This window comes from Armatimonadota bacterium (genome assembly GCA_036504095.1).
GTDB lineage: Bacteria > Armatimonadota > DTGP01 > JAKQQT01 > JAKQQT01 > DASXUL01.
The window spans coordinates 1-90,118 of the sequence record DASXVS010000063.1; the positions used below are offsets into that span (position 1 = coordinate 1).

Annotated in this window: 82 protein-coding genes; 41 read left to right on the forward strand and 41 right to left on the reverse strand. The window is 61.6% G+C overall.

Annotated elements, in window-relative coordinates; all coding sequences use genetic code 11:
- Positions 1–349: 349 nt before the first annotated feature.
- The 9 genes from VGM51_14270 (at position 350) to VGM51_14310 (ending at position 6,166) form a co-directional block, all read left to right on the forward strand.
- The gene (locus VGM51_14270; protein HEY3414201.1) at positions 350–583 is read left to right on the forward strand and encodes a type II toxin-antitoxin system prevent-host-death family antitoxin; all 234 of its coding nucleotides are present in this window, start codon (positions 350–352) and stop codon (positions 581–583) included.
- Positions 583–1,017 carry a type II toxin-antitoxin system VapC family toxin gene (locus VGM51_14275; GenBank protein ID HEY3414202.1) on the forward strand — a complete coding sequence of 145 codons (435 nt, stop codon included), beginning with the start codon at positions 583–585 and terminating at the stop codon, positions 1,015–1,017. The genes VGM51_14270 and VGM51_14275 overlap by 1 nt, the downstream gene beginning before the upstream one ends.
- A complete protein-coding gene (locus tag VGM51_14280; GenBank protein ID HEY3414203.1) occupies positions 1,014–1,511 on the forward strand; it encodes a YcxB family protein in 498 nt (165 codons plus the stop codon). Before VGM51_14275 ends, VGM51_14280 begins: the two co-directional genes overlap by 4 nt.
- A gap of 98 nt (positions 1,512–1,609) precedes the next feature.
- Positions 1,610–2,107: a YcxB family protein gene (locus VGM51_14285; GenBank protein ID HEY3414204.1), complete on the forward strand. Its 498-nt coding sequence runs from the start codon at positions 1,610–1,612 to the stop codon at positions 2,105–2,107.
- Positions 2,104–2,598, forward strand: a complete 495-nt coding sequence (locus tag VGM51_14290) for a YcxB family protein (protein ID HEY3414205.1) — start codon at positions 2,104–2,106, stop codon at positions 2,596–2,598. Before VGM51_14285 ends, VGM51_14290 begins: the two co-directional genes overlap by 4 nt.
- An 88-nt stretch (positions 2,599–2,686) precedes the next feature.
- Positions 2,687–3,166, forward strand: coding sequence for a thioredoxin family protein (locus VGM51_14295; protein HEY3414206.1), 480 nt, complete (start codon positions 2,687–2,689; stop codon positions 3,164–3,166).
- A 150-nt stretch (positions 3,167–3,316) separates the two neighbouring features.
- Positions 3,317–4,439 (forward strand): peptide chain release factor 2 gene (gene prfB / locus VGM51_14300; GenBank protein ID HEY3414207.1). Its coding sequence is split into 2 segments (ribosomal slippage): positions 3,317–3,373 and positions 3,375–4,439, totalling 1,122 coding nucleotides; the frame shifts between segments, so codons are not numbered across the junction.
- A 47-nt stretch (positions 4,440–4,486) separates the two neighbouring features.
- Positions 4,487–5,137, forward strand: coding sequence for a 5'-nucleotidase (locus VGM51_14305; protein ID HEY3414208.1), 651 nt, complete (start codon positions 4,487–4,489; stop codon positions 5,135–5,137).
- 27 nt (positions 5,138–5,164) lie between these two features.
- Positions 5,165–6,166, forward strand: coding sequence for a M28 family peptidase (locus VGM51_14310; GenBank protein ID HEY3414209.1), 1,002 nt, complete (start codon positions 5,165–5,167; stop codon positions 6,164–6,166).
- A gap of 6 nt (positions 6,167–6,172) precedes the next feature.
- Here the strand turns inward: VGM51_14310 and VGM51_14315 are convergent, their stop codons facing one another.
- Both VGM51_14315 and VGM51_14320 read right to left on the reverse strand, forming a co-directional pair.
- Positions 6,173–6,709 carry a nicotinamidase gene (locus VGM51_14315; protein ID HEY3414210.1) on the reverse strand — a complete coding sequence of 179 codons (537 nt, stop codon included), beginning with the start codon at positions 6,707–6,709 and terminating at the stop codon, positions 6,173–6,175.
- Between the two features lie 39 nt (positions 6,710–6,748).
- Complete coding sequence (locus VGM51_14320; GenBank protein HEY3414211.1) at positions 6,749–8,110, reverse strand: nicotinate phosphoribosyltransferase; 1,362 nt, start codon at positions 8,108–8,110, stop codon at positions 6,749–6,751.
- An 84-nt stretch (positions 8,111–8,194) separates the two neighbouring features.
- Between VGM51_14320 and VGM51_14325 the strand changes: the two genes are divergently transcribed.
- Complete coding sequence (locus tag VGM51_14325) at positions 8,195–9,196, forward strand: ATP-binding protein (protein ID HEY3414212.1); 1,002 nt, start codon at positions 8,195–8,197, stop codon at positions 9,194–9,196.
- A gap of 16 nt (positions 9,197–9,212) precedes the next feature.
- Here the strand turns inward: VGM51_14325 and VGM51_14330 are convergent, their stop codons facing one another.
- From VGM51_14330 to VGM51_14345, 4 genes are all read right to left on the reverse strand, one after another.
- Positions 9,213–9,800, reverse strand: coding sequence for a GNAT family protein (locus tag VGM51_14330; GenBank protein ID HEY3414213.1), 588 nt, complete (start codon positions 9,798–9,800; stop codon positions 9,213–9,215).
- Positions 9,801–9,975: 175 nt separating this feature from the next.
- Positions 9,976–11,640: a chaperonin GroEL gene (gene groL / locus VGM51_14335; GenBank protein ID HEY3414214.1), complete on the reverse strand. Its 1,665-nt coding sequence runs from the start codon at positions 11,638–11,640 to the stop codon at positions 9,976–9,978.
- Between the two features lie 94 nt (positions 11,641–11,734).
- Positions 11,735–12,016: a co-chaperone GroES gene (groES, locus tag VGM51_14340; protein ID HEY3414215.1), complete on the reverse strand. Its 282-nt coding sequence runs from the start codon at positions 12,014–12,016 to the stop codon at positions 11,735–11,737.
- A 165-nt stretch (positions 12,017–12,181) separates the two neighbouring features.
- Entirely contained in the window at positions 12,182–12,910 is a 729-nt protein-coding gene (locus tag VGM51_14345; protein HEY3414216.1) for a biotin--[acetyl-CoA-carboxylase] ligase, read from the reverse strand.
- Positions 12,911–13,021: 111 nt separating this feature from the next.
- Here VGM51_14345 and VGM51_14350 point away from each other — a divergent pair, with 111 nt between their 5' ends.
- From VGM51_14350 to VGM51_14360, 3 genes are all read left to right on the forward strand, one after another.
- Positions 13,022–13,840, forward strand: a complete 819-nt coding sequence (locus VGM51_14350) for an acyl-ACP desaturase (protein ID HEY3414217.1) — start codon at positions 13,022–13,024, stop codon at positions 13,838–13,840.
- Between the two features lie 276 nt (positions 13,841–14,116).
- Positions 14,117–15,376: an adenosylhomocysteinase gene (ahcY, locus tag VGM51_14355; GenBank protein ID HEY3414218.1), complete on the forward strand. Its 1,260-nt coding sequence runs from the start codon at positions 14,117–14,119 to the stop codon at positions 15,374–15,376.
- Positions 15,377–15,615: 239 nt separating this feature from the next.
- Positions 15,616–16,713, forward strand: coding sequence for an SGNH/GDSL hydrolase family protein (locus tag VGM51_14360; GenBank protein ID HEY3414219.1), 1,098 nt, complete (start codon positions 15,616–15,618; stop codon positions 16,711–16,713).
- A gap of 181 nt (positions 16,714–16,894) precedes the next feature.
- Here the strand turns inward: VGM51_14360 and VGM51_14365 are convergent, their stop codons facing one another.
- Both VGM51_14365 and VGM51_14370 read right to left on the reverse strand, forming a co-directional pair.
- The gene (locus VGM51_14365) at positions 16,895–17,344 is read right to left on the reverse strand and encodes a hypothetical protein (GenBank protein ID HEY3414220.1); all 450 of its coding nucleotides are present in this window, start codon (positions 17,342–17,344) and stop codon (positions 16,895–16,897) included.
- Complete coding sequence (locus VGM51_14370; protein HEY3414221.1) at positions 17,341–18,567, reverse strand: hypothetical protein; 1,227 nt, start codon at positions 18,565–18,567, stop codon at positions 17,341–17,343. The genes VGM51_14365 and VGM51_14370 overlap by 4 nt, the downstream gene beginning before the upstream one ends.
- Positions 18,568–18,807: 240 nt before the next feature.
- Here VGM51_14370 and VGM51_14375 point away from each other — a divergent pair, with 240 nt between their 5' ends.
- The 7 genes from VGM51_14375 (at position 18,808) to VGM51_14405 (ending at position 27,071) form a co-directional block, all read left to right on the forward strand.
- Positions 18,808–20,595, forward strand: a complete 1,788-nt coding sequence (locus tag VGM51_14375) for a hypothetical protein (GenBank protein HEY3414222.1) — start codon at positions 18,808–18,810, stop codon at positions 20,593–20,595.
- A gap of 135 nt (positions 20,596–20,730) precedes the next feature.
- Positions 20,731–22,014, forward strand: coding sequence for a PhoPQ-activated protein PqaA family protein (locus VGM51_14380; protein HEY3414223.1), 1,284 nt, complete (start codon positions 20,731–20,733; stop codon positions 22,012–22,014).
- Positions 22,011–22,751, forward strand: coding sequence for a WecB/TagA/CpsF family glycosyltransferase (locus VGM51_14385; protein HEY3414224.1), 741 nt, complete (start codon positions 22,011–22,013; stop codon positions 22,749–22,751). Before VGM51_14380 ends, VGM51_14385 begins: the two co-directional genes overlap by 4 nt.
- 40 nt (positions 22,752–22,791) lie before the next feature.
- On the forward strand, positions 22,792–23,166 hold the full coding sequence (locus VGM51_14390; protein HEY3414225.1) for a GxxExxY protein: 375 nt from the start codon (positions 22,792–22,794) through the stop codon (positions 23,164–23,166).
- A gap of 60 nt (positions 23,167–23,226) precedes the next feature.
- Positions 23,227–24,171 carry a PfkB family carbohydrate kinase gene (locus VGM51_14395; GenBank protein ID HEY3414226.1) on the forward strand — a complete coding sequence of 315 codons (945 nt, stop codon included), beginning with the start codon at positions 23,227–23,229 and terminating at the stop codon, positions 24,169–24,171.
- Between the two features lie 211 nt (positions 24,172–24,382).
- On the forward strand, positions 24,383–25,837 hold the full coding sequence (locus VGM51_14400; protein ID HEY3414227.1) for a hypothetical protein: 1,455 nt from the start codon (positions 24,383–24,385) through the stop codon (positions 25,835–25,837).
- Positions 25,838–25,847: 10 nt separating this feature from the next.
- Positions 25,848–27,071 carry a hypothetical protein gene (locus tag VGM51_14405; GenBank protein HEY3414228.1) on the forward strand — a complete coding sequence of 408 codons (1,224 nt, stop codon included), beginning with the start codon at positions 25,848–25,850 and terminating at the stop codon, positions 27,069–27,071.
- Between the two features lie 30 nt (positions 27,072–27,101).
- Here the strand turns inward: VGM51_14405 and VGM51_14410 are convergent, their stop codons facing one another.
- Positions 27,102–27,860: an NAD-dependent deacylase gene (locus VGM51_14410; GenBank protein HEY3414229.1), complete on the reverse strand. Its 759-nt coding sequence runs from the start codon at positions 27,858–27,860 to the stop codon at positions 27,102–27,104.
- Between the two features lie 61 nt (positions 27,861–27,921).
- Here VGM51_14410 and VGM51_14415 point away from each other — a divergent pair, with 61 nt between their 5' ends.
- The 6 genes from VGM51_14415 (at position 27,922) to VGM51_14440 (ending at position 35,299) form a co-directional block, all read left to right on the forward strand.
- Complete coding sequence (locus VGM51_14415; GenBank protein HEY3414230.1) at positions 27,922–28,773, forward strand: hypothetical protein; 852 nt, start codon at positions 27,922–27,924, stop codon at positions 28,771–28,773.
- Entirely contained in the window at positions 28,773–29,465 is a 693-nt protein-coding gene (locus VGM51_14420; GenBank protein ID HEY3414231.1) for a ComF family protein, read from the forward strand. The genes VGM51_14415 and VGM51_14420 overlap by 1 nt, the downstream gene beginning before the upstream one ends.
- Before the next feature lie 29 nt (positions 29,466–29,494).
- Positions 29,495–31,762 (forward strand): hypothetical protein, encoded by a 2,268-nt coding sequence (locus VGM51_14425; protein HEY3414232.1) that lies wholly within the window; start codon positions 29,495–29,497, stop codon positions 31,760–31,762.
- 60 nt (positions 31,763–31,822) lie between these two features.
- Positions 31,823–32,695, forward strand: a complete 873-nt coding sequence (locus tag VGM51_14430) for a metallophosphoesterase (protein HEY3414233.1) — start codon at positions 31,823–31,825, stop codon at positions 32,693–32,695.
- 124 nt (positions 32,696–32,819) lie between these two features.
- Entirely contained in the window at positions 32,820–34,004 is a 1,185-nt protein-coding gene (locus VGM51_14435) for a nucleotidyltransferase family protein (GenBank protein HEY3414234.1), read from the forward strand.
- Between the two features lie 74 nt (positions 34,005–34,078).
- Entirely contained in the window at positions 34,079–35,299 is a 1,221-nt protein-coding gene (locus VGM51_14440) for an AI-2E family transporter (protein ID HEY3414235.1), read from the forward strand.
- 22 nt (positions 35,300–35,321) lie between these two features.
- Here the strand turns inward: VGM51_14440 and VGM51_14445 are convergent, their stop codons facing one another.
- From VGM51_14445 to VGM51_14485, 9 genes are all read right to left on the reverse strand, one after another.
- Positions 35,322–37,151 carry a phosphatidylglycerol lysyltransferase domain-containing protein gene (locus VGM51_14445; protein HEY3414236.1) on the reverse strand — a complete coding sequence of 610 codons (1,830 nt, stop codon included), beginning with the start codon at positions 37,149–37,151 and terminating at the stop codon, positions 35,322–35,324.
- A 10-nt stretch (positions 37,152–37,161) separates the two neighbouring features.
- Positions 37,162–38,088, reverse strand: coding sequence for an alpha/beta hydrolase-fold protein (locus tag VGM51_14450; GenBank protein ID HEY3414237.1), 927 nt, complete (start codon positions 38,086–38,088; stop codon positions 37,162–37,164).
- Between the two features lie 21 nt (positions 38,089–38,109).
- On the reverse strand, positions 38,110–39,162 hold the full coding sequence (locus VGM51_14455) for a lysylphosphatidylglycerol synthase transmembrane domain-containing protein (GenBank protein HEY3414238.1): 1,053 nt from the start codon (positions 39,160–39,162) through the stop codon (positions 38,110–38,112).
- Between the two features lie 7 nt (positions 39,163–39,169).
- Complete coding sequence (locus VGM51_14460) at positions 39,170–39,895, reverse strand: polysaccharide deacetylase family protein (protein ID HEY3414239.1); 726 nt, start codon at positions 39,893–39,895, stop codon at positions 39,170–39,172.
- 26 nt (positions 39,896–39,921) lie between these two features.
- Positions 39,922–40,992 carry a glycosyltransferase family 4 protein gene (locus tag VGM51_14465; GenBank protein ID HEY3414240.1) on the reverse strand — a complete coding sequence of 357 codons (1,071 nt, stop codon included), beginning with the start codon at positions 40,990–40,992 and terminating at the stop codon, positions 39,922–39,924.
- 60 nt (positions 40,993–41,052) lie between these two features.
- The gene (locus VGM51_14470; GenBank protein ID HEY3414241.1) at positions 41,053–42,216 is read right to left on the reverse strand and encodes a homoserine O-acetyltransferase; all 1,164 of its coding nucleotides are present in this window, start codon (positions 42,214–42,216) and stop codon (positions 41,053–41,055) included.
- Between the two features lie 79 nt (positions 42,217–42,295).
- A complete protein-coding gene (locus tag VGM51_14475; GenBank protein ID HEY3414242.1) occupies positions 42,296–43,591 on the reverse strand; it encodes a homocysteine synthase in 1,296 nt (431 codons plus the stop codon).
- 105 nt (positions 43,592–43,696) lie between these two features.
- Complete coding sequence (locus tag VGM51_14480) at positions 43,697–45,091, reverse strand: dockerin type I repeat-containing protein (protein HEY3414243.1); 1,395 nt, start codon at positions 45,089–45,091, stop codon at positions 43,697–43,699.
- A 59-nt stretch (positions 45,092–45,150) separates the two neighbouring features.
- On the reverse strand, positions 45,151–45,411 hold the full coding sequence (locus VGM51_14485; GenBank protein ID HEY3414244.1) for a hypothetical protein: 261 nt from the start codon (positions 45,409–45,411) through the stop codon (positions 45,151–45,153).
- Between the two features lie 206 nt (positions 45,412–45,617).
- Here VGM51_14485 and VGM51_14490 point away from each other — a divergent pair, with 206 nt between their 5' ends.
- The 3 genes from VGM51_14490 (at position 45,618) to VGM51_14500 (ending at position 47,601) form a co-directional block, all read left to right on the forward strand.
- Positions 45,618–47,000 carry an aspartate ammonia-lyase gene (locus VGM51_14490; GenBank protein ID HEY3414245.1) on the forward strand — a complete coding sequence of 461 codons (1,383 nt, stop codon included), beginning with the start codon at positions 45,618–45,620 and terminating at the stop codon, positions 46,998–47,000.
- A 65-nt stretch (positions 47,001–47,065) separates the two neighbouring features.
- Complete coding sequence (locus VGM51_14495) at positions 47,066–47,209, forward strand: BrnT family toxin (GenBank protein HEY3414246.1); 144 nt, start codon at positions 47,066–47,068, stop codon at positions 47,207–47,209.
- A 131-nt stretch (positions 47,210–47,340) separates the two neighbouring features.
- Positions 47,341–47,601 carry a BrnA antitoxin family protein gene (locus VGM51_14500; GenBank protein ID HEY3414247.1) on the forward strand — a complete coding sequence of 87 codons (261 nt, stop codon included), beginning with the start codon at positions 47,341–47,343 and terminating at the stop codon, positions 47,599–47,601.
- Positions 47,602–47,679: 78 nt separating this feature from the next.
- Here VGM51_14500 and VGM51_14505 read toward each other — a convergent pair whose 3' ends face one another.
- Positions 47,680–48,600: a hypothetical protein gene (locus VGM51_14505; protein ID HEY3414248.1), complete on the reverse strand. Its 921-nt coding sequence runs from the start codon at positions 48,598–48,600 to the stop codon at positions 47,680–47,682.
- A 144-nt stretch (positions 48,601–48,744) separates the two neighbouring features.
- Here VGM51_14505 and VGM51_14510 point away from each other — a divergent pair, with 144 nt between their 5' ends.
- The 3 genes from VGM51_14510 (at position 48,745) to VGM51_14520 (ending at position 52,441) form a co-directional block, all read left to right on the forward strand.
- Complete coding sequence (locus VGM51_14510; GenBank protein ID HEY3414249.1) at positions 48,745–49,293, forward strand: hypothetical protein; 549 nt, start codon at positions 48,745–48,747, stop codon at positions 49,291–49,293.
- 132 nt (positions 49,294–49,425) lie between these two features.
- Positions 49,426–50,424 (forward strand): hypothetical protein, encoded by a 999-nt coding sequence (locus VGM51_14515; protein ID HEY3414250.1) that lies wholly within the window; start codon positions 49,426–49,428, stop codon positions 50,422–50,424.
- Positions 50,425–50,467: 43 nt separating this feature from the next.
- Complete coding sequence (locus VGM51_14520) at positions 50,468–52,441, forward strand: DUF6259 domain-containing protein (GenBank protein ID HEY3414251.1); 1,974 nt, start codon at positions 50,468–50,470, stop codon at positions 52,439–52,441.
- A gap of 94 nt (positions 52,442–52,535) precedes the next feature.
- Here the strand turns inward: VGM51_14520 and VGM51_14525 are convergent, their stop codons facing one another.
- From VGM51_14525 to ilvE, 5 genes are all read right to left on the reverse strand, one after another.
- Complete coding sequence (locus tag VGM51_14525) at positions 52,536–54,014, reverse strand: hypothetical protein (GenBank protein ID HEY3414252.1); 1,479 nt, start codon at positions 54,012–54,014, stop codon at positions 52,536–52,538.
- Positions 54,015–54,230: 216 nt separating this feature from the next.
- Positions 54,231–56,777 carry an ATP-dependent Clp protease ATP-binding subunit gene (locus VGM51_14530; GenBank protein HEY3414253.1) on the reverse strand — a complete coding sequence of 849 codons (2,547 nt, stop codon included), beginning with the start codon at positions 56,775–56,777 and terminating at the stop codon, positions 54,231–54,233.
- Positions 56,778–56,895: 118 nt separating this feature from the next.
- The gene (locus VGM51_14535; protein ID HEY3414254.1) at positions 56,896–57,960 is read right to left on the reverse strand and encodes an ATP--guanido phosphotransferase; all 1,065 of its coding nucleotides are present in this window, start codon (positions 57,958–57,960) and stop codon (positions 56,896–56,898) included.
- Positions 57,957–58,367: a hypothetical protein gene (locus VGM51_14540; GenBank protein ID HEY3414255.1), complete on the reverse strand. Its 411-nt coding sequence runs from the start codon at positions 58,365–58,367 to the stop codon at positions 57,957–57,959. Before VGM51_14540 ends, VGM51_14535 begins: the two co-directional genes overlap by 4 nt.
- 86 nt (positions 58,368–58,453) lie before the next feature.
- Positions 58,454–59,389, reverse strand: coding sequence for a branched-chain-amino-acid transaminase (ilvE, locus tag VGM51_14545; protein HEY3414256.1), 936 nt, complete (start codon positions 59,387–59,389; stop codon positions 58,454–58,456).
- 279 nt (positions 59,390–59,668) lie between these two features.
- On the opposite strand from ilvE, the gene VGM51_14550 reads away from it, so the two are divergent.
- The 6 genes from VGM51_14550 to VGM51_14575 are packed head-to-tail and all read left to right on the forward strand — an operon-like array spanning position 59,669 to position 63,399.
- Positions 59,669–61,045 carry a radical SAM protein gene (locus tag VGM51_14550; GenBank protein ID HEY3414257.1) on the forward strand — a complete coding sequence of 459 codons (1,377 nt, stop codon included), beginning with the start codon at positions 59,669–59,671 and terminating at the stop codon, positions 61,043–61,045.
- A complete protein-coding gene (locus VGM51_14555) occupies positions 61,042–61,647 on the forward strand; it encodes an isoprenylcysteine carboxylmethyltransferase family protein (GenBank protein HEY3414258.1) in 606 nt (201 codons plus the stop codon). The genes VGM51_14550 and VGM51_14555 overlap by 4 nt, the downstream gene beginning before the upstream one ends.
- Positions 61,644–62,435, forward strand: a complete 792-nt coding sequence (locus tag VGM51_14560) for a prolipoprotein diacylglyceryl transferase family protein (GenBank protein ID HEY3414259.1) — start codon at positions 61,644–61,646, stop codon at positions 62,433–62,435. The genes VGM51_14555 and VGM51_14560 overlap by 4 nt, the downstream gene beginning before the upstream one ends.
- Positions 62,413–62,673 carry a hypothetical protein gene (locus VGM51_14565; GenBank protein HEY3414260.1) on the forward strand — a complete coding sequence of 87 codons (261 nt, stop codon included), beginning with the start codon at positions 62,413–62,415 and terminating at the stop codon, positions 62,671–62,673. The genes VGM51_14560 and VGM51_14565 overlap by 23 nt, the downstream gene beginning before the upstream one ends.
- Positions 62,670–62,924 carry a hypothetical protein gene (locus tag VGM51_14570; protein ID HEY3414261.1) on the forward strand — a complete coding sequence of 85 codons (255 nt, stop codon included), beginning with the start codon at positions 62,670–62,672 and terminating at the stop codon, positions 62,922–62,924. The genes VGM51_14565 and VGM51_14570 overlap by 4 nt, the downstream gene beginning before the upstream one ends.
- A gap of 10 nt (positions 62,925–62,934) precedes the next feature.
- Positions 62,935–63,399: a DUF4395 family protein gene (locus VGM51_14575; protein HEY3414262.1), complete on the forward strand. Its 465-nt coding sequence runs from the start codon at positions 62,935–62,937 to the stop codon at positions 63,397–63,399.
- A 70-nt stretch (positions 63,400–63,469) separates the two neighbouring features.
- Here VGM51_14575 and VGM51_14580 read toward each other — a convergent pair whose 3' ends face one another.
- Positions 63,470–64,432 (reverse strand): sugar phosphate isomerase/epimerase, encoded by a 963-nt coding sequence (locus VGM51_14580; protein HEY3414263.1) that lies wholly within the window; start codon positions 64,430–64,432, stop codon positions 63,470–63,472.
- A gap of 182 nt (positions 64,433–64,614) precedes the next feature.
- Here VGM51_14580 and VGM51_14585 point away from each other — a divergent pair, with 182 nt between their 5' ends.
- The gene (locus VGM51_14585; protein HEY3414264.1) at positions 64,615–65,808 is read left to right on the forward strand and encodes a serpin family protein; all 1,194 of its coding nucleotides are present in this window, start codon (positions 64,615–64,617) and stop codon (positions 65,806–65,808) included.
- A gap of 129 nt (positions 65,809–65,937) precedes the next feature.
- Here VGM51_14585 and VGM51_14590 read toward each other — a convergent pair whose 3' ends face one another.
- The 16 genes from VGM51_14590 to VGM51_14665 form a co-directional block, all read right to left on the reverse strand.
- Positions 65,938–67,581: a PQQ-binding-like beta-propeller repeat protein gene (locus VGM51_14590; GenBank protein HEY3414265.1), complete on the reverse strand. Its 1,644-nt coding sequence runs from the start codon at positions 67,579–67,581 to the stop codon at positions 65,938–65,940.
- Positions 67,582–67,868: 287 nt separating this feature from the next.
- The gene (locus tag VGM51_14595; GenBank protein HEY3414266.1) at positions 67,869–69,596 is read right to left on the reverse strand and encodes a glycosyltransferase family 39 protein; all 1,728 of its coding nucleotides are present in this window, start codon (positions 69,594–69,596) and stop codon (positions 67,869–67,871) included.
- Positions 69,597–69,714: 118 nt separating this feature from the next.
- Positions 69,715–70,497 carry a polysaccharide deacetylase family protein gene (locus VGM51_14600; GenBank protein HEY3414267.1) on the reverse strand — a complete coding sequence of 261 codons (783 nt, stop codon included), beginning with the start codon at positions 70,495–70,497 and terminating at the stop codon, positions 69,715–69,717.
- 15 nt (positions 70,498–70,512) lie between these two features.
- On the reverse strand, positions 70,513–71,733 hold the full coding sequence (locus tag VGM51_14605) for a glycosyltransferase (GenBank protein ID HEY3414268.1): 1,221 nt from the start codon (positions 71,731–71,733) through the stop codon (positions 70,513–70,515).
- 40 nt (positions 71,734–71,773) lie between these two features.
- Positions 71,774–72,895 carry a glycosyltransferase family 2 protein gene (locus VGM51_14610; protein HEY3414269.1) on the reverse strand — a complete coding sequence of 374 codons (1,122 nt, stop codon included), beginning with the start codon at positions 72,893–72,895 and terminating at the stop codon, positions 71,774–71,776.
- Positions 72,892–74,010 (reverse strand): glycosyltransferase, encoded by a 1,119-nt coding sequence (locus VGM51_14615; protein ID HEY3414270.1) that lies wholly within the window; start codon positions 74,008–74,010, stop codon positions 72,892–72,894. The genes VGM51_14610 and VGM51_14615 overlap by 4 nt, the downstream gene beginning before the upstream one ends.
- A complete protein-coding gene (locus VGM51_14620; GenBank protein ID HEY3414271.1) occupies positions 73,997–75,226 on the reverse strand; it encodes a glycosyltransferase in 1,230 nt (409 codons plus the stop codon). Before VGM51_14620 ends, VGM51_14615 begins: the two co-directional genes overlap by 14 nt.
- Positions 75,202–76,650 (reverse strand): O-antigen ligase family protein, encoded by a 1,449-nt coding sequence (locus VGM51_14625; GenBank protein ID HEY3414272.1) that lies wholly within the window; start codon positions 76,648–76,650, stop codon positions 75,202–75,204. Before VGM51_14625 ends, VGM51_14620 begins: the two co-directional genes overlap by 25 nt.
- 97 nt (positions 76,651–76,747) lie before the next feature.
- The gene (locus VGM51_14630; protein HEY3414273.1) at positions 76,748–78,355 is read right to left on the reverse strand and encodes an oligosaccharide flippase family protein; all 1,608 of its coding nucleotides are present in this window, start codon (positions 78,353–78,355) and stop codon (positions 76,748–76,750) included.
- 129 nt (positions 78,356–78,484) lie between these two features.
- The gene (locus VGM51_14635) at positions 78,485–79,546 is read right to left on the reverse strand and encodes a sugar transferase (GenBank protein HEY3414274.1); all 1,062 of its coding nucleotides are present in this window, start codon (positions 79,544–79,546) and stop codon (positions 78,485–78,487) included.
- 222 nt (positions 79,547–79,768) lie between these two features.
- The gene (locus VGM51_14640) at positions 79,769–82,228 is read right to left on the reverse strand and encodes a polysaccharide biosynthesis tyrosine autokinase (protein HEY3414275.1); all 2,460 of its coding nucleotides are present in this window, start codon (positions 82,226–82,228) and stop codon (positions 79,769–79,771) included.
- A gap of 81 nt (positions 82,229–82,309) precedes the next feature.
- Complete coding sequence (locus VGM51_14645) at positions 82,310–83,002, reverse strand: EpsI family protein (protein HEY3414276.1); 693 nt, start codon at positions 83,000–83,002, stop codon at positions 82,310–82,312.
- Entirely contained in the window at positions 82,992–83,951 is a 960-nt protein-coding gene (locus tag VGM51_14650; GenBank protein HEY3414277.1) for an exosortase/archaeosortase family protein, read from the reverse strand. The genes VGM51_14645 and VGM51_14650 overlap by 11 nt, the downstream gene beginning before the upstream one ends.
- Positions 83,952–83,966: 15 nt before the next feature.
- A complete protein-coding gene (locus tag VGM51_14655; GenBank protein ID HEY3414278.1) occupies positions 83,967–85,292 on the reverse strand; it encodes a nucleotide sugar dehydrogenase in 1,326 nt (441 codons plus the stop codon).
- Between the two features lie 99 nt (positions 85,293–85,391).
- Positions 85,392–86,564 carry an SLBB domain-containing protein gene (locus tag VGM51_14660; GenBank protein ID HEY3414279.1) on the reverse strand — a complete coding sequence of 391 codons (1,173 nt, stop codon included), beginning with the start codon at positions 86,562–86,564 and terminating at the stop codon, positions 85,392–85,394.
- A 444-nt stretch (positions 86,565–87,008) separates the two neighbouring features.
- Entirely contained in the window at positions 87,009–88,016 is a 1,008-nt protein-coding gene (locus VGM51_14665; GenBank protein HEY3414280.1) for a response regulator, read from the reverse strand.
- Between the two features lie 351 nt (positions 88,017–88,367).
- On the opposite strand from VGM51_14665, the gene VGM51_14670 reads away from it, so the two are divergent.
- Positions 88,368–89,543, forward strand: coding sequence for a hypothetical protein (locus VGM51_14670; GenBank protein HEY3414281.1), 1,176 nt, complete (start codon positions 88,368–88,370; stop codon positions 89,541–89,543).
- Between the two features lie 61 nt (positions 89,544–89,604).
- Positions 89,605–90,118: hypothetical protein (locus tag VGM51_14675; GenBank protein HEY3414282.1), on the forward strand; the 514-nt coding region annotated here is incomplete at its 3' end.

The following is a 90,118-nucleotide window of genomic DNA, read 5'->3' on the forward strand; positions in this document are numbered from 1 at the left end:
CGTCGGGTCGTGGCTGTGGCTCTGGCTTCCTTCAGACCCCACCTCGCGGTGACGCCCTTGCCGTCGCTTAACGGTTCCGATTCCCTTTACCGTAGAGGACTTTCACCTCCGAGAACGGGCGCATGCCCGGCGTACATGAAAGGGCCGAGACCGCACTCCGCGGACTCGGCCCTGCTCACATCGCCGCTATCCGCCTCCTGCCCGAGACGAGACGCCCGCCCGCCTTCGCGAGGAGTGCCGGTGGGATGCCAGCGCCGAGACACGTAGACTGGCAGCCAAGGGAGATTGACGGCGACTCGCTGGTGCGGTAGAATAGACTAGTGTCAGACCAGTCTATCGGGAGGCCCAAATGACCGAAGTTGGAGCGTACGAGGCGAAAACGCATCTGTCCAAACTCCTTGACCGCGTGGCAAAAGGCGAGACCATCGCGATCACGAAGCACGGGGTTCGGGTCGCCATGCTCATTCCAACTGATGCTCGCCCGGATCCGGCGGAGGTTTTCCGGCAGATGCGGGAATTCCAGGCATATCACAGGCTAAACGGCTTGAGCATTCGCGAGATGATCGAAGAGGGCCGCAGGTAATGCCATTCGTGATCGACGCCTCGGTATCGCTCGCATGGGCCTTTGTCGAGGAACGAAATGCGTACACTCGTGGCATCCAGATGCGTTTGGAAACCGACGTAGCTTACGCCCCCTCTATCTGGCCTCTTGAAGTCGCCAATGTGCTTCTGATCGCGGAACGCCGCGGCCGAATCACACAGCGCGACGCCACTCAGTTCGCCGGAATGCTGTTGGTGGCGCCAATTTCCGTCATCGAGACGACCCCACGCCAGGCGCTGAATGACGTTCTTTCACTGGCACGAAGATCCGCTCTAACCGTCTACGATTCCTCCTATCTCGAGTTGGCGCTGCGTCTCGCGTTGCCAATCGCAACCCTCGACGATAGACTCCGCGCGGCTGCCACTGCCCTCGGTGTACCTATCCTTCAACCCATATCAGAGACTACAGACCGATGACCGTCAAATATGAAATGACACAGGCCGATTACTGGGCACTGAACAGATACGTCTACACACATGACCGTCGCCAGCGTCTGTTCGTCTTGGGGGCGATTCTATTGATGCCCCTCATCGCGTTCGTCAATCTGTGGTTCAGCGGACTGCCCCACTGGTTCGCCTGGCTCGCTGCGGCCGTAGCGCTGGTTGTCTGGGCGCCTGGCATGTACGGGCTTCTGCGATTCAGGGTGTGGAGTCAGCTTCGTGCGTGGCCCGCAGACATGAGGCGGATTGAGATCACGCTGGCGGAAGACGGGGTCCATCTGGCGTCGCCGAAGTCGGTAGGGCTGGTGTCGTGGGACGGTGTTGTTCGGGTTGCTCAGGACAGTCGCGCGGTGTTCCTGTTCCTGTCGCGCCAGATGTCATACGTGGTCCCGGCGCGGGCATTCGGCTCCGAGGCGGAACGGGCGGAGTTCGTCTCGTTCGCATCCAGTCACGTTGAGCAAAAGGCTTGAGCACATCCGGTATCGGCGTGCTCCCCGGGTTCTGCGCTGCTTCGCCGTCGATGCTATCCTTCACATGAAGGACTGACTGACGAGCTGCGAGGAACTGGATGACCGTCACATACACGATGACTCAATCTGACTGGTGGGGGCTCAGCCGCTACGTGTACACGCACGATTGGCAGCTGGGGGCTTTCGCCACCGTGGCCCTGCTCATCCCTTCCGTCGTTGCGTTCACGTCCGTGCTCAGCGAGCCCCGGCCGTGGCTGATGGCGACCAGGGACGCGGTCGTCGTCCTCCTCGTCTGGGCCCCGGTTGTTTACGCGCTTCTCCGCCTCAAGACGTGGAGTGTTTTCAGGGCTCTGCCGAAAGGCCTTCGAGACGTTGAAATATCGGCGCTGCCTGTGGGGCTCAGCATCATCACACCCACAACGGAACAGACCATCAAGTGGAACGCGATCACGAAGGTCCGGCGAGACCGTCGCGCCATCTACCTGTTCCAGACGTCCCGGATGGCGCACATCGTCCCACTGCGGGCGTTCTCTTCACCCGAGGCGGCCCGCAGGTTTGTCGATTTCGCCGCCAGCCACGCCGGAGGCGCCGGTTGACCATTTCATATCGGCTGAGACCCGCCGATCACTGGGCTCTGAACCGGTACGTAATGACCCACGATCTGCGATCGGGCGGTCCCCTGCTCCTCGCAGGGCTTGTGGTCCCAGCTTATCTTCTCGTGGCGATGCTGCGCGACGGAAAACCGCTCCAGCAATCGGCGACGGCCGCGCTGACCGTTCTCCTGGTCGCGTGCGTCGCCGGATACCCGCTCTTCCGCCTGCTGGCATGGACCAAATTCCGGGCAATGCCGGCCCATCTTCAAGCCATCGAGATGTCCTTCCAGGAGTCTGGCATTCGCGTGAAGACTTCCAAGGGAAGCCAGGCGGTCGGATGGGGCGCCATCGCGAAGGTGCGGTCCGACGGACCAAATGTCTACCTGTTTCTGTCCAGGCGCTCGGCGCTCATCGTTCCGAAGCGCGCATTTACCACCCAGGCGGACGTGATATCCTTCCTCGACCTAGCGCGCCGGCAAACCGGCAGCCGATAATCGCGCATCGGGAACGATTCACCCGGCGTCCGCTGTTTCAACAGTGTAACTCGTGCGCGGTATACCGCGCGATCGAATGAAGACGTCAATGAACGAAACACCGTCACGACCGCAGGGACGGTCCACATGGCTCGTCATCGCGCTGATAGCAGGAGTCATCGCCATCCCGTTCTTCCTCCAACCAAAGCACTCTGATAACGTGCCCGGAGCCCCAGGCTCGTCTGCGCCTGCCAGCACCTCGCCAACGCTTGGCGACAAGTCTAGCACCGGTAAAGTCGTTATGCTCGATTTCTACACGGACTGGTGCGGCTACTGCACGAAAATGGACCAGGAAGTGTACCCTCAGGCCAACGTCAAGAAAGCCATGGAATCGTTCGAATTCCGCAAAATCAACGCGGAACAGGGCGACGACAACAAGGCTCTGGCCAGGAAGTACAACATCGAAGGCTTTCCTACCATCGTGTTTGTTGACTCGAAGGGTACCGAAGTGCATCGCATCGTAGGGTATGAGCCCGCGCCACAGTTCGCCAGCGAGCTGAACACACTTTCGGACAAACTCAAGAAGTAGGCCGCCGATTGGTCCTGGCGCTGCCGCCGCAGCCATTTCACCGTCACGCAAGCATCGAAGTGCTATAATGCTTCGGGCCCGGGACTGCGTCGTCCTGCCCGGCCAACCGCGCAATCCGGCCGGTCGGTCTTGCTGAATGGGAGCATGGACTTGTTAGTCGATACACGTCACGATATTGAACGTTTGCGGCAGGATTTTGCCGAGATCCGGAGGCATCTTTGACCTGGCACAGCGCCAGTCTCAGATAGATGAAATCGAAGCCAAAGCCGCCGCCCCGGACCTGTGGGACGATCCGGCGAGCGCCCAGGAGATGATGCAGCGCCTTTCCGCCCTCAAGGAATCGCTAGCCCCGTGGAAAGAGATCGAGCAGGGACTCGAAGACACGGACATCCTGCTGGAAATGGCTGCGGACGACGCGGACGCCGAGGCGGAACTGGAGTCGGAGGTAAAGCGCGTTCAACGCCTTTACGCGACACTTGAAATGCAGACCCTCCTGGGCGGGGAACACGACGCCACCAACGCCATCGTCGAGATCAATGCGGGGGCCGGCGGAACCGAGGCCAATGACTGGGCCGCCATGCTGATGCGCATGTACCTGCGCTGGGCGGAGAAACGCGGATTCAAAGTCGAACTCGTTGACCAACTGGAAGGCGAATCCGCCGGAATAAAGAATTGCACGTTTATTGTTCGCGGACCGCATGCATATGGGTATATGAAGGCAGAGCGCGGAGTGCATCGACTCGTCCGCATATCGCCGTTTGATGCGAATAAGCGCCGGCACACATCATTTGCCAGCGTCGGCGTTTCGCCCGAAGTCAGCGACGACGCCGAGGCCGAGATCAACCCGGATGAGATTCGCGTCGACACATATCGCAGCAGCGGCGCAGGCGGCCAGCACGTCAATAAAACCGAAAGCGCTATCCGCATCACCCACCTACCGACCGGTATCGTGGTAACGTGCCAGAATGAGCGGAGCCAACTAAAGAACCGGGGCACGGCGATGAAAGTGCTGCAAGGACGCCTTGCCGAACTCCGCGAACGTGAACGCGAAGAGGAACTGTCTACCCTGAAGGGCGAGCAGAAGAAGATCGAGTGGGGCGCTCAAATCCGTTCCTACGTTTTTCAGCCGTACACGATGGTGAAAGACCTGCGGACCGGAGTGGAAACGGGCAATATCATTGGTGTGATGGATGGGGATCTCGATCCGTTCATGGAGGGATATCTCAGAATGAACGCCGAGCGCTCCGCCGACACGCCTGCCGAAGCAGTCTGAGGAACAACCGGTTTCCGCAGGCGCCTAAAGACCGGAGGGAGTTCGAAATGAAACACGCTACCACCTGCATAATCGCCGGCGCGCTTGCGCTGATGTCATCGGCAACGCGTGTCGACGCTCAGGCGCTGGGTACCTCCACCTCCGTCATCACCGGGACGGGCGCCCGCGCAGCGGAGACCAGCGCGGGCAACCTTATCGCCGACGCTTTGAAAGCGGCCGTCCGCGCCGACGCCGCGCTGGTACCGGCGGACGCCGTCGCGCCCGCAACCATCGCCAAGGGACCAATAAGCCGTGATGCGCTGAAAAGCGTATTACAGGATCCGGACGACGAGGTCGCGGTGATCAGCCTGACCGGCGCGCAATTGCGGGTTGCCCTGGAGCGGAGCGTGAGCATGCACCCGAAGCCGTTCGACGGCCTGCTGCAGGTCTCAGGCATTTACGTCGAGTTCGATTCCGGCCGTTCACCTGGCCCCCGCCTCCTCAAAGTCACCGTCAATGGTGCGGCGCTGGATGCGAATCGAAAGTACCGCATCGCGGCTCCGTACACACTGGCGAGCGGTGGGTTGGGCTACTACCGCATGTGGCCGGACAAAGAGATCGTGCGCACCGGGAAATCGGTGCTGGATGGCCTGGCAGCCTACGTTGCGGCTCAACACACGGTAAGCCCGCGGGTTGAAGGTCGTCTGGTCGGGAAGTGACGGGCCGTCCGCGCCTATAATGGGCGTATGAAGACACGTCCGTCCACCTCCGCATTCATCGCGTCCGCCTGTTTCGCCGCTTTCCTGGCGGCCATCCCATCAGGTTGCGCTGGGAACGTCGAATTCGACGGCCTGCGCGCGATGGAAAGCCTCAAGAAACAGGTAGCCTTTGGGCCGCGCGTTCCAGCGACGAAGGCACACGATTCCTGCCGGGATTACCTCGTTGCCGCGCTCAAGCCGAACGTGGATTCCGTTCAGTTACAGCACTTCCAATGGACGCGCAGGATCCGTCCGGCAAGCTATCGGGAGACGTTAAAACTCCCTTCGAATCTCCCTGTGCCGGCAAGCGCCACGTACCCCATGGACAACATCGTGGCGGTCGTTAAGGGCACGGACGGCAAGGATCCCGGGCTCCTTCTCTGCGCTCACTGGGACAGCCGCCCCACCGCCGACAACGAGGCCATTCCCGCCGACAGGCTGAAGCCAATCGACGGGGCAAACGACGGCGCTTCAGGCGCCGCGGTGCTCGTGGAACTGGCGCGGGTCTTCCACCAGAAGAGGCCATTGAGCGGGGTTATCTTCGTCCTTTTCGACGGAGAGGACCTCGGTCCGGACGTGGCAAATATGCTGCTCGGGGCCGCCTATTACGCCAAACACCCGATCCCCAATAAACCCAGGGAGGGCATCCTCCTGGACATGATCGGCGACGCCGACCTCGCCATCTACAAAGAGGGGTACTCCGCCGACGCCGCGCGTGAATTGAACGATACCGTGTTCAAGACCGCCATCCGCCTCGGATACACAAAGCAGTTCCGGGATGAGGTCAGACTCACCATCGATGACGACCATATTCCGCTCAACCTCCACGGCATCAAGACCATCGACCTCATCGATTTCGACTACCCCGACGCTTACAACATGAAGACCACGTACTGGCACACGCTGAAGGATACGCCGGATAAGTGCAGCGCCGCGTCGCTGGAAGCCGTCGGCCGGACACTCGCCGCCGTCGTCTACGAGCGGAAGTAGCACTGGTTAACTGTCCTCGATTGTGACGCCCGCCGCGCGCATCTCATCCAGTGCGCGGTCGCCGTCGCCCGCGTTTACGTCCACGGAACGGCAGGCGTCCGCGTACACTGTGACGCCAAACCCCGCCGCCTTTGCATCCAACGCGGTCGCCTTTACGCAGTAATCGGTTGCCAGGCCCACCACGGCCACTTCATCCGCGCCGCGAGAACGCAATTGTTCGGCCAGATCGGTACCCTGGAAGCCGGAGTATGCGTCGGCTTCGGGCGTTGTTGCCTTCCGTACTCGTAACGCGACGGAGTCCGCACGGAGATCCGGGTGGAGTTCCGCACCGGGAGTGCCCGCCACGCAATGTGGCGGCCAGATTCCGCCCTGCTCGACGAACGAGCAATGGTTGGCAGGGTGCCAGTCCTGCGTGGCAACGATGAGCGGGAACCGGTTCATCAACCGGTTGATTGCCGGAACCACGGCGTCGCCGTTTGGGACGGCTAATGTGCCTCCCGGACAGAAATCGTTCTGCACGTCAACAACGATCAAGGCTTTCATCTCAATCTCCAAATCCATCCCAAACCTGGGCAGGCTGCGTCATATCGGGAACTGAACCCGTTGCAGGTCCGGGTTGTCTCCCGGGGCGCGGCCGGCCTTGGCCAGATCCACCCACTGCCCGCCAACCTTGACACGCACCACGTCCGCGGTGAAATCCGTGTTGGTCGCGGTGTCATTTCGAAAGCACCAGCTCCCAACGCCGTATACGTCCACCGGCACGCCCTCGGCTTCGAATTTGCGAATCTTCTCGGGTGAGAAGCCGCCCGTGGCCACGATGCCGACGTTCCGGCAGTAGGATGCCGCCTCTTCCTCCCAGCCCGGAGGAACTTCCCAGCGGCGCCACGCATCGTCCGTAGCGGCGCGCAGCGTGCGCACCAGGCGGGGGTTTACGCCGTTGTCCTGCGACGGGTCGCCCGTCGGTTGGACGCTGGCATCCCGGACCGATGCGCTTGTATCCGGACGAACACCCACCAGGCGATATCGCGACGCCTGCTCCTCATCTCCGTCCTGGCGCGCCCGGAGATACCTCGGCCACAAGGCGTCCATTATCAGCAGGGTGTCCCGCATGCAATCGTTACGAAAGTCCACGAGGGCGATTCGCGGAATCGCAGGGTCCACGATTTCCGCGAACGCAACCATCGACGCCGGCGAATCGCCGAGGAAACAGGCGATCGCCGCGTGAGCCACGGTGCCGCCGCCCTCGGCGCCCCACCAGTCCCCCTGTGCATCGGTGGAGACCTTACTTGATGTCGCGCGCTTCGGGTGATCTTCCGCATACCGCTGCACGGCGATGTGGTAGGCGTATCCGTCCATCGCCTGAATCTCGTGGGCGTCAAACCTCGCCGGGAAGAACAATACCGATTTGCCCGCGGCGGCGGCGAGTATCTCATAGACATTGGTCGCGACGCGTGAACTGCGCGACAACGCGCCCAGCGTCGGCGTTTCGAGGTGGGCGAAATCGCGATATCTACCGCGAACCCGCATCGCCGGCGTCACGCGAGAAGGATCCCCTCCATAGCAGGCATAGTCCCCGTCGTGGACAGCTTGAACCTCCAGGTGTTGGGAAGTGTTGACCCATGTTCCGCCGGCGTCGTGGTAGCCTGTGCAGAGCGCCAGCATCGCCAGAGCTTTATCGACGCCGCAGACGAGAGTGCCCGGCTGGCGCCGCGAGAACCACTGCATCTCGACTTCGAGATCGCCGACGCGAACGGAGTGCGGATCGATGCCTGGGGGCAGCGCCATCGGGTCGGACCCGCTGTACCGTTCGTCGCGGTCTGCAAGCGTTGCGAGAATGCGCTGAATATTGACAAAATAGCGGTCGGAATACCAGCCTCTGCGCATTCGTTCTGCGTCCAGTTTAAATACATCGGCACCTAATCGGGATTCATCAAAGCGGCTCATGGCTCTTCCTTCGTGGCTTTATTTCGACTTGCTGATTGAGCATCGGGACTGACGCTGCTGCCTTCGTCTACAATACCTACTGCTATGTATAGCACAGACACAACCGGACAAAGCGGTGGGCGCTCGCCACTGGGGCGCGAGCCGGGCGATGATACTCGCCGGCGAATGGCGGCCGTGCTGGATACGCACGCGCAAACGCTCTGCGAGCAGTGGACGGATGCGCTGCTATCGATTTCCGGTGGACTCTATGAGGGCTCGCCCCGCGAAGACGTCATCGTCAGCGCCACACGCCTGTTCAACGCATACCTCGATTACCTCCGGAGCGGAGACTCGACCAGTCTCGCCGAAACCATCAGGTCTTCGGCGAGGCGGCGTTTCGAAGCGGGCGCTGCGCTTGTCTCGCTGCTTGAGACCGTTGGGGCGGCGCGCATTACGCTCTTGCCTGTGCTCTCGTCGTCGCTCACGGAGCCTCCAGGGGCGCTCGCCGAGGCTGTTTCCGCCCTCATGTCCGCCGAAGAGATGTCCGCGGTCTGGATCGCGGAAGCGTATGAAAGCGTGGCGGAGGGTCAACTTCACACGGCGAATGAGAAGCGTGAACTCGCCGAGCAGGAAAAGGTGACCTTCGGGCGTGACATCACCCGTCTGGTGACTGGCGAGCGCTTGCTCCTGTGCGAGGCAGCTGAAATCCCGCCTCGGGCCGATGTACCCGTCCTGCCGGTGGTAAAGCCTCGAGATGTTCGAGAAGCGCGGGAAATAGTCCGCGCGCACGCCGAATCACTCGGATGGTCACCCTCGCGGGCTTATGAGCTGCAACTGTGCGTGGGCGAGGCCGGCACGAACGCCATCCGGCACGCAGGCACGGCATCGTTCCAGGCGTGGACCCAAGATAATGAGGTGACGTTCCGCTTCGCCGATAGCGGCCCCGGCATCGATTTCAATCGCATCCCCAGCGCGCTGAAATCAGGGTATTCAACGGGCTCCTCGCTCGGGATGGGCTTCACATTGATGCTGGAGTTGGCAGACTCCATCCGGCTGGCAACCGATAGCCACGGCACGGTGCTGCAGCTTACACTCGCGCCGCGCTGAAGAGGCCGCGCTGTGCTCAGCGCCGGTGGTTCAGCACCCCGTCCAGCAGCGGGCTCTCGAATTCCGTTGAGAGGCAGTCCATATAGACCATGTCCCACAATCGGCCGCCCATGAAGAGGCATTGCCTTCGCCTGCCGAATTCCTTGAACCCCGCCTTCTCGTAGCACCGGATAGCGCCGTGATTGAACTCAAAAACCGTGAGGATCACGTTGTGGATGCCGTGCGCCGTGAACGCGAAGTCCAGCATCAATCGGGTGGCTTCCGTTCCATACCCCTTGCCACGGCAATCCGCCTCGCCAATACAGATTCCGAAATTGCCGGTCCTGTTGCGAAAGTCGAAGTCCAAACCGGTGTCACCGATGGCTCGCCCGGTACTCTTCTCGAAAATGGTGAACATCGGGTCACCCTCGCGCCTGGAGGCGCGCTCATACCAGTCTTCCTCTTTCTCCCACGTCATCGGGTTGGCCTGAATCGTGAGGTTGCGGGTGGTTTCGAAATCGTTCATCCACTTCTGATACAGCGGCAGGAGGTCGCGGCGGAGCGGGCCAAGCGCCACGCGTTCACCGACCATGTTGTAGATTGGTTTGTCTAGTGATCCGTCCATCTGCCCCTCCTCGTTGTCCGGCATGTTTCGGACAGGATATCGTGACCCGCCGATGAGTTTCAAAGCGTAGCGGTGAACAAACAGCCCCGCCCATGCGGGCGAGGCTGTTGTGCGTCGGGCACGGAGGCCCAACCTACCATCCATTTCGGGTACGAAGGCCCGACCTAACGGGTTCCTAGAAACCCATGCCGCCGCCCATGCCGCCCATTCCGCCGGGCATGCCACCGCCACCGCCGCCGGGCATCGGAGGAGCCGGCTCCTTGATGTCCGCGACAACGGCCTCGGTGGTGAGGATCATGCTGGCGATGCTGGCTGCGTTCTGCAGGGCATAGCGCGTGACCTTTGCCGGGTCCACGATGCCCGCCGCCACCATATCCACATACTCGCCGGTGACCGCGTTGTAACCGACACCGGACGGGCTGGTGCGTATCGTCTGTGCGATAACGCTGCCCTCAACGCCGGCATTGTTGGCGATGCAGCGGGCCGGCTCTTCCAACGCGCGCTTCACGATGTTCACGCCGGTCTGGAAATCAGCCGCGCCGGAGGTCGTCTTCGACTGAACCGCGTCCAGTTGGCTGAGGAGGTGGATATACGTTGCGCCGCCGCCGGGAACGATACCTTCTTCGACTGCCGCGCGCGTGGCCGACAGAGCGTCCTCGATTCGGGCCTTCTTCTCTTTGAGCTCGGTCTCGGTAGCCGCGCCGACCTTCAAGACCGCCACGCCTCCGGCCAGTTTCGCCAGGCGCTCCTGGAGTTTTTCGCGGTCGTAGTCGCTCTCGGTTTCCTCAACCTGGCGCTTGAGCAAGGCGATGCGGCCCTGGATGGCTTCGGTGGTGCCGGCGCCTTCCACGATCGTGGTCTTGTCCTTGGTCACGACCACCTTCTTGGCGCTGCCAAGCATATCCGGCGTGATGTTCTCCAGCTTGAGGCCGAGGTCTTCGGTAACGAAGGTACCCTTCGTGAGGATGGCGATGTCTTCCATCATGGCCTTGCGGCGGTCGCCGAAGCCCGGGGCCTTCACGGCCACGACGTTCAGGATTCCGCGGATCTTATTGACCACAAGGGTCGCCAGCGCTTCGCCATCGACGTCTTCCGCAATGATGACGAGGGGCTTGCGGCTCTGCGCCACCTGTTCCAGCACCGGGAGCAGATCCTGCACCGAACTGATCTTCTTTTCGTACAGAAGGATCACGGGCTCTTCCAGCGTGGCTTCCATGCGCTCCGCGTCGGTAACCATGTACGGGCTGATGTAGCCCTTGTCGAACTGCATGCCTTCGGTGAGTTCCAGCGTGGTAGTCGTTCCCTTGGACTCTTCGACCGTGATGACGCCGTCTTTGCCGACCTTATCCATTGCCTCGGCAACGATCTCGCCGATAGTGGCGTCGTTGGCGGAGATGGTGGCGACTTCGGCGATCGCCTTGTGGGAGTCAATGCTTGTCGCCTGGCTGGCGATGGCCTTAACCGCGGCAGCTACGGCAGCGTCGATTCCGCGCTTCACGGCCAGCGGGTTCGCGCCGGCCGCCACGCTGCGAAGGCCTTCCTTCACCATGGCCTGCGCGAGGACCGTCGCGGTGGTCGTTCCGTCGCCGGCGACATCATTTGTCTTGCTGGCTACTTCGCGTACCAACTGGGCGCCCATGTTCTCGAACGGATCGTCCAGCTCAATTTCCTTGGCGATCGTTACGCCATCGTTGATAACGGTCGGGCCGCCCCACTTCTTTTGCAGCACTACGTTGCGCCCGCGGGGGCCAAGAGTCACCTTCACAGCGTCGGCCAGGGCGTTCACGCCGCGCTCAAGCCCTCGACGAGCCTGCTCGTCAAATTTCAGTTCTTTAGCCATTTTCGCTCCTTCATCGGAGAAGGATTCGGGATTCAGGATTCAGGATTCAGCCCCTATGTGGAACTGAATCCTGAATCCTGACCACTGAATCCTCTCACAGAACCGCCAATATATCGTCGTGGCGGAGAATAACATACTCCTCGCCGTCTACCTTCACTTCGGTGCCGGCGTACTTGCCGTACAGCACCTTGTCGCCCGCCTTAACCTCAACCGGCGCGACCTGGCCGTTTTCCAACGTTTTGCCGGGACCCACGGCGATGACTTCGCCCGTAGTCGGCTTTTCCTTTGCCGTATCAGGCAGCACGATGCCACCTTTGGTGGTTTCCTCGGCGCCCGTGTTCTTCACGATGATGCGATCCGCTAGCGGTCTCAACATAACGTACCTCCTGAGAGTAATATCTTACTTCGTTGGCACTCGGTTTCCATGAGTGCCAAATCCCATGGCCAGTATAGAGAGAAATGACACGGCGAGGAAACGACGCAATGGGGAAACGGGGAAATGTATGGACCATTTCCCCGTTTCCCCATTTCAACGTTTCCTTCAATAGTTCCGGATCGAGACTTCCGCGGCTCTCACGCTTCGCGCCTCACCGCCAACCACCACGCGGAGGGCGCCGTCGTCCTCAATCGTTCCGCCGACGGCTTCAAACGCCTCGCCGCCTTCCAGCACGGTAATGGCGCCCGCGGCAAGGTCCATCGCCGGCCATCTGGCGGCGAATGAGGCCCAACCCGCCTCTGACGCCACCGATTCAGAGGCGTGAACCACCGCCTGCGCGAGGCCCGGAATCAACGTCTCAATATCCCCTGCTCCACCGTGCGCGGCCAGGCTTGTGGCAGGATGGGCCGGCGGTGGGACATCGGGATGGCTCGAAACGTTGATCCCGACGCCAACCACAACCCATTCCAGCCGCCCTGCGCGCGCGGCGCCGGTCTCAACGAGGATGCCGCCCACCTTGCGGCCGTAGAGATAGAGATCGTTGGGCCACTTAGTTCTGACCGGCTGCCAGGTTTCTTTGCGAAGCGCATCCGTGAGGGCCAGGCCGCAGGCAACGCTGATCCGGCCAGCCAGCGCAACGGGGATTTCGGGCCGAGTGACAACGCTGAGGTAGACGTTTCCCGCGCCGCCCTCCCAGGTCCGGCCCATCCGCCCGCGTCCGGCGTTCTGATCGCCGGCCCAGACAACGGTGCCTGCCGGCGCGCCTTCCCGGGCGAGGCGGATTGCCTCGTCGTTCGTGGAGCCCAGCGTATCATACCGGTAAATACAGAGCATACATCCTCCGTCCAGACGGAATCCGGCGCGAACGCCCCTTCAGCGCGACGGGAATCATGGTGCGCGGCAACGGGTTCTTCACCCGTAAGCATGCCGTAGGAGACCGGAACCATGGCAAACACAATCGAGGAAGCCTTCTTCCAGAACTATATGCGGTTTTTCCGTCTTGCCGAAGAGAGACGGCGCTGGAGTATCTGGCGCGACATTCCGTGGGACCACGCAAACCCGGATACCGCGCCGCTGATCTCGGACATTGTTGAGGCTTTCAGCGCCGTCGAGATCTTTCTGCCCGACTACACGTCCAAGATTCTACACCTCATCCGCAAGAGCCGCGGCCGCGCGTGGTTCCAGGCGAACTGGGGTTACGAGGAGAGCAAGCACAGTCTCACCCTCGCCGAGTGGCTTGTCCGAAGTGGAAAGCGCACGGAGGAGGGCATGCACGCCTATGAGAATGCGCTGCTGGATAACGGCGAGTGGGACCTTCCGTTCGACACGCCGCGCCAGATGGTCATTTACACGATGATCCAGGAGTTGGCCACGTGGCTGAACTACACCAATCTGAGGGCCCTGGTCAACAAAGATGGTCCGGAGGGCGACCCTGCCCTCTCGCGCGCGCTGCTGCTGATATCGGCCGATGAAAAGACACACTACGATTTCTTCCGGAAAGGCGTGAAGGTGTATCTGGAGCACGAGCCGGCCGAGACCCTCGCCGATCTGAAATATGTTCTCGACAACTTCGCGATGCCCGCGCACAACCTCATCCCAGGCTGGGATGAACGCGCGAAACAGATTCAGGCCGCGGGAATCTACGGTCCCCGACAATTCCTGCGCAGCGTCTACCGGCCAATCCTCAAGGACCTGGGAATCTCCGAAAAGGGATTCAGGGCTCAGGATTCGGGATTCAGTTCCGAACCGAATACCGAATCCTGAATCCAGACTCCCGCCTACGGGAATGGCTCCAACCCCGCACGAATCGGGAGCCAATGGTCGTAGAAGGGTCTCCAACCCAGGTTGGATTTGCGTTCGCCTGCTTCATGCGAACGTTCATCCCGTGGTATACTGTGAAACGATGCCCGAAACGTGAGCCCGCGTTCTTCCGGCAAAGAACCGACGTAACGATGAACGAGGAGCGATGAACGATGAATCCGAACTTCATCATTCATCGTTCACCACTCATCGTTCAGTTTCAGCACCAAGGAGAAGTGCATGGTAAACCATGACGTGAAAGACCTGGCGCTGGCGGGCAAAGGCAAACTCCGGATAGAGTGGGCCGAGATGGAAATGCCCGTCCTGCGGCAGATCCGCGCCCGCTTCGAGCGCGAAAAGCCCCTCGCCGGCCTCAAACTGGCCGCCTGTTTGCACGTAACCACCGAAACCGCCAACCTGGCCATCACGCTGAAAGCCGGCGGCGCCGATGTTTCGATGTGCGCCAGCAACCCGCTGTCCACCCAGGATGACGTCGCCGCGTCCCTCGTTGTAGACCACGGCATCAAGACCTTCGCTATCAAAGGCGAGGACCACGACACCTACTACAAGCACATCATCTCGTCCATCGAGTGCCACCCGCACATGACGATGGATGACGGCGCGGACACCGTGGGCATCCTCCACAGCACGCACAAGCAGTACGCCGACCAGATTATCGGCGGCACCGAAGAGACCACCACCGGCGTGATCCGCCTTCGCGCCATGCAGAAGGACGGCGTCCTGGCCTACCCGATCGTGGCCGTGAATGACGCCGATACTAAGCACCTTTTCGACAACCGCTATGGTACGGGGCAGAGCACCATCGACGGCATCATCCGCGCCACCAACCGCCTGCTGGCGGGCAGCACGTTTGTAGTCCTTGGCTACGGCTGGTGCGGCCGCGGTCTGGCCTCCCGCGCGGCAGGACTTGGCGCGAAGGTCATCGTGACCGAAATCAATCCGGTCCGCGCGCTGGAAGCGGCGATGGACGGCTTCCGTGTGATGAACATGGCCGAAGCCGCCCCGCTGGGCGATTTCTTCTGCAGCGTCACTGGTGACATCCACGTGCTGCGTGGCGAGCATTTCGCCGCGATGAAGGACGGCGCCATCATCAGCAACAGCGGCCACTTCAACGTTGAGATCGACATCCCCGCCCTGGAGGGCCTGTCAAAAGCCATCCGCGAGGTCCGAAACTTCGTGCAGGAATACACGATGGCCGACGGCCGACGCCTCTATCTTCTGGGTGAAGGCCGCCTCATCAACCTGGCCGCCGCAGAAGGCCACCCGGCCAGCGTGATGGACATGAGCTTCGCCAACCAGAGCCTCTGCGCCGAGTGGATGGCGAAAAACGCGAAGAACCTGAAAAAAGGCGTCTACCCCGTGCCGGTGGAGATCGACCAGGAAATCGCCCGACTCAAATTGAAGGCGATGGGCATGAACCTGGAGATCCTCACCGAAGAGCAGGAAAAGTACCTGGCATCGTGGGACATGGGAACGTAGTATTCCACGGTAGTTCGGGCGTCGCTGCCCGACACCTATGAGCGTCGGGCACAGAGGCCCAACCTTCGGAAATATCAGGAAACGGGGGAGCGACCGGAAGCGGTCGTTTCCCCGTTTCTGTTTGCGTGTAACAAATCGCTCCTTGGCGAGGGCTTGATTTCATAGAGCGTCTTTGGCACAACCTCGCCTTGTGACAGCACGCCGCCTACGATAGCTGCACGAAGGAAAGGTACGTTACGTTGAACACTCTGTTTTGCGCCACGCTGGCGCTGGGCCTGGCGATGGCTGCGTGTGCCGCGCAAGCTGCCCCCTCTGACGCGTCCATCAGATGGCAAGATGCATCCGATCTCACCGTTGAAGGGCGGGGTTGGACCGATAATGCCAGCTTCTACAACCGCTTTCCGGCCCGCGCAAAGGCTGTCGTCAGGCCTGAGCTATGGGGCCTTTCCACGAACAGCGCGGGTATTGCGATCCGCTTCGTAACAGACGCGAGAGAGATCCACGCGCGCTGGAAGCTGATCAACGCGGACCTCTCAATGAACCATATGGCCGCCACCGGCGTGAGCGGCCTTGATCTGTATGTCCGCCTCAAAGGCAAATGGGCATGGCTGGCCGTCGGACGGCCTGCCGGTCAGGAGAACGAGGCCACCCTCATCTCGGGCCTCCCAGACGGCAAGAGGGAATACGCGCTGTACCTGCCGTTGTACAACGGGGTCACCAGCGTCGAACTCGGTGTTCCGGACGGCGCCGTGCTGGATACCGCTCCTCCGCGAACGAGAGATGTAAAGCCTGTGGTGTTCTATGGCACTTCCATCACGCAGGGCGGGTGCGCCACCCGGCCGGGCATGGCCTACCCAGCCCTGATCGGACGCGCCCTCGACATCCCAACGGTCAACCTGGGGTTCTCCGGCAACGGTCGCGGTGAGCACGAGGTTTCCGACCTTCTTGCTGAACTGGACCCCTCCGTCTATGTGATCGACGCCATGCCGAACATGTCTCCGGAGACCGTGGATGAACGCATCCGTTACATGCTCAAAACTATCCACACCAAACACCCGAACACGCCCCTGATCATCGTGGAGCACGCCATCTTCCCCAGCGCTTTCAACATGGAGAAGGGCCGGGCGGCCAGCGACGCGTGGAACAAGATTCTGGCGAAGATCTACAAGGACAACGCTGCCGAGTGGGGCGGCCTGTTGCACTACGTGAAATGCGATAAGTTGATGGGTTCGGACGGCGAAGCTACTGTTGACGGGGTCCATCCCACCGACGTTGGATTCATGCGTATGGCGGAGGTACTGACACCGGCCGTGAAGAAAGCGATGGGTAAGGGCTGAGGGCTGGGAGCTGAGGGCTGAGGGCTGAGGGCTGAGGGCTGAGGGCTGAGGGCTCAGAGAGGTTAGCACGTCATCCTGAGCGCAGCGAAGGATCTCAAGCTACCGTTGAGATCCTTCGCAGCGCTCAGGATGACGTTCCTGGCGGCCTGGATGCCGGATTTTGGATGCTTCTCGCAGCCCTCTAGGGTAGGTACTCGGGATGAAGGGCATAAAGTGCGACGCGGTAGGCGTCCAGGATATCGACGACGCTCGCGGAGGGCGCCGTGGTGACGAGGTTGTAGATCTGCGCCTCACGCGCGGTGGCGGGCTGGAGGCCCGCCGCGATACGCAGGCTGGCGATGGCATTCGGGAGGCTGAAGCCGACCCATGCTGTGACCACGCGTGACGTGGCACGGGTGGAGATCGAGTTCGCCGGAAGAAACGTCGTCACCATTCGCGACGCAGCCAGGGTGTTTGGCCGGACGTCGGACTGATAAACAACGATCAGGCGCGAGACCGCTGCAGTGTCGGTCCTCGGCCCCAGGTAGACGGTGACGAGCCGTGAGGCGGCGAGCGTCTCGGTTGCAGCAGGCGCACGGTCTGCGAAGCAGAGGCAGATCACGAAAGCCGGCAACAGGCACACGGGCTTCATGGCTCGATCCTCACCTGGAGCGATGTGCTGCCCGAAGTCAGGTTGACGCTGGCAGTCCACGTGGCCAAGGTGCTGGTGCCGCTCACGAACGCGCAGGGCACGGTTACAGCGTCACCAATGAGGGGAGCGACGCGGAGGTTTACCTGCGCGGTGGTGGCGACGTTCTTCGTCTCAACCACTACGGGAAAGGACGCCGGGAGGATGTCCGGCAGAACGTCCGCAGCCTGGTTGAGCTCGCCCAGGGGCTGGGCCGGTACGGCGTTGCTGCCCACGGACACGATGCGCACGGACGGCGCCGAAGTATCGGGCCAAATCAGCGCCGGGTTGGACGGCAGCGCCGCGGAAGGCAGCGGATTGACGGTCAGCGTGCTGGCGCGGGTATTCGCCTCGATGCGAATGCGGCCGGGCGCTCCAGCGTATACCGTACCGCCCAGCGTATTGATCGTTCCGGTGCCGGCCACCGTATCGGCGACGAGACGGATCGCGCCGCCGCTGCCTGAGCCGCTCTGGTTCCCCGCGCCGCCGTAATTGCCGCCGTTTCCTCCGTTAGCGCGGATGGAGCCGTTGATCGTGATGGTTCCCGTGGCCGCGATGAGGATCGCCCCGCCGCCGGCTCCGCCCCCGACACCATTACTCCCGCCACCGCCGGATCCGCCGATCAACGGCACAACCTGCGCGGTGCCATAGGCGACGCCCGGGAATGTGCCGGACAGGCCGGGACCGGCGTACCCCGCCCCGTTCTGCGGACCCTTAGCGCCTCCACCAAGCCCCCACCCCGGCCCCTCGCCACCCGCGTAGATGCCGGTCGTGAGCGCGGGCTTCCCGCCGGCGAAGCCGCCTGGGCCGGGTTCCGGGGCCGGAGAGACGCCACCGCTGGATGCGCCGTCCAGGCTCACGATCCCGTTGATCGTCACATCGCCGTTCACAAGCCAAACGACAGAAGCACGAGACGGGTGGTTCTTGAAAACGATGGACCCGGCCGTCATACTGACGGACGAGTAGTGGAAGACGACCGCCCCCTTGTCGCCATCATACACGCCCTTCCCGGGCGTGGGGCTAGTGGAGTCCCAAGCGCCATTGGGCGCTTGGGAGAGATCAATCGAGATATTGCTGGTGACGTTGAGGATTCCGTCGGAGCCATTGGCCCCGGGAACTGTGATTGCGGCCTCGCTTGCCGAAGCGAGGGCTAACGCCGCCAGGATGGCGGCCGTGCTTATATGCATTCAGAACCTCCATATCTGCCCTGTTGCAACGGCCCGACGCCCGCCGTCCGAAAGTACTGGGGACAACGCTTGGCCGCATTAACGCGATAATTCCCGCTTACTAGTCTCTTCTAATCATCACGTTGTGGGGATAGCTGCTGCCTTACTCCCGCCTGGTCGGCGCGATGGCGATATTGGAAGCGGATCGCGTGTCCGTGTCCATAATGGCCCATCAGGCTCCGGCGTCCCGAATTATGCCGGATGACGATTGAAAGAGAGTTTGCCATGGTGGTATCCGTTCTCCGCATCGTTGCCCTCCTGCCGCTCATCGCCTCATTCGCCGCGGGCGCGAGCGAACCGCTTCCCGGTTTTCGGTGGGGTCCCTTCTTCGACGAACAGGTGCGGGACGAAAGAACCCCGGAAGGCGTGCGCATTTATACGGATGCGCCCGGCCCTATCGATCCCTCGAAACCGACTCTGGTCGTTTTCTATGCCACTCCCAACGGAAACTCCGTTGAACAGACACTTGGCTCGGAAATGGAGCCGGGACTCGACTGGCATTACGATATCCAGCACATCGCGGCCCAGACCCGAAAACTCCGCGAGGTTGATACGCGTGAGAACATCGTCCTCGTTGTAGTGCAGCCTGATGATCGAAGCTGGCCCGTCTGGCGTGAAAAGCACCCGGACAACGGCAGCCTCATCCGCCGGCTCGTGAGCACAACGGTGGCCGGTATTCCCGGAAGCCCAACCCGCATCGCTCTGACGGGACACAGTGGGGGCGGGTCGTTCATTATCGGTTACCTGAACGGCGGCAGTGCAATCCCGGACGAAATCCAGCGGATCGCGTTTCTGGATGCCAACTACTCCTACTCCGATGACGAGAAGCACGGCGACAAGCTGCTGGCATGGCTTCGCGGAGGTGTGACGCGCCACCTGATCGTACTGGCGTACGATGACCGCAATATCACACTGGACGGTAAACCCGTCGTCGGCCCGGCCGGCGGAACTTGGCGGGCATCGCATCGAATGATAGACCGGTTCAACAGGGACGTACCGCTTTCCGAATCCCGGAATGGGGACCTCATCACATTCAAGGGCCTCAACGGACAGATAGTGCTCACGCTCGATCGCAATCCGCGGAACAGTATCCTTCACACCGTTCTGGTGGAAACCAACGGTTTCACGCACGCGATGACACTGGGGACGCCGGAGGAAGGCAAGGCGGGAGCTTATCGCGGAAAGCGGGCATACACGAAATTGATCCAACCGGCGCCAATATTGGCCCCGAGCGGCGTCAAGGTCGTCACCGGCATACCCGCCCGACCGTCGGGCGCCGAAGGCGGCCACGCCTTCATGAGCCGTATCGCCGCGATGGCCGGCGCAGATCGGGAGGCAGCCATCCTGGCCGAACTGAGTCAGGGCAATGTGCCGGATTTCCTGCGGAAGTTCAAGACCCTGCGGGTCCGCTGGGGAGACTCGAACCGGAAACGCCACACAGGCGTCATCAACGTCATGCCGGACTACCTGGCCGTTGGCAGCGATGCCGATTTTGTGCGCGTCCCGATGACGCCCATGACGGCTCAGAAACTGGCCGATCTGTACGGGTGCTCGCTCATCACCCGGCGAGTCTCCGACGTCGTGTTCGCCGAGTCCGAGCTCAGGCTCGATCCCAGGCCGTTGACGGTCGATCGCGAATCCGTTTCGACTTTTGTTCAGCACAACGACATGATCGAAGCGCAGCGCGCGGGCAAAGCGCTGGGGCTGCTCACCGCCGGGATCAAGAAGGACGTGGTTATCACGAACCTCCTGGCGGCCAGGCCGACCCACGTGGCGATTTACGGCTGGCACTACACCAATGGAACCCCTATCCAACCTCTCACGACGGTCCATATCAACACCTACGTGGACTACAGCCATGGCATTCGCCTGATGGCGCGCGCGTGCAAAGTGGACGGCAAGGAGCGGGACGTCCGCGATGTGATGAAAGACCCGCTCCTTTGCTGCATGCTCAGTGACGAAGGCCCGATGACCGTCGTCTCCTACTGAGTGCGGCGGCGCGACGGCCTATAATATGCACGTGCGCCCGATTCTGCGCGCACGATTGAGACTTCCCACTGCGCCGGGCGCGCTAGACAGCCCCCAGGCCGGTCGGGCCATACGCACAGATTGAGGATGAATCCTATGAAACGAAGCCGGTTACCTGGCATCGCCGCCGCTGCGTTAGCGCTCGTCGCGCCGGCGCGCGCGGATCTGTCGTCTTACATCGCAAAGCCGGAAGCGGTTTATACGTGGGGACAACGGTCCAATCGGAACGACGCGTCCGGAAGCGTCCAGGAATTGACGATGACCTCCCAGACGTGGCAGGGCAATGTATGGAAGCACCGCATCCAGGTGTTTCGCCCGACCGGAGCTCCCCACCCCGAGATGTGCCTGCTGTACAATACCGGCGGGAACGGCGGCGTGGGTGAGGAGGCGCTTGGCCGAATGGTGGCGAACGCCACAGGCTGTACGGTCGCGATCCTGTTCAATATCCCCAACCAGCCGCTTTATGGCAAGACGGAAGATGGGCTCATCGTCTACTCGTGGCAGAAATACGTCGAGACCGGGGATGAGAAGTGGCCCCTCCAATTTCCTATGGTAAAGGCCGTGATCAAGGCGATGGACACCGTCCAGGCGGCGGCAAAGAAAGCCGGGGACCCCGAGATCACGAAGTTCGTCGTCACCGGTGCGTCGAAGCGCGGTTGGACATCGTGGCTGACCGCCGCGACAGGCGACAAACGCATCGTCGCCATCGCGCCGATGGTCATCGACATGCTGAATATGCCGGCCCAGATTCCACACCAGCTCGCTATGTATGGCAAGCCGAGCGAGATGATAGACGACTACTCCTCAGGCGGGATGCTTGACGCGCTGAAAACACCCAAAGGCAAACGCATCGTCGAGATGGTTGATCCTTACTCTTATCGCGCGAAGCTCTCCCTCCCGAAGATGATTGTCTTGGGGACAAATGACCCGTACTGGTCGCAGGACGCCCTCAACTTGTACTGGGACGATCTGACGGGCCCGAAATGGGTCCTGTACACGCCCAACAGCGGCCACGCCCTGGAAGATTGGACCCGAGTGCTGAACACCCTGGGAGCATTCGCGCGCTCCATGGCTGCCGGAAAACCCCTCCCAACGCCGAAATGGCAATGGACCGGCGACTCCTCGAAGGCGACGATCTCGATCTCCTGCGACGCCCCGATGAAGTCGGCCCGGCTGTTCCGGGCCCAGTCTGCCTCTACGGATTTCCGGAAATCAACGTGGATGTTCAGCGAGATCCCCGTCGAGGGCGGCAAGACCTCGGCCACCGCCACCAAGCCCGATACCGGCTTTGCCGCAACGTTCGTCGAGATGACCTTCGAGCAGGAAGGCAAACCTTACACGATTTCCACACAGATGCGCATCCTGGGAGCGGCTAAGTGACGAGTTCTGTTCAGCCATCGTCCGTCGAATTATTCGGGTGCCGAGTCGATCGCGTGACGATGCGCGAAGCAATCGCCAGGTGCGGGTTCTTCCTGGCCGAAGGCGGCCCTCACTACGTGGTAACCGCCGACACCTCCGGCATCGTGATCGCCCAGGGCGATGAGGAATACCGGCGAATCATCAACGAAGCCGACCTCGTGACCCCGGACAGCATCGGTGTGGTGTGGGCCTCGCGCAAGTTCGGGCAGCCTGTGCCTGAACGCGTGCCGGGCGTGGACACGATGGAGGCGCTGTGCGGCCTCGCGGCCGCCGAAGGGCTCCGTGTCTATCTGTTTGGCGCCGCCCCCGGCGTGGCGGAAACCGCGGCGGCCAACCTCCGCGCGAAATTCCCCGGCCTGACGGTCGCTGGAACGCGTAACGGATATTTCGCGAGCACCGACGAACCCGGGATCATCGCTGATATCCGCAACGCCGGAGCCGACGTCCTGTTTGTAGCTTTCGGCATCCCGAAGCAGGAGAAGTGGATCAAACAGAACCTGCCGGCCACCGGCGCTCGCCTCGCGATGGGCGTGGGAGGCAGTTTCGATGCCTTTGCGGGCGTGGTCAAGCGCGCGCCGGCAACCATTCGCAAGGTCCATCTCGAATGGCTCTGGCGGACACTCAGCAATCCAAGGAAGATCCGAAAGGCGGCAACACTGCCAAGGTTCGCATGGATGGTCTACAGAGCGAAACGTTGATTTGCACCACGGAGCCACGGAGAACACGGAGGAACTCTGAATGCTGGCGGACGGGGATGTGACGGAGCAAGTCATTGGTGCGGCGATCGAGGTTCACAAGCATCTCGGCCCCGGCTTGCTTGAAAGCACTTACGAGGCGTGTCTTTGCCATGAATTGGCTCTTCGCGGGGTTCAATTCGAACGCCAAATGAGCATACCGTTATCATACAAGGGAGTTCAATTGGCCTGTGGGCATCGAATTGACCTCGTCGTAGAGCGACGAGTTATCGTCGAACTCAAGTCGGTTGACGCTCTGATCCCACTACACGAGGCCCAGCTTCTTACTTACTTAAGGACTACCGGATTGCATACGGGTCTGATCATCAACTTCAATGTCAGATTCCTGCGCGACGGTATCGTCAGGAGAGTTCTCTGAGTTTCTCAGTGCTCTCCGTGCCTCCGTGGTGAGTGCCTCGCTCCCATCGAAAGGAAACATATGACAGACACTATTACGCCCGATGTGGTCACCGTGGGGTCCATGGCGATTGACAGCATCCGCACTCCGGCGGGCGACGCTCCCAACTGCCTTGGCGGCGCCGCCGTGCACGGCTCAATGTCCGCCAGCTTCTTCGCTCGCGTCGGCCTGGTGGGCGTGGTGGGGCACGATTACCCGCCTCACGCCATCGCCATGCTCGAAGAGCGCAGTATCGACCTTTGCGGAGTTCAGCACGCGGACGGGAAAACCTTCTTCTGGCAGGGCTATTACGAGGGGGACATGGGCGACGCATTCACGGAGGTCACCGACCTCAATGTGTTCGCCGATTTCCAGCCGGAACTGCCGGCTTCGCATCGAAAGGCGCCGTTCCTCTTCCTGGCAAACATCCACCCGGCGCTTCAGCTATACGTGCTGGAGCAGATGGAAAGCCCGCTTCTCACGATGGCCGACACGATGAACTTCTGGATCACCGGCGAAAAGGATGCCCTTACCAAAGTCATCCAGAAGGTCAATGTCATGTTTATGAACGACGCGGAGTTGCGCCAGTACACGGGAATCCCGAACGTGGTAAAGGCCGCGCGCGCCGTCCTCGACCTTGGTCCGGACGCCATCATCGTGAAAAAGGGTGGTAACGGCGCGGTGATGTTCTCGAAGGCCGGTGACCCGGAAGGCCCGCTCGGCATGTCGTATTTCAGCGCTCCGGCCTACCCCATTCCCAGCCTCACCGATCCCACCGGCGCGGGCGATTCGTTCGCCGGCGGCTTCATCGGCTACCTGGCCAAGGTCCACGATACCTCCGAGGCCGCGATGCGGCGCGGGATCATCTACGGCAGCGTGATGGCCTCATTCAACGTCGAGGACTTCAGCATGAATCGCGTCCGGCGGCTGACCTGGCCGGAAATCGAGACGCGTTTCGCGCGTTTCGAGAAGATCGTGGCGTTCTAAGTCCGGCTTTCGATTCCCTTCCTGCACCGTCGCCCCGGTCCTGTTGCCGGCAATAGCCCGTAAGTGTACCGGGGTGATATTATCCACATCGAGATAACACAGATGCATTGACCAGTGAATAGCCATATTGGTAAATCTATACAGTACCTCTATGGCGACGCAGATCCTCATCCGCCGGCGACACTCGGTATGACACGTGAAGGAGGTCGCGATGGTATTCCGTCGTTGCAGGAATCCAATCGTTCTGCCCTGTATTCTCCTGGCCGCCCTATCGGCAGCCATGCCCTCTCATTCCCAGGCGGTCTACCGCGCCTCCATCGCCACCGGTGGCGCAGAGGCGGACTGGGATAGCAGACACCCATCCATCAGCGCCGACGGACGCTACATTGCATTCACTTCCGGCGCATTCAACCTGATTCCGGGAGGCACGCCGGACACGACCGACGTTTATGTTCGCGACCGTGTCACTCTGCAGACCACCTGCGTCTCGGTGTCCTCCTCCGGCGCCCGCGGGAACAACAACAGCGATTCACCCTCGATCAGTTCGGACGGGCGCTACGTCGCATTCCGGTCGTACGCTTCCAACCTCGTGCCGAATGACACAAACGGCGTGGAGGACATATTCCTCCACGATACGGTTCTCGGCACCACGGTGCTCGTATCCGCGGCGGCGGGAGGGGCGCCGGCGAACGGATGGAGTGACTCCCCGGCGATCAGCGGAAACGGCAATATCGTTGCCTACTCCTCCAAGACAAGCAACATTGTAGACGGCACCGCCATCACTGTCCGCAACATCCTGGCGTGGAATCGCCTCTCCGGTGTGACCACACGTTTGAGCAAAGCTTTTGACGGCTCGCCGGCAAACGGTGACTCGTTCTTCCCAGCGATCTCTGAGGACGGCAGGTACATCGCGTTCGAGTCTTTCGCCTCCAATATCCTGCTCGGGGACACCAATAACGCGTCGGATGTATTTGTTGCCGATCGGCTGACCGGAGCGACCCAGCGCGTCTCTGTCGCCTCCGGCGGCCTTCAGTCCGCAACGGACAGTGATGAGGCAGCCATCAGCGCAGACGGCCGATGGGTAGCCTTCCGCTCATACTCAACAAACCTGGTCACGACCCTCGACCAGAACGACGCTCCTGATGTCTTCCTTCACGATCGGGCCACCGGCGCGACGTCTCTGGTGTCCGTCGGCATAGACGGCGCGGCAGCGCTCGGCGAAAGTGGATCGGCCTCGTTGAGCTCCGATGGGCGCTACGTGGCGTTCTGGTCGCGGGCGGCAAACGTTGTCTCGGGCGATACGAACGGCTGGGATGATGTGTTCGTTCGCGATACCGTGAAACAGACCACGACACGGATCTCGGCCGGAGACTACTGGAGCCTGTCTCCCACCATAACGCAGAACGGGGTGTACGTATCCTTCGAATCCTACGCGGACAATCTAGTTTCCGCCGACACAAACCAGATGAGCGACGTCTTCGCCGCCGGTCCGCTCGCGGCCGCCTACTCGGTGTCTGAAGCCGGGAAGGCATTGCGCATCTGGGGCGGATTGCTCGTCGCCGACCCGATGGACTTGCCTCGACTCAACGTTGAGGCAGCCAATGCCCACATCGATTTGTCTGATGCCACACGTATCGCACGGAAGGCAATGGGCCTGGAACCGTAAGGAGCAAACCATGAAGATCACACGAATGCCGGTATTGCCTCGAAGGTTGCGCCGGGCGATCCCGTGGCTAGCAGCTATTGCCTTGGGCACGTGGCCACTGATGGAGGACATTCTGCCCGCCCGAGGAGCCCCAACCCAGAACAATGCAGCCACCAGACTCCCATTGGTGGTCCTCGGCTACAACGAACTGGGAATGCACTGCATGAATCAGGACTTCTCCGAGCTTTGCATACTGCCCCCATTCAACACGATGCACGCCCAGGTCATCGACAGGACAGCAGAGCATCCGCAGATCGTGTCCAGCGGCATCACTCTGAATTACTCCATTCCGGGCAACACGCGAAGTTACGACAAGACCAATTTCTGGACATACGCCCAGGCGCTGTTCGGCACTGCATTCCCGAAAGACTACGGCCTGGCTGGTACGACCCTTACCGGGACAATGACCGTGGACGCAACAGGGCAGTGGGGCGCCACAGGCATACCGTTGACCCCTATGACAGACGCCGGTAAGCTGGATCCGTACCAATTAGCAAGGTTGGTCGCTACACAGAACGGCGTCGTCGTTGGTCGGACTCAGCCCGTCATTCCGGTGTCGTGGGAGATCTCGTGCAACATCTGCCACAAGACGCCCGGCATTTCCGCCGCGACGGACATTCTGAGGGCTCACGACCGGCGCCATGGCACCACGCTGGAGAGTGAGAAGCCAGTGCTTTGCGCGAGATGCCACGCCGACCCGGCGCTCGGCGCGGCCGGTACGACTGGAGTGTCGACACTGTCTCACGCGATGCACTCTGCACACGCTTCCCGGATGACGGCGGCGAATCTAAAGGTCGACTGCTACGCCTGCCACCCAGGAATCCGAACACAGTGCCAGCGCGATATCCATCTGGCGAAGGGAATGGACTGCCATAACTGCCACGGCGATATGGTTCAGGTCGGAGACGTCAACCGGACACCATGGGTCAGCGAACCTCATTGTTCAGATTGCCATAACGTAGCTGGCCATGCATACGAAGAGCCTAGACTGCTGTTCAAACAGTCCAGGGGGCACAACGGTGTGCACTGTCCCGCCTGCCACGGAGCTCCGCACGCCATCACTCCCACAACGACCTCGGCAGACAACGTTCAAGCAATGGCGATCCAGGGACATACGGGGACAATTAACACCTGCACCGTCTGCCACAGCACACAGCCGGGAGATCCATTCAACCACACGTTGGGCGACGGCTAGTTCATCGACCAGAATGCGAAGGCCGGCACGTTATCCACCGGCCTTCGCATTCAGCCGTTCAACGACCAACGGGAGCAGTTCCCCTGCCTTCGAACACGACCGCCAGCAGGCGCCACGGTCCATTTGAGTCGGTCCCACATTCAGGACCGCCACACGGCGGGCGTACTGCGGCAGCGTATTGGCCGGCGAAACCTCGAGGCTCGAACCGACGACCAGCATCAGATCGGCGCTGAACGATTCCTGGACTGCCTTCTCGAAATCGTCTGTGAGCATATCCTCAAACAGGACGACGTCCGGCCGGAGCACTCCGCCGCAATCGCAGTGAGGCGGGCAGTCTCCGGCCTCAACTTGCGCCGCGAGAGTCTCAAATGGAAACCTCCGCGAGCACTTCTGGCAGCGCCCGGTCCTCATGTGTCCGTGTACTTCGAGAACGTGCCTGCTTCCCGCCCGATGATGCAGTGAATCGATATTCTGGGTGATCACGCACTGGATGGCTCCCATATTCTCCAGGTCCGCGAGAGCCTTGTGCGCGGCGTTAGGCTCGGCGGCCAGGAACGAGCGCCAAAGCGTAATCTTGAAATCGTAGAAGCGCTTCGGATCCTTGCGCATAGCCGTCACGGAGAGAATCTCGATTGGGTTCACGCGAGTCCATAGCCCGGAACCGGGCGTCCGAAAGTCCGGGATGCCGCTCTCGGTGGAGATGCCGGCGCCCGTCAGGACCACGGTGCGGTTGCTGCCTCGCAGTATATCGGCCAGTTCCAGGGATTCGAGATCGAGTTGGGATTGCATCGTAAAGCCTCCATACCCATGATGTCGCCGCCGTGCCAGAATAGAGATGGAGGATAGCTCATTGGTATCATTTGCCTGTCTCGCTCCGCACGGCTGGCTTGCCGTGCCCTTGCTCTGCGGGCCCGAAGACATCCCTGCCCACGCTACTCGCGAAGGGCTTGAGACCCTGGGGAAAGGACTTGCAGAAGCAGCCCCGGAAACAATCGTTCTGATGTCTCCCCACGGACTGATGGTCGAAGGGGCTATCTCGATTCTGGACTCGTCCGTCGTCGAGGGTTCCACCGAGGGAATGCCCTGGGCTGCGAACAGCCGTCACAGTCTGCGGCTCGCATTCGAGGTGGACACCGAGTTGAATGCCGGCATCGCCGCCCATAGCCACGAGGCCGGGATACCCGTGCTCAGAGTCGCCAACAATGCCGCCTGGGAGCCGCTCCTGCTCGATTTCGGAGCGCTGATCCCGCTCTGGTACGCCGGCGCCACGCTTCAGCCGAGGCCAAAGGTTGTGATACTATCTCCCGATCGAAGGCTCAGTCCCATCGATCTGCGGTCCTGCATCGCCCTCGGGCGCGCCGTGCGGGAGACGGCTGCTACTACCGGCCGCCGTATAGCCTTTGTCGCCAGCGGCGACCTCGCCCATTCCCACGATGCAGATCACGCGTACGGATATGACCCCGCCGCAGCGGAATGGGACGCCGCGGTGGTGGACGCCGTCCGTTCGGGTGATCTCGCCAGCCTGTTATCGTTCGATAACGATGCATTGCGACGCGCAAAGACCGACGCGTTCGGCCCCCTGATGTGCCTGTATGGCCTTCTTGAAGGCTCAAACCTGCGCGGCGAACTCTTGTCCTACGAGGCGCCCACCTATTTCGGGATGGCTTGCGCCGCGTGGACACAGCGGGAGGCCCGCGGGTAATGTCGGCCTTGATCGAAGCCGGGAACGCGCTCCTGGACCTTCTCTACCCGCCCAAATGTTACTTATGCGGTCAGGTTGGAGAGTTCGTCTGCGAGGATTGCGTCGCGGCCTGGCCGCGGCCCGAGGAACCGCGCTGCCCGCGCTGTGGCGAACCGTTGCCGATTGGCTCGTGCGGCTGGTGTCGGGACGGGATAGCCCCCCTGGCCGCCGCGGCATTCCCATATGCGTACGCGGAAGGTGTGCGCGAGGTCGTCCACTTGCTCAAGTACAGAGGTAAGCGCCGAGTAGCGGCGCCGATGTCCGCGGCGATGGTCCGTACTGCCTGGGACACCCCGGCATTCCGGGGGGTTGACGCCATCGTCCCCGTCGGCCTGCACCCTCGGCGCATACGGCAGCGCGGGTTCAATCAGAGCGAATGGCTCGCGGAGGAGATGAGCGTTCTGATGAACGTGCCCTTGGGAATGTGGTCGATTCGCACCCGTCACACTCGCCCGCAGGTAGGGCTGTCCGCGTTGGAACGCAAGGAGAATATGCGCGGCGCCTTCGCGGCCACCCCGGAGGCCGCAGGGCGGCGGATATTGCTTGTGGACGATGTCAGCACGACCGGTGCGACAGCCCGTGAGGCAGCACGCGAACTGCGCGACGCCGGCGCGCACTGGGTTGGCCTCATCACTTTTGCGAGGGACCTGTAACATCGTGGCCAGGGTTGTATGAGCGATGCTTGTATGTTAACATTGAAACCGGATACTGGAAGCGGCTTCACCGTGGGCTTCCGTTCATGAAAGGCACACCTTTGACGATCAACACTTTCGCGCTGAGAGTGATATCAGCCGCCGCCCTGATTATCGCCCCGATGACCGCGGCGCACTCGACCCCCATAGAGCGTTCCGAACCCATCCCGTGGATCGGAGAGCAGGCGATCACGGAAACCGTGGCGCAGATTATGGAGCATCAGGCCGGATTCGTGCGGTCAACTCCCCGTCCCATACGGCCCCGCCTTTCGGCCAATCGCATGGGCCTTCGGCCCATGATGGATTCAACGGACGAAACCCCGTCGATTTCCTCGGCGCCGACCGATCCGCGAACGACCCTCAAGGGGCGGAAGGACGCGCCGCAGACCACCGGCGTCTCCTTCAACGGGCCGACAGTTTCGGACACGCTCGGGTACACCCCGCCTGACGCCATGGGCGCCGCCGGCCCGACGCAGTTTCTCGCGACGGTCAACGGGCGATTCCGTACGTACAACAAGGCGACGGGCATCGCGGATGGAGCGCTCAATGCCGATCCGGATGTGTTCTTCCAGTCGGTATTGACGCCCGGAGTCTACGCCAATGGCACCACGGATCCCCGCGTTCGTTTCGACCGCCTCACAGGCCGCTGGTTCATCGTTATGATCGACATCCCGACTGACTCGAGCAACGTCTCGGTCAACAACCGCGTGCTCATTGCGGTCAGCAGCAGCGCAGTCATCACCGGCCAGACGAGTTTCAAGTTCTTTTATTTCCAGCAGAACACTGTGAGCCCCGCCGGTGACACAAATATGTTCGCCGATTATCCCACGCTGGGCCTGGATGTCAACGCGCTGTACATTGGCGCCAATATGTTCACCGGCGCCGGCGGGTTTCACTCCACAACGGGATGGGTCGTCCAGAAATCTTCGATCCTGGGCGCCGGCCCCATCGCGGTCACAGCGTTCCGTAATCTCGCGACCATGACAGGAATCACCCCAAACCCGGGTGTATACACGCCTCAAGGCGTGGACAATGACGACCCGACCGCAATGGAAGGTTACTTCATCGGGCCCGAAAACAACGACTACGGCATCCTCGTGATGCGACGCGTCTCGACCCCGGGCGGCACCCCAACCATCTCCGGCGACCTGAATATCCCCGTACCGCCGACAAGTTACCCGGTGAGCGTCACAACCCTGGGCAGCACATGTCCGCTTGACGCATCCGGGGACGATCGCCTGTACTCGGCTCAAATTCAGAGGAATCCTGTCAACGGCGAGCAGACGCTGTGGACGGCACACAGCATCGGCGTGGACAGCAACGGAATCGCCAGTTCCAGCCCGGTGATGGATGCCTCCCGTTGGTACGAACTCAGGAACCTCACGACGACGCCTGCCCTGAAACAGAGCGGGACACTGTACGATTCCACCGGCGCGCATCGGAGTTACATATACCCTGCGATCGCGATGTCCGGGCAAGGGCATGTGGCCCTGTCGAGCAGCACTATGGGGCCAAGCGCCTACACCGGAGTGGCGCTCACAGGCCGCCTGAATGGAGACGCCGCGGGCACTCTGCAGCCCGTCACTATGGTCCCGCTGACTTCATTCGCCTACAACTACGAGAATTGCACGGGATCGCAGCCGTACCAGCGCTGGGGCGACTACGGCTACACCTGCGTGGACCCCAACGACGATATGACGATGTGGACCGTGCAGGAATACGCCTCCGCCACGAACAAATGGGGGGTGCGCATCGTCCAGCTCAAAGCCCCGCCGCCGGCCCTGCCGATCGCGTGTAGTCCCAACACGCTGGCGCCGGGCGCCGCCGGCGCCATCCTCGTCGTCACGGGCGCCTCAACTGGCGGCTCCGGGTTTTTCGACCCCGGGGCCGGCTTCGCCAACCGCCTCACGGCCGGCGTTTCCGGCTCAGGAGTCACCGTCAACAGCGTCACGTACAACAGTCCGACGCAGGTTACGCTGAACGTCACCGTTGCATCCGGCACGCCTAACGGCCAGCGCTCGATCACCATCACCAACCCGGATGGGCAGACGCTCACCAGTGCGGTCGGCGTGCTCAGCATCGCCGGCGTTCCTTACGTGGCCGGCGATGTCGTGAACGCGCTGAAGATCGCCGGAGGCCTTCTCAGTTCGAGCAGCGCGGACATCTCCCGATACGGAATCGTGACAGGCAACGCCGTGAACATAGCAGACGCAACACAGATCCTCCGCAAGGTAACCGGCCTTGTGCCCAATCCCTGACGTCCCCGGGCCGGAACGCGCGTTGCAGTGCGTTCCGGCCCCGGCCTATCATACTGCCATATGGAACCGATGACAGTGCTGGCGGGGATCGCGGCGGGCCTCGGCGCGGAAGCATGCCGACGCAGTGAAACGGAGCGTATCGTGGTTACGGAACACGTCATCGCCCTGCCGATGTGGCCTTCGGCGCTCGACGGTTTCCGCGTGATCGTGGCCTCCGATATGCACGTTCACCCGAACGCCAAGGCGCCCGGTCGCCGGGAGACGCGCCTCGGCCGGATCCTTGGCTCACTCGACGGCGACATCCTTGTCGTTCCCGGCGATGCCGCCAACACGCGAGACGCCGCGCGGATTGCCGCCGGAATCATAGAGATGGCACGCCCTCGATACGGCACATTCATCACATTCGGGAATGGCGAGCACAAACGGGGGGATGAGACTTCACCCATCGCCCGCGAATTGAGTCGGGCGGGCCGGGTGCTCGTCAACGAAAGCGTTGTCCTCCCCGTCGGCGGCGAGGGCATGGCAATCCTCGGTGTCGATGATCCGAGCGAAGACCGGGACCGCCTGGACCTTGCTGGCCGAGGCCTGTCCGGCGACTTGCCCACAATTCTGCTCGCCCACTCCCCGGAAATCGTGACACGACTGCATCGCCGGCCCGTTGACCTCGTCATCTGTGGACACACGCACGGCGGCCAGGTTTGCCCGCCGAACGGCCAGGCACTCTGGACGCAGACACAGACGTTGGAGCGCTCTTCACTGGGCTATGGAACGTTTGGCCCGCGCGATTTCGCGCGATTCACCTCGCGCGACCTCCAGCGCACCAGGATGTTTGTGAGCCGCGGCGTGGGGACCGCCAAGATGGCGGTCCGCGTTTTCTGCCCACCCGAAGTCGCAGTGCTCACGCTCCGCCGCGAAGCCGGCGCCGGCACTTAACGCATCCCCGCTTGGCTCATTTCTTGCTTCACAACATGTAGCCGTATTGTCAACAAGTGCTATCATCCTAAGAGGGTGACGCCTCGACCCGCTCCATGCGCGTCGGCTGGGATGGCGGACAACCTTGCATCTCACGATTCCAACCAGGAAACCGAAAACGAACACTGCCGCGCCATCCGCTGAACTTGTCGCTATCGCACGACTCGCCGTAGCAGGCCGCGCCGACGCCGTGACGGACGCTCTGGCATCGTCGCCGGACCCAATGGCGCTGGCGGACGCGGCCCAACACCACGGTCTCGCCCCGATTTTTCACGTCTTCTCACGCGCCCGGGCCAACGAACTCCCTCCGGAGCTTTCCGGCCGCTTGGCGGCAGCTTATCGCCAGAACAAAGCCCGCGCGATCATCCTCCTCAGCGAGGCCGCCCGCATCGCGCCTCAGTTTGAATCGCGGGGCGTACCGTGCATCCCGTTGAAGGGCGCCGCTCTCGCCGAAGACCTTTATGGTGATCCGGCGATGAGGCCGATGCACGACGTCGATCTGATCGTGCCGCAAAGCGCGCTGGCCATCGCGCGGGAAATCATGCTCGCAGCAGGCTATCACGAAGAATCGGGCGATCTGCGCGCCGGCTTTGAAGAGGAATTCCGTTCGGAACTCTCGTTCTACCGCAGTTCGCCGCACCCGTGCCGTGTGGAAATCCACTGGGGCCTGCTCAATTTCGGCGGCCACGAGGAATGGACGAAAGAGGCGTTCAAACGCAGCGTGGTGACCCCGCGCGGCCGCCGCCTGACCGACGAGGAAACACTGCTCTACCTCGCCGCGCACTCTGCATACCACCACCAGAACGACCGCCTGATTTGGGAGTTCGACGTTGCCCTGCTTCTACAGAGCAAGGGCGCATTGCTCGATGACTCGGTCGTCGGCGAGTTGGCCCAGACGCACCGACTCCTGATGCCGCTCCGCTGGGCGCTGGAAACCGGCGAACGGCTCGGGGTGCCGGCGCCCCCGCACCTGGCTGCGGTATTGCAGCATCGACGGGTTGGACGGGTCGAGCGTTGGGGCTTGCGGTTTGCGCGCGATCCCCAGCTCGCCTCGGCCGTGCGCACCCTTCTCACTCTGCGCAGCACCCCAGGGTGGCGACGGCGGTTGAGGCTGATCGGCGCGAAACTATTCCCGGACAAGGAACACCTCGTGGCGCGGCACCATGCGCACGGGTTCTGGCCGTGGATATATACAAAGCGCATCCTCTCACTGGGCGCCAGGCTTGCGTTGGCCCTTCTCCACATCGGAAAGCCCCGTTCAGGCGACTAACCGGGTCGCGAGAGTCGGGTGCGCCGCCTTCCTGTTCGCCACCGGTCCTTCGCCGTGGCTATCATCACCTTGACATGGAACCTAACAACCACGACCACCCGGGCGACACGCTCAGCCCGCCACCAGCATCCGATCCCAGCTTCAGCAGCGCTCTGGTCGAGCAGGACTGGGTAACGCTTCGCACTCGCGTGGGCATCCGCATCACCGTTTTCGCCGTTTCGTTCATCGCGTTCATCGTCTTCCTCGCGTTCGCCCTCAGCCGCCTCGCCCACGTCCTCGAACTCTTCACGATTGGCCTGTTGCTGGCGATGGCCATCAACCCGGCGGTCGCATGGTTTGAGAAGCGCCACACCCAACGCTGGGTTTCCGTCACGGCCCTCGTGCTGCTCCTCGCGGGTGTTGTCATCGGCGGACTCGCCTCGCTCGCCCCAACCCTGGTCGACCAATCGACCAGGTTCATCAACGATGCACCCCAGATCGGCAACAGCCTGCAGCAACACCTCAAGTGGCTGGACCATCGGTTCCCTGCCGCGCACGTTGCGGAACTCGCCAACCGCCTGCAGAGCGAAGCCTCCCAAAGCCTATCCGGTATCCAGTCCACCGCCACAACCGTCTTCACCGCCAGCGTGACCACCGTGGTGGAAGCGGTGCTCGTCGTCTTCCTCGTAGTCTTCGTCCTCTCCGATCCCCACCCCCTGGTGCGCGGTCTGCGCGGCGTCATGCCTCCGCAGTGGCAACCGGAGGTCACGCGCATCGGCGAGTTGGTTGTCGCGAAGGTCCAGGCGTGGATCCAGGGGTCGTTGATCCTGATGCTGTTCATCGCCGTGCTGGATACGATCGGTCTTCTGGTTCTGGGCGTCCCGTATGCGCTCCTTTGGGGCGTCCTAAGCGGGCTTCTGGAGATCATCCCGACCCTCGGGCCGATCATCGCCGCCGTTCCACCCGCCATCGTCGGCCTCACGATGCCCCACCCAGTCACCGCGCTCTACATCCTGGGCCTCTACGTCGTCATCCAACAGATCGAAAGCAACGTGCTGGTACCCGTAGTCATGAGCAACAAGGTGCGACTCCACCCGGTCACGCTGCTCTGTTTCCTCCTGGTGATGGCGGAGTTCCTGGGCGTCTTCGGAGCGCTGATTGCCACGCCGCTGGCAGCCACTCTGAAGGTCCTCTACATGGAGTTGTACTACCGGCGATTGCACGGCGCGCTACCGCCCGAGGAAGCGAACGATCCCACTCGCCTGAAGCTCAAACGAAGGCGCGCCCGAAAAGCAACGGAGGATGCCGCGCCTTGAGCCGGTATCCGTTCCCCGCGCGCTACTGATGTGTTTCCGGGCCTTCCGGAATCCGAGGCGCGTCAGGACGGGTCGCGCGTTTCTTCCACAGAAACTGAAACAGGCTCTGGGAGGAGTTGGCGCGTACGATCGCGAGAACCACTCGGGGAAGGTGCTGCCCTCCGGGGTAAGCCAGGTACCGCGGCTCCCATTCCGGGCCGAACTTCTCCTTGAATGCATGCAGCCCCGTGAAGCGATAGAAGTGGTTGAAGTGGTGGTACAGGACGTTGATGGCCGCATCCAGGGGAGCCCGTGATTCCGGTTTCGGCGCCAGTCCCTCGGTTTCGTTCTCCGGGCACTCCGAATCCGGCACCTGCAAGCCGGTGCTGAGGGGGCTGAGGCCCAGGCCGTACGCTTTCCAGCCCTCTTCCTTCAGCGCCAGGGCCTCCCTTGCGAAGAGGTATTCCATCACGCCGTTTGGCGCATCGGGACGGCGCCGCATGAGATCGGTGGCCCACCCGTCGGCACGGTACATAGGGACGAGTGTCTCGAACGCCAGGACGCGGTTCTGATCGTCCAGGGCAACCATCATCGGCTGCTGCGCGGCCACGGACGGATCCCAGTACCCCAGGCTGAACGTCTTCTCGCTGCCCTTCTGCTCTCCCAGCCACAGATCGCTGACCTCCTGAATGTGCGGAAGCAGGTTCAGCGGGTCCCTGGCGAGATCGTAACGGACGGCGCGCACACCTCGGCGCTCAATCGCCGCTACTGCGTTCCGCACTTTCTTCATCCGGCTTCCCTCCAGCGAGAATGAATCCAGGCGAACGACAGCATCTTCGCCGATCTTCAGGGTCCGAAGATCCGCCGCGTGATATGCCGGAAGATAGTCGGGCACGACCTGGTAAAACGCCGGCAGCCAGTCGTTGCGCGCGCACAGGTTGCAGAACTGAAGCACCAGTGCCGGCACCGCTTCGGGAGGCGCAATCGGGTCTCCCAGCGCCAGTGCGACGCCAGCGACGACCTTGTACGCGATAACGCCGGACCGATCCGCGTTGAAGCAATAGGCTTTATCCGGAAGCAGTGCGAAGTGGGCGATGGTGGTGCGCCCGTGCCGGATCAGCAACCCTCGCACGACTTCGCGGTCGGCAACGGATGGCTTTCCGCGGACCAGCAGTGGTCGCAAGAGCATCATCAGGCCATACGACAGCGAACCGACGCTCACCGCGTAGATGCTGTTAATGAACCACCACGCGCGAATCATCTGCCACGTGAGATGCCGTGAATACATCGCGTGAATGGGGTGGACCTTCACGTCCCCATATTGGAAGAACAAGGCCAGAGTTGCTTGCAGCGCTTGCACCGGCGTGTGGATTCCCACAAACCGCGTGCGGAAGAACCAGAACCCATAAGTGCCATACACAGCGGTGAAAAGCACCGCCGCGATCACCGTCGCAACACCGTACCATACGGACGGCGGATCGCTTTCGGCATGGAAGAACGGCCTCAACAGGACGAGGCCCAGCATGAGCGAGAGGATAACGAGCGATTCCTCGTAGTCCAACCCTTTGATCAGATGGAGGCCGAACGAGACGCCAAGGGTGGCGAATGAAAGCGTCCACGCGACACGCTTATGCCGCCAGAGCCCGCGGGCCAGCATGATGAGATAGAACCCCGCGACAACCGTCAGGATGCGGCTTCCGTGAACCACTTCCATGCCGAATATCGCGTGGACGATTCGCGAACGCTCCGCGGTATGGGCGGCGATGACGCTGGCCACGTTGACGAATCCCATCAGCGCCACGAGAACGGCGATCAGCCGAACCTCCAGGCGGCGCTTCAAGGGCATTTGGCTGGCGAAAATTGCGGTGTCCATAGCGGAGGGCTCAGGGATGGGCGCGGAATCGCCGGTCAGCGAACAGCAGGCAGTCTCTCAGCCGCCGGCTCCAGAAGGCGAATCCGTGCGCGCCGGTGGAGATTCTGAGATCGGAGTCCGCGCCCAGTTCCTGGAGACGCGCCGCGAATGCGCGGTTTTGGCGCACGTACTGGTCGTGCGCACCGCAGATCAGAAGTACATGCAGCGAGGCCGGATCGTGAACTGTCACGATGGTGTCCTGCGGAGAATTCGCCCGCCACAGATCCATCCGCCCGCCAAGTACATGCCGGGCGATCGGGGTGAAATCCGCCGCCCGGAAATAGCCCGACATTGCACAGGCAACCGAGAACACCTCCGGATGGCGGACGGCCAGGTTGGCGGCAGCGAAGCCCCCCATCGACACACCCGCGACCGCGCGGTGTCCGGCATCCGCTTTCGTCCGATAGTTCGCATCCACTCGGTTCACGACTTCATCCAGTAGATACCGTTCCACACTCCACGATCCGTCCGGACGATCCATCGCGCCATTGCAGTCGAACTGCCCGCGCGGACCCTGAAGGTCGGGGCAGACCAGTATCATCGGCGCGACGGAATCCGCCAGGATCATCTTTTCCAGCGTAACGTTCGCGCTGCCCTTGACAACCCAGTCCCGCGCTTGGCCGGGGCAGCCGTGCAGCAGATAGACAGCCGGGTACCTTACCTCCGCATTCTCCGGGTCATCGTACCCGGGAGGCAGGTAGACGAGCATATCTTTGTTTGCTTTGAGAATCCGGCTGCGGAAAGCCACCCGCCGCAGGGATCCGGACATGCGCGCATGCAGGTCCTGCTCCTCCTGCCGGTCACTCAGCAGATCGTTGACCAGGACACCGACCGGAATCGCGACAATGACGAACGCCGCCGCGGCCAACGCGTAGCCCAATCGTGTTTTGCGGTTCATTTTCATCGTCGTGGCGGCAGGTCAGGCGCCCTTCGTTCCGTGTAAAGCGTGCTTCGCCAGCACCACACCGATCGGTATCGGAAGCCAGTATTGAATCAGCCGGTACGTTCCGGTTACCAGCATGGCCACCGTGAGGTTGACGCCGAAAAGAGTGTGAAACGCACCGGCCATGCCGACCTCAAAAGCCCCCAACTGGCCGGGTATGAATGAGATGAAGCCCAGCAGCATCGCGATCACGAAACCGGCGGCGACGAACCCGATCGGCTGCGGGTGCCCGAACGCCTGGAAAACGCACCACACGTTGAAGACATCCAGCACATTGTAGCCCAGCGCGGGAGCAACCGGCCTCAACAGGCCTTTCGGGTTTGCCGTGACATCACGACGCAGGGTACCCATACGCTCGACCATCGCCGATGCGGAAGCCTCTGGAGTTTCCGAATGCTCGCGCGAGGGGCGCAGCCTTCGCAGCCTTCGGACGATCCCCGCAAGTGTTCTCTCAAGAGCCTCCTGTTTGCCCAATCCCCACCAGAGGAACCCGATCACGCCACCAATCACCGCCACCAGAAGCGCCGCCGCGAGCACTGCCCTTCCCGGTAAATGCCCGATTACGGCCAGGTACACAAACGTGGCGGCAACGACAAGCAAGTACGTCAGGTAGTCATAGATGTAGGTGAGACCGATGGCGAAGAGGGCGCGGTCCGGCGGTACGCCTTCCGACTGCAAGGTCGCCACCATCAACGCCGAACCGCTCGCCCCACCGGTGGGCACGATGCGATTCACCGCGTTGAAGGCTGTGACCTTGGCAATCATCTCGCCCCAACCGAAGCGGTAACCGGCGAGTCCCAGGGCCGTCTGAAACAGCTTGCCGTTGCTGACGCTTCGCAGACACTCCACGATGCAGGCGAGCACCAGCCAGCCCGGCCGGGCGCCGCGGAGGAGGAATGCCATGTGGCGGAGGTCGCCGAGTTTGAGCAGCACGAACGCGCCGCAAATGACGAAAATCGCCGGCAAGACGATAGCTCGCCACCCAAGGGAGGTCCCCGCAGCGCTTGCGTTGCTCCGACGTTTGTCCATGGCTCGTTCAGATCGAAAGCGGTTTGCCGGGCTTCTGGAGGTGGAGTTTCCACCACAGCCCCACCAGACTGGTGCCATAACTAACGGCGTGGCGGGGAATCAGAAGCGGATCGGTCCCTCTGCCGGCGCGATTTCGCTCGCACGTGAGCGCAAGGCGATAGCCCGCCGCGCGGACCGCTTCCACGGCAGCACGGTCGAGATCGCCGTAAGGGTAGCAAAAATCGACTACTGGACGGTTGAGGGCTTCTTCCAGCGCCTCGCGGCTCCCGACAATTTCGCGCTGCAGATCGATCGGATCGAGGCCGGACAACCGCCGGTGGGAGGCCGTGTGACATCCGACCCGGGCGCCCTCCGAGTCCACTCTGCGCAGCGCATCCGCCGACATCAGACGCGCGCTGCGGAGGCCTTCGGACGGCAGCCAGGCCGCTTCAGAATCCATCAGCCCGGAAACCATGTAGACGCTCGAAGGAAAGCCGCGGCGCCGAATCGCCGGGTGGGCTATGGCGGCGAAATCCGCGTAGCCGTCATCGAACGAGAGGTGAACCGCGCGCGAAGGGATCTCCTTGGCGCCAGTCACGCAGGCATAGACTTCATCGAGTGACAGCACGTTGTACCGGCCAGCCTTGAGGAACGCCATCTGGCGGCGGAACGCGCCGGCATCGCAGTAGACTGCGCGATGCGCGTCCACCCGGCCGAACGTTCCCACCTGGTGATACATGAGGATGGTAATCATGGGCGACGCGTGTGACGGGCAAGGCCTCAGCCCTTCAAGAGTTCGCGATACTGGGTTTCGATATCGTCGACCATCCGTTTCACGGTGAAACGTTCGCGAACCATCTTGTCGGCGGCCTCGACATAGCGGCAGACCTCGGGACCATCCAGAGCACTGGCAAGGCCGGCGCCAAGGGATTCGGGGCTGTCTGGTTCCACCAGAATTCCGGTTTCGCCGTGCGTCACCATTTCCGGCGTTCCGCCAACCCGCGAGGCAACGACGGGCGTGCGCGCGGCCATCGCCTCCAAAAGGGTCAGCGAAAACGACTCCCTCCGGGAGGGCGCGGCGAGGACATCGTATGCGCCGAGCACTTCGTACGCGTTCGGCACGGTGCCGAGGAATTTCACCGAGCCGTCAAGGTTATGCCGCTCCACGAACGAGCGGAGCTTGAGTTCCGTGTCGTCGTCTCCACTGCCGGCGAGGACGAACGTTACATTCGGACGCTCCAACTTCCATTTGGCGGCAACCTGGAGAAGGATATCGATCCCCTTATCCGGGATCAGGCGCGCAAGCATACCGACGACCTTGCCGCCCGGCACGACGCCCCACTCCGCGCGAAGCGCGGCGACCCTTCCCTCCGGCGTGCCGCACGCGGGGATTTCAATGCCGTTGTGCACGGTGCGAAGCAAGCCATCCGGCACACCGTGGCGGAGAAGGTTCTGGCGCGCGGCATCGGACACGCAGATGACGCGGTCCGCGCCCGCGTAGTATTTGTAGGTGTGCGTAGCGTGACACGAAGCGATAACCGGAATACCGAGGCGGTGGCCGGCCTTGACGGCGTAGAACGTGCCGCGCGTCATATGAGAGTGAATGATGTCTGCGTGCGTCATCCGGGCGAGTCGGCCCAGCCGTCCTACGGAAGTAACGTCGAGGAGTCCGTCCATCGCCAGGTGAAACGGCTTCACGCGCGTTCCCTGTACGGCGTCCCACATCCAGCCGCGGTTGGGGCAGGCGAGGTAAACCTGGTGTCCACGGTCCATCAGGGCTTCGCCAAGCGAAACTACATGGCGCTCAACGCCCCCGATGGTATGGCTGTGCATGACCTGGATGATTGTCATAGGCTGGTAGATCGCGCAATGGACCCGGACAGGGCCGTCGGATGCGCGGCTGCTCTCACATTATGGGCGCGGGACATCACCGCGAAGGAAATCTTTGATGAGTGCGCCGACCCGGTCGATCTCGAGGAGACATGCGTCGTGACCGTCTTCGCTGTCGATCTCCTCGTATCTCGCGTCGACGCCGGCGTATTTTGCGGCGGCGACCGCGCCTCGGAGTTCGGCCGGAGGAAACAACAGGTCGGAGGCGACGCCGACGACCATCAGGCGTGCCCTGATCGCCTGGAATGCCTCCTCACGGCTGCCGAATGGGCGGGCGATGTCCATCGTTTCGAGTGAACGCAACGCTGTGAGGTAGCAGTTGGCGTCGAACCGCGCCACGAGTTTGGCGCCTTCGTTATCCAGGTATTCCTCGACGGCGAACTTGCTCGGCAGGTTTTCCCCATCGTGCCCATCTGCGTTTGAATTGCCAAACCACCCGCCGAGGTAAGGCGAGGAGTAATAGGTGATCGTTGAAATCTTACGCGCAAGGCTGAGGCCCGCGAGCGGCAGGCGCCCCGTGCCATAGTAATCGCCGCCCTGGTAGTCCGGATCTGTCAGGAATGCCTGCCGTGCCACGTAGTTCCAGGCGATCAGCATCGCGGACGCCACCGGAGCGGACGCCACCGGGATGCAGTGCCGGACCATATCCGGGTAGGCCACCGCGAACTCCCAACTCTGCGACCCGCCCATGCTAGGCCCTGAAACCGCCTCCAACTGGCGGACTCCAAGGTGACGCAAGAGATGCCAGTGCGCCGTTACGATGTCGCGGATCGTGACGTCGGGAAATGCGCTGCCGTAAGGCCGCCCGGTCTTGGGGTTAATACTCGCGGCGCACGTGGAGCCGCCCCAGCCGCCGAGCACGCCGGCGCAGACGACGAAGTGTTTATCCGTGTCAAACGCGCGCCCGGGGCCAATGAGCGGGTCCCACCACCCGACGTAATCCCGGCCCTCCATACGTCCCGCCGCGTGCATGTCGCCCGTCAGGCTGTGGCACACCAAAACGCCATTGTCGGCGTTTTCGTTGAGTGTACCGTATGTCTGGTAGGCCACGGTGATCGGCCCGAGGCGATCGCCGCAGACGAGGGGCATTTCGTCCGGTGATTCCGCGAAGGTGAAAGTTTCCGTCTTCGCGCTAAGTCCGCTCTCGGCGAACGGGCGCGGTTTTCCAAAGAGTGATTCTGCCATGTTCTGGTGTCAGGTATCAGGTGTCGGGTGTCGGGTGTCAGGTGTCGGGTTCCGTCTGGAACCCGACACCTGTAACCTGTCACCTGGTTGAGGCCTTCAGGGCCTGGTCGAGATCGGCGAGAATATCCTGCGGGTCCTCGATGCCGATACTGAGGCGGATGAGATCCGGCAGCACGCCGGCCGATATCTGTTCCTCCTCGGTCAATTGCTGATGCGTCGTACTGGCCGGATGGATCACCAGGCTCTTCGCGTCGCCAACATTGGCGAGAAGACTGAACAGCTTCACGCTGTTGATGAACTTGCGTCCGGCTTTAAGGCCGCCCTTGATGCCGAAACTCATCATCGCGCCCTGCCCCACCGGCATGTACTTCTGCCCCAACGCATACGTTTGGTGGCTCTCCAGGCCGGGATAGTTCACCCAACTGACCAGATCGTGGGCTTCCAGGAATCTCGCCGCGGCCAGCGCGTTGTCGCTATGGCGACGCATCCGGAGGTGAAGTGTTTCTAGCCCTATCAGGAACATGAAGGCATTGAACGGAGACAGGCAGGAACCGATATCGCGGAGCCACTGAACACGCGCCTTCGTGATGTACGCCATCGGGCCAAGGGCCTCGAAGTACTTCAGGCCGTGGTAACTCGGGTCGGGTTCCGTGAACTCGGGGAAGTTGCCGTTGCCCCAGTCGAACTTGCCGCCGTCAATGATCACGCCGCCGATGCTGGTGCCGTGCCCCCCGATGAATTTGGTGGCGCTGTGGAGCACGATGTCCGCACCGTGCTCGAGCGGACGGCAGAGAAACGGGCTGCCGAAGGTGTTGTCCACGATCAGCGGCAGGCCGGCATCATGAGCGACCTCGGAGACGGCGGCAAAATCCAGGACGTTGAGCGAGGGATTGCCCATCGTCTCAGCGTAGAGCGCCTTGGTCCTGGGAGTGATCGCGGCCTTGAAATCTTCGGGCTTGGTGGGATCTACCAGTTTGACAGTGACGCCCATCTTGGGGAACGTGGCCGTGAACAGAGTGTACGTGCCGCCGTAGAGATTGGACGACGCGACGATCTCGTCGCCCGCACGCGCAATGTTCAAGAGGGCGATTGTCTCAGCCGCCTGCCCGCTGGCAACCGCCAGGGCGCCCGAACCGCCCTCCAGGGCGGCCATGCGATCTTCAAACATGGCCGTGGTCGGATTGCCCAAACGCGTATAAATGTTGCCGGCCTTGGAAAGCGAGAACACGTCCGCCGCGTGCTGGGCATCGTCGAAAAGGTAGGAAGTTGTCTGATAGATGGGGACGGCCCTCGACTTCGTCGTCTCGTCCACCACCTGCCCCGCATGCACCGCCTTGGTATCGAATCCCCACGCGCTCGTTTCGCTGTCCGCCATCTTCGCTCTCCCCCGGTTGAAGTCGTTATATCGTATTATGGCTTTTCAGGAGCCCGCACGCGCAAACGGGCTTCCCATCGAAGCCGAGGAGACAGGGGCAGGGTGCTAAGGCGCCGCGGTTACCGTGTAGGTTCCGTCGGGCAGGTACAGCGTGTAGGCGCCGGTGAAGGAAGAAGTGGCCGTCGCAGTATACGAAAACGCCCCACCGGCGGGAATCGTTGCCAGGTTTGAACTCGCCGTGATCGCGACGTTTGCGGCCGCGCTCCCGTTCACCTGGGTGACCTTGCCTTGGATGGTGCGAAACGCCGGAAGGGGTGGCACCGCAATGTTCTTGATCGCGTTGTGCGCCAGCATGGTGTATGGGAGCATGAAATAGACCAACGTGTTCGCGTTGGGGCTGGTGATGCCGATTGAGAAGATATGCTGGCCCGGCTGAATGCCCACAAGGTAGTCATTAGCGGAACCCAAGAGCGTATACGACGCCGTGGTATCCGCCGTGCCGGTGGGCTGCAACCTTGAATAGAAGTCGATCGGCGGGTTGGCCGTCGGAGACGTAACGGCGCCCCCCAGTTCGTACAGTTGGGGAAAATTGAGCGTGGTGGACGTTGCGCCTGTCACGGTCAGCGGATTGTAATACATCACGTAGTAGAACGGGCTTGCGCCGCTGCTGACTCCGAATTCCGTGGCAACCTCCACGTAGTACTTGCCGGCGGGTACGTTGATGCTTGCGGGAGGCAGGGTCACATCGCGCGAGACATCGTTGAGCCGGTATGTCGATGCCGTCCCGCCCGTGTCGGTCAGATAGACCTTTGAGGTGGCGAACTGGGGAGCGCTGACCCCGGTAAAATTCAAGGTGAGAACGGGGGGCGTCGGCAGTGCCGCCCTCTTCAGAGTCAGGTTTGAAACAGGTCCGAAAACGGTCAGCGGGGTACCAACCGCCATCGCCGTATCCGTTTTCTCGACCTCGCCGCTGCCGTTGGTTGTCTCCTTGTGTGTGACGGCTACCGGCTGGTATACCCCTGCGGGAAGGGGCACAGAGAACGCGCCGGTTGTCGTGTCCAGCGAGGCAGGACCGAACACCGTCCCCGTTGTCGTGTTCGCGAACGCGATGGCGCCTGTGAACACTGTATTCGACAGGTCCGTGAGCTTTCCCGCCACCGGGTAGGCGCCGGGCAGCAGGATGTTTTGCGTGGCGTTACCGGAGACTGTGAGGGTCAGTGTCGTTGAGACCGCGGCGGTGGCGATCGGCGGGTCGAGGCCCAGCGACATTCGAGCGATCTTCACCGCGTCGGCAATGCGAACGGCGCCGTCAAGACCGTCGGGCGCCACGTCCGCGGCGGCCTGTTGGGCCGTCGTCGGTTTCACGAGCCCACCGACGATTTTGAGCGCCAGTCTGGTATCGGCCGACGAGATGACTCCATCTCCCGTGATATCCCCCGTGCCGGCAATGCCGGCCGAGGCGCCGCAGAGCAGAGCCAACACCGTGAGTACGCGTGTCATGAAATACCCTCCGGGATTCATGCTAGCACGCGAACGTCAGAAGCGGCCCTTGTGCGTCCTCACACCCTCATGGTGTGCCGGTGCGGGACACTCACCCACGGCAGGAGGCACACGTAAACGTGCTCCCACTCAATCGCGGGCGCGTCCAGAGGAACCGGGTAGCCATCGGCGTCCATCACCTCGGCCTTACTGAACTCGATCGCTTTGAGGAAAGCCCGATCGTAGATCCGGATGGCGTCGCGGACAGTGGACCGCTCACGCACATCTACTCTAAAGTCGTTAACAAACACCGTCAGAACCCGCTTGCGAGTCACAATCATGTCAACAGCGCTCCTTTGTTTGAACTGTTGTTATTGTCCCCGGCGGTACTGAAACCGGCATTAACGCGAGGTGAAATGGAGGATAAGGCGTATCTCTACGCGGCGATCGGCACGACTTGGGAACGCTGCTTTGCTAGAATGAACGCAGATAACAGGGATTCACCCGCTACGCTTCGCGCGTGCTGGAAGGCAAAGGATTACCACTCATGGAAATGCGAACGGAAAAAGACTCACTGGGCGAGAAGCAGGTACCGGCGGACGCCTACTACGGCATCCAGACCCAGCGGGCGGTGGAAAACTTCCCCATCACCGGTTTGAAGCCCTTCCCGCAGCTGGTCGAAGCCACTGTGCTCATCAAGAAGGCCGCCGCCGAAGCGAATCGCGACCTCGGGCGCCTGAAACCTGAAGTGGCGGAGAAGATCATCGCCGCCGCCGATGAAATCCTCGGCGGGGCCCTGCGCGACCAGTTCGTTGTCGATCCGATCCAGGCAGGCGCCGGCACCAGCCACAATATGAACACGAACGAGGTCCTCGCCAACCGCGCCAGCGAGATGCTGGGCGAACCGCGCGGCGCTTACACGACGGTCCATCCGAACGACCACGTTAACATGGCGCAGAGTACGAACGATGTATTTCCGACGGCAATGCGCATCGCGTCACTCCTCGCGTTGAAAGACCTTTACCCTGCCCTCAACGCGATGATCGCGGCGCTCGACGCCAAAGCAGTGGAGTTCGACGGCATCGTGAAGTCCGGGCGCACCCACCTCCAGGACGCCGTGCCCATCCGACTGGGCCAGGAGTTCGCGGCATATGCAAACGCCGTGGCCAAGGCGAAGGACGGGATCGAGGAGGCGGCGGTTCGAGTGAAGGTCCTGGGCATCGGCGGGACGGCCGTCGGCACCGGTCTGAACGCCGGGCCACTGTACCCGTTTAAAGTCGTGGAATATCTCAACGGATACACCGACCTCGAACTCAGCAGCAACGCGGACCTGATCCACGCCATGCAGGATCAGACCCCCGTGCTGGACCTGTCCGCGGCCATGCGCACACTCGCCGTCACCTGCATCCGTATCGCCAACGATTTCCGGCTTCTTTCCTCCGGCCCGATGACCGGACTCGATGAAATCCGCATGCCTCCGGTGCAGCCGGGCTCCTCCATCATGCCGGGCAAGATCAACCCGAGCATGGCGGAAATGTTGAATCAGGCGTGCTTCCAGGTGATCGGCAACGATACCGCCGTGATGATGGGCGCCCAGGCCGGTCAGATCGATCTGAACGTGATGATGCCCGGCATGGCCTTCGCCATCCTGTTCAGCATCCGCATCATGACCAATGCGCTGGACGTGTTCACCCGCTTTTGCATCGAGGGCGTGACGGCGAACGCCGAACGCTGCCTCATGTACGCGCACAAATCCGCCACGGTCGCCACCGCCCTGAATCCGTACATCGGATACGCCAAGGCCGCGGAACTGGTAAAGGAAGCGCTCAAGACCGGCAAGACAATCATCGAGCTTGCCGAGGAGAAGGGCTACATGACCCGCGAGGAACTTGAGAAGGTTCTGGACCTCCGGAAGCTGACGGAGGCGTAGCGGCGATTGAGCGCGGAAGCCGATAGCTTTGCGGTGGGCGGACCAGAACGCGGCCACCTGTACAAATGAGCGTTGAGTACGAATGGGATGAACGTAAGGCAAGCGCCAACCGCGTCAAACATGGTGTAGATTTTCCTGACGCCGTCGCAGTGTTCACTGATCCGCACGCGATAACGATCGAAGACGAGAGCTACGCGGAAGCCCAGTAGGCCACTATTGGTCAGGACTCGCTGGGTCGCATCCTCGTGGTGGTTTAAACTTGGCGCCTTGCAGAGATAATCCGCGTGATTTCCGCACCTCGAGCGACGCGCCGGGAGCGCATCCGGTATGCGGAAGAGTCATGAGGGAAAAGACGGAGTACAATTTCAGCGGGGGTCGCAGAGGGGCAGTAACTGAACTTGACGCCGGCAAGACCCGGCTCACAATTGTCATTGACGAGGACGTGCTGGATCGGCTCCGGCAACAGGTCCACGCCAACGGTGGCGGAGATTATTCGGCATTGATCAACGCCGCGCTCCGCGAGCATACAGCAAACCGAGGGGAACCGCTTGAGCAGTTGCTTCGGCGCGTGCTTCGGGACGAACTGGTCCCCGCCGCATAGGATCGAGCGTCCACACCCTTATCGATCTGGCGCGACGGAGAATACTTGACTAGTGAGCGACCAGCTTGGTCGGCGTCGTCATGCTTTGAGGTCGTCGATGCGGGCGAAATTCAAATACCTCTCCCTAAACTCCAGCGGCCACCGGTCCGCTGTGTGCCGTTCGATGGCGGACACAACATCCTCGATATTCCACGCAGTGAAGGTGCGTGAATCGCACAAGCACTCGCGATACGCCGTCACGGCTTTTCCACATGCCGTATTGCCTCGAGGAGCGACGACCGCGAAGAGTGCTTCCGTGAATCCGTCGGCAAGCGCCAGGCTGCCGGCGAGAAGATGGTCCCTCCACAACTGCTGGAGCGGCTGTTGGTGAAGGGCTACCAGTGACTCCTTCCGGAAGCAGCCCATCGCATCCGCCACCTCATCATACCGGGGCCGGTGCCTCGCTGCCTGGCCCGCCATGTTCTCGTGATACTTCACCTCTATCCCCACGCAGCCTCTTTGCCCCTTGCCGTTGAGGTATTCGAAGTACGCATCGAACGCTGAGTTGTCCGCGCTGTACCGGGCGTCCCCCCGTCCGGGAGAGTGCTCGAATTCGAAGCGAATGACCTCTTTGACGCGGCCATCGGACAAGTCTCGAAACACCGCCGTCGCTAGCGCCGGATCCGCCTGCAACGGGGCGAACAGGTTGATGCAGAGCGGTTGGCTGGACAGGAGGTCGTTGAAGATTCGCGGATACCCGAAGAGCTTGCCCTCGCGGCGGGCATTGTATAACTCACGGCTCACAGCCGCCTGTGCTGCGGGCGTCAGGTAGTTGACCAGCGTTTCCTCCGCGAACGGCATCGCCAACCGTGAGCCCAAGGGCTTACCTCTGTGCAAACCGATAGGGTAATCTCTCGCCTCACGCCAGATAGCCTGCAGGATACGGGCACGGCGTTGGAAGGGGCTGTCTGTCGACACAAAAGCATCGTGAATGCCGGCAATATCTGCGAGGCTCTGCATAGTGGATCTCCGTTTGGCGCTGGATCATAGCAAGTTGGCATGGCATCGTGGTTTGCTCACACAATAGCACGTAATACGTGATATCACATGACATGCCGCGAAGTGGCGTTGTCAGTCGATTCTGCAACGCCCCGGAGAACGACGATGAACCAGACGTGTTGGGACCCCGCTACCAATCCGGAGATCAGTAACCTCCGGCACGTACGTCGCCTCGCGGCCTGGAACCGCGTGATCGCGCTGACAGAGATCATTGGAGGCGCCTTAGGCCTGGTGTTGGTCGCGCTCAGCCGCATCGAGACTGTCGGCATATTTATTATGCTGATGACGCTGGTATTCGGGTCCGCGGTCTACGGCGGGTGCCTTCTCTGGATGGGATCGCGTCGTGGAATTGCCCTCTCCTTCGTGGTGCAGGGCTTGCAAGTCTTCCAGTTCGGCGCTCCTCTCCTGGCATACCACATCCTTATCGGGCCTTTTGCCAGGATTATCGCGTCTATGACAGGCGCCAATTTGCGACTCGGCGTAGCCGGAGGCTTCCGAAGCGACTTCTTTATCTGGATTGGCGATCGCGTAGCTGAGCAAACCCCACCCTTCTTCGGCCCGGCGGGCGCTACGTTGATTGGGATTAATCTCCTCGCGCTCGGTGCGAGCGCGATACTGTTGTGGCAACTCGCCGGGCCGCCAACGCGGGCCTGAGGCGGGATCTGCGCCGTAAACATGGCCGTTTCCTGTTTCCTTTGGCGGACGCATTGACAGTACCCTGTTGGTGGAGGGACGCCGCGCGGCCGTGCCGCGACTATACGCGCCGTCCCAAAGAGGAGCCACCGCATGCGAACCGTTGCGATCGGAGCCGCCGCGCTGTTGTGCAGCGCATTCTCCGCAGCTCACGCTGCGCCAAAGCCCATTACCGTTAAGGTCATGGCGCTGAATTTCGACCCTCGAATCCCTGCCGAGGGCAACAAACCCCTGCACATTGTCTGCGGGTGGAACGACCCGCGGAAGCTGGCCGACGGATACATCTCGGACATCAGGAAATCCAGCCACGGCCTCGTGAACTACAAAATCGTCACGTGGAAAGAGATAAACGACTTTCACACCAAGATCGACGGCTTCAAGTACACGCCTGAGTCCTATATGGCTTGCCGCAAGGCCAAGGGAGGCTGGCACGACCCGGACACCGCCGACTACCCGAAAACCTTCCAGGATTTCGGCATCCTGCCGTTAATCGACAGCGGAAAGATCGACGAGGTCTGGTTCTTCGGTGCACCCTACTTCGGCTACAATGAGTCCGCCATGGCCGGGCCCGGGTCGTTCTACATCAACGGTGAAGTCTACGACAAGGTGCCATCCAAGCGCGCCTTCGCGATCATGGGCTTCAACTATGAGCGTGGCGTGGCCGAAATGGTCCACGACCTCTGTCACCGCACGGAAAGCACGATGGCTCGAGTGTACGGCGGTTGGAAGGTGGATGAACTGACGAACAACTGGGCACGGTTTGCCGCGAACGACAAACAGAGCAACGGCGTCGCCGCCGTTGGCACATGCCACTGGCCGCCCAACGCTGAGCACGACTACGATTACGGCAACCCGCGCACCGTTCAAAGCGACGCTGACGATTGGCTGAACTACCCCAACCTCACCGGCGCGAAGAAGCCCGTCAACCGCGACACCTGGGGCGGCCCCGACTGGCAGCGCAACTACCTCAACTGGTGGTTCACCCGCGTGCCGCACGTAGCCGGAGTCAACGCCGACGGACGCCTCAACAACTGGTGGGAGTACATCTTCAACTTCAACAAATACGACGAAACGGGAAAGCCGAAGCGATAACCGACGGTGACCGCGACAGGGAAAGGGTTTCCGAAGTCACACTATGATATCGAACAGAACCATCCGGCTGGGCAAGGGTCTCCGGCATGTGGCGTTAGCTCTGGAAGAGGGCCGGCTCCGGCTCTCGGTGATCGGCACGTACATCGGGCCACCAGACACTGAGTGCCCGCTGTGGACCCTCTCCCTGCGCACCCCGGAAGGCGCCACACTCGACGTATCTGCGGACGCCGCCGGTCTGGGCGACGTTCAACGCGATACCGGGAGCGCCGCCTTCACGTGGATGCTATCCCTTGGCGGTAGCGAAGCTGCCGTCCGCGTTCAGGTGGACACAGACACCCCAGGCACGCCGAGCCTGTCGCTGTCCGCCACGCTGCCCGATGGGTGGAGCGTCGCCGAGGCCGTCTTCCCCTTGGTTCGGCTGTCCCGCACGGACGATATGCGCCTGGCGACGCCCACTGGCTGGGGAATCGAACGCGAGGTCACTCCCGGCATGGAGCTGGAACTGGTCTACCCGTCATGGCAGTCCACGATGCAGTTCCTGGCCCTCTGCGGCGCCGCTGGGGGAGTCTACATCGGTACGCACGATCCCGCGGCAAACCACAAGGCGTTCCGCGCCCGCGCCGACGGGGACTCCCTCACGCTGGAGGTTGCCCACTTCCCGGCTATCGGCGGGTCGGAATACACACTCGGCTACGCGATATCGCTGGGCGCCTTCGAGGGTGGATATGTTGACGCTGCCAATCTGTACCGCCCCTTCGCCCTGACGGCACCCTGGGCTCAAGCAGGCCCGGTTTCGAGACGTCCCCTGCCACAATGGCTTATAGACACCGAGCTCTGGCTAAAACCCGGCGAAACGCCGTGGACCGACGATGATGCGGAATGCATCGCGGCCACCAGGGCCAACGTGGAGTGGTGCCGAAAAGCAGCCGCCTTCTTCGACGTGCCGATCTCGCTGCACTGGTACCGATGGCACCAGATTCCCTACGACACACTGTACCCGGAATACTTCCCGGCCAAAGCCGGATTCGCGGACGGTGTGAAGGAGGCGCAGGCCGACGGCTTCCACGTGATGCCGTACATCAACGGCAGGCTGTGCGATCCCGAATCGAAGACGTGGAAATCCGGCGGGCAGGACTGGGCGGCACGGGACGAACAAGGCAATCCCTACACGGAAGTGTATGCCTCGGAGGTGCCTCTAAACGTGATGTGCCCCAGCACGGACGGCTGGCGCGGCACCGTCAGCGGACTCGTCAAACGTCTCGTGGATGAGATCGGCGTAGATGGCGTCTACGTGGACCAGATCGCGGCCGCCAAGGCGGAGCGTTGCTTCGCAATGGGGCATCCCCACGCGCCCGGCGGAGGCCATTTCTGGGTGGATGCATACCGCCGCCTGATCGCGGAGGCGCACGCCAACCTCCCTTCGAACGGCATCCTCACCACCGAGGAGAATATGGAATGCTGGATCGACCAGTTCGATGCCCTCCTCGTTGTGAACACGCCGACCAACGAGGGCAGGCTCATCCCCCTGTTCCCCGTCATCTACGCGGGGCACGCGGTGACCTTCGGATTTCAGTACATTCCCAAGACGGAGGCCGTCGAATCCGTCAGCTTCCGCGCGAAGATGGCCCGGGCGTTCCTTTGGGGCGCACAACTGGGCTGGGTGGACGCTGAGAAGGTGATGGCGCCGGACGCCGCCTTGAGTGCAGAGTTCCTGCGCGCGCTGTGCCACGCGCGGCGGGACGCGCACGATTTCCTGTTGTACGGCCAGTTCCTCGCGCCGGTGGAGGTATATGGTGACAACCCGCCCGTGAACGTGGAGGCGCCCGGCTCGTTCGGCGGAACCTACAACCTGGAAATACAGGCCGTCATGGCCACTCTGTGGCGCGCGGAGGACGGCCGGACCGCCGTGGCGATCTGCAACCTCGATGATGCCGTGCACACGGTGCAAGTCTCCGCTTTGGAGGGCGCCGGGCCGATCACACTGGAAGCCCGCGAAGCCCGAGTCATCGCAGTATAGCTTCCGAGGCCCAAGAGAGCTGAATGATGCCGGGCAGCCCTTTGCGTTAAGGGCTGCCCGGCATCACGTTGCACACTCGATCCAGGCGGAAGCGTTAGGGCATCGAGTCCAGGCCGGCCGCAATCCGCGCGATGCGGACGGCGTCAGATATGTCGAGTTTATTTGCCCCGGCGCCGGTCTTCACCACGTTGTAAGCTGCCATCTCCTGCGCGGTGGCAATCTTCTTGCCTCCGACGATGGCCGCCGCGGCCGCTACATCCCGGGCCTGGAACCCTGAAGCGAACAACGGTCCGGTGATGAATATGTCGGGTTTTTCATTGAAATCCATCGGCACAAGGTCCTCGGACGCGCTTACGAATGCGACGTACCGTCCATCGGATGAGGGATACCCGTACCCGCTGGATCTGTTTCCCTGCAGTCCATCCACGCCAACGCTGAGCCTTGTCGTGACGTTAGTCTGCAGGTCTCGCATGAAGACGTCCGCCTCATCGTTTGTGTCATTGGCCACGAGGTTTCGCGCTTTGGAAGTGTAAGTAACATACCGGCCGCTGTCGTTAATCCAGGCGACGATGCTATCCCTGTTGCCGAGGGTCACCCCATCGGGCGCGACGCTGACCGCCTTGTCCGTGCCCGCCGTCATGTCGTGAACGTACACCTGCCCCCAGGGCGAAACGGTACCGGGCAAGGTTGTGTAGACGACGTAATGGCCGTCATAGGAAGTAGAACCGAGCACCCCCGTGGCGACGAGCGACGTCGTGTTCTGTGTGGGGTCGGTGTCGCGAACGTAGACGCGGGGGATCTGTCCGGTGAGGCCGGGCACAAGGTTGTCCGAGAATGAGAAGTACGTGATGTACCGTCCGTTCGATGTGATGTTGGGCTCCTCAGACCCGCTGTTGCTCTGAATGCCCGCGGTGGACTTGCTGACAAGGTAGGTACGCCGCGCCTGAAGGTCGCGCACGAAGATGTCCTTATCCTGATTTGTATCAGGAGCGGCGGTCATATTGGTGGCCCGCGAAAGAAACGTTACGTAGCGTCCGTCCGCGCTGATACATCGTGCCGTGCTCCAACTGTCGTCGTTGGCCTCTCCGCCGCTGTCCGGCACGCTCACGCGGGCCGTTGTGCCCAACCATATGTCTCGAACGAAAACGTCTTGCGACCCATTTGTATCGCCGGCGACTAAATTACTGGCCCACGAAGCGAACGCCACGTAGTGTCCGTCCGCGGACACGGAAACGCTGTCGATCCCTCCGTTCAAGGGCTGCCCATCCGAGGTTGGCGTCACGAGTGTATTCTGGCCGGTCTGCATATCGTGCAGCACTGCCACCGTTCCCGGGCTGTTCGAATGGATGTGCAGATTCTCGGCGTCGGTGACGAACGCCACGTAACGGCCATCCGCGCTGACGGAAATGGGCGCAAACGAGCCGCCCATGACGTCTCCGCTGGCGAAGTTCCACCCACCCATGCCACTGTCCTGGCTGACGCGCGAAAGGCCGCCGAGAGAACGCGAGGCGAGGGTGCACAGAGTGACGGCGACGATGGCCGTCGTTGAGTAAAATCGATGCGATGGTGCCATAGATTGCTCCCTCCTGGAAGCAGAGTGCCGCGCATGACAAGTGGCGCGCGGGCCAATGGCATCATTCCACATCCATCCATCAACCTCCAGCATCAAAAAGCGGGCGGTCTCTCTCTTAAGAGGCCGCCCGGCAACGTGGGAGAACGAAGATGGAGGTTGGACGCTATTTGTCCAACCTCCATCTTGTTCAACTAACCAACGATGGAACCCTGCGCCTTACAGCGCTGTCGGTTCCTCGGGCGGCTCCGGCGCCGGCTCAGGCTCCACGGGCGGCTCAACGACCGCGACTGAGGAGGCTGCAGCCACCGCAACCGGCTCCTTGGCCTCCTCGCCCCCGCGGGCGAAGTGGACGTGGTTGTCATCGTCCAGTTCCGCCACGATGGTATCGCCCTCGCCGAATCGGCCGAGCAGGACCTCTTCGCTCAACGGATCCTCGATGAGGCGCTGGACCGCCCGGCGGATCGGTCTTGCGCCGTAATGCGGATCGTAACCCTCGTTGGCGATCAGTTCGCGGACAGCGTCGGTCATCGTGATCGTCATGCCGTGGCCGGCCAACTGCTTCGTGACGCGCCCAACATGCAGGTCCACGATCTGGTGGATCTCTTCCCGTGTCAACTGGTGGAAAACAATCACCTCGTCCACGCGGTTCAGGAACTCAGGGCGGAACGTGCGCTTCAGCTCGTCCATTACCCGGTTCTTCATGCTTTCGTAGCGCTTGGGCTCCTGAGCCTCGGCCGGACGGCCGCCGCGGAAGCCCATGGACTTGTTGTCCATGATCTCCTGTGCGCCCACGTTGCTGGTCATAATCAGGACCACGTTCTTGAAGTCCACGCTGCGGCCCTGGCTGTCCGTGAGCCGTCCATCTTCCATGATCTGGAGGAGGATGTTGAAGACATCCGGGTGCGCTTTCTCGATTTCGTCCAGCAGGACGACACAGTACGGGTTCCTACGGACTGCTTCCGTTAATTGGCCGCCCTCGTCATAGCCCACGTAGCCCGGAGGCGCGCCGACAAGCCGGCTGACAGCGAACCGCTCCATGTATTCGCTCATATCGATCCGGATGAGTTTATCCTCCGAATCGAAGAGGAACTGGGCGACGGCGCGCGCGAGTTCGGTCTTGCCGACACCGGTTGGCCCCAGGAAGATGAACGAGCCGATGGGGCGCTTCGGGTCCTTGAGTCCGCTGCGGCTGCGGCGGACGGCCTTGGAAACCGCCACAATGGCTTCGTGCTGGCCGATGACTCGCTCGTGCAGCACTTCCTCCATGCGGAGCAGTTTCGCCATCTCGGTTTCAACCAGACGCGTCACCGGGATACCGGTCCAACTCTGGACGATGTGCGCAATCTCGTCTTCGCCGACCACCGTGGGCGCGTTCTGGCGGCGCTCCCGCCATTCCTCGTCCAGCTGGTCCACCTTATCCTGCAGTTCCGATTCCTTGCGGCGGAGTTCGGGATCCCGATCGTACGCGGCGTGTGACGGCAGGCCGGCGCGTTCCTTTCGGACCGCCTCCAGAGCCTGTTTTGCTGCGCGGAGGTCGGCCGGCGGCAGGGTCACCTGAAGCCGCACGCGGCTTGAGGCCTCGTCGATCAGGTCGATGGCCTTGTCCGGGAGGAAGCGATCGCTGATATAGCGGTCGGCGAGTTTCGCGGCGGCGATGAGGGCGTCCTCGCGGATTTCCACCTTGTGATGCTGTTCGTAACGGTCCTTGATGCCGCGCAGGATATCGATGGTATCCTCAACGCTCGGTTCCTTGACTTGAACCGGCTGGAAGCGGCGCTCAAGGGCGGCGTCCTTTTCGATGTACTTGCGATATTCGTCCATCGTGGTGGCGCCGATGCACTGCATTTCGCCCCGCGCCAGCGACGGCTTCATGATATTGGATGCGTCTATCGCGCCTTCGGCCGCGCCCGCCCCGACGAGCGTGTGGAGTTCGTCGATAAACAAGATCACCTCGCCGGCAGCCCGACGAACTTCCTCCATTACGCGCTTCATCCGCTCTTCAAACTCACCGCGATACTTGGTGCCGGCAACCAGGCCCGCCAGGTCGAGGCTGACGATACGGCGGTCCTTCAAGGGCTCGGGGATATCGCCGGTGACGATGCGCTGCGCCAGCCCTTCCGCCACGGCCGTCTTGCCGACCCCCGGTTCACCGATGAGGACGGGATTGTTCTTCGTGCGTCGGCTCAGAATCTGGATGACGCGCTCGATCTCCTGGGTTCGCCCTACCACCGGGTCAAGCTTATCGTTGCGCGCGAGGTCCGTAAGATCCCGCCCAAACTCGTCGAGCGTGGGAGTGCGGCTTCTGGTCTTGGCCTGAGCGACCACGTTTTCATTGTCCTGCAGTGAAAGGACTTCGCGCCGGGTGCGATCCAGGTCGACACCGAGGCGCGCGAGAACACGCCCGGCGATGCCGTCGGACTCGCGGACAAGGCCGAGCAGCAGGTGCTCCGTTCCGATGTAATTGTTGTTGAGCTGGCGCGCTTCCTCGTACGCAAGGTCGATGACGCGCTTTGCGCGCGGCGTCAACTGCATCTCTTGGCCCAGGCGGCCGTCGCCCCTGGCAACCTGGCGCTCTATCTCCTGCCGAACCCGGCCGAGATTGACGCCCAACCGCTCCAGAATCCGGGCGGCCACACTGTCATTCTCGCGGACGAGACCGAGCAACAGATGCTCTGTGCCCACATAGTTTTCGCCAAGCCGGGCCGCCTCCTCCTGTGCGAAGAAAATGACCCGCCGTGTCCGTTCTGTAAATCGTTGCCACATGCTGCAGAATATCCCTTCAACCTGGCCTGGCGCGACGAACGCATTTTGCGTTTCGAGCCATCCCCCACATGTATATTATACCCGGCGCCGCCCGCTTGCGCATGGCCGTCACCGGGAACTACTTGCCGCTCGTCAAAGCCTCTCGCACAAGGTCCGCGCGAGCCCGATCCCGCTGCTCGGGCCGCAGTGCCATCCCGGAAATCGCCTGCAACGACGCCGGACGGACTAGCACGAACAACTGTTGGACGACCGCTCGCCTGACAATGTTCACGAGTTTCAGGTCGAGCCCCAGTTTCAACCGGGACAGCAACTGAAACGCTTCGGCGGTGCTGATGCGCCTTGCGTACTTCAAAACTCCGTAGGCGCGGGAAGCCGCATCCGCAATTCCCTCTCCATCTACATTCAACAGTTGATTACGTGCTTCGCGTTCCGCCGCAACGAGGAATTTCACCGTTGAGTCCACTCTGCTGACGATCTCATCCTCTGACGGACCGAGCGCAAAACGGTTACTAACCTGAAAAACGTCCCCGGCGCTTTCCGACCCTTCGCCGTAGAGTCCGCGGACCGCCACGCCCATGTTGGCGGCCCCGCGCAGCGTCTCGTCGCGCTTGCCAATGAGTTGAAGGCCGGGCAGATGAAGCATCGCGGATGCGCGCAGACCGGTGCCGACGTTCGCGAGATGCGTCGTCAGATAGCCGTAACGCGGCGAGTAGCACCACGGGAGATGGCCGGCCAGCCAATCGTCCAGTGCGTCCAGGATGCGCCACGCTTCACGCACATCGCGCCCGGGCAGAAAACACTGCATCCGTACGTGGTCTTCCTCGTTGATCATCACGCTGAGCGTCCCGGTGGGGCTGATGATGCCCAGTCGGTGCTCCGGGTACTCCGCCATTCCGGTGCTCACGAGGTGGCGCTCAACCAACGTGCGCCTGGCAACCTCATTCAGCGAGGCTACGTGGGCGATCCGGAAATCCGCGAAATCCTGGGAAGCCTCAAATGGAGCGCTGCATGTTTCGGCGACTGCCGCCAGCTCCTGAAGTGTTGCCCGGCCGGGAAAGGGAGCCGTCGCGACATTGCGCGCCAGGCGCATACGCGTGGTGAAAACGACATCGCCCTCTGGCCCGCGCGTCGAAACCCACGCAGGCATCAGACTGACGGCGGCCTCATCGGTCAGGCGTATCAAAGATCGGTCCTCGGGGGCGCGGGGGCAATTCCTCCCGGACGCCCGTTGCGCCAGGCCCGAGGACGCTTTCCGCCGTGAGTGGGATTCGGCATCGCCTTGGAGAGCAGCTCGCTGATCACGGGCTCAAACGCGCCATAGCACTCCGGGCAGCCAACCCGGCCGCGGCGTACCACATCCTCGATGTCGAACCCGCAGCGCGGGCACGAGAGCGATTCCCGTTCGCCCGGCTTGGATAGCCGGGCCAGCAGATCGCCCGCGCCTGACGCCCAGGTATGCCCCGAGGACTCCCACTCGGCGGCGCATTCGGCGCAAAGGCGTGCGGGCCTCGCGCTGTCCGCAGAAGACACTTCGGCCACGGCCGCCCGCTGCCCGCAGTTCTCGCACCAAGTTGTGCCGTATGAGTCCATAGGAGTCTGTCAGCCTGCGGCCAGGGACGCGCTTTCCACGGCCGGCGCCATTCCGCGCCCGGGTCCCGACTCCCGGCCTCCACCGTTCAGTCCTCGATCGGTACGCCTTCGCTCTTAGTACGCGCCCGGAACTTGGCGATCAACTTCTTAGTGATCGGGCCCGGCTTACCGTTACCGATCAGGCGGCCATCCAGCTTGCACATCGAGATCATTTCCGCCCCTGTGCCCGTGAGGAACGCCTCATCGGCGGTGTAGACGTCAAACAGGCTCAGGTTCATCTCCTCCACACGGTACCCCGAGGTGTTCGCGATTTCGATAGCCGTCGCGCGGGTGATGCCTTCCAGTATGCCGGCGCTGGCCGGCGGAGTCATGATCCTGCCGCCGCGGATGATGAAGATGTTGTCGCCCGTGGCTTCGGCCACATAGCCCTCACCGTTCAGCAGCAAGCCCTCGCCGGCCCCCTGGCGGTTCGCTTCGAGCTTCGCCTGGATATTCGCCACATACTTGCCCGTGCTCTTCACGCGCACCTCCAGGCTGTCCGGCCGGGGGACGCGTGACGATACCGTGACCACCTCCAACCCGTGCTCGTACATCTCGACAGGATAGAGTGACAGCTTGCTGGTCATGATCGCCACGGTCGGGTTCGCGATGTTCTTCGGGTCCAGGCCCAGTCCGATACCACGAGTAACGGTGACGCGGATATACGCATCCGACAGCCCGTTCGCCCGAAGCGTCTGCCGGATGGCGTCGCGCATCTGCCTCTTGGTGATGGGGAGGTCAATCATCAGCACGTGGGCGCCATTGTAGAGGCGATCGAGGTGCTCGTCCAGTTTCCAGACCTTCCCTCCGTACGCGCGAATACCCTCAAAAAGGCCGTCGCCGTAGAGGAAGCCGTGGTCCAGGACACTCAGTCTAGCCTCGGCCACCGGGACCATTTTGCCGTCCAGGTACATAACTGGGGTCGCTTCGGTGTCCTGTTGTTTGTCGGAACCGTTGGTTTTCTGCTCGTTTGATTTCGCCATTCGATGATTCTCCTTACTACTCAAAACTCGTTCATCGCTGTAACTGAGTATAGCATCCGCCCGTGGCGTGTCCCGGTCCTCCCCGTTGGGCCCGGGCGCAAAACAGTGACTTTGGTACTACACCATCGCGCGAACAAAGAGCGCATCCTGAATCCGATAATAGCTGATCAGTTCGAAGCGGTCGCGGAGTGGTTATCATCGGCAGCAGGGTTTCGAAAAGTGGGCGGCCGCTCGCTAGATGGCACATCATACATGCGGGATCGGAAACGGAGCGCAACTATGGCACGGCACCGGAACGAGGACGTATTCGACAGCGTGACAACCAGCCTGTGTTCGGTGTGCGCGGAGACAGTCCCCGCCCGGATTGTCCGCCGCGGAACTTCCGTGCACCTTCTAAAGCGCTGCCCCGCCCACGGGCCCCACGAGGAACTGCTGGAAGAGGACGCGAAGTTCTATATGCGCCGCGACGATTACCGCGCCCCTCCAACGCCGTCGAGCGTTGACACCGAGATCAGGCTCGGGTGCCCGCATGACTGCGGGCTCTGCCCCGACCACGCCCAGCACACGTGCATCGGCCTCATTGAGGTGACAAACGCCTGCGACGCCGCTTGCCCCATCTGCTACGCCCGTGCGGGCGGCAACACGGTCCTCGATCTGGCGACCATCGGCAAAATGCTCGATGCATATCTCGAAGCCGAAAGCGGCAATGCGGAGATACTCCAGATCAGCGGCGGTGAACCAACGACCCACCCGCAGATTGTGGATATCATCCGACTTGCGCGAAACAAAGGCATCCGGTATGTGATGCTCAATACGAACGGGATCCGGCTTGCGGAAGAACCGGGTTTTGCCGAATCACTGGCCGAATTCCACGGAGGGTTTGAGATATACCTCCAGTTCGACGGTTTCGATCCGAAGGCATCGCGCGCGTTCAGAGGGACGGACCGCACCGGCACCCACCAGCGGGCGCTCGATCGCCTGGCCGCGACCGGAGTGCCGGCAACACTCGTCAACACCGTCGAGGCCGGGGTGAATGATGACCAGCTTGGACGTATTATCGAATTCGGACTCTCCTCTCCGGCGGTGAGGGGCATCAACTTCCAGCCTCTGGCCTATTTCGGAAACGCGGACCAAAGGCCCTCGGGCGGCCGGGTCACACTGACGGGCGTGATCAAGAGGATTAAGGAGCAGACGAACGGAATGCTTCGCCCGGATGATTTCATTCCGCTGCCGTGCGATCCGAACCGGGTCGCGTTCTCTTATCTGTACCGGCAAGGCGGGCGGTTCGTGCCGATGGCACGGCGTTCCGATCTGCGCCAGTACCTTACCGAGACCGGCAACACCTTGGCGTTCTTCCCGAAAGATGCGCTGGCCCGGATATCCGAATCGTTTTGTTGCGGACAGACGTGTTCGTGCATCGCCGCCGTCAAGGACCTCATCCCGTTGATTCCGCTTGCACGACGAGCCGCCAGGGCAAAGGACAAGGTCGCATTCACCACCGAAAACTTCTTCCGCGTAACGGTCACTTCGTTCCTCGATCGCTACAACTTTGACCTCCAGTCGATGCAGATGGAATGCGTTCACGTGCTGACGCCGGACGGGCGGCGCATCCCATTTTCGGCGTACAACCTGTTTCACCGGGGGAAATGCCGATGAGCGCTGAAACCGTCATATTCGTTTCGCGCCTGATCGTGCCGCTCTGCGCTTCCCTGGTGCTGACTGCCGTGGCGCTGAATTTCGCGCTGGCGGCTGACAGCGGCGCCGTCAAGGTGCGGACCCGCAGTCCCGTGGCAACCGCGTCGATGCTGGCCTTCCTGCTCGCCGTTTACGTCCTGATTCACCGGCACATTGGCGACTTTCGCGTGTTCTCGAACGCTATTTCGGCGGGCATTGCCGCAGCGGGGGCGGCGCTCGTTGCCGCGGGCGGCATCGTGAACGTTCTCGGTCGAATCAGGCTTGGAGGCAACTGGGCGAACCAGGTGACCGTGTACGAAGACCAAACGCTGGTGAGCACAGGCGTGTTCGGCCTTGTGCGCCACCCACTTTATGCTTCCCTGATCTGGATGTTCGTTGGCGCCTCGCTCGTGTACCAGAATGGCGCAGCACTCGCGGCGACGATGCTGATCTTCGTTCCCGCGATGCAGTATCGCGCATCTCTGGAGGAACAGCTGTTGGCGCGGCAATTCCCGGAATACGCCAGCTATCAGACGCGCGTGGGGCGGTTATTCCCCCGCATCTGGCGAAAGGTACGGCCATGAACCCAGACGCGCTTCCGTCAAACTGGGGACTTCGGGCCGTCCTGTTTCACGCGGGCGGCTTAGCCGTGCCGTCGTACGAAACGTTCGTCCTGCTGGCCATCGTCGCCGGTTTCATCGCTTACTGGCTGGCAGCGAGAAAGCAACCTGAGTTGGGGGACCGTTCAGCCTACCTGATCATGGCGGCGCTGGTCGGAGGGGTGTTCGGCGCGAAGGCGCCGGTGTGGGTGATGCATTACTGTGAAGTAGCGGCGGCGCACTCCCCACTGGCGTGGCTCTCCGGCAGAACAATCGTCGGCGGGCTCATCGGCGGAACGGCGGCAGTGGCTCTGACGCGTCCCTGGCTGGGAATGCGCGAGAGGTCCGGCAACCTGTTCGCGGTCGGAATGGCCCTCGCTCTAGCTGTCGGCCGCATCGGGTGTCTGCTGCGCGGATGCTGTTACGGGGTCCCAACCTCGCTGCCGTGGGGCCTGGACCTGGGCGACGGCATCCGCCGGCACCCCACCCAGCTCTACGAATCACTGTTTGCGTTCGGTCTCTTCGCGTGGCTCGTACGCGCTTCGCGTCGGCATCCGTCACCGGGAGCTATGTTCCGCACGTTCATGCTCGCGTACTTCTCGTTCCGGTTTGCCGTGGAGTTTCTGCGGTTCGAGCCGCGAACCGTGGCGGGCCTGACACTCGCGCAAATTGTCTCAATCGGCGTGGTGGGCTACTACTTGACGATCGGACGCATCGCCAATCATCCACCACTTCATGAGGTAGCACCATATGAAACCGTCCAAAGCAGCTGACTTCTTCATTGGCCTGGTCGGGATCTATCTGACAGGGGCATTGATGGCAATCCTGATGCCTGCGGTAGGGTTTGGTGATGAGGTATTACCGGTCGGCATCGTCGTCGCGATTGGACTGTGTATTTGGGCGGTCGCCCGGCAGCGTCCGTACATTGTCCTAGGGATGGTAATGTCCATCGTGTTTCCCGCGCTCGCCTTTGGAGCCTGCACGCTATTACTCAGCGGGGTACAGTGGTGAACCGGACTAAGCTTGGCGATTTCTTCATCGGATTTCTGGGAATCACGGCGGTGGAGGCCTGTATCTATCTGATACTGAGGGAAAGCACCGCGTGGGGACTGATGGCCGTCATCGCCGGTGCTGTGTCGCTCTTGGCGGCCTTTCAAGCGAAGAGACCCTTTATAACGCTTGGAATCGTCGCCACCGCGGTCTTTCCGCTCATTGCGTTCGGCGCTTGTGTTGTCGACGTCTTTCGGCATGGCTTTGACTGAGGAGACGGAAATGATAGGTTATGAACCTGTATCGGTTTCACGGAACGGCTTCCGATTCTGCCGGTGGTCGGTAACCGTGATGGTATGGATCGGGGTCATCTGGCGGGTTGAGGCCTTCATCTTGGCAGCAGCGCTCATCATGGCGGCCAGCGCGATCCTCACAATACGCAACGCCCCCATGATCTGGCTGTGGACGCAGACCGTCGACCGGGCGATCCCCTCACCCAGCGAAATGCTGGATGTTGGCGGGATGCGTTTGGCTCAATCCGTGGCAACGTTCGCGCTGGGGGTTCCATGGCTTGTTCTCAACTACGGCCCTGCCTCCGCTTCGGAATCCATGTGGCGCATCCTGGTCTTTGTGGCTGGATTCAAGACCTTGGGTGCTCTGGGCTATTGCCCGGTATCGCGGATGTTCACATGCCTCATCAGCGGCGGAAACTGCTGCACGTGGCTGAAGGGGCGCAAGGCGGCGTGAAACGATGGGGCCGGCTCACGCGAGCCGGCCCCTCCCATCCAACATCCAACTTCTATCTACCAACCTCCAGTTATGCCCACCACATCTCGCCGGGGGTCTCCTGGAACACGACCGTTTTCAGCAGCTCCACCGCACGCTCGAAGCCTTCGTTGACGCTCATGATGCTGTCTTCGTGCTCGATGGAGATCACCCAGTCGTAGCCGACCATTCGCAGGTTGCTGATGATGTCCTTCCACGTGCCGAAATCGTGGCCGTAGCCGACCGTGCGGAAGACCCAGCTGCGATGGATTTCGTCGCTGTATGGCTTGGTGTCCAGCACGCCGTTGGTCTTCGTATTCGCCTCATCTACCTTCACGTCCTTGGCGTGGAAGTGGTAGATGCAATCTCCCAGGGAGCGGATGGCATAGACGGGATCGATCCCCTGCCACCAGAAATGGCTAGGATCGAAGTTGGCGCCTACGTTTTTGCCGGCGGCTTTGTGAAGTTTGAGCATGGTTTCGGGGTTGTAGACCACGAAACCGGGGTGCATTTCCAGGCAGGCCTTCACGTTGTTCTCTTCGAGGAACGCGTTCTGAGCCTTCCAGTAAGGGATGACCTTTTCGGCCCACTGCCAGTCGAGTATCTTCGTAAAATCGTCGGGCCACGGGCAAGTCACCCAGTTGGGGGCCGTGGACTGATCGCTGTCTCCCGGACAGCCGGAGAAGGTGTTCACCCGCTCCACGCCCACGAGGTTGGCGAGGCGCACGGTCTTGGTGAACGTTTCCTGTTCCTTCGCGGCAAACGCCTTGTCTGGATGCAACGGATTGCCGTGACACGAAAAGGCATCGAGGATGAGGCCACGGCTCTCGATCGCGCTGACGAATGCCTTACGCGCCGATGCGCTGGCAAGCAGTTCGTCCAGGGGGCAATGAGCGTTGCCGGGATAGCCGCCGGTGCCGATTTCGACCGCTTGCACTCCTTTGCTCTTGATGTAGTCCAGCGCGTCTTCAAATGACTGCTGGCTGAACAGGACCGTAAATACGCCGATCTTCATGGGTTTGTCCTCGCCTTCTTGATAATGGGATTCGGGAAACAGGATTAGCGATTCAGCGCCTGAAGCGTCTGTCACGGCATTATGTTGCAGCCAGGTCAGCGAGCGCAAACGACTGATTGAAGTTGTTCAGCGCGGGTGGAGTCCAACACGATGATTGCAACCCAGGAAAGGACATTGAAACCATGAAATCGACCATCCTTGCTGCCATACTGCTAACCATCGGTGGCGCCACCGCCGCGGAAGGTCCCGCACCCGATCCCCGTGTGGTAACCGCGCACTCCGCCCTTGGCTTCGACCTACTGCACGAACTGGACTCCAAACCGGGCGAAAACGTGTTCTTCTCCCCGTCCAGCATCTCCACGGCGCTGGAGATGACCTACAACGGGGCCTCCGGCCGTACGAAGGCTGAGATGGCGAAATCCCTGCACCTCGACGGCCGGAGCCTGGATACCGTAAACCATGCGAACCAGTCCCTGCGGACGAGCGCAATGAGTGGCGATCCGAAGGTGAAGGTCGCCATCGCCAACTCGCTCTGGGCGCAGAAGGGCTTCCCGTTCCTGGCAACGTTCATGCAGCCGGTCAGACGGCTGTACGCGGCCGCAGTGGAGAATGTTGATTTCGGCGTTCCAACGGTCAATCAGCGTATCAACGCCTGGGTGGAGCAGCGGACGAACGGCAAGATCCGGAACTTGCTGCCCAGACTGAATCCACTGACGCGCCTCGTCCTGGTGAACGCCGTGTATTTCCACGGCCAGTGGACAGACCAGTTCAAGAAAGCCGCCACGCACCAACAGCCCTTCCATCCTTCGACTTCTTCGGCGAAGCAGGTGCAGATGATGTCGCGCAGCGGTCAATACCGTTACCTCAAGGGAGACGGCTTCCAGGCCATCCGGCTGCCCTATGGTTCCGGACGTTTCGCCATGTATGTGTTCTTGCCGGATACCATGGACGGCCTGCGTGCGCTCAGCCGGCAGGCCAACGCCGCGCGTTTGTCGGAATGGTTGAAGGGTATGCGGCCGATGGAGGGCTCCATCAGCCTTCCGCGCTTCAAAGTCGAGTACAGCCAGGCGCTCAACACTTCGCTGAAGTCTCTGGGGATGCGCCAGGCATTCGATCGATCCGCCGCGGATTTCCGCGGCATGACCGGCAGACGCGATCTGTACATCGGCCTCGTCCAGCACAAAGCGTTCGTGGATGTGAACGAGGAAGGCACCGAGGCCGCCGCAGCGACCGCAGTGGTCATGGTTGGTCGCGCGGCGCCCGGCCCACACGGCTTCGTGATGGTTGTGGACCACCCATTCCTGTGCGCGATCCGGGACGACCAGACCGGCGAGATCCTGTTTCTGGGCACGATCTACGACCCCACGACCAACTGAACGGGGAATGCCCGGCGTAGCCTTCGCCGGGCATTCCTCCTGCCACGTTCCGCCTTTCAGCCTCAAGAAAACGAGGGCGGCGGGCCATCGCTCCCGCCGCCCTCCTTGCCCCGCCCAGGGGGCAAGCCTTTACGGAGCCACCGCAGCCGCCGCGGAAAACCCGTACAACGCGCCGTCCGTACCGGCCACAACCATAATCCCGTCTGCCGCAGCGCTGGAAACGGCCGGAGAGCCAACGAACTTCACATTCGGATCGGTCGTAGCAAACTCCACGAACCTCGTTGGGTCCGAGGGCCGAATGCCGTAGACGCGTCCGGTAGTAGTCGCCGCGAACAACACGCTCTTCCCATTCGGCATCGGGTCTACCACAGGTGTGCCGAGGAATGAGCCACCGTCTTTGAATTGTGCCGGATATCCGGCCACGGGCGAGCCGTCTGCCACGTTCAGGGCGCGGATCGTGTTGTCTGTACCGCCGAAGTAGGCGATGCCGGCCGCGCTGTCTACCCACGGAGAGCCCATCACCGGCGTGCCAAGGGATACCGGACCCCATTTGACGATGTCCGAGTGGCTGATCAGCGCGTAAACGTTTCCTTCGGGCGTTGTAGTCAGGACGAGCCCGCTCCGGGCATCGACAAACGGTGTCGCGGAAATCGGCATCTGGCTCAGTTCTCGGGCGCTCATCACCGCGTAGCCGTTGCCGGTGCTGATGTTGTACAGCGCGCCATCCGAACTGCCAACCCATATGCCGTCCGAGCCAGGCATGGACGGCGTGGTAAGGACTCCGTTTCCAACGGGTACAGAGATGCTGATGAGCGCGCCTGTATCCTTATTGAACCGGCGAATGCGTCCGTCACCGCACGCGAGCGTCACATCGTTGGGGCCGACGAGCGGCATAGCTTCCATCTCAACGCCGGCCGGCACAACCTGCTGCTGCCATACCAGCCTGCCGGCCGTGTCGAGGCGGTAGCACATGCCGTTATTCGCGGTGAAGTAGTAGCCCACGCCATCCGTGGCCACCCGGCCCCGGATGGGGGCGCCCAAGTTCGCAGCCGCGGGGAACCGCCATGCCAGTTGGCCCGCAGTCGGACCGGCGACATTCACGGCGTAGACCACGCCCGAGTCTGAGCCGGCGATCGCGATATTGTTCACAACAGTAGCCGAGGAAGTGAACGGCTCTTGGGCCTGAAACCGGAACTGCGGCGCCAGTTTCGTCACATAAGTCGCTGTGAAAGTCGCTTGTGCTTGAACGCTCGTGTCGATTCCGCTGTTGACGGCGATTTTGACTGTCCCCTGCGCATCGACGGGCGTGCCGGGATTCGACTGAACAACCAGAAGCCCTGCAACCGGCTGATCCGGCGGCAGGGCCTTCAGCGATACCATCGTCCGGGACTCGGTCCCCTGCCAAACCCCGTCGGCATTATCGTCGTGTACCATGATCGAGTAAGTGTTGCTCGATGGCGTTAGCGCCACCGTCACGTCGTCGGGCGAGTTGCCGGTGTTGGTCACAACGCAGGGAAACGCCATCGCGCCGGCCACGTTATCACTTGCGTGGGGAAGTGACAAGGTAACTGAAGGGCTGGCCGCGACAGTGACATTAGCGTCCGGGGTTTGAACCGACACCGCCGTTATCGCATCGACATACGCTACCTGCGCGGACGCGGTGACCACAGTACCGGCCAAAGTGCCTTTAGCTTGCGCAGGGGCCAGCGCCGCAAGCAATAGGATCGGGAGTATAACGCCATCCCACCGGACGGACGACTGGATTCTGTTCATGCTCGGTCTCTTCCATCAGCCCACACGGGCCGCGTTGAATTCGGGTTCCTATCCGTATTCCACGCGAAGGGTGGTCGGCAGACTGAGGGGGGCGGAGCAAGAAATCTGCATCGGTTGCCCGATGCGGAGGGGCTCAACCAAAGCGAGCAAACACTGGAAGCGTCATTTCCGGGATCGTCCCGCCGGGTTCTGACGGGGATGCGCGATGGGCTCGGGCCAAAAATGAAGGTGGGCGACGGACCGCTTGGGGGTCCGTCGCCCACCGAAGACTATCGCCGGCGGAAGTACTACCGGGCAGCGCCTTCGCGAAGGAGCAGAAGAGCGCGCTGGCTCAGAATCGCTCCGGACTCCTTCTCATCCAGTCCCCGGAAGAGGCCGAAGCCAGTGTAAGGGCCGGCATCGAACCGGGCGAATTGGTCATGCATTGCCGGCGGCAGGATCTGCCCGTACATCTCCCGCCAGATATCGTAGTTCTCCGAAGTACGATTGCTCGGAAAGAGCGCCGCAGATAGGTATAGCGCCTTCAAACCGTACAACCCGTCGAGGTTTTCAAAGTCCTTGTCGGCGTTAGGTATCCAGACGGACGTACGTCCGGCGTACCAGGCCATTTCGAATGCCCGGTCGGAGACAATGGGTGAATTGGGTGCGACGATGCGTCCGACTGTCGTCTCGGCCTCGTGCGTTGAGGAGATGCGCGGTGCAGGAACAGCGAGCGCCGCGGCCAGGGGGATAACCATGAGCACGCCCGCGAGCACATTGACGCCGGCCACAATCACATTGGGCGCCTTTGAGTCGGTCAGAAGCCGAACGAAGAAAGCCGCCGCGAAGGCAAGCATGATCGGTGCGAATGCGGTAAGCGTTCCCATCTGGAACATGAAGAGGTTGCCCAGCATCGCGACGCATATCACCGATCCGATCAGCATGCCTCGCAGGGCATTCACGCCGTTGCGCCGGAACGAGTAGAACAGCCCAACGATGAAAAAGGCGACCAGGTACGGCTGGCCGAGCACGGGAAGCGTGCCATAGGACACCTGGATTCCCTGAACGACTTTACGGCCCAGATCGCCGCTGGTCTCCTGAACGAGCCCTAGTACCGTCTGCGGTACCGTGCTGCGGTACAGCGAGAACGCGGGATGCGCCTTGGTGCCCATGCCGATCTCCAGAGCTCGAAGGCCGAAGAACGGACTGCCGGTGACCGACGTGTTGCGGATCATCCAGGGTCCGGCCACAACGAGGAACGCCAGCAAAAACACAACCAGCCCCGCTTTGCCTTCACGCTTTCCGGCGACGTACACACACACCGCAACGGGCAATAAGGCGAGCAGAAGCATGTAATCGGTCAGGTAACAAAGCGCGAAGACGACTCCGCACAAAGCGGCCTTCACGACGACGCTGCGCGTGCTTGGGACACCGCCATCCGGCTGGGCCGCCTGCGCGAAACGGAGGATCATGAGGCACAAGAGTGTGAACATGAAGGCGGCCATCGTCGCGGAGCCTGTTGTGAGAATCATGTTGGTCATGAACAGGCTTGTGACGTAAGCGAACACGGTCAGCTGCCCCACCTTCGCATTGAACATCTCTTTTGACAGTGCGTAAAGCACCGGGATGGTCAACAGAAAAAAGAGAGCGGAAACCAGGAATACCTTGTTGTCGGACGCGCCCGTCGCAAGGACCAAGGCCTCGGCGTAGATGAACAGGGGGGGGTGGACCATGTCTTGCATGCGGACGGTTTTCAGTCCGCCAGCCGCTGTGGTCACACCGGTCGCTCGGGTTGTGGCCAGCGGGCGGATAACGCTTGTGACGAAGCCGTTTCCGGACTGAACATTGCGGGCCACCTGGGCCATATCCATGGCGTCCATGTCCGTGATCTGAGCGAACTGGCGAACGTAGACCGCCCACACAATCAGCACGGGGAGGACAAGGGCCAGGATGAGGGTCATTACGACGCGCTTCGCGTTGGCGTTCGCGCGGTCATGGGTACGGGATTCTTCATCCCGCTGGGTTTTTACAAACAACGTCAACACCTCCAGGGTAGGTAGTTAGTCAATGCAATGCAATTAGGGTGCCAAGCGAGCGTTTATCTGGAAACGGTTGAAATGCCGTCTTCCGCGGGGCTTCGACGGCCGTTCAAAGCTATGCGTCGCCCGTCACTTTCATCTGCAGTCCGGAATATCGCCGGCGTCCCAGCAGCGCCCGCGCCAGCGCCTTCGTCCGATAAACCCCCAACATACGAAGCCGATGGGCCAAGCTCGTATCCAGCAGCTTGCTCAGCGCATCCGGATCGTGCCACGAGCGCACCGCCAGACGCGGCAGCGAGAACGGATCGGTTGCGCTCCCGGCGAAGGCGGCGCGCGACGTGGCCGCCCACGAGTAGCCGCACTCCAGAAGCAACCCCCTCCCCCCGCGCGGCGCATCCCCATTGGGCCACGACAATCCGGTGACCGGGCCGCCGATGGCGTCTTCGAGCGCCGAACGGGAGTCCAGCAATTCCCTCCGTAGATCCGAAAGCGACAGCGTTCCGGCAAATGGGTGCGTGGCGGTATGCGACGCGATGTCCATGCCGGCCTTGGCGGCCTGGCGCCAGTCTGCGGCGCTTCCATACGCGTCGCAGTCCATCTTCCCTGATATCACGAAGAACGTCCCCGTCCAACCAAGTTCCTGCAGCGCCGGGATCGCGATCTCCGGGTTGCCGCGGAAACCGTCGTCGAAGGTTATCACCACAGGCTTCAGGCCCCCCGACAGACTGGCCCGCACGTCAAGCCATCGGGGCACGCTCATACCGGTGTACCCGGCATCCGCCAACGCGGCCATGTGAGCCCGAAACTGCCCGGATGTAACCGTCCAGGATGCGACAACGTCCTTCGGCAGCGCGCCGGATTCCGTCACCTCATGGTACATCAGTATCGGAGTCAACACCGCATCGCTCCAGATTCAACCGTCATCGCGTTCCCCCCGACGAATTGCGTCACGCGCTTCCTGGTAGACGGATTCCTGCATCGCGCCCAATCGTTCCCAGCCATAGGCTGCTTGCACCGTGGCGCGCGCGGCCGATCCCATGAGATCGCGGGTGGCGGCATCGTTCATCAGGGTCAATACCCGACCGGCAAATTCACTCGGCGTGTCTGCTACCGCGATGTCGCGACCATCCGCCACATCCAACCCTTCGCAGCCGACCGTCGTTGAGACGATAGCCTTGCCCATCGCCATCGCGTCCAGTATTTTCAGCCGCGTGCCGCCACCGACCCGCAGCGGGACGACGTAGACCGCCGCATCGCCGACGTAGGGGCGAATGTCCGGAACCTGTCCCAACACGTTGATGCCGGCCGCACTCCCAAAGGCCTTGATTGACTCCGGGGGGTGCGCGCCAATCACGGTGAACTGAGCTTTCGGACGCGCGGCGCGGATGGCGGGCCAGATCGCGTCCACGAAGTAGTGTACGGAATCCACGTTCGGATAATAGGTCATCGACCCGACGAAAACGAGGTGGTCCGGGTTGGAGGCGCCCGGTAGAGGGTGGAAAAAAGCCGTGTCCACCCCGTTCGGAACAGTTCGGACCTCGGCTCCAGGCGCCAATTGGCGCAAAATTCCGGCGTCCAAGTCGGACACGGCAATCGTGCGGGTCGCGTTGCGCACGGCAGCCGATTCAAACCGTTTCAGGCGCTCGGCCTGCATTGTCCAGAATCGTTTGCTGAACCCGGTTTGGTTGGCGGCGCGCCGCTCCAGAAGGATGTACTCCACGTTGTGATCAACCTGCACTACAGGCGCGCGACCTGCAGATCCAGCGTAGACAGAAAGCGGCAGCATATCCAGATGTATCAGATCAATGTTGCGGGACTCCTTCACGCGATCTATAGCCCGGCGCATCCCCTGCGTATCGTACTTGGTGGCGACGAAGGGCCTTGAAGACAGGACATTCGCCGAAAGAGAGGCCGCAAGAGCAAGCTTCCCGCCGCCTGGAATCGGCAGTGCAACCACGTCCTCGCAGAACTCCCGAAGCACCGGCAACCCATCCCATTCCTCTTCGTGCTGAACAAACGTCAGAAACGAGACACAGTGCTGCCGGGCCGCCTCGCGCAACAGATGGAACGTGCGCAGGGCATGCCCGCCGGTGAGCGGCCATGGGCTTCGGGTTGATACGAAAAGTACGTGCATTGATTGTCTGGACTACGTGTCCCCTCAGAACGGCCCGATTCTACTTCCACGTCGTACGGTAGCGGCCCGTCGAAAATTTCAGCAAAGCGACAAATGCCGCGGCGTTCAGGACGCAGAACGTGGTACAGACCGAGGGCAGTTTCCCGCGAATGCGACCGCCCGAGGTGAGGGTCATGGCCCCAACACCATATACCACTCCCTGGCCGGCCAGCAGCGCATTGCGGCCCAGCCCCGGCTCCATCCCCAGGCTGCCAACGGCGAGGGTAATGAGCGCGATCGGCGTGACGGCGCGACAGACCTTATGCGACATCAGACTGAACAAGAGCGCCGCCGGGAACGGACGCGGGTGCGCCAGCAAAAAAGCGAACAACTGGAAGTTCCCAATGAGCGTGCGAACCTTCCGCCGAAACTCGCGATCCCCCTCTGCGACGCGGTCGAGCATCCGTATCTGATCGTCAACAATGAGACGATACCCGCGACGGGCTGCGGACAGCGGGATCATGACATCGTCCAGTATCATATCGTCGGGCGGCGCCTGGAAGAGCTCCCGTTTCATCGCATACAACGCGCCGGACAGCCCGGTGAGAAGACCCAGATCGCTTTCGCGGCGCCGCAGCCACTTTTCGAATTTCCAATACACTCCCACGCCGGATGCGGTCTCGTGGCCCGCTTCGTCCGTCAACGCCAGCTCGCCACCTACCGCCGCGACACCGGGATCCTGAAGTCGATGCGCGAAACGCCGAAACGCATCATGCGTCACCTGCTGCCGTACGTCCATAAACACCAGGATATCACCGGTCGCCTCCGCAACAACGCGGTTGAGAACCGCCGTCTTTCCAATTGGTTCGAATCTGAAAGGCCGTGGCCGACTGCGGTGCGAACGCACGATCTCGTCGGTAGCGTCGGTTGATCCGTCGGAGCCCACCAACACCTCGACGCGGTCCACAGGGTACTCCTGAGCCGCGATGTCATCCAGTTTCGCGCCGATATGAGCGGCCTCGTTGCGCGCCGCGATTACGACTGAGATGCTCGGCAGCCCCTCGCCGGAAGTCGCGGACGGCCCCTCCGGCCGCAGGGACTGTGGCAGCAGGCGCAGCAGAATCGCGTACCCGAAGTACGTGTACACCACGAAGGCGAGCGACAGCCATGCGAGCATAGTCATCTGCCTGCCGCCTCGCGGTATAGTACCTCGTATGCAGCCGCCATCGACGGCGCCGCGAATGAAGCTTCCACATGGCATCTGGCCGCGGCGCCCATCCTTGCGCGAAGGCTGCTGTCAAAACACAGTCTTTCCAGCGAGCGCGACATCGCTGCGGAGTCGCCTGCAGGAGACAGGAATCCAGTTACGCCGTCGAGCACCACGCGTCCGACGTCCCCTACGTCTGTCGCGGCGACAGGCAAACCGCATGCGCCCGCTTCGAGCACGGCCAGTGGAAGGCCTTCGCGGTGTGACGGCAGCGCCAGCACGTCAAGCGCAGGGTAAACGCATTTCATATCGTCGCGGCGGCCGACATAATGGGTTCTGTCGGATATACCCAGCGCTGATCCCTTAGCCCTCAAGTCCATTTCCAGCGGGCCGTCACCAATCAGGGCCAACCTCCAGGAAGTGTCCAATCTGGCGACAGCGTCCAGGAGAACCGTGTGCCCCTTTTCCTCGGAAAACCGGCCGACAACTCCAATCAGCGTCCCGTCCTTCGGCACTCCGAGTGAGTCACGAGCCGGGACGCGTGCCTCGGACGGCGTAAACCGGAGCGTGTCTATGCCGTTCCGGATCAAGTGAATGCGGCTAGGCATGACGCCGTATTCCCGGGCATCGGAAGCCGTCGCCTCACTCACGCCCACCACACTGTCGCATAGTCGCAATGCCCGATGGCCCACGCGGATCAACACCGCGGAATTGACCGTCGCGCGAAGGTCGCCATGCATGGTAAAGACCAGGCCCAACCCCAACGGCCGACCGACCACTGCGGCGATTACGACGGACTTGTAGTCGTGGCAATGTACAACATCCGGGCGAATGCGCCGAAATGCGGCGATTAAGCGCAAGAACACGATCGGGTCCACCGCGCCACGCGTCGGTAACAAGAGGGATTCGTAACCTTCGGCACGTAAGCAGTCGCACAACTCAGTGTGCGGCTCCCGAGCATCCGCAAGACACGCTACCACGGAGTCGCCGGAATACGCGTGGACCAACGTGCGGATGACACCCTCGGCACCGTAAAGACCGCAGCTGCTTCGCAAGTGGAGGACTCGCGGCGGCTTGCTAGCTGGCGTCATTGCGCCTCCCCGCGGCGGTCAGGTTGCGGTAAAGGTCGGCTGTGCGCCGAACCATGGCCTGCACGTCGAACTCTTCCGCCACGCGGTCCCGGCCGGCGGCGCCCATGGCTTTCGCACTGACACTATCCGCCAGAAGACCGCCAAGACGATGCGCGAGCGCTTCAACGTTTTCATGGGGCACAATGTAGCCGGTAACGCCTTCCAATACGCACTCGGCGTTGCCACCCACATCCGTCGCCACGACCGGCAAACCGGCCGCCATGGCCTCAATGATGGCGTTCGACATCCCTTCACTATGAGTGGATAACACGAAGACGTCCATTGCTGCCAGAATCCTCGCGACGTCTTTTCGCGCGCCGGCGAACGTCACGTGGTCCCGGATTCCCATTGAATCCGCCAATCCGCTCAGCCTGTCCATTTCGGTCCCCTCGCCCACAAGCACCAAATGTGAATTCGGGTGCGCGGCGGCAACCGGCCCCATGGCCTTGATGAGAGTGGTGTGGTCCTTGACCGGACGGAGGTTGCCAACCATGACGATCGCGGCAGCATCGTTCGGAACGCCGAGGTCGCGGCGCATTTCAGCGCGATCGCCACGTTCAGAAAACCGCGCCGGATCGAGGCCGTTATAGATGACCCGAATGCGCTCCGTGGCCACCCCCTCACGCTCATGTACCGCCGTCTGGACCGCGCGCGATGGAGCGATGAACGCCTTCACCTGGGGATCGATAAACCGCAGAGCCAACCGTCGCAACGGCGTTTGCGCGAAACCGAGGTCGCGGCGGCTGGATACAAGCGGGCATTTCAGGGCGCGGGCAACGCTCACGCCCATCCAGTCCGACTTGAAATGGAAAGTATGGATGGCGGCCACGCCTCTTCCCGCCGCTCGGCTGATGACATCGCGAACAACAGCGCGGCCGGCTGGCGCGTAAAGCCGGTGCACTGTCACCGGCCAGGTCTCGACGCCCGAGTCGGCGATCAACTTGAGGACAGGTTGGTCGCCGGCAAGGTTACACACAATCGGCGTGTACCCTTCGGAAGGAAGCCGCTTTGTTAGTTCCAGGAGGTGGGTTTCAGTGCCTCCCGGGCGCTCCAAAGCATCTATCAGGAATAGAACACTCGGTTGCATCGCTGCGTTGAGAGTCGGCATGCCACGCGATCGCGCCACGTGGGTGACCCGGGAAGTGTCCGGTTCTAGACCCACGAACGGTATCGCCATGGTGACACCGCCTTCAGCTTCTCCGCCGGCGCTTCCTCCACCACCACGGACTCGCCGGGAATCCGGCGTGAAAGCACCATGAGAAGGCCCAGCAATAACCAAAAGTGCTGCACACTGTAGAACCAGATCATTCGCGTTCCGAACGCGTTGTTCACCGCAAATGAGATCAGCGCCCCAAACACTCCCACGCCGAGGCCTTGTACAAAGGGCGTCCGTGCACGCTTGATGGCCTTCACGGTCTCTTTGCCCGCGGCGACTAAGAGAATGATGAACAGGCTGATGCCAACGATGCCCTGCTCCGCAGCCACGAGAACGTACTGGCTGTGCGGGTCCTTGAGTTCCTGGCCTCGAGCGGTTTCATTCTGCGCGTATCCGCGCCAACCGACGCCTAAGGGATTGGTGAGCATCAACGACAGGCCGTTCTTCCAGAACTCTTTACGGTTCTCGGCGCTCTTGTCGCCGCTCGTATTCATCCTTTCAACCACCGACGCAGGAAGCACGTAGGGAAGGAGCATGACAACGATCACCGCCGGCACGAGGTATCGCTTATGCTTGTACAAGATGACTGCGAGAACCCCAACCCCCAGAGCGATGTACGATCCTCTGGAATACGTGAAAAACGTCCCCAGCCCCCCCACCACAAAGGCCGCAAGGGCAGGCCAGCGCCAGACGCTCCGCCGCATGGCCAGGAACAAGCCGAGGCCGATCATGCAGTAGGACGACAAATAGGTGCCGATATCGTTCGAGTTGCCCTCCGGGAAGGTACCAGTGAGGGCGTATTTCAGTTTCTCGCTGTATGCCGTGATGTTCTGATCGTGAGTTTGCCACATAACGAAACAGGCTTCGAAGACAACGAGCGCGAGAACGGACCATACCGCCGCGACAGCCAGTTTATCGGAGCGCCAGCGGCGCCGGACAACCCAATACATCACATAGCCGCATGCCATCGCCAGCCATTCACCGGCAGCCTTGGCATCAAGGTTCGGCCAGCGCATGAAAGCCACATACAGCGCCAGCCCGCTCCAGGCGAGATACAGCAGTAGCGGCTTGTCGACGCTGGTAGCCTCGACAGACGCCTCCGAGGTTGAGAATCGCTGCAACCAAGCCCCCACAACCAGGACGATAACAACGAGATTGATGGCCGTCAGGCCTGTGCCTGGCGCCAGGGAACCGATCTTCTGGGTCCATATTTCCAGCGGCGCAAGAATTGTGATGACCAGCAAAGCCCATTCCGACTTGAACACCGCCGCGATCAGCACGAGGATTCCGAGGAAAACCCCTGTTGGGATTAGCCAACCCTCTGATGCCGAAATGGCAATTCCAATGGCCAGTCCCAGCAGTACGGCAACGATCGCGGGTAGATAACCCCGTATGCGCTCTTCCAATAACTGATCACGACGCCATTGGCTTTCGTATTCGTTCATTTGCGGCCCTTCCAGACAGGCAGATACCCAAGCGGAGAAGCAGCCTTTGCCTTCCCGCGAATTATCACCTATGAAATGTTATCGGCGAAACTTCGCCTCACACTGAGCCGGCGACGACCGCGGGTTTGTGACCCGTCACCAAAGCCAGCCAGGCTGTCGGCAATCGATGCTCGCCAAGCCACTTGTGTCCCGATTCCACAACCCATTTTGCGTTGGGATCGAGGGGCGTGGCGATGCGCGCGTAGAGCACGGCCCCGGCGACAACCCGGGCCAGCGTCATCAGGATCCCATGGCCACCGGGGATAACGGCGACAAGCACCGCGATGCCGATGGACAGGACCACGGCGCGCGCGAGCGAAGCCCACTGCCAGTATACGCGGAGGTATCGCGATGCCCCGATCCCGGTTGCCAGCAGTACCAAACCGTAAGTGATGAAAGTCGAGACCCCGCCACCCACATAACCCATCCTCGGGACCAGCACCCAGTTCAGCGCGGCGTTCACGGCGACCGCCGCCACCATGATGCTTGTGAACGCCTTGGTACGTTTCTCCACGAGGAAACCCACGGCCACCATCGGGCAGAACACCGACGTAAGGGCCAGGCCGGCCAGCACCCACGGTATCACCTTCGCCGCGCCGGCGAACGCTTCTCCCGAGATGACCACGACAACAGTTGGCGCCGCAACACAGAACAGCGCCAGGGCGGGAAACACCGCGATGGCGTATCTGGCAGCGGATCTGGACAAGAATTCTGCGGTCCGCGCCGGGCCCTCGGTCTCCCACAAACGGAAGCAGTGCGGCGTGACCACCATTTCGACCGGGAACGCCAGCAATGCCGGCACTATCTCGGCTATTCCATATCCCGCACCATACAACCCGACCGCCGCCCGACCGCTGAAGTGAGCGATGATGAAGTTGTCGCAGTAGGCGACCATCACCGAAGCGACTTCATAGATGATAAGGGGCAATCCATACGATAACGCCATTCTCACCTGCGGCACGCAGAACAAGCGGACGCCCAAGTGATGTGAGCGCCACCAGCCGATAAGATAGTAGAGCGTTACAAACGTCTCTGCCGCGATTCCGGCGATCAGGAACGCCGAAACCGTGTGATAGACAAGCAGGCTGCTGATGCCGCAGATCAGCGAGGCATAGCGCAGGACCACAGAGTACGCCGTGGCTTCCTTGCTCCGCCTCTCCGCGCGCTGCAACGCCGCGAGTACTGAGGTAACCGTTCTCGGCAGCGCCCAGAGACCGGCAAGGACCATATATGGCGAAGTTGCACGCCCGCCCAGCATCAGCGAAAGGATCGTGTCCGCGATCGAATGCTTCGGGACGTGGCCGGACATGTACAACCAGACGGAACCCGTCAGCACCGCGCAGAACACGAAGGCGGACACGGTTGCGGCGATAAGCAGGCTGCTCTGTAGCGTCTGCTCCGCGCGCTCCTCGCCCTCTTTTGGACGGCCGGCAAACCGGATGGAAGCGTGCGAGAGGCCCATCTTGCTCACCGCCGTCAGCAGGATAAGCATCCGCCCCACCAGGTTGACGATGCCGTATGCTTCGGTTCCCAGGCCACGCGTGACGATCGGAAGAGAGATGAATCCGGCCGCCATGATGGCAACCTGACCACCGAAGTAATGGCTGATCTGACGCAGCAACGAAGGCGGAGTGCCCGGTGTATTCGATTGTTCGGTTGTGGTCATCCAGGGGTACCACATGCGCAGGCCAGGCGCAAGAACAGTAAAGAATGGGGACGGGCTCCATCGTGCCCGTCCCCCAAAGAAGTAACCGGGCCGGCAAATGGCGGCTCCGCGGGGGTAACCTCGATATACCTAACTGCCGGAACCGTTGAACATCTCACGAAACGTCTGGACAAGGATTTTGGTGTCCAGAAGCAACGATTGGTTGTACACATACAGCATATCGTAGCGCAGTTTCGTGTGTACGTCCGTCAGATAGTAACCGTGTACCTGCGCGAGGCCGGTGATGCCTGGGCGCACCTTGTGGCGCTCGTCGTAGCCGGTCACTTCCGCCCGGAACTTCTCGACGAAAACCGTCCGCTCGGGTCGCGGCCCCACGACGCTCATATGCCCCAGAAGCACGTTCAGGAACTGCGGAATCTCGTCCACGCGCGTCTTGCGGAGGAGCCTGCCAAACGGCGTAACCCGGGCATCCGCTTTACCGCTGGACAGCACCGGACCCGTGGATGCCTCCGCGTTCGAAACCATCGTGCGGAATTTGAGGCACCGGAACAGCCGCCCGTTCCGGCCAACGCGTTCCTGGGAAATCAGGATCGGCCCCCGTGACGTCAGCTTGATGCCCAGCATCACCAGCAGATCCACCGGCGAAGACACCAGTAGAATCAACAACGACACGAAGATGTCGAAACCGCGCTTGAGGATTCGGCTGGGATAACTCAGTCCGGTTGGAGCGTGCAGGTGGATCAGGGGGACGTCACTGATCGTCTGGAATTCCGGCTTGGCGATCATCGTTTCATAGAGGGTCGGAACGACGTGGACTCGCAGGTGCGAATGGCCGTTCACAAGGCTCTCCGCCACGCGTTGCTGCCACGAAGGAGCGTACGCTACGACGACCTCGTCCACTGAATGCTCATCGACCACGCGGAGCACATCATCATGGCCGCCCAAGATGCTGTCCTTCAGCGACGCCGCCATCGCAGCGTCATCCTCGATGAACCCGACGACGTGGTACCCGGGGCGTCGTTTGAGCTGTTCCGCCAGAATGCGGCCGGTTTCACCTGCGCCCACAATCAGGATCCGTTTCGTGACGGGCACGGCGGTATCGCGCGCCTGGGCAGGCGCCCATTCCGCCGCGTCGAATTCCGCATTGCCGCTCCACGTTTCCACTGATTGCTCCGATTTCTGTCGCTTCATCGCGCGAGGATCCCGTCAATACATGCCGATGAGAGCACAATGAGTGCCAATTGCTGATTCGACGCCTCGTCTACACGAATCCGGCGCCGTCAGTTCCCGCTATGCATGTATGCCGCGAAATCCGCGATCTGCGAACTCCTAACTTGACGTTCTCTCGATGATAGGTCAGGCGGTCGGTATCTGGTGCCGGGCGGGCGCGTAACCCGCCCGGCACCGTATACCCTAGATCTCGTCGTCCGAACCGCGCTTCGGCAGAGCAGGCTTCGCGCTGGCAGCAGCCGCGGTTGACCCGATCTCCGGCCTGGCCGACGTTCCGTAGTAGTGCGCGAAGTAGCGGGCGCTGTCTACCTGCTGCAGCGGCATATCGTTCAGCACAACGCCGACGATGCGCGCCCTGGTCTTGTTGAGCAGGTTCTTGACCTGCATTTCCGATCCGGATGGCGCTTCGTTCGCGCGAACCACAAGCAGCACGCCATCGACCATCGTCGCCAGCGTGGCCGCGTCCGCGAAGACAACCGCGCTCGGGGTGTCAAACAGGACGAAGTCGAAGTCGCGCTGCAGGTCCGCGATGACTTCCTTCATCTTGACGGAGCGCAGCAATTTCCAGGCGTTCTCCGCCTTCGGGCCGCCCGGCATGACGTAGAGGTTCTCGATCTCCGTTCGCTGAAGCACATCGCTCGGCAATTTGCCATTGCTGAGCACGGTGGTGAGCCCCAGGTCGTTGGGTACGTTGAACACGTTATGAAGGCTCGGGCGTCGAAGGTCCGCGTCCACTAGAACAACCGTCTGACCGGCCTGCGCCAGCGTAATCGCCAGGTTGCAGATCGTGCTGGTACCACCCTGCCCGGGTTTGGCCGTGGCCACCATGATTGTCTTGAACGGCTCGTCTCCGGCCGCAGACAAGAGGATGTCCGTACCGAGGAAGCGGTAGGATTCCGCTTGTGGCGAGGAGGGCAGTTTGTGCGTAACCTGCGCCAGCATGCCGCGGTTAGGGCCGTCGAGGCGCGGAACCACGCCATTCACCGGCACGTCGAGCATTCGCTCCACGTCCACTGCGGATTTCACGCTGGTGTCCAGGAAGTCGAGTGCCAGGATCACGCCCGCTGAACCGATCAAACTCAGGAGAATCGCGGCGATGAACATCGTCCAATTACGCTTGACGCTGCCTTCCAACGCGCGGGTCTCCGGGTGTTTGTCGGCGGGATTGCGGCCAGCCCAGAACCGGACTTCCAACGATCCCTGAGCTTTAGTGAGTTCCAACGCCTCTTCTGACGCTTTCAGCTTCTTGCCGACTTCCTGAAGCCGTTCGGCCGCGGAACTGGCCTGGCCGGCAAGCGTAATCGACTGTTTGTATGTGTCGGGCAGGTCGGCGATCAGCTTCGCCCGATCCGCCATCACGGTGTTCAGGCGAGCGAGGCGGGCGGACAGTCCGTCGCGGCTCTGTTTCAATTTTGCAATCTCACGGTCGAGCGTCAGGTATTCGTCGTTCTCAGTGTATGTTGTCGTCGTTACAAGTGAGCCCTCGACCTTCTTCAGCCGATTCTGAAGGGCTTTCAGCTGGTCACGCATCCGCACCATCTCGGGATTCCGATCCGTCCAGACGGCGGATTTTTCGGCAATCGACGCATTTAGAGTGCTGATCTTGTCGCGAAGCGAACTGATCTCGCCACTGTCAGCCTGAGCCGGGTGCTTCAGCATCCTCGGAAGTGATACCAGGCGCGCTTGCTTGGCCTTGATCTGAGCGTCCAGGTCCCCAAGGCTCACGTTCATCGAGTCCACGTCCTGGCGGGTCGTGTCCTTGTTCTTGATTGCGAGACTAACCTGATCAGGCAGGAAAATGTCCTTGTGGGTGCGGCGGAAGTTGTCCAATGCGGACTGCGCCGCGCTCATCTGCCGGGCAGCCTGATTCTGCTGGGCGGTGAAGTAGTTCACCGCCGATTGTGCCGTGGTAAGGTTGCGGTCGTCGTACGCCGATTTGTAAGCAGCTGTAAGCGCGCTGGCCAAGACTTCCGCCTTCACCGGCACCCTATCCCGCACGGACAACACAATGTCGCGTGAGTTCAAGGGAGTGACTTCGATGTTATTGATCAGATCAACATAAGTTTCATTGATACGCGCCGGAGAGATGAAGTCTTCGGAAATGGCGTTGTCCTTTTCCTCGACGACGGCCAGCAGATAGATGAAGTCAGTCCATGCAGATTTCGGGATCCCACTCCCGGCGAGGTCCTTAGGAATCTTGTGCGGCAAACCATCGTTCGGAGGGTCCAGTTTATACTTGATGCTGGCGTAGTTGGGCCTGGCCCCCTGTTCGTAAAGGGCTTCGGGCTTACCGGGGACCGAACTTCCTTTCAGGGACTCTTCCAGCCCCTGCTTCAATAGTCGCGCGTTCGCGAGGTAGAGGACAGCGTTGTATACGTTGTCCGGCGCCTTCACTTGCTCGTAAATCCGCTTCGCCTCTTCCATCTTGGCGTCTTCGGTCAGAACCGGAAGGTTCTTCGGGTCGTTCCCGGCGTTGATTGCGGCCCGCATCGCCTCTGCCGTTGGGCCGAAGCTCGTCTGGGCGTCGTATTTTCGGGCGAGGGACAGAATGCCGAGGCCAACCACGGTGGTTGTCAGCAGCACCACGCCCAGAATCAGCCACCTGCGAGCGACCAGTACTCGGTATGCTCTCCAGAAATCCATTGTTATCGTCTCCTTGCGGCGCCCAGTGCCCGCCAGAGCAGGGCAGAAAATAATGCCACCGCGAATCAGAGTGTGTACCGTCTACCCGATACGTTTCTTCAGTTCCGGGTAGATGCGAGTGATGAAATCCTTGGCCCGGGCGAGCGCCACGTCTTCCGTGGAAACGACCGGAATGATTACTCTCACCAGCGCGCCGGTCCGGCGCTTTTGCTGGAAATGGGCCATCAACAGGTTCCAGTTATGCTTCATCAAACTTGGTGTCGCGTTGTCGCCCTGCACGAAGCAGTACAAGACCACTTGCTTATAGTCATGCCCGTCTATGACACGCTGTATCAGGAACCGGTTCATCTCGATAGGCAGTCCGCCCTCCGCAACCGGTTCGTCCGATTTCTCCATAATCTGCCAGCCGCCGCCGGGCAGACAGAACCCCGGCGAATGGAACGACTGCTTCAGATGTCCGTACACCACCAGAAAACTCAGCGGCCACCCGATGGGGTCGCGGTATTCGCGAAAAACGTAGTCGTCCGGCTTCAGCAGATCCAATGACAACTTGTCCAGGTCCTCGTTCTGCTTGCACGTCCACTCGCCGACTGCCAGGGGCAGTTGTGTCAGCCCCACGTTGTGCGAGTAAGCATCCGGGACCTTCATACTATCCGCCATCCGTACCAGCGGGGCAGTAAGCAAGAACAGGGCCAGGACGACAATCCAGCGAAGAAGACCGATGGGCGGCGACTTAGTCTCAACTGCGGGCGCGATAGCGGTTTCAGAACGCATCGTCGTTCTCCTTCGGCATCGTCGCCACGGGGGCGCCGGGCGCTCCGGCTGTCGCGACGGCTGGAGAGCGCATCAGCGCGTTTCGCAGCGCGATCAGCAGCAGAGTGTTGATGAAGAAGAGCACCGGCGCCGACCAATCGTGAAACGCCTTGGCCGCCAGTTGAGGATCGATCCAGTTGCCCACGCACAGAATCAGGAACACGCGAAACACGTTGGCGATAAACGCCATCGGGATGCCCAGAAGGAAGAGCAGCCAGCGCTTCCACAGCGAGATTGGCGTGAAGTAGGCGAACCCGGCCGCGAGGCACAACAGCGCGACCAGCGAATGCATCCCGCTGCAGGCGACCGCAACCTCGAACGTCGCTTTGGGCGCTGTGCGGGCGGCATTCAAAATGGTGAGGTTGTTCCCGTCACGCACGATCGGGATGCCCACGATCGACGCCAGTATCGCCGAATAGGTGCTGGTACCCAACTGCATGGGAACGCTGATTTGTTCGACCAGAAGATCCGGCCACGGGACCATGAACCAGAGAAAGCCGTACGGGAAGAGAAGCCGTTTGAACAGTTGCCAACCGCAGAAGTAGACCAGCATCCCGCCAAGCACAACCACGAACGCGACAAACGGCAGGAACAGCACGTCGGCCCACGCACCCGCGAGCAGTATCAGGAGTCCCGCGACAATACCCAGCAGGCCGGTCCAAGCCGGCGCTATCAGCGTGTTCATCCAGCGGTCGCGCGAGAACCAGGCGATGCCGATCGCCGCAGGGGCAACGATCCAGCCGTGCGAGAACGTGGGGTCGGTGTTCCATCGGTCCGCCATATTCGCGATGGCGTCCTTGAACAGGTACAGAAAAGCCAGACCGACGAGGACCGCCGGCGCATAGGCGCGTGCCAGAGACGAGACGTCTGCCTGCCTGCCCGGATATGTGTTTGTTGGGTTATCAGCCATGGAATATTCGGACGATCAGAGTTTCACGACGCGGCCGGCAAGGTGTTCGATGCCCTTGGTCGCGTTCCTGGTATCGACGAAGAGGCGGCAATTCGGTAGGATTTTGTCCCAGTCGTACGCGCAATGATCGGTAATCAGCAGCACCGCGTCGTTCGCCGCGATCGTTTCCGGGTCCAGGTCGACGCTCTCCGCCGACCACTTGTCCAGCTTCATCTCGGGGACAAACGGGTCGTTATAGGACACGACGGCGCCCTTTGCGCGAAGGGATTGGATGATCTCGATCGCGGGGCTCTCGCGCATATCCCCCACGTTTTTCTTGTAGGCGATGCCCAATACCAGGATGCGGCTGCCCTTGAGGGGCTTGCCGTCTTCGTTCAGCCCATCGGAGACCAGTCGGACCACGTGTTCCGGCATCCCACCGTTCACTTCTCCGGCCAGCGCGATGAACTTGGCCTCGAAGCCGTTGAGCCGTGCTTTCCAGCTGAGGTAGAACGGGTCCAGCGGAATGCAGTGCCCGCCGATGCCGGGGCCGGGGGTGTGCTTCATGAAGCCGAAGGGTTTGGTGGCCGCGGCATCTATCACCTCCCAGACGTCCACGTCCAGGTGATGGCACATTAACGCCAACTCGTTGACCAACGCGATGTTGACGCTGCGAAAAGTGTTTTCCAGAAGCTTCGCCGTCTCGGCCACCCGCGCTCCGGATACGGCAACCACGTTTTCGACAGCGGTCTCGTACAACTCGACGGCTTTGCGGGTACATAACGGCGTCACGCCGCCCACGATCTTCGTGATGTTGCGCGTGCCGAATTTCGCGTTGCCGGGGTCCACGCGTTCCGGGCTGAACGCCAGGAAGAAATCCACCCCCACTGTCAGGCCGCCCTGGCTGAACATCGGCAAAAGCAATTCCTCCGTGGTGCCGGGGTACGTGGTGCTTTCCAGCACCACAATCTGGCCTTTGCGCAGATACTTTGCCACCTGTTCGGCGGCGGCAACGATGTAGGAGACGTCCGGGTCTTTAGTCTTCCGAAGCGGCGTCGGAACGGCGATTATGATGGCATCCGCGTTTGCCAGGAGCGAGAAATCCGTGGAGGCGGTCAGGTTGCCGGAATCGACGAGGCGCGCGATCTCGGATGACTCTACATCGGGGATGTAGGACGCTCTCGCGACGATGGACTCCACCTTGCGCTCATCCACATCAAGGCCAACGACGTTGTGGCCGGCGGAGGCGAACTCAACCGAGAGAGGCAGGCCAACATAGCCTAGCCCGATAACAGCGAGGGATAGCGGATGGCGCGCCGGCGCGGATGCGGCGGGCTCAGTTTGTGCCAGGGATGACAACATTCAAGCTTGCTCCAGGATTCGAAAAACAGTTTGGTCAACACCGGGGTGGAGCGGTTCCAGGCACCCACCCCGGCGTTAATGTCTCTTGGCTCAACCAGGTCAATGCCGGTACAGGGCCTTGTAGAGGAGAATGCTGGTGATTGTGGGCAGGATGGTGCCCATAGCACCCTCCAGACCACTATTCCGCCTCTCTTTAACCGGGTCCTGCCCCACAGTCACGGTGTCGCCGCGTTCCAGCGGGATGTTCTGAGTCACGTCGCCCTTGTTGATGAACTGCTCGTAATTGACGCTGGCGGGCGTACCCTTCTTGTGGATGATCTTGATGTCCTTGGTGCGCGCCCGCTCAACGAACCCGCCGGCCTTCGTCAGCGCGTCTGAAACGGTCATTCCCGGCTCGTACCCGAACGTTCCCGGGGTCTTTACGCCGGCGCCCAGAACGATCACCTGGTTGTTCTTGTTGTTCGGAACCATCACGGTGTCGTCTTCCGTGAGGTACAGGTTCTTCGTTAGCGGACTGTCTTCGCCGCGGGCCTCGGCGTCCAGGTCAACTGTCACCTGGGTGCCGTCCTTATGCTGAATGACAACCGCGCTCTTGTCCGCGTTATCCTTGAAACCGCCGGCGAGGGTTACGGCCTCCATCGGCGTCAGCTTGAGCTTGAAGTCTTTCTCGCCGGGAGTCGTTACTTCGCCGAGGATCTTGACCTTGCCCTGGGCCTTCGGTGGCACGTAGAGCGTGTCGCCGGTCTCCATAAGTTCGTTCTTGGTCATGTCGCCCCGGAAGAGGGCGTCCAGGTCCACCACGCGCGGCTGGGTCTCTCCCTTGCGGAGAATGACTGCCTTCGCGCGATCGGCGTTGTCTGTGAACCCGCCGGCCTTCTGGATGACGTCCATCAGCCGGTAGTCCGCCTTGAGTTTCACGTCGCCAGGGGTTTTCACTTCGCCGGAAACGAGCACGGTTGTGTTCGTGGGTGAGGTGATCTCGACGGTGACGACGGGGTTCTTGATGAGGTCGGAAAGCTTCTTGGTAAGTTCAGCCTTCAATTCGTCGGCCGTCTTGCCGGTGGCGACCACGTTGCCGATGTTCGGCACGAAGATGTTGCCTTCGTCGTTGACGGTGAACGATCTTGAGTAATCAGGCTCGCCAACGACCTTGATGTTCAGGCTGTCGCCGGAGGTGATCACGTAATCACGAGCGTGAGCCGGAAGGCCGATGAAAAGCACGGCCACCAGAGCAATGATCCCAGAGACGAGCCAGGTGCGTCTTCCCTGCATGATGAGAGGTTCCTCCTGTCGAAGCCTGGCGGATCGGCGCAAATGATTCCGCCCAAAAGTTATACACAGTGCCACGCCTGTAACAGCCTATCGGTACAACCGCAAGACATTCTTAGCCCTGCAAACCGTACAAGCTGAACATGCACACGCAAGTTCCGTGCCAATTAGTGAAACAGACAGGCAGGCCACGAGCATGGGACACGGCCGCCATAGCAATGTTCCGCAAAAGACGCAGAATTGGTGCTACTTTTTGAGCGGCGCTACAGGCGTGCCGGAAACGGGGTGTCGGCTCTGCGACGCGTAAACAAGAGGCAAAAACGACCGCCCGGGGGCGCCATGCTCCACCGCTTGAGTATATCACGCGGACGCGGAATCGTGCGATACGGGGAAGGCTGGAACATGGGCTCTCATGGATGCACTAAGCGTGCAACCACTCGCCCAGATTCAGGCGGCGATGTTCGCCTGCAGAAGGGCGCGAGCCTCGTCCTCCAGGCCCACGAACTCCAGCCCCATGGTGAACCGCTCGTTCGGCGTGGTGGCATCCCACACCACCCGGGCGCGGCCCTGCAGCGGATCGCCGGCCCCCGGAATAGCGACGCTGAACAGCACGGAACTGTTCGCCGGCACCGTGGCTTCGCCGCTCACCATCATGCCGGTCTGGCTCACGTTCACGCTCTCCCAGGAAGTTGACAGCTTGAACGGTTTGCCCTTGTCACCCGGCGGCAACACCTCCAGGCGCACGGGCCAGGCGACCGGCACACGCGTCGCCGCGCGGCGCTGGTGGCGTTCGATGATGTCCGGCTTCGAGAGGACCAGGCCGGACCTCGGCGCGGGCATGGCGTCCTGAACGCGCGAGTTGAACGAATACAGCGCGTCCCGCCCCGTGAGAGTCACCCGCACCGCTGCGCCGGCGGACGGGATGACCGCACGGCCATCTTTGACCGGCGCGGTGACCACCAGCGTGTCCTCGGTCTCGTCCTGCACGGCTCCGGTGCCGTAACAAAGCCCGCCGGCGTCCGGCACGACCATCCGCAGGACCTGCCCTGGGGTGAAGAGCGCGAACGCGGAGGAGCTGGAACCGACCACCCGCCGCGTCTTGAGCGCATTGGCGACTGCCGTAACCATCATGTCCAGGTTGAACGGCTTCTCCAGGTAGGTGACAAAATCCGTGAGGCCTTCAGGCTTTCCGTACGCGCTCATCAGCACTACGGGAAGCTCCGGACGGATGGCGTGAATCGCTTTGAGGGTCTCCTGGCCGCTGAGGCCGGACATCTGAACGTCCAGGACCACGGCGTGAACGGCGTATCGACGGAGGACCGTGAGGGCCTCCGCGCCATCGTAAGCGGCAAGCGTGCTATAGCCTTCCCGGCGCAATCTGGCTTCGAGTACGCGGACGAGGTTCCGCTCATCGTCTACCAGCAGCACTGTTTGTTTCACAGATGGGGTTGCCATGACTCTTTGCTCACGCGGAGATTCGGAGCGCTTGAGATCGGCGACGAGCGGCATGGTCTCTGGTCCCTTCCAGCTAGGCGCTGCCACGCCGGGAGCCGAAGCCTCTAATAAAAAGCGCGACCTGCTTCCGCCAGGTCCTTCGAAATATAGTAGTGGCAATAAACGCGCCAAGGGCCAATTGATAAGCGAGGGGGCACATAACTTTTTGACAATTGGGGGCAAATGCGGTGCGGTTCATGTTTCCAGGGGTACCGCAAAATAGCTTGCTTATTAGACTGGGCGAGTTTAGCACGGTGTGCTATACATAGATTCACAACGCGGACAGAGGCGTCCTCGCTATCTGCAACTCCCTTGCACAACACGAAAGGACTCGATTTATGCACGCACTGTACCCCCCCCGCGGCGTTGGTTCGTGGCCTGACCCTCCTCCTCCTCTGTGGCGCGGCGCTTCCGCACGCGCTGGCGGACGAATCGCGGATTGATGTTACCGGGGTTAGCCCCGCTGCCGGGAACGTGCTCATTGCCGACGGTGGATGCCGGCACTACGTGGAATTCACCGCCTATGACGAGAACGGAAATGAAGCCAGCCAGGTACAGATCAACTTCCAGATGACCTGCTCGCCATCCGGCAATGCATCGCTCTCTGCCACCAGCGCCACCACCAACGGCACCGGCCGAGCGGGCGTATTCATCACCGGGTCCGGACACTGCACAGGACAAGTGCGAGCGTATATGGGCGGTTACGAGGTCTGCTCGGACTGGACCTCATTCACCTTCGTGACCGGGCATTGGAATCCGGTCACGGTTAACGGCGTAACGTCTGACGGCGACCCAACCATTACGCACGCGACCGGCACCGGCAGTGGATCCTTTGCAGTGACTGGACCCTATTCCGCCGACCTTGGCCCGGTCGCTTGGTGTGAGTTCAACTTCGATTCGCGAGTGTCAAACTCGGGATCCCCGAGCAGCGGAGGAACCGGTGGAGACATCGATATAACAGGCAAGGGTGTAAACGACGCCTACGCCGAATGCGAAACGCGAATGACTCAGGTGTATGGAACGACCAAGACCGCAATTGCCGACGCTACGATCCACCTTGGGGACACCTTTAGTATCTCGTGGGTCAAGGACGATTTATCTTATGCGGGCGTGCCGCTGGGAAACACCCTTAACGTAGACATCTGCCGCTACTCATATGCTTCGCACAACAATACTTCAGGAGGCGCCCAGGCAATCGCAGGCATCACCCCCCTTTCCACGCTCACGGCGGCCGCATCAGGCGCCGGCGAGGTAACACAGAACTACTTCGAAGGCTACAACAACGGGGCGCTTCCCGAGGGATATACCAACCCTGTTACATTGTACAACTCGAATCCGAATGGGAACACTATCTCAAAGACGGCTGACCTCTATACGACGATCACATCCTCATCATACCCCGATCCGTCAGTCACCTCGAACAGTGGATACGCCAAGGGCAACAATAAGGCCGTGGTTCGTTCCCCCCATACGCACATCAACCCCTAGCTGCATCCCGCACCGCGTGAGTGCGGCTTTGGGCCGCGCTCACGCTCAAGGAGTGAAACAGATGAAGCCATATGCGTTATTCGCGGGGGTTGCCATTGCCGGGTTCGCCGCCGGCGCCGTCACCCAGTTGGCGCATTCAGACCCGAAGCCGCCCGCGCTCATTCGCCCCAACCCCAACGTCGTCATCCTTCACGCTGAGAAGACAGTTACCATTGAAAAGCCCGACCTGACGCTCAGTAACCTGGCTTCAGAACTTGGGAAGCAAACAAGTTACAAGTTCATAGTGGACAAGCGTTTCGCGGCCAGCAAGACGCCGTACGCGGTGCTTTGCCGCAACACCCCATTCAGTCGCGTGCTGGCGGCATCCGGATATCTCAACGGCGCCAAATGGCAGCGCAGGGGCATGACCTACACACTCCGCCCCCTCACTTCAACGGAACGCGTTATCGATGCGGAGCGCTACGAGGGAATGATCAACCGAATCGAGGCATACCTCGGAGCCATAGACCCCAACGATCCCAGCCTGACGCTCCACGTTCGGCAGGACATAAACGGCATAGCAGACTGGCACCTCC

Bases quoted from the DNA above. Each gene is read 5' to 3' on its own strand.
- VGM51_14270 (HEY3414201.1), top strand. From the start codon at position 350: ATGACCGAAGTTGGAGCGTACGAGGCGAAAACGCATCTGTCCAAACTC.
- VGM51_14275 (HEY3414202.1), top strand. From the start codon at position 583: ATGCCATTCGTGATCGACGCCTCGGTATCGCTCGCATGGGCCTTTGTC.
- VGM51_14280 (HEY3414203.1), top strand. From the start codon at position 1,014: ATGACCGTCAAATATGAAATGACACAGGCCGATTACTGGGCACTGAAC.
- VGM51_14285 (HEY3414204.1), top strand. From the start codon at position 1,610: ATGACCGTCACATACACGATGACTCAATCTGACTGGTGGGGGCTCAGC.
- VGM51_14295 (HEY3414206.1), top strand. From the start codon at position 2,687: ATGAACGAAACACCGTCACGACCGCAGGGACGGTCCACATGGCTCGTC.
- VGM51_14305 (HEY3414208.1), top strand. From the start codon at position 4,487: ATGAAACACGCTACCACCTGCATAATCGCCGGCGCGCTTGCGCTGATG.
- VGM51_14310 (HEY3414209.1), top strand. From the start codon at position 5,165: ATGAAGACACGTCCGTCCACCTCCGCATTCATCGCGTCCGCCTGTTTC.
- VGM51_14315 (HEY3414210.1), bottom strand. From the start codon at position 6,709: ATGAAAGCCTTGATCGTTGTTGACGTGCAGAACGATTTCTGTCCGGGA.
- VGM51_14320 (HEY3414211.1), bottom strand. From the start codon at position 8,110: ATGAGCCGCTTTGATGAATCCCGATTAGGTGCCGATGTATTTAAACTG.
- VGM51_14325 (HEY3414212.1), top strand. From the start codon at position 8,195: ATGTATAGCACAGACACAACCGGACAAAGCGGTGGGCGCTCGCCACTG.
- VGM51_14330 (HEY3414213.1), bottom strand. From the start codon at position 9,800: ATGGACGGATCACTAGACAAACCAATCTACAACATGGTCGGTGAACGC.
- groL (HEY3414214.1), bottom strand. From the start codon at position 11,640: ATGGCTAAAGAACTGAAATTTGACGAGCAGGCTCGTCGAGGGCTTGAG.
- groES (HEY3414215.1), bottom strand. From the start codon at position 12,016: ATGTTGAGACCGCTAGCGGATCGCATCATCGTGAAGAACACGGGCGCC.
- VGM51_14345 (HEY3414216.1), bottom strand. From the start codon at position 12,910: ATGCTCTGTATTTACCGGTATGATACGCTGGGCTCCACGAACGACGAG.
- VGM51_14350 (HEY3414217.1), top strand. From the start codon at position 13,022: ATGGCAAACACAATCGAGGAAGCCTTCTTCCAGAACTATATGCGGTTT.
- ahcY (HEY3414218.1), top strand. From the start codon at position 14,117: ATGGTAAACCATGACGTGAAAGACCTGGCGCTGGCGGGCAAAGGCAAA.
- VGM51_14365 (HEY3414220.1), bottom strand. From the start codon at position 17,344: ATGAAGCCCGTGTGCCTGTTGCCGGCTTTCGTGATCTGCCTCTGCTTC.
- VGM51_14370 (HEY3414221.1), bottom strand. From the start codon at position 18,567: ATGCATATAAGCACGGCCGCCATCCTGGCGGCGTTAGCCCTCGCTTCG.
- VGM51_14375 (HEY3414222.1), top strand. From the start codon at position 18,808: ATGACGATTGAAAGAGAGTTTGCCATGGTGGTATCCGTTCTCCGCATC.
- VGM51_14380 (HEY3414223.1), top strand. From the start codon at position 20,731: ATGAAACGAAGCCGGTTACCTGGCATCGCCGCCGCTGCGTTAGCGCTC.
- VGM51_14390 (HEY3414225.1), top strand. From the start codon at position 22,792: ATGCTGGCGGACGGGGATGTGACGGAGCAAGTCATTGGTGCGGCGATC.
- VGM51_14395 (HEY3414226.1), top strand. From the start codon at position 23,227: ATGACAGACACTATTACGCCCGATGTGGTCACCGTGGGGTCCATGGCG.
- VGM51_14400 (HEY3414227.1), top strand. From the start codon at position 24,383: ATGGTATTCCGTCGTTGCAGGAATCCAATCGTTCTGCCCTGTATTCTC.
- VGM51_14405 (HEY3414228.1), top strand. From the start codon at position 25,848: ATGAAGATCACACGAATGCCGGTATTGCCTCGAAGGTTGCGCCGGGCG.
- VGM51_14410 (HEY3414229.1), bottom strand. From the start codon at position 27,860: ATGCAATCCCAACTCGATCTCGAATCCCTGGAACTGGCCGATATACTG.
- VGM51_14420 (HEY3414231.1), top strand. From the start codon at position 28,773: ATGTCGGCCTTGATCGAAGCCGGGAACGCGCTCCTGGACCTTCTCTAC.
- VGM51_14430 (HEY3414233.1), top strand. From the start codon at position 31,823: ATGGAACCGATGACAGTGCTGGCGGGGATCGCGGCGGGCCTCGGCGCG.
- VGM51_14440 (HEY3414235.1), top strand. From the start codon at position 34,079: ATGGAACCTAACAACCACGACCACCCGGGCGACACGCTCAGCCCGCCA.
- VGM51_14445 (HEY3414236.1), bottom strand. From the start codon at position 37,151: ATGGACACCGCAATTTTCGCCAGCCAAATGCCCTTGAAGCGCCGCCTG.
- VGM51_14450 (HEY3414237.1), bottom strand. From the start codon at position 38,088: ATGAACCGCAAAACACGATTGGGCTACGCGTTGGCCGCGGCGGCGTTC.
- VGM51_14455 (HEY3414238.1), bottom strand. From the start codon at position 39,162: ATGGACAAACGTCGGAGCAACGCAAGCGCTGCGGGGACCTCCCTTGGG.
- VGM51_14460 (HEY3414239.1), bottom strand. From the start codon at position 39,895: ATGATTACCATCCTCATGTATCACCAGGTGGGAACGTTCGGCCGGGTG.
- VGM51_14465 (HEY3414240.1), bottom strand. From the start codon at position 40,992: ATGACAATCATCCAGGTCATGCACAGCCATACCATCGGGGGCGTTGAG.
- VGM51_14470 (HEY3414241.1), bottom strand. From the start codon at position 42,216: ATGGCAGAATCACTCTTTGGAAAACCGCGCCCGTTCGCCGAGAGCGGA.
- VGM51_14475 (HEY3414242.1), bottom strand. From the start codon at position 43,591: ATGGCGGACAGCGAAACGAGCGCGTGGGGATTCGATACCAAGGCGGTG.
- VGM51_14480 (HEY3414243.1), bottom strand. From the start codon at position 45,091: ATGACACGCGTACTCACGGTGTTGGCTCTGCTCTGCGGCGCCTCGGCC.
- VGM51_14485 (HEY3414244.1), bottom strand. From the start codon at position 45,411: ATGATTGTGACTCGCAAGCGGGTTCTGACGGTGTTTGTTAACGACTTT.
- VGM51_14490 (HEY3414245.1), top strand. From the start codon at position 45,618: ATGGAAATGCGAACGGAAAAAGACTCACTGGGCGAGAAGCAGGTACCG.
- VGM51_14495 (HEY3414246.1), top strand. From the start codon at position 47,066: ATGAGCGTTGAGTACGAATGGGATGAACGTAAGGCAAGCGCCAACCGC.
- VGM51_14500 (HEY3414247.1), top strand. From the start codon at position 47,341: ATGAGGGAAAAGACGGAGTACAATTTCAGCGGGGGTCGCAGAGGGGCA.
- VGM51_14505 (HEY3414248.1), bottom strand. From the start codon at position 48,600: ATGCAGAGCCTCGCAGATATTGCCGGCATTCACGATGCTTTTGTGTCG.
- VGM51_14510 (HEY3414249.1), top strand. From the start codon at position 48,745: ATGAACCAGACGTGTTGGGACCCCGCTACCAATCCGGAGATCAGTAAC.
- VGM51_14515 (HEY3414250.1), top strand. From the start codon at position 49,426: ATGCGAACCGTTGCGATCGGAGCCGCCGCGCTGTTGTGCAGCGCATTC.
- VGM51_14520 (HEY3414251.1), top strand. From the start codon at position 50,468: ATGATATCGAACAGAACCATCCGGCTGGGCAAGGGTCTCCGGCATGTG.
- VGM51_14525 (HEY3414252.1), bottom strand. From the start codon at position 54,014: ATGGCACCATCGCATCGATTTTACTCAACGACGGCCATCGTCGCCGTC.
- VGM51_14530 (HEY3414253.1), bottom strand. From the start codon at position 56,777: ATGTGGCAACGATTTACAGAACGGACACGGCGGGTCATTTTCTTCGCA.
- VGM51_14540 (HEY3414255.1), bottom strand. From the start codon at position 58,367: ATGGACTCATACGGCACAACTTGGTGCGAGAACTGCGGGCAGCGGGCG.
- ilvE (HEY3414256.1), bottom strand. From the start codon at position 59,389: ATGGCGAAATCAAACGAGCAGAAAACCAACGGTTCCGACAAACAACAG.
- VGM51_14550 (HEY3414257.1), top strand. From the start codon at position 59,669: ATGGCACGGCACCGGAACGAGGACGTATTCGACAGCGTGACAACCAGC.
- VGM51_14555 (HEY3414258.1), top strand. From the start codon at position 61,042: ATGAGCGCTGAAACCGTCATATTCGTTTCGCGCCTGATCGTGCCGCTC.
- VGM51_14560 (HEY3414259.1), top strand. From the start codon at position 61,644: ATGAACCCAGACGCGCTTCCGTCAAACTGGGGACTTCGGGCCGTCCTG.
- VGM51_14565 (HEY3414260.1), top strand. From the start codon at position 62,413: ATGAAACCGTCCAAAGCAGCTGACTTCTTCATTGGCCTGGTCGGGATC.
- VGM51_14575 (HEY3414262.1), top strand. From the start codon at position 62,935: ATGATAGGTTATGAACCTGTATCGGTTTCACGGAACGGCTTCCGATTC.
- VGM51_14580 (HEY3414263.1), bottom strand. From the start codon at position 64,432: ATGAAGATCGGCGTATTTACGGTCCTGTTCAGCCAGCAGTCATTTGAA.
- VGM51_14585 (HEY3414264.1), top strand. From the start codon at position 64,615: ATGAAATCGACCATCCTTGCTGCCATACTGCTAACCATCGGTGGCGCC.
- VGM51_14590 (HEY3414265.1), bottom strand. From the start codon at position 67,581: ATGAACAGAATCCAGTCGTCCGTCCGGTGGGATGGCGTTATACTCCCG.
- VGM51_14605 (HEY3414268.1), bottom strand. From the start codon at position 71,733: ATGCACGTACTTTTCGTATCAACCCGAAGCCCATGGCCGCTCACCGGC.
- VGM51_14610 (HEY3414269.1), bottom strand. From the start codon at position 72,895: ATGACTATGCTCGCATGGCTGTCGCTCGCCTTCGTGGTGTACACGTAC.
- VGM51_14615 (HEY3414270.1), bottom strand. From the start codon at position 74,010: ATGACGCCAGCTAGCAAGCCGCCGCGAGTCCTCCACTTGCGAAGCAGC.
- VGM51_14620 (HEY3414271.1), bottom strand. From the start codon at position 75,226: ATGGCGATACCGTTCGTGGGTCTAGAACCGGACACTTCCCGGGTCACC.
- VGM51_14625 (HEY3414272.1), bottom strand. From the start codon at position 76,650: ATGAACGAATACGAAAGCCAATGGCGTCGTGATCAGTTATTGGAAGAG.
- VGM51_14630 (HEY3414273.1), bottom strand. From the start codon at position 78,355: ATGACCACAACCGAACAATCGAATACACCGGGCACTCCGCCTTCGTTG.
- VGM51_14635 (HEY3414274.1), bottom strand. From the start codon at position 79,546: ATGAAGCGACAGAAATCGGAGCAATCAGTGGAAACGTGGAGCGGCAAT.
- VGM51_14640 (HEY3414275.1), bottom strand. From the start codon at position 82,228: ATGGATTTCTGGAGAGCATACCGAGTACTGGTCGCTCGCAGGTGGCTG.
- VGM51_14645 (HEY3414276.1), bottom strand. From the start codon at position 83,002: ATGCGTTCTGAAACCGCTATCGCGCCCGCAGTTGAGACTAAGTCGCCG.
- VGM51_14650 (HEY3414277.1), bottom strand. From the start codon at position 83,951: ATGGCTGATAACCCAACAAACACATATCCGGGCAGGCAGGCAGACGTC.
- VGM51_14655 (HEY3414278.1), bottom strand. From the start codon at position 85,292: ATGTTGTCATCCCTGGCACAAACTGAGCCCGCCGCATCCGCGCCGGCG.
- VGM51_14660 (HEY3414279.1), bottom strand. From the start codon at position 86,564: ATGCAGGGAAGACGCACCTGGCTCGTCTCTGGGATCATTGCTCTGGTG.
- VGM51_14665 (HEY3414280.1), bottom strand. From the start codon at position 88,016: ATGGCAACCCCATCTGTGAAACAAACAGTGCTGCTGGTAGACGATGAG.